Raw genomic sequence first — 115,343 nt, forward strand, 5'->3', positions numbered from 1 at the left:
CCCCCCCCCCCAGCACCAAGTACTGCTGAGGGTCCCCAGATACTCGGCGAGCGCTCCACGGTGATCGCAAGGTCGTCTGAAAACTTAAAATATATTAACAAACCGCCCTCGCCCCCATACATCATCAAGATGTGGCTGACTGCGTTTTACGTTTCACAAAATTACATATTTGGAATTTCGAGAACACTCTCATTTTTAGTGCTTGAATCGAAAGAGAAAAAATACTACCCTGTTTTCAAATGACGTTGAATAAACGACCAAAAACCAAGAAAAACAACTAAAACCCAATAAATACAACTTAAGGAGACAGCATCATGGCAAAAGATTTGAATGTGTTCGATAAAGAGTACGGTCTTTTGATTAACGGCGCGTGGACGAGCCCCGGCACGCTTTTGGATTCCTACAATCCCGCCAACGGCGAAACACTGGCGAAATTTACCGACGCGTCCGACGCTGATGTCGATGCCGCCGTCGCCGCCGCGCAGGAAGCGTTCAAAACATGGCGCAAGACCACCACAACCGAACGCGCCGCCATACTCAACAAAATCGCCGATGTGATTGACGAAAATTTGGAATTGTTCGCCTTGCAGGAAACGCTGGACAACGGCAAACCCATCCGCGAAACCCGCGCCGCAGACATCCCGCTGGCTTCCGACCATTTCCGTTATTTCGCCAGCGTCATCCGCGGCGAAGAAGGCACCGCAACCCAACTTGACTCCGAAGACCTGTCCATCGTATTGCGCGAACCTATCGGCGTCGTCGGTCAGATTATTCCGTGGAACTTCCCCTTCCTGATGGCGGCTTGGAAAATCGCACCCGCGCTCGCCGCAGGCTGTACCATCGTCATCCACCCGTCTTCCAGCACTTCGCTGAGCCTGTTGTCGTTCGCCCAAAAAATTAACCACCTGCTGCCTAAAGGCGTGCTGAACATCATTACCGGACGCGGTTCGAAATCCGGCGAATACATGCTGCACCACAAAGGCTTCAACAAACTCGCCTTCACCGGCTCAACCGAAATCGGCCGCCGCATCGGCATCGCTGCCGCCGAAATGCTCATTCCCTCTACCTTGGAGCTGGGCGGCAAATCCGCCAACATCTTCTTTGACGACATGCCGTTCGACAAAGCCCTCGAAGGCGCACAAAAAGGCATTTTGTTCAACCAAGGCCAAGTGTGCAGCGCCGGTTCGCGCATCTTCGTACAAGAAGGCATTTACGACAAATTCGTCAACGCCTTGGCGGAAGAGTTCAAGAAAGTCAAAGTCGGACTGCCTTGGGAAGACGATACCCAAATGGGTTCGCAAGTCAACGCCGGTCAGCTTGAAACCATTTTGAAATATGTCAAAATCGGTGAGCAGGAAGGCTGCCGCATCATCACCGGCGGCAAAAAGCTCGAAGGCGAGTTGGGCAAAGGTGAATTTGTCGAGCCGACCTTGATCGAGGCTGACAACAACAACGCCCGCGTTGCTCAAGAAGAAATCTTCGGCCCGGTTGCCACCGTGATTAAATTCAAAACCGAAGAAGAAGTCGTCAAAATGGCCAACGACAGCGAATACGGCTTGGGCGGCGCTGTTTGGAGCAAAGACATCAACCGCTGCCTGCGCGTCTCCAACGCACTGGAAACCGGTCGTGTCTGGGTGAACTGCTACAACCGCCTGCCCGCAGGCGCGCCGTTCGGCGGCTACAAAACTTCAGGCATCGGCCGTGAAACCCACAAGATGATGCTCGCCGCCTACACGCAGGTGAAAAACATCTACATTTCCACCCGCGAAGAGCGCGAAGGGTTATATTAATTGCCTGCTGAACGCTGATTGATATGGAGAAGAGGTCGTCTGAAAATCCGGATTCGGGTTGAACTGCCCCCCATCTTGGACGCTCATAAAAACCTCTTCAGGCGCTCCGCATAAGCTGGGTTCTGTATGCAACAGAACCCAGCTTTTTCAATTTCAAACTGCAGCGCTCCCGCAGCCCCCCCCCTGCGCTACATGCTTTGAACCATGAAATGGTCGGAAAGTAAGTTCCTATACCCCGGCGTACGATATAGTACGCCTTGGTCGGAGTGCAGCATCGTTCCTTTGCCGACAGGCTTTGTGCAGCATTTTCTTCACCATGTCGCTGTTGGCCCTGTGGCTCAGGACGTAGGCGACAATTTCGCGGTTGAACAGGTCCACTACCGGTGAGAGATACAGTTTGCCGTCGCTTTGGCCAACACTACATTCTTACAGATTTTCCAGATTTGAGGCGGGCACGCAAGGAATCCCAAGGATTTCGTTTTTGCTCCTCTGCGCCTGCCGCGCGCCGCTTCACCGGCAGCGCCGCCGAAGCAAGCATCAAAAGCACACAAACCCAGAAGATGACCTGCAGCTGATTCTTATAGGGTGCATCATAGGTCAAATTCACCTCATATGTTCCTGCGGGCAGAACCGTCTTAATGTATCGCCCCGGTCCGGCAGACAGCGCCATCGCGTGGCATTTCTGGGTGTTTTCAGCATCGCAGAGTTTGCCCGTCCAGCCGGTGTAATACGATTCGTTCAGGGCGACTTCGGTTTGATGCTCAACCTCAACCCGGTACGATATCTTGCCGAACCTGCTGTACGAGAGTGGGGTGTACTCTAACCCTGCGCAGCGGCCTTCCTTGAGACAGGCATCGGAAAGATCCGCGAAGGACCCGCCCGAAAGCGGCACCACGGCACCGGCAGCGGCATAGAACCGAATAAAATCATTACCCTTTTCGCCTTTGAACGCCTTATGCTGTTCGCGCAGTGCCGAGCTTCCTTGAACATTGGCGTATCCGCTCAGGGAATCGGTGCAGGTGAAGGCGCCTCCCAGAGCAATATTATCGTGGTCCCAATCTTTGACGGGCTGATCGGAAACGCGACGTTCAGGGCGACGCGTGTAGTTCTGCTCGCACGCCTGGTTTTGGTGCATAAGCTGCGAAATCTCAGCCCCGTAGTGCCCGACCTCAAGCCGTTCACGCGCCGAAGCCCACGTGCTTGTCACCGAGTAGGCGAAATTCAGCCCGGAGGCTACCGACAGGCAAAGCATCAGGACGCCCAAGGTTCGGGCTGAACTCTGCCGTGCAAACCGCCATAAACCGTGCGTATAGTTCGTTACAGCAACCGCCGTTAGAGCAAAAAGTACCACCGGCACGAGCATCAGCACAAGGCGAGGACCGCTCAGATTCCACGACAGCGACAGGCCGAAAATCACGATGGCGGCAGCAACAATCGAGCATCCCACCAGGATGCGACGGCGCGACACGTTGCCCTCAAAAAGCCGTTTAAGCCCCAGGCTGCCCAGAATAATCATGGTGAGCGGAACGAAGTTTTTGAAATCGTTAATCCAGAAACGGCTCAGGCTCATACCCGGAATATTCCACAGAAGCTTAGGGGCGAAGGTCGCCAGCCCTAATAGCAGAATTGACAGCCCACCCAACAGATAGAGCGGCAGGTTACGCCGTGAACGCCACGGCACGAAGGTGAGAGCGAGCAGAAGCGGAATCACGATAAAGAAGGGGCGCATCGCAATATCCGAGCTCATGGCCGGGTTATCGTACGGGTAAATGAGTGAGGCCAGGTTCGGGAAAGTCAGGTGAATGCGCTGCGGGCTCCAGTCGCGCTGCCCGGTTCCCGACAGTAGCGCCGGAACATATTTGACGACGCTCAACGGTACCGCAATGAGGATGCTGACGATGACACGCCATATCCAAGCGCGGCTTCGAGAGACGATTATCCACCCGATGCCCCACCCGCCAACGCACACGGCAGCAGCGATAAGCTGCCCCGGGTATATGCCAACGAAACTCTGCCATAGAATCAAGACTGCAAGCGGAATCCCGTAGCGTTTATGCCACGCCCATAACGGGGAGATGACAAGCAAAACCCAGGGCCAGTAGGCGGCGGCACGGTGAAAATCCAAGAATTGGGCGTTTGCAAAGATTGCCGGGGCAAAGAATTGCCCCACGAGGGCGATCAGCGAAACGAGATGATGCCCGGTCAGCTGACGGACCAATATGTACATGCCCACCGCGCCAAGACCCGCGAGCACCGCCGACGTGATAGACGATACCGTAGGACTCCACGGAGAAATACCGTTTGCGATGCCCTGCGGCAGCACATACGATCCGCCCTGAATATTGCTCCCGGCGGGGCGGCCCATCCAGGTGTAGGCAACCCAGTCGGGCGGGTTGAAAATCCCGCCGTTATTCCACCAATAGTAAGAATCTGAGAGGTAGTGGGCATTCGCATCGCCGTTAACCACCGTCAGACGCATGAAGTATGACCAGTAGGTGATAACCTCAAGCGCGATTACAAGGAGTGCAACCTGTATGCCCTGGCGTGCGAGAAGATCACGGATTTTAGTCTTCACGTGCCCCACCTAGCTGGTGCAGATACTCGGCGAGCGCATCGCGGTGATCGCGAGGGGTGAACCCGGCAGCAATAAGCTTTGAAAGATCCAGGGCAGAGTTGGCGGGGCGCGGGGCGAAGACCTGGGCGTTGGCGAAGTATTCCTCAGTGGTGGTGTCACTTACTCGGGCGGCATCGTGACCGGTGCCGGTGTAGACGGCTCGGGCTAGGTCTGCCCAGGTGATAACCTCGCCGCTATTTGACACATGGTAGGTGCCGTAGGGTGCACCGGTAAACAGCAGATGCAGTGCTGCCCCCGCCAAGTCTTGGGTGAAGGTGGGGCGCCCCCACTGATCCGACACGACGGCAGGATCCACGCCGCGTTCGGCCAGCGATGCCATAGTCGCCACAAAATTTTTGCCCTCGCCAACCACCCAGCTGGTGCGCAGCAGGTAGTGTTTGCGCCACGCGGTCGCGGCGCTCTCCCCCGCGGCCTTGGAGGCACCATATACGCTCAGCGGGGCGATGGGATGCTCCACCGAGTATTCCTGCCCTACCGGCAGAGTTCCGTCGAAAACGTAGTCGGTGGAAACGTGCACGAGAGGAAGATTCGCTTCTTCGCAGACGCTCGCTAGGGCGGCGACTCCGTGAGCGTTGGCGGCCCAGGCTTCGCGGCGCCCCTCGAGGGTTTCGGCGTTATCCACTGCGGTGTAGGCGGCGGCGTTAATGACCGCGCGGTATGACCGCCAGCGGAAGGCGTTTCGCCATTTTTCGGGGGTACCGAGATCGAGCTGATCACGATCCACCGCCTCAAAGGGGATATTCTGCGCGGTCAGCTGGCGCACGAGTTCACGCCCGAGCTGCCCGCTTGCACCCACAATCAGAAGAGGGTCGGGGGTAAGCGGGGTGATCTCATGTAAGCGCGGGTGTTTGCGGTCCTTCTCGGAAAGCTCAGCCTGCGCCAGGTCGATAGGCCAGTCGATGGCGGTGCTTTCGTCCGCGAGGTTCAGGAAGCTGTAGGCGGTGAGAGCATCCGCCGACCAATGATCGTTTACTAAGTAGGTGTAGGCGGTGTTTTCCTCTAGGGTTTGGAAGGCGTTGCCAACCCCGCGCGGAACGAAGATAGCGGTGTCGGGACCGAGTTCGACGGTCACGACCCGTCCGAAGCTCTCCCCCGCACGCAAGTCTACCCAGGCGCCGAAAATTCGGCCGCTCGCCACCGAAACGTATTTATCCCAGGGTTCGGCGTGAATACCGCGTGTGGTACCCACCGAGGTGTTAAAAGAAATATTATTCTGCACCGGGTCAAAATCGGGCAGACCGGCGGCACGCATTTTCTCACGCTGCCAGTTTTCCTTAAACCAGCCGCGATTATCGCCGTGCACGGGCAGATCAATGACGAGCAGCCCCGGTATATCGGTTGCCCTTACGTTCAGTTCTTTCGTCATTTACTGCCCCGCCTTCGCGTATTTAGCCTCAACTTCTGCTTTGAGCGGTTCCCACCAGGAACGGTTATCGGTATACCACGCGATGGTATCGGCAAGACCCGCCTCAAAGTCGGTGAACTGCGGTTCCCACCCGAGTTCTTCGCGCAGACGGGTGCCATCAATGGCATACCGCATATCGTGCCCAGGCCGGTCTATCACATGTTCAAAGTCGTTCTCGTCTTTACCCATGAGGCGAAGAATAGTGCGCAGCACGGTAATGTTATTCTCCTCACCGTCTGCACCGATGAGGTAGGTATCGCCAATTTTCCCAGATTCAAGGATGCGCAACACCGCCGAAGAATGATCAGATGCGTGAATCCAGTCGCGCACGTTCAGGCCCTCGCCGTAGAGCTTAGGGGTCAGCCCCGAGAGGATATTCGTAATCTGCCGGGGAATAAATTTTTCGATGTGCTGATACGGCCCGTAGTTATTCGAGCAGTTCGAGATGGTCGCCTCAATCCCGAAAGAACGCACCCAGGCGCGCACCAGCAGATCCGACCCTGCCTTGGTGGAAGAGTACGGGGATGACGGATTATAGGGCGTAGTTTCGGTGAACTTTGCGGGATCATCCAGCGCCAAATCACCGAAGACTTCATCGGTTGAGATGTGGTGATAGCGGGTTCCATGCCTGCGTACCGCCTCCAGCAGGGTAAACGTGCCGACTAGGTTGGTGTGAATAAAAGGTTCTGGGTTCGCCAGGGAGTTATCGTTATGGGATTCTGCGGCGTAATGGATGACTGCATCCGCCTGCGCTACGAGCTCGTCTGTGAGTTCACGGTCTGCAATATCGCCAACCATAAGATTAAATCTGGTGCTGTCAAGACCATCAAGCGAGGTTTTATTGGCGGCATAGGTCATTTTATCGAGTACTGTAACAGTGTGTTCAGTATTATCCAATAGATAATGAACAAAGTTAGAGCCAATGAATCCGGCACCGCCGGTAACGAGTAAGTGAGACATACTTTAGATTTTAGCGGTCAAAACCGAGTAATTTATACACAGGTTACGAGAGAAACATGACACAATAGATATTATGAAGGGAATTATTCTTGCCGGTGGTACCGGCAGTCGTTTACACCCCATCACTCAGGGTATTAGTAAACAACTCACTCCGGTTTACGATAAACCAATGATTTATTATCCGCTTTCCACTCTTATGCTGGCGGGAATTCGTGACATTCTTATTATCACAACCCCCGAAGATCAAGAACAATTTAGACGTCTTTTAGGGGATGGAACTCGTTTTGGTGTACATTTCGACTATAAAGTGCAACCTTCACCTGATGGTTTAGCTCAAGCATTTATTTTAGGTGCAGATTTCATAGGCGATAATCCCGTTGCACTCGTTCTAGGTGATAATATTTTCTATGGTCCCGGTTTAGGAACCCAGCTTGGAAAATATGAGCAAAAAGACGGTGCAACCGTTTTTGCTTACCAAGTTGCAGACCCGCGCGCCTACGGAGTAGTGGAGTTCGACGAAAATTTTCACGCCGTCTCCATTGAAGAAAAACCGCAGGTACCGAAAAGCGATTATGCTATTCCGGGACTATATTTCTATGACAAACATGTTGTGGAATATGCGCAAAACATTAAACCTTCTCAGCGTGGTGAACTAGAAATTACCGACCTCAATCGTGTATATCTAAAACAGGGTAAACTAAAGGTTGAGGTACTGCCACGAGGTACAGCATGGCTTGATACCGGCACCTTCGATTCACTCGCAGATGCCAGCAACTTTATTCGCACCGTCCAAAAACGTCAGGGACTTTCTATTGGATGCCCTGAAGAAATTGCATGGCGCGCAGGTTGGTTAAGCAATGATGATCTTCACAGTATCGCCACCAAATTCGCCAAAAGCGGTTATGGGGACTATCTGATGCACCTGCTCAAATAGTCACAAAAAACTCACTGCCCCACACGGGGTTCACCACTCAAACTCAACACTCTGGAGCAAATTCAGAAATGACAATTTTAGATTTTGTGCGCACCACAAGAGCCAATCTCGTGTTGCTCATTGCTGGCATCGTAATCGGTGCCATCGCAGGGCTCGGCTATTCCCTGCTGCAGCCTAAAGTTTATGCCGCCAGCGCCTCCGGGTACGTGACCGTCGGTCAGAGTGGCACTATTGACGTACTATCCGGCTCAAACGCAGCAAAAGAACGTGCCCGCTCATACTCGGCAATCGTCTCATCAGAAGCCGTCGCCAAGATCATTCAGGAACAGAACTCTAACCTGAGCATCGGGACGATTCGCGGCAGCCTGAGCGCAACTACCGAAGAAAACAGCTCACTCATTAAGGTGCGGGCGACCGCTTCCAGCCCAGAACAGGCACGGGTTTTGGCGAATTCGGCGCTTCACGCCACCGCTCAGTACATCGAAAATATTGAGAAGAACGGTTCGGGGAACAACAGTACCGCTACCCCCACGCCTGCTGGGGAAGAAAACCAAGAAAGCGCTCAGAACAAGGTTTCTTCAACCAACCCGTCCGATACCACCAATACTCTGATTCGTGTGATTCCGCTGGATAATGCCAGCGTGAACCCGCCTCTCGTATCGCCCAACTACATGCAGAACGGCCTCATCGGTGCCGGTGCCGGGCTGGTGCTCGTGTACCTGGCGATCTTCCTGCGCCGTTCTGTGGATCAGCGCATCCGCACCCGTGACGACGCTATTAAGGCGACAAACAGCAATATTCTGGGTGTGCTGCCCGTCAGCGATGATCTGGCGGAAGAAAACATCGTGCGTGCAAGCAACGATGACCATATTGCCCACGAATCTATCCGTCAGCTGCGCACGAATCTGCGCTTCGTGAATATCGATAACCCGCCGAGCTCCTTCATTGTGACCTCCGCAGTTCCTGGCGAGGGTAAGTCTACGGTCTCGCTGGCGGTGGCGCGCTCTATGGCAAGCTCGGGGCAGCCGGTCATCCTGATCGACGCCGACCTGCGCCGTCCCACCGTCGCGAAGAAACTGCACATTAACGCCAAAATTGGTTTGACACAGGTTCTTGCCGGTCAGGTTGATATTGCTGAGGCCGTGCACCAGGTAGAGGATTCCAAGCTCTTTGTGCTTCCCGCCGGGCGTATCCCTCCGAACCCTTCCGAATTGTTGGGTTCCGACAAGATGCGCCAGCTTATTGAAGAGCTCTCCAAGGAATTCCTGGTCATCGTGGATGCTCCTCCGCTGCTGCCGGTGACCGACGCATCGCTGCTCTCCCACGCCGTGGACGGTGTGATTATGGTCGGCACCGTGGGCAAGAGCCACCGCGAGCAGATGACCGAGGCGGTTGCCGTGCTGGAGCGTGTGAATTCACACCTCTTCGGTGTGGTACTCAATAAGGCTCCGCGTAAGGGCCTGGGCAATTCCTACTATGGATTTGGTTACGCCAATAGTTATGTAGGTTATGCCAGCTACTACGGTTATTCCAAGGATGGTAAAAAGAAAGTTTCTTCCGGCGCGCACGGAGCTTAAGAAAATTTCTGAATCAGATTCTTGAGTATAAAGGGCGGGAAAATAGGTGGACTATTTTTCCCGCCCTTATATTCAAAGGTTTTCGTTGTGTGAAAGGATATCGTGCACACTACACCGCAGCACAAACCTGGTACGCCGCTCAAGGCGCGTATTATGCTGGCGCACGCCTACTTTCAAAGGCTCGCGAATCTTCACGGAATAGATATTTTACATATCAAAGGATATGCGTTTAATTCCGAAATTTTTAAACCCGATAGACATAGCACCGATGCAGATCTTTTAGTACGGCCTTCTCACGTAAATACTTTTGTTCACATACTTTTAGCTGACGGCTGGAGTATTCAGGCGCATTTTGACACCGGATCCGTTTTTGAACATGCAATGACGCTTTATCACGAATCTTGGGGTCTCACCGATATTCACCGTTTCTTTCCGGGGCTCGGAAAAGATCCCGAACGTGTTTTTCAGCAGCTCTGGGCGGCACATATGCAGCGTGAGATAGCGCACCGTTCCTGTGCCGTACCCTCGGTGCTCGATTCCCGGCTGATTGTAGTACTGCACCGCGCTAGGGCTAGTTCCACTTATGACCCGGATCTTGAGTATCTGCGCGATATTCTCGACTCCTACGACTGGGCTAAACTGCGCGAACGCGCCGCCGAGTTGGATTCTTCTCTCGCCTACGCCGCCGCAATGGGTGGCTTAGAGGCGTACCGTCACGAACGCGACTACCTGCTATGGAAGTCGGTTTCCACGCGGGTGCCGAGCTATATTCAATGGGTGGGCAGGCTGCGGTCGGCACGTGGATTCGCCGAGAAAATGCGCACGCTCAAGAATATTCTTATGGTCAATCAGGATCATTTGGCAATGGAACTGGGGCATAAACCCACGCGCGCCGAAATTCGCACTAGGTTCTTTGAGCGTTTTGGGTTGGGAGGCGGCTCCCGATGAGCCCTACTACCGCGCCGGTGAGGTACCGCATCCCGGAGTACGTTGCTTTCGTACACGCTGAGGAGATTTCTGAATACGCTTCCGTCACGACGTATCTTGCCGACACACGGACCGCACAGGTTTCGGTGTTGGAGGGGTCAGCATCCATTATTTGGGGTATTTTTGAGGAGCCGTTTTCCCTGCCCGAGGCCCTTGAGCTGATCGCCGAACTTACCGAGCAGAATCCAGAGGATATTCGCGGGGAAGTTGAGGATTTTGTGCATCAGCTAGTCGAAGACGAGCTGCTGGAAGCCGTCTAAATCCGCCCTGCCCCACTATATGAAGAGCCTTGAGAGTAAAGATCTTTACTCTCAAGGCTCTGTGTTTACGCCGGATAGGTTAGGTCTACTTACCTGAGGATGCGGTAAGTTCATCAACCGCCTGGCGTATTTCGTCGATAAAACGTTCCTCGCTAAAACGCGCGATATAGTTCTTAATCGCCTGCTTATCCCACTCTTCGGGGTTGAACTTCCGTATCGCCGCCTCAATCTGTTCCGAGGTCGGCTGTTCAATAAACACGCCGTTGAGGCCTTCGCGGATGGTATCGAGGTACCCGCCCGCGCGGTATGCGATCACCGGTTTTCCGCTTGCCCCGGCCTCCAGCGGGGTAATGCCGAAGTCCTCATGAGATACCGCGAGAAGTGCCAGACAATGCCGGTAGGCAGAACACAGCTGCTCGTCAGAGATCCCGGAAATAATGCGCACATTGGGCCCCGAGAGTTTGAGGAGCTTATCTTTTTCGGGTCCATGCCCGATAATCAGCAGCTTCTTACCCGCTCGATTGCACGCTTCAATCGCCTCATCCACGTTCTTATAGGACATCAGACGTGACACCAGCAGAAAGTAGTCTGCCGCAGCCGTGAATTCCTGCAGACCCGCGATCGGTTCTTCCACGCGGGTTGCACCCCCGCAGTAAGGCGGGAAAATAATGGGTACGTCTTTGCCGTACACCCGCGCAATACGTTTCTGAATTGCGGTCGAGTTCGCCACGTAATGTTCCGACCGCGCCGCCGCGCGCTGATCCCAGAACCGCAGCAGCGGGTTTATCACCCGTAACCCCACCCCAATCACACTGTTCTTTTTCTCGTCGCCCAGGTATTGGTCACGCAGGTACAGCCAACGCGCCGGGGAATGGCAGTACACCAGTTTCTCGCCGGTGAATTTGAACCCGTGCGCCCATCCCGTGGTCGAAACCACCGCAACGTGCGCCGGAACTTTCAGGCAGGACGCGGTCAGCGGCAGCAGCGGCAGCGCCAGTCGGTGGTAGCGCCGCAGCAAGCCCACCCGATTGAGCGGACTGGTGATGATAGTCGCATTCTCAAACTCGGGGAAAGTACCTTCAGGATTGTAGAGGGTCGTGTAGATAGGGGCCTCAGGGAACGCCCGGTGCAGGGCCAGAACAACCCGCTCCGCCCCACCGCGCTGCGTTAAATAGTCGTGAGCGATAGCGAGCCGAGGGGCGGTGGCAGAACCTGTATCTGCCAAACCTGCAGGCTGAGATTCCGCCGATGCCGGGAATTTTTTCGAGGCCAAAGAACGAATGTGAGCGGATGCGCCGCGCCAGGATTGTGCTACTCGATTCAGCATTAGAACACCTTCCGTGCACGCTGCGGGTACTTCACGCCTGCGTAGGATGCCGCCTCCACCTGCAGCGCCACCAGCTTCTCGGCGATCTTCGCGGGAAGTTTCAGGAGTACCGCATCGAGAGTATTGCCTATCCGCCGAATATTTGCCTCGGTACTGACCACCGCGAGAGCCTTCACCGCTGCGCCCCAGAGCCCGTCGGGGTTGGGAGCCGCATGCGCATCTTCGCCGTGTTTACGCACGAAAATGGTGCGCGCGCTGCCCGCGTGCAGGGCGCGGAGAGCTCGCACGGCGGTCGTGGTCGCCTCAGCATAATGCTTCGTTTCAACCGCATCGGAAATTATGATTTTCCCGCCGGCATCAGCGATCATCTTACCCAGATCGACGTCTTCCCAGCCGTAAAGACGATAGGCGGGATCGAAGCCGCCGATAGTTCGGTACAGCTCTGCAGAGACGGACGAGTTTCCATTCCAATAGTGCCAACGCTCGGATTCGGGGGTGCTCAGCGCCGCTTCCTTAAACTTTGCGTCGTGGTAGGTTCCGTACACCTGAGAGTAAGCGGTCTTGGGGAAAATATTGTTCAGGGTGCCGATCACCCCGTCATAGTCGCGGTGTAAGCGAAGGTGGTTCGCCACATAGTCGGGCTCGGGTTCCAGATCGTCGTCGCAGCGAATCAAAATATCCGCATCCGCCGCATTATGCCCGGCGTTGAGAGCCGCCACACGCCCAAGATTTTCGGGGAACACAATCTTCGTGAGGTTCAAGGTTCCGCGGGCGATATAGTCGTCAACAACTTTTTCGCTCTGGTCGATGTCACCATCGAGGACAACGATAACTTGAAAGTCTCGTTCCGTCTGAGCAGAAAGCGCGTCTAAGGGATAGTGTAAAACCCCTGCTCCACCCCGCGACGGGATGATGACGGCTGCTTGATAGTGAGCCATAAACTGTCCTGTAGTTGTGAGAGTGAGTATTTGGCGGGAACAAGCGTGGGCATAGCGAATGCACTAGAGATATTTCTCTAAAAGGTGGCGAACTCGTTCTCTGCCTGAGTCGGGTGAATATAGTTCCTGCCAGCGCCAAAATGCCGCAGAAACAATGTCATTAAGAATATCAGATTCTTGATAGAAAGCCTGAGTTAAATGTCGAATCTTTTCAACGAGGGCCGAGGGATCCTGGGCGGGGTAAATATACGGGTAGTCCTCCCCCACGACTTCGGGAAGGGCACCCGCATCGCTGACGATCACCGGCACGCGGGCACTCATCGCTTCCGCAGCGACAAGCCCAAAGGATTCCGGGGCTTGCGAAGGCACTACCAGCAGATCGACCGTGTCGAAGAGCTTTTGCGGGGTGCTCCAGCCGAGACGATCGGTATAGCGTTCAATATTTTCAAGGGCACGGGACACTTCGCGTTCTTCCTCAGCGGAGGTGAAGACGGGCGCTCCAGCAACCACGAGGCGGTACTCGGGGACGGTAACAGTACTGTTGAGGCGCTCGATCGCCTGGCAGAGGACACCAACCCCTTTGGAAGGTGTGAGTCTGCCAAGGTAGCCGATGCGCACCACCCCGGGGACGGTGGATTTCGCCAGCGAGAGAGGGACTTCCTGCACCCAATTGGGAAAGACGGTCGCACCGGGTACGGATGCCGCAACATACTCGCTGGGAACGAGAGTTTGAAGGGCCTTTTTGCGGGCGAACGGTACTAATTTAGCGTTGGTACCCGTCGGCAGCTGATGTAGGTGCACGATGCGCCCTGCCCGTCCCCCGGTAGCGGCGGCAGGAACCAGCCCGTTACACCACAGGAGCGCATCCCGGTGCGCCCGGTGCCAGAGCCGCAGCTGAACCATATACTGCATGCGCGTTTTGGCGGGCAGTACGATGCGTGTGAACCCTTCATCGGCGGCCGCTTCAATGAGATCCGGCGGGTTTGCCGGACCGATGATGACAACCTGGTACCCCAGCCCTCGCGCCGCCCGAGCGATATTCAGGAGCATGACTTCGCCCCCACCTATATCGCCGTTATTGGTGGCTAGATAGAGTTCTTTACTCATCTCGGGTGTATCTTTCTAGGTTTTCAGTACCGATATGCCAATTATCATAAGTGAATAGTCACACGTTTGGCGTTGGTTCTAGGAGTTTTTGATCCGGTTCGCAATATAGGCGGTGATTTTTTCGGGTGATTTTGGCATGTCGATACGCCGGTCTACCCCCACGAAGTTTTCCGCCTCATACCCCGGCATGCCAAGTTCTCTGTTCCGGGAGATGGCACCCGCGCGAACCGCATAAGCAATGACAATTGCCCAGGTAAAGGTGTAGAAGACCTCGCCCAGACTCAAACCACAGACGAGCATGGCTATCGCTGCACCCTGTCCCACTCTTTCTTCGACGGTCCAGGAGGTTTTTGAGACGAAGATGCGCATCCCCACGATAATCGTGATAGCGATGACGAAAACTGTCCAGACCCAACCGCCCTCGGTACGAAGCACTAGATAGGAGTTGTGATACACCCAGTTCCTATCCTGCAGGGGCGCGTAGGCTTCTCCAAGTCCGCTTCCAAAGAACCCCGCAATTTCGGCTTTTTCTTGTGCCACCGCATCAATACGTTCACGAAGCATATCGGAGCCCACACGCGAGGCAAACTGCCCTACCTGGGCATAGTCTGTGGCGAGTGTCTGCACAAGCGCCCAGACCCCACCCAACAGGAACATCCTCACCATAAAGTTGAATCGGGAAGCGAGCAGTACCCACAGCACGCCTACCAGGTACGCCGTGATGGAGGTACGCGAGTTCGTTAGCCACACCACCGAAGTTCCCAGTACGAAGGCGAAAATACGCTCGGGCATAGTGCGCATAATGGCGAAAGCGAGTACACCGAAGATAGCGTACGCCAGGCCCGCATAGTTTTTATCGTGGAGGAAACCCACCAGAACGTTGCCATCCGAGCGTTCGGTAATTCCCAGATAGAAGGCGGGAACGTTGATCAGAAGCGCCGTGAGGTATCCTGCGATAGCGGATCTAAAATGCAGCCGCCCCTCGGCAAGATTCCACATCAGAATGGTGGTGAAGATCATGCGAACTAAGCGTTGTCGCCAGTCGAAAGCATCAGCACTGGCGGTATGCAAAAGCGATACGAACATCATGTAGACCAAGCCCAACCACATAATAGTTTTCAGAGATTTAAACCTGCCAAGTTCGTACTGTGCAGGCTTGGTAAGCCCGTAGAGTGCGCCGATAACCACGGCAATCTGGCTGAGGGGCTGGTTAATGACCGGCAGCACGGTAGCGAACACCATGGCACCGAAAATTACGAATTCGGGTATGCGCAGCTGATTGCTGTTGTCCCGCACATAGTCACCGCTCTTTTTGAGCCCGTGACTAACGCGCGCAGAGAGGTTTGCGCTATCGTTCCGGTGCTGCGAGCTAGGCGATAGCGATGTTCCTAGGTGAGTGCTCATGCTAGTCCTTGATGCTTGTGTGTTTGAGTGTAGAGTTCTGCGATCTGCGCCGTCATCTCGGCGTTGGTTACCCACGTCCATGCTGAAGGGGCCGAGGCTTCACAGTTCCGCATAAGAGCTTCTAAAACGCTATCACAGAATGCGTTCTGGCGGCGGTTAACAAGCTCGTTGGGGGCAAGAATTTCGGGGTTTCCGCCCACGTCGGTTGCCACGGTTTTTAATCCGGCGGCTTTAGCGTCCAAGAGCGTATAAGAACAGTTCTCCCAGAGGGATAGCTGAACCACCATATCGCTGCGGCCCATCGCCTCTAGGGGATCGACGAACCCGCTGAAGGTTACGGCATCGCTGATATGCAGCTCCCGCACCTGCTGCGCCAAGGTATCGGCAAGGTCACCTTCCCCCGCGATTTCAAGGTGCGCCTTGGGGTACACGGTGCGCAGCTGGGCGAATGCTTCTATCAGCACGTCAATACCTTTTTCGGGCGAGAGCCGTGAGAGCGAGAGGATGCGCGGCGCATCCGGTTCGGTCAGCACGCGGTGCTTGTGTACGGCGGTGCGCAGCCGGGGCGCATCCACCCCGTTATAGATGATGCTCACCCTGCGAGCGCCCCATTTACGGCGCATCTGCTCGGCGGTAGAGCGCGAGACGGCAATAGCCGCATTGGTGCCCCACAGACGCACCCGGTGCACCTGTTCCATGAGCTTAGAACGCCAGGAGGTGCCGTGGTAGACGGCATCATCCCCCGCGATTCCGTGCTCGGTAGTGATGAGCGTGGGAACGGTCAGTGAACGGTTGGCAAGCCGCCGCATCTTGAGGGAGTTGACGGCGGCGGCGGCGATAACATCCGCATAGGCAAGGTGACTGTGCACGATAGCGGGCTTCTCTCGTTCAATAACGTGTGTGAGCGAGGCGAACGAGGTTCTAAAACCGCGGCTCGGTCCGAAGGGTACGGCGTGAACGGGAATATTAAGCTCGCGAAGGCGCTCGGTGAGTTTTCCCTCGGGCGCGCAGACAACCAGGCGATACCCGGGAATACCGGTTTGGGCAACGTCAAGAACATGTCGCGCCACTCCCCCGAAGTCGGGAACCGGAACAACCCAGAGCACGGTCAAAGTCTTGGCTGTACTCATGCCCTCACCAGCTTTCGTGTCAGAACGTTACGCAGGGCGGCAGAAACTCGTGTCTCAACCGTACTATGCACGCACCACGCCCAGAGTAGAACCAGCGCGAGAGCCAATATGCGCGCGCCCCACGCCCCCGCCCAGGGGTAGAACATATCGATCAGCATATAGCCAAGCATCGCGTGCCCCAGATACAGGGGGTACGATATTGTGCCGAGCGCGTGCAAGGGTCCGCGCGCCAAAAACGGCACATGGCGCACATAGATAACGGCGAAAAACACCGCACATATGATGGCGACTCCCACCCCGTGGGCGCTATCGTGCATGAGGAAAGCATTGATAGAGGCCGCCGCAGCGCAATACGGCATCAGCCAGGTAAACCTGCGGTCGTGGCTGTACATAAAGAACACCATGCCCAGACTAAACAGAGCCGCATGCTCGGCAACCACGCCCCACACCAGCATTTTGGGGGCACCCGTCAGGGACGCCTCCGGGTGAAATATGCAACAGATGAGCAGCCCTAAGGTTGTCCAGCAAAAAATACCGATCGTGATCTCGCGGCGATATATTTTTCCACGCCGCACAGCCAGGTAGAGACCCATAAGCAGATAGAACTGTAACTCAATGGCGAGCGTCCAATACACCTGATCAACATTATCGACCAGCATAAAACGCTGCATCATCGTCGCATTAACCAGAGTTTGCGCCACCGTAATATCCCTGCCGGGATTACCGTAGAGAAAATACACAGCCGCAGCAACCGCAAGCGCTAACCAGTAGGTTGGGTACAGACGGGCGAAACGCGAAATACCAAATTTTAGGGCGGAACCGCTTTTGATAGCGCTCAACAAAATCACGTACCCCGAGATGATGAAGAAAAGCTGCACCCCTAGTTCTCCGAACGGAATAGAGTACGGTTCGGGGGCGATGCGCGGGTAGTTCTGCACGGCGGGGTACCCGAAATGGTAGGCCACAACGGCCAGTGCCGCTATTCCGCGCAGCCCGTCGAGTTCGCTAAATCGTCCGGGGGTGATAAAGCTGTTATCGAGTACTTCGCCGGGTTTTCGGGCGTGCTGAACGGTTCTTGGTGGTGTCACGAAACCGACCTACAGCCACTTTTCGAGGCGGTCTAGGGCGGTGAAGAAGCCTTCGCCGTTATTGATATGCCCCTGCCAGATCTCGGGGATAAACGATGCTTTCGGCGCCAGCTCACGCAGCTGCTTGCCCAGTGCAGCCCAATCGACATCGCCTTCGCCTACTTGCACGCCTTCGCCATCTACGCCGATACCGTCGACGAGGTGCAGGTGGATGGAGCGCGGCGCCAGCTGTGCTACCGCCTCCGACAGAGGAATTTTGAGGAAGTTGCATGCGAGCATGGTGTGTGAAATGTCCAGGCAGAGAGCGCTGTCGTAGGCGCGCGCGAATTCGGCGGTATCCTGCGGGTCAAGGAAGAGGTTGTGGTACTGCTGCCCACCCATCAGCCAGGGGTAGGGCGGCAGAGTCTGTGCCGCCAGGCGCACCCCGGCGGTATCCAGCCGTCTCAGGGCTTCGCCGATGCGCTCGTACTTTGCGGCACGGGCGCTCGCCGGGATGTGTTTGTCTTTGGTGAAGCCGCCCATCGTGACGACCATAACGGGGTCTTCGTCCACCGTGAAGTAGCGGGTCAAATCGCGGGTAATGTCGATGGTGCGCTGCACCTCGGCGATGGAGCGTTCCCAGACTTCGGGGTCGCGGGAGGCCAGATCGACCAGAAAGTCCCCGGCGAAGAGGTCAGGCAGGTGGGTCGTGAAGCTCATGGGCAGTTTCTTCTCAAAGACCTCGTCAATATTGATATCAAGGTCTTTGTAGGAGAAGTGGAATTCGAGGAAATCCGGTGTTGCCTCTTCGATCAGGGGTTTGTAGTCGTGGTACCGTACCGGCAGACCCCAGGGGCGTTCAAAGGTGAAGTCGCGCCGGGTTACGAGGTCGTCCTTCAGATCGCCCTCAAAAAAGAACGATCCTTCTTCAACGTCGCGTTGGATGGTACGCCCGAGCAGCTGCGGAAGGTAGTTCGGTTGCAGGCCCCGGCCGGGCGACTTGACGGCCACATCCGCCTCGGTGATTACCTCACCTTTGGCTATGCTGCGGGTTGCAACCAGTGATTTGGCCAGGTTCACGCGGTTCATCAGTTCACCGGTGGAAACCTCGCGGGGCGCGGCCGTGCCGATGGATTCCTCAATGTCACGAATCTGCCGCACCATCGCCGCGAACTCTTCGGGCAGCAACGATACAGTGTGATCGTTGCCTTCCAGAGTTTTATCGGTCGTGAAATGCTTTTCGATAATCTTTGCACCGCGCGCAACAGCGGCCACGGGCACATGGTAGCCGCGTTCATGCCCGGAATAGCCGACCAGGCATTGGCCGATCTCGGCGAGACGGTCCATATACGCCAGATTCACGTCTTTGAAGGGTGCCGGGTAGGTGGATTGGCATTGCAGCAGGGCATAGGATGCGCCCGCCTTGCGCAGCAAGTTCACCGAGTCCAGGATTTCTTCTTCGCGGCTCATACCGGTGGATACCAGCATGGGCAGCCCGCGCGATGCAACATCGCGCAGCAGTTCGTGGTTCGTCAGGTCTGCGGAAGCGATCTTCATGCCCGCAATACCGTAATCGACGAGCGCCTGCACGGATGGAGCATCCCAGGGGGTGCACAAAATATCCAGACCATGCTCTTTGACGTGGTCGAATACCTCGTACATCTGCTCAACACTCAGCGAGAACCGTGAGAGCAGATCCAAGGTGTACTGCACACCCAAGTCTTCGCCCGCGGTGGCGCCGCCGCGCTGGCGGTAGAGCGCATCCAGATCGCGCAGCTGGAATTTCACAGCGTCCGCACCGGATTCCACCGCGAGGTCCACCAGCTCTTTCGCGAAGTCCACGCTCCCCTGGTGGTTATTGCCGATCTCGGCGATGATGAAGGCGGGCGCATCCTCGCTGATGGTGTGCTTTCCGATGCGCAGCACGTTCTGCTCGTCCATTGCCAACGCCACCAGATGACCGCGTTCGTCGATAAGTGGAATATGCTCGATACCGCGCGCAAAGTAGCCGCGTAAAGATTCGGGGTCGCTATCGGCGGGGGCGGTCTGCGGGTTCGTATTCGCCGCCGCCAGTGCGCTGGTCTCTAGGGATGCGGTGGGGTTGGCAATCAGCCAACGTCTGAAGTCCCCGTCCGAAAGCGAACCGCGCAAAATGCCGGATTCGTTGACGAGAAAGATGATGCGCTGACCGTTGGCAGAAATTTTGTGAAGCGCAGTCAGAATCGGGTCTTCGGCGAAGACCACATAGGGCGCGATATTACGTTCGATAATCACGGTTTATGATGCTTTCTTCAAGAAAACTTGTGTTTAGTGAGAGTGAGTGTTGGGTCTTTTGACGCTGAGGCTTAGCTTCTTACGCCGGGTTGGCTCTCAAGAATTTGCTTGAGCTGATGCTCGGCGACCGAAAAATCAATAGGAGCATCAATATCGACGCCCTCGACCTCATGAAGCGTGAAAAGATCAATGGTTCCTCCAGGATACCCCGCCAGACGGTTGTGGTGCTCGGTGTACACGTGAGTTTTGGTGAGGTAGAGCGAACCGTTCTCCCGGTACCGGAAGGTCTCCTGTGTGAGTTCTTGGCGGCGCGGGCGCGCCATAATCTCGAACTCTGCGGTAGGTTCGGCATCCGGGTGCCACCGCCAAATAAACGGGCCGATCGGGATAACCCCAACCAATGAGTCTTTGCCGTTCTCGGCGAATTGACGCACCGCGCGGGCCAAGGTGCCGGGCAGACGTACCGGGCTGGTGGCTTGCAGCAGCATGACCGCATCCGGCGCCCAGCCCTCGCCCGTATAGAAGTCGATGGCGTGCTCGATCACCGGTTCGGTGGCTGTGGTATCTTCGGCAAGATGCGCGGGGCGCATAAACGGAACCTCGGCGCCGTAGTGGCGGGCGATGGCGGCGAGTTCTTGGTCTTCGGTTGAGACCACGACCCGCACCTCGTGCTCCCCCGCCAGTTCGTCGCGGGCGGCGAGCGCCTGCAGAATAGTCCACGCCACCAGGGGTTTTCCGGCGATCTCGCGCAGGTTTTTACGCGGTATACCTTTGGAACCGCCGCGCACGGGAATAACGCAGAGAACGCGCATTAGTATGCCTCCAGGTAGTCGATGATGAGCTGAGCGATAGTGTGGGCGGGCTCGACTGCGGGTTGTTCTGGCGCCGGCGTGGGGTCTTCGCCCCAGCGGTTCATGCCGTAGCGTGCCCAGAATTCTTCGAGCCAAGCGGGTGGGTTCGGGTGGTATACCCACGCCGGAATACCGCGGATTGCGGCCTCAAGCACGCCGGTTGAAAAGACTGAGACCACCGGGTTCGGCACCTCGTTCAGAGGCGTAGTAGAGCGGTCTATGGCGATGCCTTCTATCTCCCAGAGCGTGTGGATGGCGCGGGAGAGTTTATCGGTTTCGCTCGGATGCGGCCGGTAGATGCCGTCGTGGTGTTTCAAAAAGCTGTGCGCGGCGCGGGCGAAGGATGCGCGTGGTAATTCCGCGCCGTGCATCTGCCCCAGAAATAGGATTTTGCCCAGGGATTTGGTGGTTTCACCGTGCGTATTTTGGATAGCGCGGTAGAGCAGCTGTGAGCCGACGGTATGCGTCTGCACGTCGCGGCGTCCGGAAGCCCAAAATTGGGCGTCCTCGTCGCTGAAGGCGAGCAGAGTTGAACCGATGGGCAGCGGCGGGGCGTGCGGAACCAGCAGCCCGTGCTGTACTACCCAGTAGGCTATGCCGCGTTCGCGGGCGAATCGGTAGGCCGCGTGACCGCGCGGCAGGTAGTGTCCTAAGGACAGCACGAGGCGCACGCCGGGTAGTTTTTCGGCGAGCTCATCGGCGCGTATCGGGGTTGCGGTCCAGTCTTTGCGGCTATAGCGTGTGCTGGCGTATCGTCCGTTGAGATATTCTGAAGCGTCACTCGGGCACCAGAGCGCGACCCCCACCCCTTCGAGGTGTTTGAGCGGTTCCAGCAGGGCGTTGCGGCTTGTGGGTGAGAACGAGTCGAGCACGATCAGTACCCGCGGTATTGCCCCGCGCGTATAGAGCATGCCGGAAACCATGTCCTGTTGGGCACCTCTGCGGGCGCGCACCATATTCTGGGCGCGTCCTTTCACCCAGCGCAGAGTGTTTTGGCGCTGCTGCCAGGCATGCCAGGCTTCGAGATCGACGGGGTAGTTTAGGCCCATAGTTTCTCCAAAATTTTGACGCGATCATCGAAGGTATGCTCGGCGAGGGTGCGTCGCTGCCCGGCCTCACGGATTGCATGCGCCCAGCGGGGTTCACGAAAGATGCGGGCGCACAGGTCAATAAGTTCTTCGGTACTCTCGTAGACCAGTACTTCGCGCCCGGGTTCGTAGTAGCGCGCCACATCGGCCCGGTCGATCAGGTGAAGTGCACCCACACCGGGGGCTTCGAAGGTGCGCATCGTGAAGCCGTCTTGGTTGTGGTGGATATTCAGGGTCGCCGGTGACGATGCCATGACCCCGTAGGCGGCGGATCGGTCGATATCACGGTGTGCGGGAATTCCAGTGCCCTTGAATCTGCGGGTTCGGGCTATATCCCAGGGGTGGCGCGACCAGTCTCGCCCGTAGGCGCGCACGGGTATCCCCGCCTCGTGCAGGGCACGCAGCGTATGCTCACGGTTGGGGTAATTCGCCCCGACGAAACTGATGGCGTCTTCGGTAACCGGCGCGATCGTGCAGTGCGAATCGTAGGCGTTGGGCATATCCAAGACGGCGTACCCTAGGGAGCGCAGGTATTCGGCATCCTGCGGGCTATAGCTTGCGAGCGCTCCGAGGCGCGGTAAATCTTCCAGGGTGTATGACATGCGACGCAGCTCGTCGTAGAGCCAGGTTCCGTAGCGCACCCCGGATTCTTCAAGTTTTTGCCACCAGGTATCCCCCAGCAGGTCCCCTTTGATGACGAGCACAATATCGGGGCGATACTCCTCAAACGCGACGATAGCACGAGCGGTCGCCTGGGCTGCGGCGGATGCGGGCCGATATTTTTCGGGCAGTTCGTGCGCGAGTTTATTGCGGATACGGTCGGCAACTGTGCCGGGAGCATCGTAAATATGGGTGCGAACCTCGTATCCGGCAACGCTTAGCGAAGCCTCAATAGCCTTCCAATACCCGTGGAACGCTGGCGAAACCAGCAGAATCGTGGGGGCTCTCATCTCGTGTATCCTTTGTGGTTCTTCTCTGTCCTGTGATCCTTCGTGCGGGAAAGCCAGGTTCGGCGCGGTTACCCGACTAGTTTTCGTGCCGTGTTCCCCGCCGGATCAGCTCTAGTTCGTGGTTCAGAATCTCGCGCGGGTTCACTCGGTGATTTCGCAGGGACCGCACCAGGTTGAAGCCGTAATTGGCGTAGCTAGTGAGGGTTAGGGCGCGCCGCAGATTCTTCTCGAAACCCCATTTTTCGGCGTAGATAAATCGTGCGGTGGTAAGCCATTGGCGGCGTCGGGCTGAGGGGCTGGATGCCCCTCCTTCGTGGGTGACCGTCACCTCGGGCACCAGGATGCGCGGCACCCCAATCTCGGCAAGGCGGCGCTGGAAGTCTACTTCTTCGCTGTTCATGTAGAAGCGCTCGTCCATGCCTTCTACCCGTTCGTATACAGTGCGGGGCACCATCATGCAGGCGCCCATAACCCAGTCGGTTCCGTGGGGCCTCAAGGCGGTGCAGGCACTTATATCGTGCCCTACCCCGCGATGCCACAGGCGCGTGGGTTTGAAGCGTGCCAGGGGTGTGAACCATTCCCACGCGATATGCCCCACGGTGGGGAATTTTCGGGCTACCCACTGGTGTTTTCCGTCGTGACCGACTACTTGGGGGCTGGCGAGCACCTGCGGATAGGCGGCGAGCGCCGTAAGCATTGAGCTGATGAAGTTTTCGTCGAGTTCAAGGTCGCTGTTGAGGATTATCAGCCAGTCTCCACGTGCGCGTGCAGCCCCGGAGTTTACGGCGCTGCCGAACCCACCGTTGCGCTCGCGGCGCACGATGCTCACGCCTTCAGTGTCGGGAAAGGGTACGGGTGAGCGGTCGTCAGAAACGATAATCTCAAGATTTTCGGGGGTTATTCCCCGCTGCGCGCGCAGGCTGGCAATTAAATTCAGCACGGGAGCAGGTTCGCCATAAAAGGGAATAATGGCGGAGATAGTTTCTGCTGACGAAGTCACAAAAATGCTTTCTGTTGCGGTTTACATCTATGTTCCGGTCATCAAACATTGTCTGTAAACGTATGTGTTTATTCGTGAGGAAACTCTCGGCATACTGCACATAGTTGTTGCCGTCATATCCTCGTGAGTGAGTGTTACTTTATAATTCTAATATAGTATCGACATATCAGGTGACTACACAGCGTAATTTTGCCTCATAATAAAGGTATTGCGTGTGTAAATCCCAGGGAGTTATGTGTGAATCGTCGTTCTGAGTCTGAAGATAAAACCCGGTTAACAGAACTTGAGGGTATGCGCCCGCCGCATGTTGAAGCTTATTTTCGTGTGATGGGGTTTTTACGCCCCGGTATTGCACGGGTTTTGGATACAGTTCGCCACTCTCGCGAGAAAGTGTATATTGCGCCTCCTTTTTCTCGCGGCGGTAATTGGCTTTATCTGTTGGCGGCCGTTGATGCTGACCGTCGCGCCGATGCTGGGGATTTTTCATATATGCTCAATACTGCTGGTTTAGAACCTTGGCTTACAGAATTTCCTGCTTTGCAGGAACTCATGATGGATCCAAAAGATTTTAAGTTTTTACACCGGCGTTATTCTGGTCTTGATACCAATGTAGAAGATAGTTTTGCGCCCGGTTCTCTTGAGATTTTTGCCCGTGAACGATTACTTTCTTCTGAGAATTTTAGGCAGCACATTCTTACAGTAGGCAATATTGTAGGAAGCAATACGGTGGTGCTCAGTATTCGGCGCGGTGATTATTATTCTGTTCCCGCAATTCGGCAGCGTTACGGTATTAATACTGTGGCCTATGTACGTGAGGCCCTGGATCAGGTGCTTAAACGTATGAGTCCCAGTAATTTTGTGGTCACAAGTGATGATCCGCAGTGGTGCCGTGAAAACCTGAGTTTCCTCGAAGATATTGCCCCGGTAATCTACGATAAGACCGGCGAGGGTATGTTCGCGGATTTAGCGGTTCTTGCGAAGGCGCGCTGGCTTATTCTTACGAACACTACGTTCGGGTACTGGGGTGCTTATATGGCGCAGGCAGATCACCCCGTTGAGGTGTACGTACCGAATGCCCACGAGTACGATGCGAAAACCCGCCAGCCTATCGTGGTGCCCGGAACTATGCGTCCGCATCCGCATTTTTCACGTTGGCATGCGGTTAAGCCGCCGCACGGGGGAACCTGGCTTCTGCCTGAAGAAGGCGATACCGTGTAAAACCCTATACTTCACTCTTTCACAACTCACTCATACTCAAGCACGGAAGATAACCCATGAACATCAAATTTCTCGCGCCGTTTAAATTTTCGCAGCGAATCGTATCTAACTCCCGTAATTTTTTCTCTGGACGCCTTGAAAAATCGCGCTTTAAAGCCCGTTTTATAGACCCGACGGTTCGCGGGCTTCGCACTGGAAAACATCGGCTTTTTCTGGCGCAGCGCGATCTGCGTACCCGGCGTGAGGCACGTGCCCTGCTGAGCTCGGGGGATTTTAAGAACCGTTACCGGGAGCTAGAGAAAACCTTTGAGCTCCCTCCCCTGCCCACGACCAAGGGCGTGTGGGCGGTCGCGATGGTCAAAAATGAGGCGGATGTGCTCGAACGTTCCCTACGGCACCTGCATGCCCAGGGGGTGGCGCGCATCCTGGTGGTCGATAACGGTTCAGATGACGGTACTTTTGAGCTTCTTCAGCGACTTAGCCGTGAACTGCCGCTGAGCGTGGGGCGCGATCGGGAGCCCGCCTACTATCAGTCCGAGAAAATGACCTATCTGACCCATCGTGCCCAGCGAGCCGGTGCCACCTGGGTAGTACCTTTCGATGCGGACGAGTTCTGGTTCGGCGTTGAAGGTACGCTTGCCGAGGTTCTGTCCACCAGCAAAAATACCGTGGAAATCTCGCAGCTCTACAACCTGTTTCCTACGGCCTCGGGAGACCTGGTGCTCGATACAACCGCGCATTTTGACCCTAAGGTGTGCTTTAAATCCTGGCGGTCATCGGTCGTCACTATGGGTAATCATCGGGTGCTTCGGCCTGGGGCACAGGGCACCGATCGGGTGGTTATCTTACATCTGCCTTGGCGTTCACGGCAGCAGCTGCAGCGCAAGCTCATGCAGGGGGCAAAGGCGCTTGAGCTCACCGATTTGCCGGAAGATTTGGGGTATCACTGGCGTAAAAATGGCGAGCTGAGCGAGAAACAACTTGCCGATATTTGGTTGGATCTTATCGCGGGCAGGCCCATTCCCGTAAATCTTGCGTGGCAGCCGCGCGGAAGCCTCTACCCCCTAGGCAGCGATATACCGCAGGATGCGCACAGCCTTAAACCCTTCCTTGAAGCCCGGCCGAAGACTGCCTAAAACTAGCAATAGACCTGTGCCCGCCTTCCCCAAGATTGGGAGGCGGGCACAGTCCTACTGTTTTCAGGTCGATTCGCCCGACTACTCGGGAAGCTGCCCTAAACGCACCAGATTGGCGAACTCTTCGTTCTGCTGCTGCACCTGCGTGAAGGTTCCCTGCGCGGCGATTTCGCCCTGCGAAAGGTAAATCAGCTGATCCACATTGCGCACCGTCGAGAGGCGATGCGCCACGATAATCACTGTAATATCCCGCGAGATACGCTCGATCGCCTGGGTAATCTTATGCTCGGTCTCGTTATCCAGGGCGCTGGTAGCCTCGTCCATAATGAGCACGCTGGGGTTGCGGTAGAGTGCACGGGCAATGCCTAGACGCTGGCGCTGACCGCCCGAAAGCCGAACAGCATTGTGCCCGATCATCGTCATCAGCCCGTTCTCCAGGGAGTCCACAACCTCGGTAAGCTCAGCGACAGCCAAGCATTCACGCACCCGCGCCTCATCAATCTCATGCGGTTCAAGCCCGAAAGCAACCGCCTCCAGCACCGTAGAATCGGCGATGAAGACGTCTTGAGGCACATACCCGATGCGCTGAAACCACGCGGGCAGATCCTGCTCGATCGGCACTCCATTGCACAACACACGCCCCTGCTCGGTGCTGAAAAGCCCCAAAATTAAATCAACCAGGGTGGTCTTTCCCGACCCAGAGCCGCCCACGAAGGCGATCGATGTACCCATAGGAATCTGCAGGTTAATGTTCTTCAGCACCGGCTGATCACCGTCGGGGTAGGTAAAGGAAAGGTTCTCCACCGTAATAGTGATGGGCTCAATCTCACGGTTTACGTACTCTGCCTGAATATCAGAGTCGGGAGCAGGCGGAAGGTCGAGCTTCTTCCCCTGTTCATCAAGCATCCCAATTTCGCGGACAAGCTCATCGCTGGGTTTCTCACCGGAACGAATATTACCTAGGGACGCCACAATGCGCGTGTAGTTCGGCAGAATACGGATGCAGGCACCGGCGAAAAGGAGCAGATAGGGTGCGCTATCGACACCCTGAGTCATGCTCATGATCGCTAGAAGTGCGGCGATTCCGAGAATAAAAATAATTTCAAGGGTATACTTTGGAAGTTCTTGAAGGAAAACGTTCCGCATATTCGCATTCACCGAGTCCATGCGCTTGCTCTGGTACCGGTGCAGGTACCGTTCGGTCACACCGTGCATACGAATCTCGCGGAACCCAACCACAGCATCAAGCGCTGCATTCATCGAGCCGCGCGTAGCTTCCAGGATAATCTCGCCCTGCTCCTTATTTTTCCTTCGCAAAACGTATTGAAGCGCAAAGGCAGCCACGCCGAAGTAGGCAAAAGCGAAAAGCGCGGGAAGCGGCATAAGAACCAGCAGCATCACCATGAGCACCACGATGGAGAGTAAATCCCCGATAAAGCTCATTACACCATTTACGAAAGCGCTGTACGCCTGCCCCACAATGTCATTAACCGAGTTAAGCACCGCCGCTGCACCGCGCTTACGGTGAACCAGATAAGGCTCACGCATATAGCAGTTGAGCAGATTCACCGAGGTAATGCTCTGCTGGGTAGCAATAAACCCCAGACTCCAGCGCTTAATAATCAACGACAACACACCCTTGATGACAAAGGCGAGCACCAGTGCGACACCAAAAATCACGATAAGCTGCGTGCGGTCGGAGTTGCCGAAAAGTTCCGCGACAGTTCGTAAATACCCGGTAATAGGGGCACCCATCGCCAGGTTAACGATAGGTAGAATAGCCGCCACACCCAGCATCTCGAAAAGAGACACCACGAAAAGCCCCAGAATATTGAGGATTAAAATATAAAATTTTCGTCCGGGAAAGAAGATTCTGAGTTTACGATAAATATTTTTCATAAAAACCTCACAGAGTGCGCGTGGATGCCTTGAGAATCATAATACGTGCGGGACGTTCGATCGCATGATGCGCAATAATCGCTGCAAGTATAGAAATCACCAAGATTATGAGCATCATCAAGATTCCCCGTGCATCCATGCGAACCATATCGCGCCCTAAAGAGGTCTTGATGAATCGGAAAATAACAATTTCATGGACCAGATAGAAGGCAAAACTCACCTCACCGAAATACACGAGAGAGCGGCGTATCCAATTCCCCGGTACCGGCTCACCAACCTGATGATGCGATTGCGCGCGCTGTATATAAGGCAAAATATCTATTTCATCTTTAACCATCGCAATACCCCATACTTCTGTACGGGGACCTCGATAGTGTATAGATGGCGTGTTAAAAATGCGGATACCACGAATTGCGGCGTATTGATCTCGCCATTGTTGAGGGGTTTTACGAGCTTTGAGTGAATAGCTTAGCTGCCCCAGTTCAGTCCGCAGTGCGGTGAGGAATTTCATGAATTGTGCTTTCGTGAAACGGCAGGCGCCTATAAAAATACACGTAAAATACGTATGTAGATTTTAGCATGCAGATCAGGATTATTTTCAGATTATGCATATTTCTACTTAATCTTTGCGGCGTATAAGACGTATTATGATACATAGTTTTTTCGCGAAAATTTATCCGAGTAAACACTACCGTCGTGTACTCTGCTCGTGCCTAACACAACATCGAGATACACGCTAGGAACCCTCCAAAGACTGACAAATTGTGTTCTACAGGTAAAATAATAGGTGAGTAGCCCTGCCCTGGAGGCAATGCAATGCGCTTCTGGAGCGTCCGAGACTCTGAAAGGTATCCATGGGAATTTTTAATATTCAGTCCCTCAGGGACAAATATCTGTCTGACTCTGGTGTACCTGCCGGGCAGGATAACCGTGAGTCCCCCTCCGCCGATACCGCTTCCGGACGCCGCCGAGCAGGGGAATCCTCAAGGTCTTCCCTTCAGGACGGGGTCGCACGTTTGAGCGCGCGACATGACCTGCCCCAACGTTCCGCACGTAGCGCTTCCCGTAGGTCACAGGATCTTCCACAAGAAGTACGCTCGCTCGCAGCTCAAAAGAGGAAAGCGCGAGAGGACGAATCTCGCTCCCAGGGTTTGCATCACACTGGGCCGGTAACATCCAGCATTAACATACGCGCGGCACGCGATATTGCGGTCGCCGAAGCAGAAGAACGGCGTGCTGCAGAACGTGCTGCAGCTGAAAAACAGGCCGCAGAGAGGCGGGCGCAGCAAGCAGCCGATGCTCGCCGCCGTGCCGCGAGCATACTTTCTTCCGCCACGGGGGCACAGCGTTCCGTGGGCGGCAACCGTAAAAATTCTCAGGCGGCACCACAGACGCAGTCAAGCCCGATGGTTCGGAAAACCAGGTCGATTAACATCGGCGAATTCCACGGCAAGATTTCAAAGCGTAAAAAGAAGCCAGAGCAGCAGATTACCAAGCCGACGACGAACAGCGCAGAGCTGGATCAAACGGTTCTCATGGATACCAACGATGTGCAGGCTGCGGCACAGCGTTACGCAAAACAGCATAAATCTCAGCAGCAGACTCCTCGCGTAGAAAATACTGCTGCGCGCACGAATTCTCCGCGCCCGAAGACCGCGCGGATACCCATAACCCAGCGTTCCACCTCGTCTCGTTCACAAGCATCCGGTGCAGCTGCGGCGCAGAACAAGCGCCCCAAGTCTGGCACAGCGCCGCAGAGGTCAGCTCAGGCGCGCACCGCATCCACAAAAACAACCGGCGCAAAAAAGGTACGCCCCAAGAATTCAATTGCCAAGAACCCTGCAGCTCGGAATGCTGCCTTGAAGAATACGGTGCGCACCAACCTTGCGCGTCAAGCAAATGAGCAAATGGCGCAGCGCCAGCAGAGTCCTTCATCGGCGCAGCAGAACCAGAGCCAGCCCACCCAGCAGCGCGCCCAGGCACATCAACCGCAGCGAAGGACCCACCAACAGCCAAGGCCCGCTGAAGTAGCTTCGCGTTCCTCGGTGCAGTCTAAGCCGGTTCAGTCGCATCTTGCGCAGTCCGACCCTGGCTACTCCCCCGCCAAAATTGTTGCCGCAGCGCAGGCTCGCGCGCGTCAAGATGCTCAGACTCATAAAAAGCCTGAAACTCCCCAGCAACAGAGCACGGCAACGGCATCTACAGCAGCAGCCCATAACCCGTGGAACAGCATTCCCACACCCCAGAAAAAGTCTGCTGCCGCTAATCCGTGGAATAGCATTCCGGCAGCATCCAAGCAGACCCCGGAGGATATTCCAACGAGGCAAAAGCAGAGCGAACCCTCTATCAGCGAGAAACTTGCGAACAAGCCCGAGTTCGCGGGCTTCGATATGGAGAAGCTTCTGCAGCCTGGGTATAAGCCGCAGACCCGTAAAGAGGCAATCGCTATTCGCCGCGCGCGGGAAGAACTGAATCTTCACAGTGGAGAAAGTCAGCAGTCTCAGACAGAGGACGCTCAGCGCCAGGAAGATGAAGCGGCCCGGCGCGAGCGTGAACGCGCAGAAGTTCACCGTCAACGTCTGGAGGCTCGCCGTCGCCGAGAGGAACAGGCTCAGCGCACGCGCGCTGAAGAATCCAATGCCGGGCAGCAGGACGAGCAGACTCAGTCTGAACGAGAGCAGCGCGAGCAGAATCAGGCTCAGCTGGCGCGAAAACTTGCTCAGCGTGATAATGCTCGTTCCACGTCTAACGAGAACACCCGCACAGAGCCCTCGCGGCCCGCTCACCAGACCTTGAAAGTGCGTGATGGCGCAAACAACGCGCTCTCCACTTCCGCCCAGGATGCGCAGGATACGGATACGCAGGGTGGTACCCAGCCAGCAGCTCAGCCGACGGGTTTCCGTTCGGCTCCTGCTCAGGCATCTGTGCATCCGACAGCTTCCGTCCGTCCCGTAAAACGTGCAGCATCCCATGCTTCTCCGTTTAAGCTCGCGCCGGGCGAAGTTCGCTCGGGCGTGGTGCGCAGGCGCAGGCTCGCTCCCAGGCTCCAGGGGCCTATGGAAGCGGTCTTCGTGTGCACAGGGAACGTAGCGCGCAGTGCGGCGGCAGAGATTATCGCAAGCCAGCTCTCTGAAGAATACGGTCTGACCGACGACTGGATTTTCACCAGCGCCGGAACTTCGGCACTTTCGGGCTCGCGCGTATACCGTCATGTGGGTAAACAGCTTGACGAGCGCGGCTACGATATTTCCGGGTACCGCGCCAAGCAGCTCACCGAAGACATGGTAGAACGCGCTACCCTGATCCTGGTGGCGGAGGCGGAACACGCCGATTGGATTATCCGCGAATGGCCGCAGTACCACCATAAGGTTCATCTCATCAAGCAGGTAGCTAATCTGAAGCAAGAAGTCGGTTCCGAGGCAGAACCGATCTCATACCTGTACAGCCATAATCAAGCACCGCGCTCAAGCGATAACATTGGTGATCCGTACCGTCAGGGTAAAGAGGCAGCACGCATCGCGGTTGATGAGATTGAAAACTCGCTCTTCGAGATTCTGCCGTGGCTCTCGCAGGCACAGGTGCAGAGCTAAAACAGCAGATTATGAGGTGCATAGCCTCTAGTAGTTAATGTCCCCGTCTGAGCGCTAGCGTTTTCAGACGGGGACATTTTTTCGGTCCAATAACATCACCCCGCGCCGAACTGTCGAAGCTCGGCCACGGGGTGAATGCGATATATACGATTTAGGCGTGATCGTTGAATATGTTGGTCACGGATCCTTCGTCGAAAACCTCACGGATAGCACGTGCTATCAGCGGAGCAATCGATAGAACCGTCAGATTATCGAAAGACTTCTCGGCAGGCACGGGCAGCGTGTTAGTGACAACCACTTCGGAGGCACCGCATCCGGAAAGGATATCGACGGCTTCACCGGAAAATACGGGGTGGGTTGCCGCGATAATGACTTCTTTCGCGCCCTTATCCTTCAGAACCTTAACCGCACCAGCAATGGTTCCGCCGGTATCAATCATATCGTCGATCAGTACGCAGGAACGCCCTTCAACGTCGCCCACGACGGTTTTCGAGACGGCGTGATTCGGCACGTTAATATCGCGTGTCTTATGCACGAAGGCCAAAGGGGCACCGCCGAGCAGGGCAGCCCAATGCTCAGCCACGCGTACACGACCGGTATCCGGGGAAACGACGGTCACGTTCTCGGGGTTCTCAACGCGCCCGCGAATATAATTCGCCAGAACTGGGACAGCAAAGAGATGGTCGAGCGGACCATCAAAGAAACCCTGAATCTGCGAAGTATGCAGATCGACGCACATCAGGCGGTCCGCGCCAGCGGTCTTGTACAGATCGGCAATCAGACGAGCCGAAATAGGCTCACGTCCCTTATGCTTCTTATCCTGGCGGGCATAAGGGTAGAAAGGCGAAACTACGGTAATCGAGCGGGCGGAGGCACGCTTGAGCGCATCAATCATAATGATCTGTTCCATCAGCCATTCGTTGATGGGCGCCGGGTGCGACTGAATCACGAAAGCATCGGCGCCGCGCACAGATTCCTCGAAGCGCACATAGGTCTCACCGTTGGCGAAGGTATACGCAGAGGTCGGCAGCAGGTCATGCCCCAGTTCAGCAGCGATTTCTTCGGCTAGTTCCGGATGCGCCCGCCCGGACACCACTGCCATTTTACGCATCCCAGGATTGGTAATCTCGCTAGACATGATTGTGTTCGCTTTCCTTGTGAACTCGGTGTGTGAAAACTACTCCTGCGCGGCCTCAGCAGCCTGTGCAGACTCGGTTCCTTCACGATTTTTTAGAACCCAGTCATCAATATTGCGCTGGGAAGTCTCAGAAATAGCGAGCGCGCCCGCCGGAACATCCTTGCGGATCAGGGCTCCCGCACCAGAATATGCGCCGTCTCCAACGGTGACAGGTGCCACGTAGATGCCGCCCGAGCCCATGCGGGTATGCGCGCCAATAACGGTTCGGTTCTTAGTAACCCCATTGTAGTTAGCGAAGATGGACCCCGCACCAATATTGGCGCCTTCGCCGATTTCGGCATCCCCTACGTAGGTGAGGTGGGGTACCTTGGCGTCCTGGCCGATCTGTGAGTTCTTGGCTTCGCAGAAGGCCCCGAGTTTTGAATTCGCGCCCAAAACGGTACCGGGACGCAAGTATGAGAAGGGACCTACGGTGGCGTTTTCGCCGATGGTCGCGCCGAAACCGTGGCTGCGGATAACGGTGGCGCCGGTTTCGATCGTCATATCGGTCAGGGTTGTGTCCGGACCAATAGTTGCGCCGGTGGCGACCGCTGTTGTCCCGTGCAGCTGCACGCCGGGCAGCAGGATTATATCGTTTTCAAGGGTAACGGTTACGTCGATCCAGGTGTTGTGCGGGTCCACGATAGTTACGCCGTTACGCATATGTTTTTCCAGGATGCGTTCGTTGAGTTTACGCCCAAGCTGCGCAAGCTGCACGCGGTCGTTCGCACCTTCAACCTCCCAGCGATCCTCAATAGCGAGGGCGGCGGTGCGGTGCCCCTTATCGCGGGCTATAGCGAGCACATCGGTAATGTATTTTTCGCCCTGCGCGTTGTCGGTCGTGACCTCTAGCAGAGCTTCGCGCAGAACCTTGGCGTCAAAAGCGTAGATACCCGAGTTGATTTCGGTAATCGCCAGCTCTTGGGGGGTTGCGTCTTTGGCCTCCACAATGGCGGTAACTTCGCCCGCTTGGTCGCGCACGATGCGCCCGTAGGCACCGGGCTCTTCGATATTGGTGGTGAGCACGGTAACGGCGTTGCGTCCCTCTTCGTGGAAGTCCATTAGCTCGCGCAGAGTTTCGGCGCGAAGCAGGGGTACGTCGCCGTAGGTGACCAACACGGTGCCATCAACGAGATCGGAATTATCGAGGGCGTTAAGACCGACTTCAACGGCTCGACCGGTGCCGGGAATGTCGTCCTGATCGACGATAGTGACCTGAGCATCAAAGTCGAGAATATGCTGGGCTACCTTATCACGCTGGTGCCGCACTACAACGGCTAGACGCTGGGGGTCTAGGTCTCGGGCGGCAGCTACGGCGTGTTCCACCATGGAACGACCGCCTATCGCGTGCATAACTTTGGGGGTAGCAGATTTCATACGAGTGCCAGCTCCCGCAGCCAAAACAATAACAGCCGAAGGTGCCTTCCGATTTTCTGCGTTCACCTAGATGTCTCCTTGTTAGGTGTGGGATATAGCCGGAAGTCTACCCCCGAACTATTCGCTCCGCCACCAGGATTCGAACCTAGACAAACGGCTTCAAAGGCCGCTGTGCTGCCATTACACCATGGCGGATTATCCGCATGAACACCCGTCGGATTGACGGACAAAGAAACGGATACTCCATAGTGTAGCAAAAATAGCAGCGTTCTCACACACGCCACTCTGTGCCATCGGGAAGCCCTAATTTTTGCATTAACACGGTGCCTGTGGTGCCTCAGATGCCCTGGGATTTATCTCTCACCGGCGTGGTTTTCGCCGGATTTATACGAAGACTTCCAGGCGTGTGGGAGTCAGGCGTTACCCTGGATATGTGGCACATTTACTTGGCGGCGAAGCGCTGCACCTTCAGTTCCCTACCCGCACTATTTTTGAGGGGGTGACCGTTGGCATTAATGAGGGCGACCGCATCGGCATTGTGGGTCGCAACGGCGACGGTAAATCCACGCTCATGAAGATTCTGGCGGGGCGTCTTGAACCGGACTCCGGGCGCGTGACGGCGCGCGGTGGCACGCGCATCGGGTATCTGGATCAGTCCGATGTTCTCAACGATTCTCACACGGTCGGTTATGCTCTGGTGGGTGATACTCCAGAGTATGAGTGGGCCTCGCAGCCGCGTATTCGTGATGTTATTGCGGGTTTGGTGTCTGATCTGCCCTGGGATGCGCCGGTTTCTTCACTCTCGGGTGGGCAGCGTCGCCGCGTGGCGCTGGCTGCTCTGCTGATACAGGAATGGGATGTGCTCATGCTGGATGAGCCCACTAACCACCTGGATGTGCAAGCAATTACATGGCTTGCGCATCATCTGAAAAACCGCTGGAGCAAGAACGCGGGCGGCTTACTCGTGGTCACTCACGACCGCTGGTTTCTTGATGAAGTCAGTACCGACACCTGGGAAGTCCACGATAATATCGTGGAACCATTTGAGGGCGGGTATGCGGCTTACGTTCTGCAGCGCGTGGAGCGCGATCGGCAGGCGGCCGCCGCGGAGGCAAAGCGCCAGAACCTGATGCGCAAAGAGTTGGCATGGCTGCGTCGCGGCGCCCCGGCGCGCACCTCAAAGCCGAAGTTTCGCATTGATGCGGCGAATGCGCTGATTGCCGATGTGCCGCCGGTGCGTAATACCGTGGAACTCAAGCAGATGGCGGTTTCCCGTTTGGGTAAGGATGTGGTGGATCTTGAGAACGTCTCGGTCACCTTTGAGGATTCTTCGCTGCCCGACGGTAAACGTGAGGTGCTGCGTCGCGTAACTTGGAGGATTGCGCCGGGTGAGCGCACCGGTATTTTGGGCGTGAACGGTGCCGGAAAATCAACCCTGCTTGCCTTGGTCACCGGCTCTTTGGAACCGACCGAGGGGCGTGTGAAACGCGGTAAGACCGTCAAGGTTGCCACCCTCACCCAGCAGCTGGATGAGCTGAAAGAGGTTGAGAACGACCGCGTATCTGATGTGATCGGCCGCAAGAAGCGCAGCTATATTGCCGACGGCAAAGAGATGTCGCCCTCGCAGATGTTGGAACGGCTAGGTTTTACGAGCGCGCAGCTTTCTACTCCGGTGAAAGATCTGTCGGGTGGGCAGAAGCGACGACTGCAGCTCATGCTCATTCTCTTGGACGAGCCGAATGTGCTGATTCTGGACGAGCCTTCAAACGACCTGGATACCGATATGCTGGCGGCGATGGAGGATCTGCTCGATACCTGGCCCGGTACCCTGCTGGTGGTTTCTCACGACCGTTACCTCATGGAGCGTGTGACCGATCAGCAGTATGCGGTGATTGACGGTTCTTTCCGGCATCTACCCGGTGGTGTGGACGAGTATTTGGCACTTTCCGCAGCGGGTCGGGGCGGTTCTGCCGCTGGTGTTACGGGCGCTGCATCCGCTCCAACAAAAAAGAATGATTCTTCGGTTTCTGGCGGCCAGGCTGAACCAACGGACTCTGGCCCCAAGAGCACGCCGAAAGTATCGGGGGCGCAGGCACGCGCGGCGCAGAAGGAATCCGCCGCGATTGAGCGTCGCCTCGGGAAATTGGGCGAGGAACAGAGTAAGCTCTCCGAACAGATGAGCATGCATGACCCCGCCGATTACGCCGGGCTTGCCGACCTAGGGCAAAAACAGCAGGCGCTTCAGGATGAGATCGACGAGCTAGAGATGCGCTGGCTGGAGCTCTCGGAACTCCTCGGATAGCCCGCTCCCCTGCTAAAAGAGTCTTGATAGCGAATCAAACGGGTTCCTCAACGTTGCATTCACTATCAAGGCTCTTTTTATAAACTCGGGGAAGCATCCGCAAGTTCCGCAGCCATAGCCTTTAGGTCCGCATCCAGCCGGGGGCTGCGCAAACCCGCAGCCTGAAATAGCTCGGTGAAACGGTGCCGCCAATCCAGTCTTTGCAGCGCCATACGCACCTGGTTTCGACTCTGCTCAGGTGTCCATTCGCTCATAAGCTGCGCCACCGCATTCAGCCCGGCGCGAGCATCCTGCGGGTCAATATCGACGGTCGCTCCATCCCACAATATCTCGCGCGTACTTTCGGTTTTAGGCACCTGCCCCACCACGGTCACCCCGTGGGCGAGCGCGTCCGTCCAACGCCCGGTAATGTACTCCTTGTTTGGGTGCGTGTACGATGCGGGGCTCACCAAAGTACTAAAAGCCAGTACAAACTTGGCGTCCGCGAGCGCTCTCTGCAAAGACTCGACGGATTCACGATCGGTTGTACCGAACGGCGGGCGCCCAGCGAAGGTTATTCCAGCCTGCCGGGCAAGCTCTGCGGTGTGTTCATCATCGTCATAGGCGGAGGGTTGGCGCCCCACGCGAAGTACATCGGTGGTTTTCGGATGCTCCAGATGCTCATCGAATCTACTCCACACGTCTGCACCCCAGGGAAGCACCCGCACGTTTTTAACCCCGGCGCTGCGCCAATCGTGCACGTCGTCGCGGTCCGCGACAAAAACGGTGTTATAGGTTCCGTTGGTGGCGATGGCGGGAATGCGGTCATCCCAGAAACTATCGATAACCCACCCGTAAACCCCAGCATAGCGTCGTGCGGCGAGGCGTGGCTGCGCGATAGCGTAAAGCTGTCCGGGGTCGCTGGCGATAACAAGGGCGGTACGTCTTCCGCCGGGAATACGCGGCAGGCGCCCCAGAATTTTGGTGGCGGGTGTAAGCGATGCGCTCGGGTCAGGGGTGACGATGCGCGCGTCCAAGTACGATGCCATCAGGCGCGCCATCTCATGGATGGGCGCCCACCCGGCGCCTTCGGGAACGCCTACGATAATATCTACGTCGTGGGGCATGGGGTATTCATTTCGTGCGAGTTCGAGCGGGAATAGGTCGCGCGTAATTTTGACCTGAACTATGCAAAATGTGCGTCATCACACCGCGCGATATACCACTTAGTATATACGTTTTTAGGTATCGTCCGGGATACTTGGTAATCACCATGACGGAGTGGGTTTTATATCACAGATTATTGAGAGACACGGAGGCAATACTCAGTGCACCATAAATTCCGGGAGCGTTTTCTTCATGTGGATGTGCATAAACTGATCCCGTATAAAGAAAACACTCTCGCATTGCTCCCTACCAAAAAACACTCCGCTGACCGCCGCCTGCAGGTAGGCTACAATATCTTCAGACGGGCTTGCCACGGTGGTAGAGCCGCATAGGTCACACTCACTCACACGAATTCTCATGATTCAGAAACTCAAAGATTTGAAATACCGCCTGCATCTTATGCGGCGAGAACGCACAAATGCGCAAAAACGACGTGAACTCACCAAAAATGGCATTGTTTTTGGTGCCGGAACATATTGCGATCCTAGTTCCACTATTATGCCTAAGGTCGTAATGGGCACGAATTGTTTTGTCAATAAAGAAACTTTGGTGGGCGCGCATACGACTCTGGGAAATAATGTTTTTCTGGGGCCGCGCGTCACCATTTTTGCCGACACCCATGAATTTGGTTCTGCCGCTCAGCGCGCGGGAGCAAATATTACTCGTCCCGTACACATCAAAAACGGCACGTGGGTGGGGCAAAACGCTGTCATTACCGCCGGGGTTACGATCGGCGAAGGATGCGTGATTGCCGCCGGTGCCGTGGTGGTGCACGATTGTGCTCCCCATGGCGTGTATGCGGGCGTTCCGGCGCGGCGCATCCGTGACCTTGATACCGAAGGGAACTCGTACCCGGTAGCCGAGCAAGTGAAAGGAGACCGGTCGTGACTCATCCCGAGCCCGTAGCGGCATCCGTCATCATTCCGGTGTATAACGGCGCCAACTACATTACGCAGCAGCTTGATGCACTCGCAGCCCAAACCGGTAACCCTAGTTTTGAGGTGCTCATTTGCGATAACGGCAGTACCGACAGTACCAGCACCGTGGTCGAAAGCTACAGTGCCCCCTATCCCCTGCGGGTAATAGATGCATCCCAGCGTGGCGGAGCCAGCCACGCCCGCAATATGGGGGCGGTACAAGCCGCAGGTGATATCCTCATCTTCTGCGATGGCGATGATCTTGTAGAACCTGACTGGGTGGCTTCACATCTGTACGTACAAAACCTATATTCCCCTGTCATAGCAAGCGGGTCTCTGCTTCATGACCGGGTTAATACTCCCGAAGTTCTACAGGCTTACGGTCTTGAACCCGGCGATGATCAGAAGACTCTGAGCACACGCACCAGGATTTTCTACGACGATGAGCTCACCCCCTATGCTGGTTTTCTGCCGACGGTTGCCGGGGGTAATTTTTCGATTCCTCGCCGCGTATATCTTGAGGCCGGGGGTATGGATTCTTCGTATAAGAGTTCCGAAGAGACCGATTTTGCCTGGCGAGTGCAGCTTGCAGGCGTTCCGGCGGCGCTCACGCACGGGCCGCTTCTGCACTATATTCTGCGGGATAAACCTAAACGCATTTTTCATCAGCAGCGCGCCTACCAAAAATACAAGGTACTGCTGTGGGTACACTATCGACGGCATGGAATGCGCGGTCCCAGTACGAAGGCGTCTATCCTGGAGGTTCTGCGGCAGGCCCCTAAGCTTATAAACCCTGCAACCCGTTTTCGGGCGGCGTATCTGGCGGGCGGTAACCTTGGGGCGCTGGAGGGTATTCTTCAGTACCGCATTCTCAAGCGTATTCCGAAGCCGCTGCGGCTGGATACTGCGCCTATTAGAGGATTAAGGGACTATTCCTAAGGAATTAGAGCATCGCGGGGGTTTGGGTGGCGATCGCGTGACGGCCTCGGCGGCGAAGTGCTGCGGCGAGTTCATCAGCTGCGGTCGCGCCCTCCGCAAGAATAGCCACGGTAGGCCCTGACCCAGAGACAAACGCCTCAACCATGCTCTCATTATCCATGGTTAAAATAGTTTCAAGATCGGGTGTTAGGGTCACGGCTGGGCTCTGCAAATCGTTGCGAAGCTGCCTGCCAATTTCGTGGATGCGCGCAATCGGCGCCTCCGTCTGGGTTAGCGCGTGCAGCAGCCCCGAAGGAACCTGCAGCTCGCCAGCTTCGGGGTAACGTCCGGCGGCGCGTCCCTCATCGAGCTCGCTAAATACCTGCGGGGTCGAGAGTCCCTCCGAGGCGGCGACCAGTACAATATCGAGCGGAATCATGTCTTCAGGCAGCTCCACGATGCGCAGCTCGGTTCCGGTGCCCTCCCCCACGGCTAATCCGCCCAGCGGGAACGCGGCACGCACCACAAAAGGCACGTCAGCACCCAAAGGCGCAGCTAGGGCAAGCAGCTCTTCGAGTCCGAGGGTACGTTCGGTAAGCCGCTTCTCATAGAGATACTGATCGACGGCAAGAAGCGCGGCGGCGGCATCTGCCGAGCCACCCGCCATGCCCCCGGCCACGGGAACGGCCTTATCGATATGCAGGTGCAGGTTCAGATCGTTCACGGTGAGCCCGTGCGCCTGCACCATAGAGACGGCTGCACGATGCGCCAGGTTCGACTCGTCCAACGGCACCTCGGCTAGATCAAATTCTCCGGCACGGTGCTGCTGATCGACCAGGGATTCGGACACAATATCCAGGCTCAGGGTAATTCCCGGCTTCTGACCATCACGTGCGGTTACGGTTTCGTAGATATTGACCGAAGAAAAGAGCGTGGCGAGCGGATGGTAGCCGTCTTCGCGGGGGTTACCCACGGCAAGATAGAGATTTACTTTGCCGGGCGCTTTTGCCCGAGTTTCTAGAACATGCATTCTTTATCCATCTCCGGTTTCCCGGTCTTAACTTTCATCCGCCACTAAAGCTGGCACCCGATGCGCCGCCTGGGCAATCCGAATATACCCGTGAATATCTAACTTTTCGCCACGCTCAGTAGGAGTAATGCCCGCCTCGGTCAGGATCACTTCGGCACGAGCACCGGAACCAGCCCACGAAGCAAGCGCGGCCCGCAGGGTCTTCCGCCGTTGGGCGAAAGCAGCGTCAATCACGGTAAAGACTTCGTCGCGGTCAATATCGGCGAGCGGCTGCGGGCGCATCCTGAAACCCACAAGCCCGGAGTTAATCTTCGGGGCGGGCCAGAATACGTTTTTACCAATAACCCCCGCTTTAAAGACCTCAGCATACCAGCTTGCCTTCACCGAAGGAACCCCGTAAATCTTGGATCCGGGTTTCGCCGCCAGACGATCGGCAACCTCATCCTGCACCATCACCAAGGCGTGGCAAATGCTCGGAAATTGCGCGAAAAGGTGCAGAAGCACCGGAACCGCCACGTTATAGGGCAGGTTAGCGACCAGCGCATCCGGCGTGTGGGGAAGCTCAGTCACCTTGAGAGCGTCCATAAGCACCACATTAACGTTTTGTGCCTTATCGGGGCGGAATTTGGCGATAGTATGCGGTAGCTGCTGCGCCAATGGCGGATCGATTTCAACCGCTACAACCTGGCGCGCGGCATCTGCCAACCCCAGGGTGAGAGAGCCTAGTCCGGGACCGATTTCGAGCACGGTTTCGTCGTCGGTAATATCCGCTGCGGTAACGATGCGGCGAATAGTATTCGGGTCAATCACGAAGTTCTGCCCCAGGGTCTTTGTAGGGCGAATGCCCAGCTGCGCGGCAAGGTCGCGGATTTCTTGGGGACCCAGCAGGGGTTTATCGCTCAGATTTTCTCTCACCCTATCTATTCTACGGAAGGTTGCAGGTCTAGGTCGAAGGACGCTGCTCACTGGTGCGGGTAGTTACTTGAGAACTCTGCGTTTCTTCCGTATCTGCCAGAGAGTAGATTTGACGATGTTTTGGGCGTTCTTCAAGCGAGCTTTGGGGGCGGCGTAAATCCGCAGCTTGTTAAGGAGCGGCTGTTTTTTTGTCTGGTTTGCTTTATGGTACACAAAATGCGTCCCGTCTTCCTCGATAAGACTATTTCCTGTCCAACCGCACAGTCCTGGCTGCACAACCTTAATATCCACCCCAAAATCAGCGGCGAAAAGGGGCCAATCATCCGCCAGCCAGTATTGTGAGCCGCGCGCATCAATCTGCTCAATAATTTTCTGCGCCGCCGACCGAGAGATCAGATACAGCCCCGTACAGGCAGTCCAGTCGTTAGCGCAGTACCCTAAACGGTGACGACCCCAAATAAACGGAGAAAACAATGACAACCGGGGGTAAGGGGTACGGGCATTCATACGACCCATCTGGGTGGACCAGCCATCCGCAAAATTCACCACGCCAATGCTGCGGGATTTTTCAATAACCCGAGAGACAATTTCATCAATGGAGGCGTGTATCAATGCATCGTCCTCAGCAACAAGCGCCCATTCTTCCCCGCTTTCTAGAAAATCACGCCACACATAAGTATGACTCAAGGCGCATCCTACTTCCCCGGGACGGGCTAGACGGCCTGCTCTCTTCTCAAAATAGATGTTATCAAATTCAGGGCTTTCCCCAGGAATAGGTAAAGCACGCCCATCTACTCCCCAAAATATATCAAAACCAGTGCCCCCTGGAGCACTGAAGAAATGCTCAAGGCGATTTTCGTCTTTAAGAGCAACAACATATTTTTTCATTTTTCCTCTTTATATTTGAAACGGCAGCAATTTACCGGTACCCACCAGGGTACGTTCCAAATTTCATATCTTTAACAATTTTTATACGGTCAATATATTTAAGGCTTAGGGGGCTCGTGATCCTTCCCGCCAACTCAAGCCAGGGAATAGGATACTCCGGCATATACCCAAAAGCTTGAGGATCTCCGTAGCTCTCCAACAAGGATGAAAAATAGTCCATCCTACGGTTTAATTCGGTAAGCCATTCATCAGTAAACCTGCTATATGGTTTACACCCAAAAGCAGACATATTCACAATCGATTTATAATAGTTACGCTGGTCTTTCCCCAATACCCCACTTGCTGGTGACGAATTCCGGGAATTTTTTTCATGCGGCGCGATCACCCACATATCTGGGGTAGCATTAAGCTCCTCAAGAAGAGGTAACCAGGGCTTATCCATAGGTTTTATATCCATATAGACACCACCGTGATGGTGCATCAGGTAGGCACGCATATAGTCGGAACGCTGAATGTAGCTCAACTTCACGTATGAAGGGTGTAAAGGATACCCAGGAACTATATAGTCATCCAGATTATCTGGAGTCACCAGAATAACTTTACTCTCAGGGTTAGTGGAGCGAATAAGATTAAGTGATTTCCGACGGGCAGGCGTTATTTCGTTATCTCCTGTCCACACTACAAATATCTGGTTAGGGGCATCTCGAAGATTATCTTTAGGAAGTTGGGAATCGTAGAATAAGTGATTAACAGAGAAGGTACTAGAGTTTGGCACAACAACATCACCAATACGATGAGTGTATTTCTCAAGGTCATAAGAATATGGGTTTTTCTGCGAGTACCAACTGCGCATCTTATCTATCCCCGCGCCATCTTTGACATAATTAATCCATATATAATGTTTTATTCTTCTTGAAAAAGAAATGATTGACACAGCTTTACCCTAGTTCTCTCACATTAACATGCTATTGATACGTTACGGGATAGAAAGCTATTTATCGGGATACCACATCGCACAAAGACAAAATTTACTCCAGAAATTATGAAGTAAAGCCTTAAGGTGAGATATAGCATCTATCATAATAGCATATACGCGTGATAGTTCATGCAGGCTTCGACAAAGGTGGCACAAAAGATACTTATACCTTATGCACTGATCGTTACCATCGTCTAGAACCCCTCAATTCCCCAGCTGCCGTACACACGCATCGAGTTCGCGCGGATAATTCGGCACAGGTCCTCTAGGTTCTGCTCGCGGTGCGCCGCCATGAACCGCACCGTATAGTTCGTCATGTACGAGGCATTCGGGCGGCCCCTAAACGGGTGCGGGGTCAAAAAAGGTGCATCCGTCTCGGCAAGAATCAGCTCAGGGCGTGCTATACGCAACGACTCTTGAATATCCTTCGAGTTTTTGAAGGTCACGGTTCCGGCGAAGCTCATGTACCAGCCCTGCTTATTACAGATGCGCGCCAGCTCAGCCCCGCCCGAGTAGCAGTGAAATACAGTACGCTCGGGGGCGCCCTCCTCAAGGAGTATGCGCACCACATCATCGTGCGCCTGCCGGTCATGAATCTGAAGCGCCAGATCGTGCTTCTTCGCTAGGCGAATATGCTCGCGAAAGCTGCGTTGCTGAGCTTCAACACCTTCCTCCCCGGTGCGGAAGTAGTCGAGTCCGGTCTCTCCGATAGCTCGCACGCGCGGTTCGGCGGCAAGCGCATCCAAGGTCTCCAGAGCCTCATCGAGGATACCGGCGGAATCCAGTTCGGGAGCGGTGTTGGGGTGAACGGCAACCGCCGCCAAAACCCGCCGGTCGGCGCGGGCGGCGGCAACCGCATACAGCGAGGAGGGAATATCGCAGCCAACCTGCACAATGGCACCTATGCCGAGTTTTTCTCCGGTATCGAGGGCATCCCGGGCAGTAATTTCTACTTCGCCATCAAGCAGGTCCATATGAGTGTGGTTATCGACGATGGCGTACGGCAGAGGCTCGGGTGCAGGCGGGAACACAAGGTTGCGGGATCGTCCGTCGTCGCCCTTCGTGGAGCGGCGGCGGGTGCCTTCGCCCGAAGGTTCCTGTGCTATGCCTCCCCCGGTCTCGTCACGATAAAGCTCGGCGCGGTAGGGCGCGGGAGTTTGCCCTTCTTCGATCTGCCAGCCATGCGGAAGCGCGCTCGCCGTCAGTTCTTCTTCGCTCGGCATCTTATAGTGTGCCAGGGCTGCAAGAGAGTCTAAATATTCCTGAGTGAGTTCGGCTTGCTCGGAGTGGCTATGGCACACGGTATTCTCCTGTAGGCTGTGTTGAGGTGTGTTTATACGTTTGCATTTCGAGCGGCGAGGGCGGCTTCATAGAGTTCTCGTTTGGAGGCACCCGTTTCGGCGGCGACTGCGGCGCACGCATTTTTGAGGCGTTCCCCCGCATCCACCCGTTCGAGGACGAGACTTACCACGTCTTGCGCCTGCGGAGTTTCGGGAGGCTCGGCGCCAGCAACCACAATCACGATTTCGCCGCGTACCTGGGTTTTGTGCGCCCAGTCGGCGAGTTCGTTCAGGGTGCCGCGCAGGGTTTCTTCGTGCAATTTGGTGAGTTCGCGGCATACGACGGCACACCGTTCGCCACCGAAAACCCGGGCAAAATCTGTGAGCGTGGCGGCTACACGATGCGGCGATTCATAGAAAATCATGGTGCGCTCTTCCGCCGCCAGGGAGTTCAGCCTTCTTGTACGTTCTGAGCCTTTACGCGCCAGGAACCCCTCAAAAGTGAATCGTCCGGTGGGCAGTCCCGAGAGCGCGAGCGCAGTCAATGCCGCTGAGGGACCGGGGATCACGGTCACCGGCAGGTCGGCGTCGGCAACGGCGGATGCAGCAACATAGCCGGGGTCTGAGATGGTTGGCATACCGGCGTCTGAGAGCAGCAGAACTGTGTTCCCGTCGCTGACCGCCTGCACGAGCTGGGCACTGCGTTCCGCCTCGTTATGGTCGTGATTTACGATAATTCGTCCCGTAGTGTGCACTCCCAGCCCGGAGGCAAGGGTGCGGAGCTTGCGAGTATCTTCGACGGCGATCACATCAGCGGTAGCGAGCGCCTGCCGTAACCGGTCGCTGGCATCTGAGAGGTTGCCGATAGGGGTTCCGCCGAGGATGAGAATACCTTCCTCACGCTCATCAGACGCTAGGGGCTGCATTGTTGTATCGGCGGAGGGGGTACTTTGTGTATCGCGCTCATACATTTCGTTTTCGATCACTCCCCCAGTGTATCGTGTGTGCTTTTCATCTCGGAGGTGCGCTGTGCCGCCATAGCGCTTAGTTCCGCATGATGTCGGTGTAGTTTTATAGATTTTATATATGGTCTGAGCCAGATTTTTGTGGTTTCAGGTATTTTCAAGAAGACGTGGAAGCTTACACCCTATAGGATTGATAGGTGATGTTAACCGCTAGTCTTTCTTTTACGAAGTCCAGAGTGCAGTACTCTCTGTCGAATCTTTTCGAGGCTCTGGGCGTCGCCCGTGTTTCGCTACCCCGTTGGGGCTGGCTTGCACCGACCCTGATTGTACTCTTAGCGGGTGTGCTGCGTTTTTATAACCTGGCACACCCGAATGCGATTGTCTTTGACGAAACCTACTATGCCAAGGATGCCTATTCGTACCTGCACTACGGATATGAAGTTTCGTGGTCGAGCGGCGTGGATCACGCATTCGCTTCGGGGGATTTTAGCGGTATCTTACCGAACAGCCCCGAGTATGTGGTGCATCCTCCCCTAGGTAAGTGGATGATTGCCTGGGGAATGGCGATTTTCGGCGAGAACGCCTTCGGTTGGCGCGTGAGTGCCGCGATTATTGGTACGCTCGCGGTGGCGCTTTTGGCGGTTGCCGGGTGGCTCATGTTCCGTTCGGTCACGGTTGCCTCTATCGCTGCGCTGCTGGGCGCCGTTGATGGTTTGATGTTTGTGGAATCCCGTCTGGCGCTTCTCGATATTTTCCAGATGTTCTGGATTTTAGCGACTTTTGTCTGCCTACTTCTTGACCGGCAGACAGCGCGTAGAAGGCTCGCGGCGAATGTTATGAAGATTGTGGATGCGCACGGCGAGTCGGGCTTGCAGAAGGTTGTTTTCGGCCCCGGCTCGGGTTTGCATCTGTGGCGTCTTGCCGCCGGTATTTGTGCCGGTGCCGCCGTAGCGGTGAAGTGGAACTCTCTGTTCTTTATTGCCGCGATGGGTGTGCTGACGGTGTTTTGGGATATGAATGCGCGGCGCATCCTAGGGTTGAAAAATTGGGGTCTTGTCGCTCTGATTCGAGAGGGTATTCCTGCGTTTATTCAGATGATTGGCGTGGGTCTTATCGTCTATCTGACCACCTGGATTGGTTGGTTTAAGTCGTCAAACGCTTTCTACCGCCACTGGAGTAATCAGTTCCCCGATTCGGGTGCTGTGAAGTGGCTTCCCGAGGATTTGCGCCTACTCTGGGAGTATCATACATCCGCGTTTAAGTTCCATTCGGGACTCAGCAGTGAGCATCGCTACGCTTCGCAGGCTTGGCAGTGGCTTATTCTGGGGCACCCGACATCGTATTACTATGAGGCGCCAAAGTTTGGGGAAAAAGGATGCACGGCACTCAACTGTTCGCAAGCGATCCTCAATATTGGTAACCCTCTGATCTGGTGGGTGTTTATTCCGGCGATAATTCTCGCCCTAGTCATTTTTATCCTGAAGCGCGACTGGCGTTTTGGGGCTCTTTTGCTGGTTTTCGCAGCAGGCTATCTGCCGTGGTTCCTCTACCCTAACCGCACCATGTTCTTCTTCTACGCTCTCTCCTTTGAGCCTTTCCTCCTCATCCTCTTAGCGGGTTGTTTGGGCGTGCTTTTGGGGAACCGTACCAGTTCCGTCAGACGCGTGCGCGTGGGCGTTTTGTGCGTGGGCATATACCTGACGGCGGTTCTGCTGGTGAGCGCATACTTCTGGCCTCTATGGACCGGGCAAGTTATCCCGTATGAACAGTGGTACGGGCATATGTGGATTCCAACCTGGATTTAGCGGCGGCGTTCCCCAATACCCGGAACCAACAGGATGCCGCACGAAAAAGGCTCTTGAGGTGAACAGGCGTTAGAAACAACGATTTTGTTCACCTCAAGAGCCTTTTTATGCCGGAGGGACGTGCGCCGGGTACCCGCTAAGCCTGGATGTCGCCGTCACGTTCGGCGCGCATCGCCTTAATTTTCTGGCGAATCTGGTAGCGCTCCTTGTAGTACCGATTTTCCTTCACGAGGCGGTAGCGCGTGGGCCAGGTGAACGCCAGCAGCACACCGATTATCAGCAGGGTTATCACCACGATGGCGAGCGCCGCATCGATCCAGAATTGCGGCGGGTATAGGCGAATGAGCGTATCACTCATGCGGAACTGCCAGTTGCCCTGCGGGAAGAAGGTCGTGTGGAAGGCGGTAAAGAGCCATTCCCAGCTGGTGGCGCCTATGATACCTAGCACCACGAGCATAATAACGGTAGCCCAAGCGCCAGTGTACAGGCTGCGGCGAATAGTGCCGGGGGCGCGCTCCTTCAGCGAAATACTGCCGATTAAGGCCAGCACGCAGAATACCGCCACGGCGATGGTTGCGAAGAGCAAGACTCGTTTGACGTCGTGCATATGCTGAATTTCACTCTGGAGGAATGCCGGGGTGTTTGCCGGTCCGGTGGTGGCTTTCGCCAGGTAGTCTTCGGGGGCTAGGTTGGTCACGTAGTCCAGCCCATAGGAGCCCAGCCGCATACGTTCGGCGAGGTCGAATCCGTAGCTGTCTTCGGGGAATCCGGGCCTGCGGTATTCCAGCCAGAGGAATGGTGCGGACGCGACGGCCCGAATAGCGATCATGAGCGAGAGAAGCGGTACCGCTGCCGCGATGAGGGCGGCACGGAGCTTGAGCAGGCGTGGGCGTTCGGCGGCGGCTTCTTGTGCCGCATCTTCTTCCCAAGCATTTGAAGTTTCGACGGTACGAGTTGTTTGCGTGCGGTATTTAGGGCGTGAGCTCAGCGACCCAGTTGAGATTTTTGTTCCCTTCTCCACGGTCACTAGGGTGGATTTTTGGGGTTTATTATCGACATCTTGGCTGGGGTCTGAGGCGGGTGTATCCGACTCAGCTGCCTTTTCTACCGGAGCCGCTTCTTCGTTCTTTTTCTCGTCAAACTTCTGCACTAAAGTACTGAGCGTGGGGTGCTTCGGAGATCCCTTTGCCTCACGGATAAGAGGAACAAACCCGGTTGAGACGCTGGTGTAGGTACGTACCCGCTGCCCTACGCTTTCCCCTTCCTGCTGACTCGTGTCATGTGCGCCGGATGCTAGATCGCTGGGAATATCGGGGTTGTCTGCAAAATCCGGAGCTTCGGTGTACATCTGTGCCGATACTCCCAGCAGTGATTCGGGTGTTCTTTGTGTTGCGGGGGCGGAAGCACGCGCCGCCGCTTCTTCAACGGTTTCGGTGCCGATCGCGGAGCGTAGCGCATCCCAGGATCTCTGCCCTGAGGATGCGGTACCGCTGTGACTTTCCTGTGCCATAGGTGTCTTTTCTGAATAGAGTGGTATAGATAGGGTGTTTGTCCTATTTTCATAGGAGAAGAACCTTCCGCTGAGCGGCGGAAGGTTCCTATGAAGGTTGTGAGAGGCTGGCAGTACCTCAGGATCGTTCAGCTTTAAGCTCCACCGTGTAGACGACTCGCCATCCTTGCGGTGCGGTTAATCGTGCCGCATGATAATCGCAAAGATCGTAAGCGTGTGGCTCGCGGTACTCGGACAGCGGGCCGATTGTCGCCGTAGAGTCAGCGTATGAGTAGCTGAGGGTCACCGTGGCTTCATGTTGACAGGTCTGCCGGGAGCAGTGTCTAACTTTCTGCATGGGTACTGTTGTGCCTTCCTAGCGCCTTAGCTTGCCTGCTTACGTAGCCGGCGACGCTCGCGTTCTGAGAGACCGCCCCATATTCCGAAGCGCTCATCATTGTCCATTGCATATTTTAGACACTCTTCACGAACGGGGCACGATTCGCAGACGCGTTTAGCGTCACGAGTAGACCCTCCTTTTTCAGGGAAAAAGGCTTCTGGGTCGGTTTGGGCACACAGCGCATCAGTTTGCCAGGCGAGCTCTCCGTCATCACCTTCAGTTCCGTACATGCCTGCGGCGGCGGCCCACATATCGAGGCCTTCGACGCAGGTAAACATGTTGCCTACCTCAACTGTGGAAGCCGCAAAGCTGCCTTCCTCAGTGGTTGCGTCGGCAACGCTCAGGAACATATTTGCTTGTTCTTCTAGGGATTGCGCGGTTTGCATAGTATGTTGGCGGGTTCCGCCTGTGCGTTCACCGGCAATACCGGTGCTCAGGCGTGAATACCCAGCACAGGTGTATGAACCCATAGTTTTTCCTTCCGTGTTCTCATTGGCTAGATGAGTCTGCGGTGATTCGTTGGTGTGCAAACGAATCTTTTTTGGCTCTGTAGATTTATAGTTTTTGGGCATGAAAGATGTTTCTGCAAATAAACCTACATAACTATTAGAAGGGCGACACGCCCATTCGTCAAACTGGACTTACAACTTTTATCCGTGTATGTGCAGATCACCGTCAAATATTTCAATGTTTATACGGTGTTAGACCACAAAATAATTACTTCATCATGAAAGTTTTGGGCGTTATCTTCTGTATATATCTGTTCCTCCACACCCCCTCCAAAACCCCCGAGATTACGCCTCGAACGAAGCTCTTTCAAACTCCTAAGCACCTAGTCAAAACAGGTTTTTTATATCCTATTCAAAACCTAATCGTGTCACTTATTACATTTTAATAACCCACCTGCAAGATATTTTATGAACTTCACACCCGTAATGCGCCCGTAATATAACTTCAACATCCTTAAGAGTATATTTGCATCGCACGCAAATTTATGACTACAAATACTTTCTTCTTCAACTGTTATAACGTCAGGAAAAATATCTCATGATGTGGTCGCGTGTACTGCCGAAAGTAATATCATGCATCGAAATTTTTGGGAGTTTACACACGGTAAAGTTATTCTATGGCTGAAAATTTACTCTCGACCGTGGCAAATGCCCGCTCATTCACGCGTATTTTCGATGCTCTCGCGCGTGTGCAGACTCCCGCCCTTATCTGGCATGCTCGCGGGGGTGAACGCATCGAACTTTCCGGTCGCGTCTTCATGAATTGGGTGGCAAAGAGCGCAAATCTTCTGGTGAATGAGTGCGAAGTTACCGAGGAATCTGGGGTGCAGATTACGGCTCCCCTGCACTGGCGTTTTCTGGTTCTCGCCTGCGCGACTCTCTACGCTGGCGGCTGCTTCGACGATGAAGAACCGCTTGTAGGCGCCTCAGATACCACCGATCATGCTCAGAACCTCAACAGCCCCGACTATCTTCTTCTTGTTGATCGCGGGCCTCTCTCGATGCGCTACCTTGGCAACCTTCACGAGGTCGACTCAATGACTGATGCCGAAGTTCTCGACTTCTGCGCGCTCGTGCGCAGCGAGGCTGACCAGTTCATCGGCTTGCCAGCTTCGACCTCAGCGCCCGTGGGCAATAACTTAACATCGGCAGAGCTAACGGCACGAGTGCTCTCTCGGGCACATGAACATGCTGGTCACGATTACCGTCTTCCTTCAGGGGAACGAGCATTAGCGCTTCGTCTTCACCTTCCCTCAGAGTTCGACTGGGCACCCTCAGCCCTCACGATCGTGACAGAGGCGCTTGCCTGCCTCATCGCGGGTTATGCCGTATTCCTACCCGATCCGCTGGCTGATTTTACCGCTACCGAGTTAGACCCGCTCCTGCGTTCTGAGCGAGCTCTAGATCTAACCTTGAGCCACTCCTAGAAAACGGCAGCGTAGTTCGCTCAGAGGGTAAAAACACTGCGGCGGATTCTCATAAAAAGAATCCGCCGCTGTATACAGTCTATTTATTTATGAACGTTTACCGGTAGAGGGCTTATCAACATCGGTAATTTCAACGTTCTGTTGCGAACGCTGGGCCTGTGCCGCAGGGTCTACCACGGGAACCGAGCCGGTCAGCACGCCCGTCGCCTGGTTCAGAATGTACCCCAATTCTTCGTGCTCGGTAGCGTCCCCTTCATCCACCTGTTTACGGTGCTTGCCGTAAACCCAGAAACGGTAGAGGAAGTACCGCAGAATCGTTCCCAGCGCGGTGCCGATAATCGTACCGGAGATAAACGATGCTTCCGGCGAACGCAGCCCCAACACGTAGTTAGTGAAGAACACGCATCCGGCCTCAACCAAAATGCCAAGAATATTCACAAAGGCAAATTCGATGCCCTCACGTTTCCAGTTCTCGGATCGGTCTTCGCGGAAGGTCCACAGGCGGTTCATAATCCATGCAAAGATGGTAGCCACAACGCTGGCAATTACTTTTGCCTTGGTATGTGCGTTCTCGAAAGGACCAAGCATCAGCGCCCACACCACGGCAGCGTTTACCAAGAATGCGGCACCGCCAACGGTACCGAATTTAAGTACCTCTAGACCGTAGGTATTCCACAGTGATTTAAGACGATCACCCAGTGTAGAGCGAGAGTCTGAAGCCATATTCTCCATCTTTTCTGCCCGTTAAGATGACCTGGGCGTCTGTGAGTTAAATTTTGATAGCATCCCTAAAATACTAGTACAGCCGATCCCGTTTTACCTTATTTTATTGAGTTTTATCATGCACTTCCCAGGTTATTTTCAAGTCTGCGGCGCGGAATACTACCGGTATTTGGGGGCATAAGAGTACACTTGAGTGATGTGACTTACCCTGTAACTGGACCTGTACTTGGTGTTATCGGAGGCGGCCAGCTGGCACGCATGATGGCGCCCGCAGCAACGAACCTTGGATTTGACCTTCATATTCTCGCTGAAAGCCCTACGGTGGGCGCCGTGGCAGCGGTGCGCAGCGCGCCCGTGGGAGATTATAAGGATTTAGAGACTTTGCGGGAGTTCGCTCGTGGCAAAGATGTTATTACCTTCGACCACGAGCATGTTCCCACCGAATTTTTGCACACGCTTATTGCCGAGGGGGTGAATGTACAGCCGCATCCGGATGCGCTGCAATATGCCCAGGATAAGCTCATGATGCGCCAGGCTGTAGAAGATCTTGGACTACCGAACCCGCGCTGGGCACGCGTTGAAACTTTGGATGAGCTTCTCGCCTTTGGCGATGAGATCGGCTGGCCCGTGGTTTTGAAGACCCCGCGCGGCGGCTATGACGGCAAGGGCGTGATGGTGCTGGATTCTCCTCAGCACGCCCGTGAGCAGGCCGCTGCCTGGTTTGATGAGCTTCCTCACCGCACCGATTTTTCGGCGCTTTTGGCAGAGGAAAAGGTTCCGTTCACCCGCGAGCTTTCCGCTCTCGTGGCGCGCCGGGAGAGTGGGCAGGTTCTCCCCTGGCCTGTCGTAGAGACAATTCAGGTGAATTCGGTCTGTGATGAAGTGATTGCACCCGCACCGAGCCTCTCCCCCGCGATCGCCCGGGCGGCATCCGATGCAGCCGTTACCCTAGCCACCGAACTTGGGGTTACCGGCGTAATGGCGGCGGAACTCTTCGAGGTTCCGGGCTCTTCAGCAGGCTTCTACATTAATGAACTCGCGATGCGCCCGCACAATACCGGACACTGGACCCAGGAAGGTTCGATAACCAGTCAGTTTGAGCAGCATCTGCGTGCGGTACTCGATATGCCGTTGGGCGCAACTACTATGCGCGACGAAGTTGCCATTATGAAGAATTACCTAGGCGGCGAGAATGAAGATATTTTCGGCGTGTACCCGCTTGCGCTCAGTGCCGAGCCACGCGCCAAAATTCATTTTTACGGTAAAGAAACCCGCCCAGGACGTAAAATTGGTCATGTAAATATTACCGGTCGGGCAGCTGAGACTCGGGCGCTACGCGATGCCGCCGCGAATGTGGCATCTATTTTGCGCGACGGTCGCCCGCTCTAAGAGTTTGCCGGTATATTTCGTGTCCGTAGTGTCTTATTAGCTCACAGGAAGGATTGTTCATGAGCTCCCCGTACGATTCAGATAAGCCCGTTGTTGGCGTTGTGATGGGGTCAGATTCCGACTGGTCCATCATGGAAGAAGCCGCTACGGTTCTTGAAGAATTCGGCATCCCCTATGAAGCGGATGTCGTCTCAGCACACCGCATGCCTGAAGATATGATCGCCTACGGCCAGCAGGCTCATCAGCGCGGTATTCGCGTAATCATCGCCGGTGCCGGAGGGGCAGCGCACCTTCCCGGCATGCTCGCCTCGGTTACCGCATTGCCCGTTATCGGTGTTCCGGTGCGGCTGAAGAATCTCGAAGGCATGGATTCCCTGCTTTCTATCGTGCAGATGCCCGCGGGGGTTCCGGTGGCGACCGTGTCTATCAACGGCGCACGTAATGCGGGACTTCTGGCGCTGCGCATCCTAGGATGCGCCACCGACGACTTCGCGCAGCAGGTGCACTCCGATCTTCTCGATTTCTCGAAGGATCTGCGCCAGAGCGCGGTAGATAAGGGAACGGCTCTGCGCGCTAAGCTCGCCGAGCATCGCGCCCAGGTTGCCGAAGAAGAAAAAGTACAGGCACCGGCGGCTCCCAAACCCGCCCCGACCGCCGACTCTACACGTGATGAAGGGGACGAACCGCAGGCTTACGTGCCCTAATGTATGGTCGTTTCTCGGTGTTATCGAGCCGTTCCGTATCTTCACGGAACGGCTCGTATTTTATTTACTCCCAAGGTCACGTTCGCTCAGCGTAACCTGCGGTTGAGGCTAAAATAGTTGAATGAGCAATATTCTTCAATCCGATATTTGGGCACGTTTTCAGCAATCTCTTGGTCATACCGTCATTCGCCACGAAGGCGAAGGCTGGTCCTATCTCGCTACCGTTGAGGGCGGGCGCACCGGCAAGTATCTTTACAGCCCCTACGGCCCGGTGGCACAGAGTGCGCAGGCTTTCGATGCCGCGCTCGACTCGCTGAAAGAAGAAGCAAAGGCTCATGGGTGCCTGTTTGTGCGCATCGAACCAATTGACTCCGCTATCTGGGGTTCGCAGGATGCAGCAGAGTTCCTGAAGGCACGCGGCGCTGCGTTAGCACCGCGCCAGGTTCAGCCTTCACACACGCAGATTATTGATCTTTCCGGCGACGAAGCCGCAATTTTGAAGGATATGAAATCCAATAACCGCAATCTGCACCGTAATATCCACAAAAAAGGTGTCAGCATTGAGGTGTCTCAGAACCCCGAGGATATGAAGGTGCTCTTCACGTTCCTCTCTGAGACCGCCGACCGCAACGGGTTCAACCGTCAGCAGGACGACTATCTGATGCAGGTGGCAAAGACCCTCATGCCTGCCGATGCCGCATCCCTCTATATTGCTCAGCTGACCGGCGAGGATGGTTCCAAGGAACCTATCGCGGCGGCGTTTGTCTACGATTCTGACGATACGCGCACCTACGCCCACGCGGCGGCGTCTTTTGCGCATCGTAAGCTCTCAGCAGGCATTCCGGTAGTGACCAATTTCATCTTGGACGCTAAAGCAAAGGGTCTGAAATATGTGGATCTTTTCGGCATCGCACCCGAAGATCAGCCTGATCACGAATGGGCGGGGTTCACCAAATTTAAGAAGTCTTTCGGCGGGCGTTCGGTTGAGTACCCCGGCACCTGGGACATTCCGGTAAATGCGCTAGGCTACCGCGCCTACGGCTACGCATACCGCGCGCGTCCCGCACTCAAGAAAGCACTGGGAACCGCTCAGGAAACCGCGAAATCTACAGTAGCTAAGGTTCGCGCACGCCTGAAAAAATAACGCTACTTCGGCAGCCTAGGTTCCCAGGCAGACCACGCTCATACAATAAAGCTTGTGCCGCGCTCTCAATGATTAAGAGCGCGGCACAGGCTTTATATCAAGACGTTACTTTGTATGCGACAGAATCTCGCGCAGGCGAGAAAGGCGATGCTCAGCCTCCACAATGCGCACGGTTCCCGAGGAAGAACGCATAACGAGCGACTGGGTGGTCACAATATTCTTGCTGTAGCGCACCCCGCGCAGCAGCTTGCCGTCGGTAATACCGGTTGCGGCGAAGAAGCAGTTATCGCTGGTGACCAGATCGTCAGTTGTGAGGATGCGATCAAGATCGTGCCCCGCAGCGAGCGCCTTCTCACGCTCGGCATCGTCGGTGGGTGCTAAGCGGCCCTGAATTACGCCTCCGGTGGCCTTGATAGCGCATGCGGCGACGATGCCTTCAGGGGTTCCGCCGGTACCGAGCATCACGTCAACACCGGTTCCTTCACGGCAGGCCGCAATAGCTCCCGCAACATCGCCGTCAAGGATAATGCGGGTACGTGCACCGGCATTACGGATCTCTTCAATGAGCTTAGCGTGACGCGGACGATCCAGAACGCACACGGTCAGTTCGCTTACGTTCTTACCCTGTGCCTTAGCGACCAAGTGAAGGTTCTGTTTGACGGGCAGGCGAAGATCTACGAACTCTGCGGCTTCGGGCCCAGTCACCAGTTTTTCCATGTAAAACACGGCGGAGGGGTCGAACATAGAACCTCCGTCTGCTACCGCGATGACGGAGAGTGCGTTGTCCATGCCCAATGCGGTCAGACGAGTTCCGTCGATGGGATCTACCGCAATATCGAGGTTGGGGCCGATGCCATCGCCAACAACTTCGCCGTTGAATAGCATGGGAGCCTTATCTTTTTCACCCTCACCGATCACAACGGTTCCGTTGAAGTGCACGGTCGAGAGACGGTAACGCATCGCGTCCACGGCGGCACCGTCCGCGCGGTTCTTATCGCCTGCGCCCACCCAGGGGCCGGATGCGATGGCTGCGGCCTCGGTGGCGCGCACCAATTCCATAGCTAGGTTGCGGTCGGCGTGGTTATTGTTTTCAGTCATTGCTCACCTTCGAGGTCGTTGTCATGGCCGGTTGGCTGGTTCGTTCCAGCGCTTTGAACCGGCACCTCCTGTTTACTAGCATAACGCGCCCGGCGGAATGTTCGCGTGTATTGAACGGGTTTGCGTGGGCGCATGTACCGTGGTGAACATCCGCCCAGGTGGGTGTGGGAAACGGTATGTCTTAGAGCGTATGAGAGAATGTGTGAGTGGAAAACTCTCAGAATCACGCGCATACACCGGCTGAGAGCGATGGTCAGAACGCTCATGCGCCGAAGGCTCACGCAGATGCTTCTACCGATTCATTTGTTGTGCCACAAATTACACAAAAACAGGCGAAACGCATTAATGCTCCGGCGCGCAATATGATTATTTCGATGCTGGCGATGGTGGCTATTCTCATTCCGGTGCTCTGGCTCATGCCGCAGCCGGATAAGAATCCGTACCGCCCGCAGGTGAATTTATCGCAGGTAGCGGTTGAATCTACCCAGCAGGCGGGTTTTCCGGTGGCGGTACCGCAGCTTGAGGGTTGGCACTATAACTACGCGCGGTGGACGGGTAATACTCCCGATAATATCCCGTACTTTAAGAGCGGACAGGTGACCAGTAAAAATCATTTTATTGAGTTGATCCAAGCGAAGGATACAAACCCTACCTGGGTGGCTCAACAGGTCGATAACGCCGCGAAACAGGGCACCGAATCTATCGGCGGCGTGGAGTGGGAAGTACGTTCAGCCACCTCAAAGAAAAATAATGAAAAAGTGTACTCCTACGTGGCGCAGGTGCCTCACGGTAACGGTGAGACGACAACCGTGATACTCACCGGCACGGCAGACCCGGCGGAGTTTGCCCAGTTGGCGGATGCGACGGTCGCCTATATGAAAGCGCCGACGATGACGGTCTCCCCGGGTGCATCCAATACTTCTAATATTTCGTGATCTTCTCTAGCAAAATGTACGGTCTGTTTTCGGTAAAATAGAGGGAAGATACCTCTCACTTTAAGGAGCCTTCTATGGGTTCTCGTCCGGTTCAACCCACCGCTGAGTATGTGCTGGAACGCCTACAGGAGGGTAACGCACGCTTTGTACGGGGCGAGCTTTCGCATCCGCACCAGGATGTGGCACGTCGCGACGAACTCACAGGCGGACAGTTTCCTTTCACTACGATTTTTGGGTGTGCGGATTCGCGTACGCCACCGGAACATATCTTTGACCTGGGTCTTGGCGATGCCTTTGTGGTACGCACCGCAGGGCAGGTTCTTGATGAAGGTGCCCTTGGTTCGCTGGAATATTCCATTACCCAGTTCAAGACGCCGGTACTGATCATTATGGGTCATCAGTCTTGCGGGGCTGTTCAGGCTACCTGCTCGTCGGTGGAATCGGGGCAGCTTCCGGGCGGATTTATTACGCGAGTAGTTGAGACTATTCAGCCTACGGTGCTGGCCCAAGAACTTCCCCACGGCGAGAAGCCAAGCCAGTATGTGAACGAGATGGTACGGGCTCATACGTCTGCGACGGCTTCCCGTCTGCTTCAGGAATCGCGCATTATTGCCGATGCAGTTGCTCGCGGCGAGACCATTGTGCTGGGCTACTTCTATCATTTGGATTCCGGCGCAGTCGATATTGTCTTTGACTCGCGCGAGATGAAGTAGTTCCCACGCGTTCTATCGGTGGTCGCTGCCTCCTTCGTGTTATCCACCCGAGAAAACCAACATAACCCCAGAAGCTCCAACAGGCTTTACTTGAGTTCATACGGTACCGCCACACAACCCCACAGCGTGGTGAGTATCATCATGCACGGTATTCCCCAAATGTTCCGATTTTTACACGAAGGGTATGAAAACCCGCCATTTTGAGCCCTAAACTAGAGTTATGGCTGAAAATATTGAATACCGCATTGAACATGACACCATGGGCGAAGTTCGCGTGCCCGCCAACGCACTCTACCGTGCACAGACTCAGCGCGCGGTCGATAACTTCCCGATTTCGGGGCAAACCCTCGAATCAGCCCATATTCGCGCTCTTGCCCTCGTTAAGAAGGCAGCCGCGACCGCCAATGAGGAACTTCAGGTGCTCGATGCTGAGCGCGCCCAGGCTATCCGCGAGGCGGCGGATCTGGTAGCAACCGGTGAGTACGACGAGCATTTCCCCATTGACGTCTTCCAGACCGGTTCGGGCACCTCGTCGAATATGAACACCAACGAGGTTCTGGCAACGTTGGCAACCCGTTCCCTGGAATCACGAGGCATTGAAGTTCACCCCAATGACCACGTGAATGCTTCCCAGTCTTCCAACGATGTTTTCCCCACTTCCGTGCACGTTGCCGTGACTGAGGCACTGGTCAAAGAGCTGATCCCTTCCCTTGAGGTTCTCGCTGCTTCGCTGGAAAAGAAGTCCGTAGAGTTCAAAGACGTCGTCAAATCCGGACGCACCCACCTGATGGATGCAACCCCCATTACCTTAGGCCAAGAATTCTCTGGCTACGCCGCTACCGTGCGTTACGGCATCGAACGTGTGAACGCTTCCCTGCCCCGCGTGGCTGAGGTTCCACTAGGCGGCACCGCAGTGGGTACCGGTATCAATACCCCAGCGGGCTTTTCGGCACGTGTGATTGAGCTGCTTGCTGAAGAAACCGGTCTACCCCTGACCGAGGCACGTAACCATTTCGAGGCGCAGGCAAACCGCGACGGTCTGGTTGAGGTTTCCGGTCAGCTGCGCACCCTTGCATACGGTCTGATGAAAATCAGCAACGATATCCGTTGGATGGGTTCAGGCCCGAACACTGGTTTAGGCGAGCTGCACATCCCCGATCTGCAGCCCGGCTCGTCCATCATGCCCGGCAAGGTAAACCCGGTGATTTGTGAGGCTACTATTCAGGTTGCGGCACAGGTAATTGGTAATGATGCGACCATCGCGCTTTCCTCCACCAACGGAGCCTTCGAGCTGAACGTGGGTATTCCAGTAATGGCGGCTAACCTGCTCCAGTCCATCCGTCTGCTCGCCAACGTTTCTCGCGTGGCGGCTGAGAAGATGATCGACGGCCTGAGCGCCAACGTAGAGCGTTGCCGCTTCCTGGCGGAAGCATCGCCCTCGACCGTAACCCCGCTGAATAAGCTCATCGGGTACGAGGCCGCCGCAAAGATTGCCAAGTATTCCGTGGCAAACAAGGTCACTGTGCGTGATGCCGTGGTGGCTTTAGGTTACGTTGAACGCGGCGAGGTCACTGAGGCTCAGCTCGATGAAGCACTGGACGTCACCAAGATGCTGGGTAACTTCTAGTCCGAGCATATCGTTTTCACGCGAACAAACACTCCTAGAACATAGTTGAGGGGCCTCTACACGATGTGTATAAGCCCCTCAACGTTTGAGCTAAGACCCGCGGTGCGGGCGGATAGATAAATCTCTATCTCAGCATTTTACTCGGTCTATTTGCCTTGCTCGTACTGATATATGAGTTCCGCGAAGTCGGCGCGAGTAAAGGCACCATCGGGCTGGAACCAGCTTTCAGACCAGAAAACTAGGCCCTTCTTCTTCAGCCAAGTACTCTCTCGGTAAAACGGAGAGTCAGCCGTCATATCGGCATATAGGGATTGTTCCGGTAGGTTCACGCCAGGTTCCCCAGCGTAACGGTACAAAAACGCAGCCATGCTGGCGTGAGATGCAGCCGCCTCGGGGTGGAAATGACCGTCACTCCAACCGAAGCTGATACCACGTTCGCGTGCCCAAATAATCTCCCGGTAGTGCGGGTGTTCCGGGGTAACATCCACATAGGGAGACTCCTGCGGAAGAGTAACCTGAGGGCTTCCTGCCAGGCGGTAGAGGGCCACAACGGACTGTTCGCGGGTTATAGCATCGTAGGGGCGGTAATAGCCGTCCGCGCTATCGACGAGCTGCCGCTGCGAAGCCCAAAGAATCGCATCGCGATGTGCGGTACGATCGCGCACATCCTTGAAATCCGATTCGGGTGTAGGTTTCTCACCGGGTGCGGGTTTGGGGTTTGGTGCGGGTTCGGGGCCCGGCTGGGGCTCTGCCGGTTTGGGATTTGGAACCGGTTGATCCGCAGTCGTTAACGGGAGCTTTTGGTGGGCTTCGAAGATAACATCGTCCTTCGGGCCCTTTGGATATACCCCCGTACTAAGCTCGTATACGTGCCCGGTTTTGAGGGTATTCGCGGGAATGGTGAAGGTGGTCTGGAAGGTACCGTCGGTAAAGCCATCGTAGAGGTCTTTCTCTTCCACCCGGTAGGTATAATCCACTGGATGAGTGAGAACCGCGCCCGTTGGTTTGCCAGTCTTCTGGTCTATCTCGTTAATAACGAGGTTCATACTCTGACCCTGTATCTCGGCGTTGCCAGAGCCATAATATCCAGTACCGGTCACAGTAATCTCGGTATCGATGGTCGGGTTCACAGCGGGAACGCTCACGTTCAGCTGCGGTGCTTTACTCTCCGAGGAAAACTCAACATCCAGGTATTCAGTCAAAGCGTTGTTTGCCAACGTTCCGTCGGGATTGATGACCTGGGTTCCGATGCGATAGCTGCGGCGTGCATCCAGACCTGCCGGATAGGGAAGCGCAGTTTCAAAGAGGCCGCTCTGCGAGAGCTCCTCGGCAGAAACTTTCACCGATGACACGGTTCTTTCCTGAGTAACAACCTGACCTCTGGGCCAATCACCCTCAATAAGAGAAACCTGCAAGTATCCGCCTTGAGGAATAAACTTTGGGTCATAGCCGGTACCGCGCACCTTCACGGAGTCTTCCACCAACGAGTTAGGCTTACCCTCGACTTCCAGATTGGTGTTCTGGCGTGCAACCAGCACCGGTGCCTGGGTGTTATATGCCGTGGTGGGCAAGATTTCATATCCTTGCGCCTGCTGCGTTGTCGAGGTCAGGGTACTGGTGACGACATAATCGAGTTCCGGATGGAAATCATTCAGCGGCAGCGGCTGGGTATTCAAATAGACCTCAAAGGTTCCGTCATGAATCTGCGATGCGGGAACATTCACATACCCCAGGTTATATACGCCGTATTCCGTAGTGAAATATGGGGAATTAGCTGGTGTATCTGAAGGGATAACTTTGAGGCTGACCTGCTGATCTGCCGCCACACCGTAGAAACCGGTTCCTTTGATTTTGAGCGTCTTCCCGTAGTAGGGGTTGACTTCATCGGGGGTTTCGACCACGAGCTGCGGAGTTGTTTGAGGTTCCTGATCGGCCACAACCTGCGGGGTCACCGTAGCGGTGGATGCAGGGGTTGAAGCACCAGGATCGGTGACAGCTCCCGCTGGGGTCAGCGGAAGCACTAAAGCGCCTGCCACCACGAGGGCACAGGCGCTACGTCCGAGAGCATTTCTGGCTCTTCCGGGCGATTCGTTAGGTGAATTGTTTGTAGGGTAGATAAGAGACATTATTATTCTCCATTTGTATAGATGTGGTTGGGAGTGAGTGAGTTAAATCTCTCAACACTCATATTCACCTTATCAAACCTTTAAGTCAAAATACAGGGTTTTCCCATTTAAAAATTTCTTTTGGAACATAATTTAATTCTTATCCCAGCAATGTACACGCTATAAATATTACCCCCTCACACAACCTACTTCGCTGATATATCAACGCTAAATACCCATGAAGCAACATATACTTTTCATAAATACGCCACATGTTTATTGTCACAATATTATGCACAGGTTTATTTTTTAACGGTGTGTTACATCTGAAAAATACATAGATATTTTCGGTGGTAATCTTCTATAATTTACAGATTTTAGATTTTTACAAGAAACCGAAATTAATGCATAAAACCCCCATTTTTATTTTTCTCAGATATGAACAACGGTAAGTACGAGAAAAATACTCAGATACAACCTTGGGAGTACACATGGTCTTCAACGCATAGCAAACAGGTATTATGCGGGCGCGCGGCTATCGGCTTAAGGGTGTATTAGAGGGAGTATTGACGGTTACCGAGAGGATTCAGGTTCATCTTTGGGAGCGTGAGATACATAGTCAAAACGGCAATGTCCGTCATAGTTCAGCGCCGCATCAATGCGGTCAAGCATCCGCTCAGAGAGCATAGAACGCTCCTGAGGATCCGTCACATCTACCCATCGCACCTGGGAAGATTCCTCGTCATTCACTCGTGCCTGCCCGGATACCCACCGGCACAAAAACGTGTGATCTAAAAACTGGCAGCGATCCCCGTTGCTAAAGCGCATCGCGGGGTCAGCCTTGACCTGAGCAAGCTCTAGAACTTCAATACGCACGCCAGCCTCCTCATAGGCTTCACGTATGCAGGTAAGCGCCGGGTTCTCGCCAGGATCGACAATACCCGTCACGGGAGTCCACCGACCGTTATCGCTGCGTTTAACCAGCAGTACCTTGCCATCCTCATCGCGACGAATCACTGCGGTAGCGCCCGAAAGCCATAAATATTCGTGACCAATTTTCTTGCGTAAATTCACGATGTACTCGGGGGTAGGCATCAAAGATCCTTTCGTCGATCGGTGGTTTTGGCCCGAGGCCTTTAGAACGATAGGAACGAGTAGCTTGGCACCAGAACCGCCGCTATCATTCCTATCAGCATAAACGGTCCGAAGGCTATGCGGGTGCGCCGTGTAACGGACCTGCTCAGTACCAAGACCACGGCGCATAATCCGCCCACAACAAAGGTAACCAACGTCGCCCACAATAGGTTAGCCCACGAGAAGTAGCCAATGAGCCCGCCAAGCGCGAGAGCAAGTTTCACGTCCCCTCGACCCAGCGCCCCGAAGGAGAGCATCCTCATCAGGAGGTAGAAGGCCCAAAGTACAAGACCACTCCCCCATACACGCAGGATAGTTCCCCACTGACCGCTCAGAGCAGCAATAACCGGCAAAGCGGTGTGGGTGGCAAATACGAAAGGAAATACGATGCGGTTTGGTAGCCTGTGTTTTCGCAGATCCCAGCCCCATAGTTTTACCGTGCACCCAGCTGCGTACAGCAGATAAAGAATCAGCAGAATACCGGCGAACCAGCCGGGTACTCCCTGTGTAAAGAGTTTCGAGAGTTCTTGAAGCATGAGTGGCTAAGATCCAAAGCGGCGGGTGCGACCCGCATAATCCCGCAGGGCACGCAAGAAATCTACCCGCGTAAAATCAGGCCAGAGAGCCTGGCAGAAATAGAATTCCGAGTAGGCGCTTTGCCAGGTCAGAAATCCCGAGAGGCGCTGCTCACCAGAGGTACGAATCAGTAGATCAGGATCGGGCATATCGCGGGTGTACAAGCGACGCGAAATATCCTCAACATTCAGGGTATCTGCCAGCTCGCGCATCGAGCAGCCCTGAGCCTCGGCATCAAGAATAAGTTCACGCACCGCATCCACAATTTCTTGGCGTCCACCATAGCCAACCGCGATATTCACGCGCACCCCCGGCAAGGGCGCGGTCTCTGCTATAACCCGCTCCAGGGTGTTGCGAAGCTCATGGGGGATAAGGGAAACGTTACCAACCGCGTGCACGGGTCCCTGCTGCGCGGTATGCAGCCGCCGCAGAAATTCGTCAATAACGGCAATAAGCCCGGTAAGTTCATCGGCGGGTCGCTTGAGATTTTCGGTTGAGAGCATATACAACGTGACCTGAGGTATTCCCAAATCGGCGCACCAGCCCAGAAAGTCAATGATGCGCTCGGCTCCTGCCGCGTGCCCCTCACGGGTGCTCAGCCCCCGCTGTGCGGCCCAACGCCGGTTGCCGTCCACCAGCACACCGATGTGTGTAGGAAGCATCTGCGGGGTTAAAGAAGTTGCCATAGAGCGTTCATAGACGCTCGGTTCCGGGGAGGTTCCCGGTTCAGAGGGAACCCCATGCACGGTAATAACGGGCAGCGCCAGAGTATCAGCGGGTGCCATGCTGATCGTCCTCGGACTCTGTATCCTGCTGGGCTTGGGCTTGGGCTTGCTCGGCCTCTTGAGCGGCTGCATATTGTGCACGGTACCGCAGACGGCGAGTACGCCGGGTCATATCGATGCCAAGAATAATGACGAGGAGGGATAGCGCCGCAGTCGCAAAGAAACCGCCAATACCGGGCGAACCTGCAACAGACCCATCGGGGTTGGCGGCTGGGGTGTTATCTGCTGCAAGCGCAACACCGTGAGCGGCAAATGCCACAAGGTCGGGGACTGTGGCGAGCGTATCAAGAATGAGGTGGCTCATGACTATCCTTCTGAACATTCCGGTTTCTAGCGGTAAGCCGGTCATGTGTGATTGTCTAAGTCTTCATTCTACCGCGTGACATCTTGTATATTCCCTCCTGAGGTTCATGTTTCAGCTAGGAATGCGCCAAGAGTTTAGCTATGTTCACAGTACTCAAGGCCTGCAAGCCTCTGCATCGTCGAGGGGCACCGCATGATCGCTTACGGAGGCGATAGGCTAGAAAAATATGCCGTCGCTCAGGGAATGTTCCGGCAGGGTTACCGGCACCCGCGAGTCGATAAGTGTATAGTCCTCCCAGGGCCAAATATGCTTCTGCTCATCGGTAGAGATCGCAAAGAAAATACCTTGCGGATCCACCTGTGAGGAGTGCGATAAAAGCGCCTGATCGCGATGGATGAAGTAGTCACTGCAGAGAATTCGCGTGGTGGTTTCGTGCCTGGTGCCGTCTTGGGCATCATTGAAACGGTGCGCCATATGTTCGATGAAACCTTCAAAGACGCTCTCGCCCCGCTGATCGAGCAGGTACTCGTGCAGGGCGACGGTGCGTTCGGGGTTGAAGGCACGATCATAGTAAAGCTTTAGGGGTTTCCAGGGTTCGCCTTCCCCCACGTATGCTTCGGGGTCACCAGCCTTTTCGTAGGCCTCGACGGCAACCTTATGAGTCATGATGTGGTCGGGGTGCGGGTATCCTCCCACCTCGTCATAGCTGAGAATAATATGAGGCCTGTACTCGCGTACGAGTCTTACCAACGGTGCGGCGGCCTGTTCGAGAGGCAGTGTACCGAAGCTGCCGAAAGAAAGTGGGGGAAGAGGGTCGCCTTCGGGCAGACCGGAGTCCATGAACCCTATCCATCGATGTTCGATGCCTAAAATCTCAGCAGCACGGGCCATTTCGGTGCGGCGTAATCCGGGCAGGTCACGGTGTGCTCTGGGAGCGTTACGAATTTCTTCGTTGAGGATGTCCCCGCGTTCGCCGCCTGTCATGGTGGCAACCATATAGCGGGCGCCGCGGGAGGTATAAGCGGCAGCGGTCGCGGAACCTTTAGAGGATTCGTCGTCCGGGTGAGCGTGGACGGCTAGGATGCGCAACCCTGCGTATTCCTCATCAAGAGGCTTAAGATCCTGCACTGCGGGATGTTCAGGCAGAATTGCTTTGATTTTTTCTAGCGCGTCGCTCACGTTAATCCTTATGATGACAAAGGGCTTATACTGTGGGGTTTAAAATGGTAGAGATTAAGACCATCTCCTAAAAGTGTAATCATACAGAAATAGCGCAAGAAAACCACTCTAAATGAAGCATTATGACGGTGTAAAGTATCGTGATGCAGACCATCTTCTGTACCGCATCGTCCACTAGACACCACGAGAAGAGAACTATGACAGATCCTTCACACACGCAGGCGAGCGAAACGGCAGCTACCGGTTCTCATGCCGATACCCTAGCGCAGCGCTATGGCGCCAAACCTGTTCGGCAGCGTGCCCTCTCCACGCGAATGTGGGTGCTTCTTGCTGCCTGTGTTACGGTTGTGGCGGGCGCTTTTGTGGTGTGGGTACAGATAGATTCTCAATCCCGCCCAAGTGCACGCGATACCGGGTTTACCCTCATCAGCAATGACGAGGCGCAGGGACGTTTCGAACTCTCTAAAAACCCACAAGACACCGCGATTTGTTCGCTTAAGGCGCTTAATTCTTCCCGTGTTGCGGTGGGATGGGCCGACGTCGAAATTGGTCCTAACAGCGCCGAGCAGGGCAACACCCGAGTCACACAACACAGCGCGAACCTGCGCATACTCTCGGAGGCAACCACGGTTACCGTGGATTCCTGTCGGCTTAAATAGGCGTATCACATCCACGATTCGGTGAGCGCTCAGCGAAATGATACACGCCCTAACACTCAGATATTTAGGGCATGTGTACTTTCTGCCCTAGAATAGGGTGATACTTTCCAGGGGAGAACCCCCAGACCAACGCGCCGGTTTATACCGGAGCATAACCAAAGGAGAAGCATGGCTGAAAGCAACGGCGCATGGCTCACTCAGGACGCATACGATCGGCTGACCCAGGAGCTTGAATATCTCTCAGGTCCGTATCGTCAAGAAATCGTTGACCGCATCGCCGCCGCTCGCGACGAGGGAGACTTGCGTGAGAACGGCGGATACCATGCGGCACGCGATGAGCAGGGTAAAAACGAAGCTCGCATCAACCAGCTTAAGCATCTTCTAGAAAACGCCCAGGTAGGAGACGCCCCCAGCGATGACGGTGTGGTTGCCCTCGGCATGGTTATTGAGGCCGAAGTAGCTTCCCGTTCCATGAAGTTCCTGCTGGGCTCTCGCGAAATTGAGGAGACTCTGCCCGCCAACTCTGATTTGAAGGTCTTCTCGGAAAAGTCTCCGATGGGTGCGGCGATTCTGGGGGCCAAAGAAGGCGATGAAGTCACCTATCTTGCTCCCAACGGCAAGGAATTGACCGCGAAGATTGTTTCAGTCAAGCCTTTCCAAGGCTAGAATCACGAAGCTTTAAACGCACGGTGGGGTTCGGTTTATGACCGAACCCCACCTTTATATCCTGTGGTTTTATGCCAGATGACCTCTCAAAAATTAGTACACCACGATGGGTTTGAAGCCTTCTTCCTCCAAGGCCGAGATAACCTGACGGCAGTGTTCCACGCCTTTGGTTTCCATATCGATCGTAATGGAGACATCGCCCATCGACAGGGAACCGCCCACGCGCGTGTGATCCACACCAGTAACATTCGCGTCATTCTCCGAAATGATGCGCGAGATCGTCGCTAACTCACCCGGACGGTCTGAGAGCATCATCTTAATCGTCATATACCGACCTGCCGCCGAAAGACCACGCTGAATCACCTTCAGCATGAGCATCGGGTCGATATTGCCGCCCGAGAGCACACACACGACAGTTCCCAAATCGCCGTATGTTTCCTTGAGCTTGCCGTTCATGAGCGCCGCCACCGGAACCGATCCGGCGGGTTCAACCACCAGCTTATTGCGTTCCATCAAGAAGATAAGGGCGCGGGCGATATCGTCTTCACTCACTGTCGCTACATCGTCGACAAGCTTCTTGATAATGGAGAACGGTAACTGACCGGGGCGCCCCACCGCAATGCCATCTGCAATCGTCGAGACCTTCTTCAACGGGACGAGCGCATCCGCAGCCAAGGAAAGCGGATATGCCGCCGCATGCTCAGCCTGCACACCAATAATGCGAATCTTTTTACCCAACTGGTCTTCCTTCGCACGGACCGCCGCCGAAAGACCAGCGAGCAGGCCGCCTCCGCCAACACCCACAATGATGGTATCGACCTCAGGCACCTGTTCCAGGATTTCCAAACCGATCGTTCCCTGACCCGCGATAATATCTTCATTATCGAAGGGATGCACAAACACCGCGCCGGTCTCTTCGGCATAGCGTTTTGCTTCAGCCAGCGCCTCGTCCACGGTCGTACCGTGCAGTTCGACCTCGGCACCGTGGTCGCGGGTTGCGGTCACCTTCGGAAGGGCCGCACCTAGGGGCATGTAAATACGCGCCTTGATACCCAGTTTTGCCGCTGCGAGAGCAACACCCTGCGCGTGGTTACCCGCAGATGCGGCCACCACGCCACGTTTCTTTTCTGCATCGCTGAGTTTTGCCATGCGCACATAGGCGCCACGCACTTTGAAGGAGCCCGCACGTTGCAAATTCTCACATTTGAAGAAAACTTCCGACCCCAGTTTGAGGCTCAGGGCACGAGAATGCGCCACAGGGGTTCGCTCGATAACCCCGTCGAGGAGCGACGCTGCTGTCTCGATATTCTCCAGGGTTACGGGTAGATCGGTTAGGGGTGCGTTCACATCGGATCCGTTCTTTACGCTCTCATCAGCTTCTGCCCTCTATTTTAGGCGATGAAGAAGCCTAATACAGAACAGAAAAGCCCACGTTATTCATCTCACGCGGGCTTTTCTGGAGGGAAACTGCACAATTACATATCGGCTTTGGAAGGCGAGACAGTTTTAGTCGCCTGTGCAGAGCTAGTCTCAAGTGCGGTGCCTTCGGAATCGTCTTCACCACGAATCGCTTCCCGCGCCTGCGCAACAACCTTCTGTGCTTTTTCTTCACGCTTTTTTGATTTCTCACGGCGCTCAACCTCATGCGGGAAGAGGAACTCTTCACGGCGCAGCTCCGGGTCATCCTCCCACTGCCGTGCAGCCAAGTAGCGCACAACCGAGTTCACAACGGCGAGCACGGGAACCGCAAATAGTGCACCCGCTGCGCCGAAAATCATGGACCCGCCTGCCACCGCAAAAATCACGGCGAGCGGATGCAGCGAGACCGCTTTACCCATGATGAGCGGCTGCAGAATATGCGATTCAAGCTGCTGCACCAACAGCACAATGCCGATCATAATGAGCGCCTGAACCGGTCCCAAAGCTACCAGTGCCAGCAGGACGGCGACCGCCCCAGATATAAGAGCACCAATAACCGGGATGAAAGACCCTAAGAAAACCAGAACGCCCAGCGGAATCGCCAGCGGAACCCCCAAAATGGCGGCGCCAACACCAATGCCCACAGCGTCAATAGCGGCCACCAAGATCTGCACCCTCACATAAGCGCCCAGGGACTTCCACCCTGCACGGCCCGCGCCGTTCACCGCATCGCGTGCCTGTTTCGGGAAGAGCTTGACGATAAACAGCCAGATGCGCTCTCCCTCCATCAGGAAGAAGACGAGGGTAAAAAGAGTAATAAGCACGCCGGTGGCAAACTCCGCAGCGGTAGAACCAACCTCTGATACGCTCCGCAAAACGGTTGAGGGGTTATTGCTCACCGCCTGTTCTATCTGATTAAGAATCTGGTTAAGCTGATCAGCGCCCAGCTCATACCCCATGCTCTTAAGCCAGTCCACGAGCTGCTGATACCCTTGAATGGCGTTGTTGGTAAGCGAGACAAACCCCCGCACAAGCTGCTGCCCGGTAAGGGCCAGTAAAGCGGCAATTCCTAAAATCATGCCGAGTTCGGCGATAGCGGTCGCACCGCCAGCACGAATACCGTGCTTACGCATAGCGTAGACGGCGGGGCTTAGAAGCGCAGCCAAAAGCGCAGCTACCATCGCCGAAATAATCAGCAGAGACACCTTTGAAAGCCCCTGCCATACAAGCCACACGGCACCGACCACCACGATCAGACGCCACGACCACGCCGCCGCGGTATTAAGAGCGTAGGGTACGCCGGTACGGGCTAATTTCTGTGCCCGCACATCCTGTTCGCCCTCCCCTGCCGTTAGGTTTTGATGCGTGCTGCCGGTTTTCTGTCCGGCTACGGATTCGCTCACTCAAATCTCCTGAAAAGTCGGTGCTATAGAAATCGTCTCTCGCCCATGCCGTTGCTGCGGCATATAGTTATTCCGCAAGTCTAGCAGGCTCAAAACAAAGAATCGGCGGCACCCACCGGTTGTGAGTACCGCCGTATCCTCAATGCTGTTAGTCCCTGTTGACCATTTCGTTGATGTACATGAGAATACGCAGAATCTCAATGTACAGCCAGACCAGCGATGCGGTCAGGCCGAATGCCAAACGCCATGACTCGCGCTCGGGAAGACCTGCTTCCACCGCCTCGGCAGTGTTGGTGAAATCCAGCAGAAGCGAGTAGGTTGCCATAGCAACAGTAAACAGCCCCACAATCAGACCCAGCGGAATACCGCCGATGCTCAGGCTGCCCAGGGGCGAACCGAACAGACCCGCACCGAGCCAGGAAACAATACCGTAGATCAGGTAAGCGAACATGCCGATCATGAAGATCTTGGTCATCTTCGGGGTGGCACGGATTTTACCGTTTGCGAAGAGAGCTAAAGTAAGACCGGCGACAATCACGCTTGCCAGCAAAGCCTGAATAGCGATGCCCGGGTAGCTCTTATTGAGCAGACCGGATATACCACCCAAAAGCAGGCCCTCGGACACGGAGTACAGCATAACCAGAGCCGGGGAAACCTTACGCTTGACGGCGTTAACGATACCCAGGATCAGACCTGCGATAAGGCCCACGAACATGAGGTAGGGCAGATACCAGGAAACTGCGGCACCGAGCACCACAAGAGCCAGGTTCAGACCGGTCTTCATGATCACATCGTTCATGGTGAGGCGGTCGCCCTCGGCAACGGGAGCATAGCCGGGCTGTGCATACGGATCGTACTGCGCCTGCTGGTACTGGTCATAGTTCGCTTGCTGCGGCTGACCATACCCGTAGGTCTGCTGACCGTACTGCTGCGGTTCACTGGAGTAGTTCGGCTGTGCCTGATACTGACCCTGTGACGAGGAACCACCCGCACCAAAACGCCCGAAACGGGGATCGCCTTGCTTATTTTGCTTGGCGATTGAATTAATAAACGGGTTACCCGCCATCATTCTCTCCTTCGGTGAGATTTACAAAGAGTTTCTCAATATTCTATCGAATTCTGAGAGATTCCGGGGATTATTCCTCCATAAAAGCTCATATTCCAGGGTAATTTTGAGGTGCCATCATGTTTTTTTCACCCTAAGCTGTACTCCCCCACAGTTTAAGACTTCTGCAGGCGCTCAAAATTACGGACCTCATTCAAACTAGCCGATTGTTTATTCGCGAAGCGGCCGCGAGTGAAAGCAAAGCCAGAATTAGGAAGCCCACCAGCAAAAGTATGAGAGTGGTGAACGCTAAGGGTAACGCGCCGATAACAGGCCCCAGGCTTGCTCCCAGGCGCGGTCACTACACCTTCAAAGCGAATGCGGTGCGCGCTGGGCAAGAGGCAGGTTCCGTCACGGACGATATAGACGCCGCCTATCTTGTACTTTTTATTCTCGCTATCGTGGGGTGGTGGTCGGCTATGCCGCAGGTATCTCGCATGCTCTGCGGCGAACCTACCGAGGAAGAGCACCACAAACGTCGCGCCGCCGTGGTGGAGGCAGCGCGGAGGCTAGGGAACCCACATTGCAAGTCGGATAAGAGCTAAACTCCTTTATTGGTACGGGGGCTTACCCGTCTAATTCGTCGAGCATGCTCTCTAAATAGTCGAGCACCGCACCGTCATTATTCGAGCCAATCACCCGCTGAGACACAGCCTTGAGCTCGTCTGAAGCATGGGCCATTGCCACACCGGTACCGGCGAACGAGAGCATCTCAAGATCGTTATCGCTATCGCCAAAGGCTACTATCTGAGTAGGGGTTATCTGCAAACGATCACACAGGTCTTTCAGCCCCGTTGCCTTATTCACACCGGCACGCACCAGGTCGATTGCACCGAAACCACTAACGAGCGGGGTTACCGTCTGCGGCAGGGTGCGCCGTAACTGTGCTGTAGCATCCGGCAGATCCCGATGCGTTACTTGCAGAGAAAATTTGATGGGAACACCACGCACCTGCTCGTAAGAACTAATACGCTCGGTTCCGGGATAAAACATACTGGCAAAAGCGAAGGGATCGATATTCTGCGGCAGCGGCTTACCCTGCACCTCAAAATAGTCCCGGATAATGTTCATAACCGTTTTTTCGCGGTTTTCCAGTATAAAGCTGCTCTCTTCCGTACACACAACGATCCCAAGCTGAGGCATACCGTTCAGTATCTCGTACACACGCGGCAGATCCTCGGCAGCAAAATGATGCACCGCAAGTTCCCCGGAATCATCCGCTACATAGGCACCATTTTCTGCGATATAAATAATGTCTCGATGTTCAAAACCATGCATATACTGGCGTAATTTCGTGTAGGTATTTCCGCTTGCCACCACAAAATAAATTCCATGCCGAGACAAGCAGGTTAGGATTCTCTCAAAACGCTCAACATCGAACGTCTTATCATCATTCAGGAAAGTACCATCCATATCTACGGCAACCATACGCACGGGCTTGTTACTGCGGTTTTCCTGCTGTGTGGGCATTGGGGTTCCTCTAATAATCGGCATGTACAAAGGCTACGTTTATAAACACAAGCTGACTGTACGCGGGAGAGAATATCGTTCTGCTCCGCACATTTCTCCATTAATTTTAGTTTCTTTATATACACAAATCGTGTGACATCACCAAAATTCCCCCTTTACGGGCGTTTTCTTTCTATACTGTGAAAAGCATTCACTCTATGCACACATACAATCTCTAGGAATCATTGATGTTAAAAACACTGCCATCGCGCTCTGACGCGCATGTTTTTTGGTCATCTGCATCAGATCAAGGGCGTTCCTTGAAACTCGGTACAAGATTTTCCGCAGCTTTTCTAGCCCTAGGACTTGCGCTGAGCGGATGCTCCTCTGAAACTATCACAATTTCTGAGTCTACCGTCTCTGCGTCCAGCACCCCCTCAGCGAACGAACACTCTTCTACTTCTTCACAAAGCACGGAGGCCTCACAGCAACCCACGGTTTCCGCGCAGGATTCGGAACAAACACCCACCGTGACCGAGGTAGGTGAATCACCCGAAGAGAATAATGCCGATACTTCGACGGCTCATCCGGGTTCCCAAATTCGCCCCGGAACCGTCACTATCGTCAATCCTGATACCAGCTCCGTTGAGCCTCAAGGAACGGCGCCTATAGGATCTGACGAGGCTAGTGAGGCCCTGCGCATCCTCAATACCCTTCCCGTTAAAGGCCGCGCCCCTAAGACCGGGTACTCCCGTGCCCAGTTCGGAGATGCCTGGAGCGATATCGACCGTAACGGATGCGATACCCGCAATGACATTCTCAACCGGGATCTCACTGCAAAACAGCATAAAAACTCTCGCGGATGCGTGGTGATCTCGGGCATTCTTAACGATCCTTACACCGGGAAGGTCATTAATTTCATGCGTGGGAAAGATACCTCGGAGCAGGTTCAGATCGACCACGTTGTGGCGCTTTCCGACGCCTGGCAGTCGGGTGCTCAGGAGATTTCAGCTCAAGAACGCTTACAACTCGCCAATGATCCCGAAAACCTTCTGGCAGTTGATGGTCCTGCGAATCAGCAGAAAAGCGATTCGGATGCCGCCACCTGGCTGCCAGCAAACGCATCATTCCGCTGCTCTTATGTGGCACGTCAGATTCGGGTGAAAGCTAAGTACCACCTGTGGGTCAAACCAGCCGAAAAAGAGGCTATGATCAACGTTCTTACACCCTGCGCAGGAGCCGCAGAAGCACCACCAGCTCCGAAGCCTGCGCCTGATACCCCCGCTCCTGTAGTCCCGGCGAGTGCCCCTGCTCCTGTAGTCCCGGCGAGTGCCCCTGCTCCTGTGCCCCAGGTGGATGCACCTCCCGCGCAGAACCCCGCCCCGGCTTTGGCATTTCAAACCTGCGCTGATGCCCGTGCCGCAGGGTATCGTAATATGCACCGCGGTGCACCGGGATATTCCGAGCATCTTGACCGTGACGGTGACGGCATAGCATGCGAAGCACGCTAAGTTTCTGAACGTTACCTCCGTCTGCGCTCCCCTACAGATGCATAAACCCCCGCCCCGACAAGCAGTCAGGGCGGGGGTTTACTGTCACAATTCTTCATCTTGAGGCCCATATAGACTCTTTAAGAGTGCAGCATCACGCCGAACCTGTGTTTAAGCTGTGTAGAACCTATGTAAAAAAGATTTATAGATGTTTACCTTTGCTTGATAAAACTTTACCTGACAACCTTGTAGTTATGAAGAATGAAATAACTAAATCTGTTGGCACCCTAATTTTCCGCGTAGCGCTGGGCTTCACCTTTGTCATGCACGGTTTCCAGAAGGCATTCCTGATCGGTCCCGCAGCAGAAGGTGCAGCGTTCGCCAAAATGGGTATTCCTGCACCCGAGCTTTCGGCGTACTTTACCATTGGTGCCGAGCTTATTGGCGGAGCTCTCTTGATCCTTGGTTTAGGAACTCGTTTTGCGGCCGCCGCCATCGCAATCGCTATGGCAGGTGCTTTTATTTTTGTTCACATCAACGACCCCTTCATCACCGATCAGAAGACCGGCGCAGGCTTCGAGTACGTTTTCGTCTTGGGCATGGCAGCCATCATGTTCATTCTGACCGGTGGAGGCAGGTACTCACTAGATTCGTTCTTCAGTCGCAATGAGGCTTAACCGCCTGAGCGTTCTTCCAGAACGTATCTATCACTCATTCGTCTACCCACCCGGAAGGCGCCGTCGTCGCGACGGTGCCTTCTTTATATACCGTGGATTCTCCCCTACCCAGCGATCCCATGATTCTCATAAGGTAGAGATACGCTCGCCTCCCAAGGCATACAAATAGCCCGTCGCATCCGATAAAACATTTGGATGCGACGGGCTATTATAGCGTGCCCCCAGTGGGACTCGAACCCACACTGGACGGATTTTAAGTCCGCTGCCTCTGCCAATTGGGCTATAGGGGCAAAGTCTAAACCCGCAAGACCATTACTAAGAATAGCATTAGTTTGCGGGTTTCGACGCTTTAAGCTCGTTAGAGCTTTGCCTTAGTCTTCGCCGGTGCCGTTCCGGTAGCCTCTTGGAAAGCGAGACGCGGGGAACGCTGGTGGCGAATTGTCGTGGTGTCACGACCAAAGAGCTGGTTGAGCGCCCAGGTCGTCATAACGCGCACGGTACGCTCGGTCGTGGGGATTGCAGAACCGTGGTAGCCGCGGTGCATAATCCATGCGAGCGGACCTGCAAGGGTCTTACCTTTGAAGTTTGCAACGCCCTTCCACAGACCTAGACCGGCAACCACACCGATGGTCTCATGGTAGTAGTCGGTCAGAGGCTCGCCGCGGCGTGATGCCAGAATATTCTTGGCGAGAACCAAAGCCTGGCGAGATGCGTGCTGTGCGTTTGGTACGCAGAAGCCGCCCACGCCGCCTCCGGAAAGGTCGGGAACGGCAGCGTTATCGCCAGCCGCCCAAGCGCCCTCGACCACGCCATTATCGCCAGCCACACGCAGATCTGCGTTCACGCGAACGCGACCGCGCTCGTCGATCGGGAAATCAGTGTTCTTGAGCATCGGCGATGCAGCAACACCAGCAGTCCAAATGAGCGTATCGGTATCCATCTCACCAGCGGGCGACTTATCTGTCATGTTGATGAGCTGCAGGTGACCGTCGGTAGCGTCCGAGAGGGAGGTATTGAGCAGAACCTCAATGCCGCGAGCGCGAAGCTCAGCCACAACCTTCTCGGCACGGTCTTCCGGAACCTCCGGCATGATGCGCGGCGCAGCTTCGATCATCACGAAGCGCAGGTCAGATACGCTCAAACGGTCGTTACGATTAACAGCTTCACGCGCCATGTCTTCCAGTTCGGAGATGGTCTCAACACCGGCGAAACCGCCGCCTACGACGACGACGGTCAGAGCGCGACGGCGTGCATCGGGGTCATCCAGTACGGATGCAACCTCAATACGTTCCAGCACCCAGTTACGCACGGAGACGGCTTCTTCGACAGTCTTCATGCCGATAGCAACTTCGGCAAGACCGGGGATTGGGAACGCACGGGTCACGGCGCCAGCGCCGAGAATGATCTCATCATATTTCAGTTCGAAGGGTTCGCCATTGTCGATGGGCTCAACTGTAGCAGTACGCTCTGCATGGTTAACGGAGACAACATGCCCGGGAATCAACTCGGTATCGCGCAGGTGCTGGCGGAGCGGAACGGTAGCGTTACGGCCTTCCATCGAGCCCGCAGCGACTTCGGGCAAGAACGGCTGGTAAGTCATATAGGGGTTAGGCTCTACGATGGTTACCACGCCACCGGTCTGTTTGATAGCCTTCTGGATTTTCTTGGCGACGGTAAAGCCTACGTAGCCACCACCGACAATAAGAATACGGGGACGATCCTGTGCCTTATGAAACGACATATATTGCTACTTCCTAGATTTTGTTTACCCACTGCGCTTTAGCGCGCGAGCACTCAATGATACGCTCACATGTGCTTCCCAGAGTGCAGGATACATGGACATGTGAACGAACAGAAATTCTTAAGCTTTCTCCGTAAGCCCCGATGCTCGGTACCGCAAACGCGAAAACACTATTTTCCTGCATGTTATATACCGCTATTTTACGCGCTCATCCCGAGGAAAACACATTTATGCAGGTATACGAAGCAAGGAAAAATGCCCTTGGATGATAACGTTTCGCGTTTACGCGCCGAGGTTTTGCCCTGTCAGCGGGGTTACGTTCCGCATCATGTAGCGCGTCCTTAGGGTGTTTTAAACCTTTGCTTTACCCATAGACCGGGTGTTAGGAGTCACGAAGTTTTCTTCCATATTTTTATCGGAGTTGTTTATTAACTGCGTGCTTTTCACCACCACTATGAGGAGCTAGGGTTCTGTGACTCAGGTTCGTGAGCCGATGAAGGCTCTGGAACGCCGGATTCCGGTGCGGCGGGTATTGAGGAACGCCCCGAAGCGGCACCCTGTGGACGAAGGCGCGACGAGTTAGCCGTCTTCTTGCGCGGCGTGCGCATATTATGCTTCTTCTGGGCGGAAGCGACCTTTCGCGGCGCTGATGCTGGGCGACCGTTCTGCCCCGTAGGATTCTGTACGGATGCTGAACTCGCTGCCTCGTCAGGAACATCTGGAACACCTGTTTCCGGAACTTGGCGCTTAATCCCGGAAATATGAGGCAGACGAGGTTTCCGATGCGGGGGTAACGGACCCCTGCCGAAGTGATGGGTTCGATGCTTTGCCATACCGTTCTTCTGAGCGGGCCGGTACGAAGCTTTCCCGATCGTATCTGCCGATACCTGTAACGCTTCAAGACCGAAGGATTCCTGCCCTACGGTCGAGTCCTTAACCGGCTCGGCGGCGGGACTCTGCGGGGTGCGAGATACGCCCTCGCTCTGAGCTACAGTCTGAGTCAAAGCAGGTTTTTCTGATTCCTGAGGTTCAGATGCGGCGGGTTTTTGTGCGGGCGTACTCCCCTGATCTGTCGGTTGCTTCGCCTTCATGGGGACAGCAGGAACCTGCGTTATCGTATTGTGCTGGTCGGTCTGCTGAGACTCTGCCGGTTTCTGCGTCTGAGGTAATGGCTGTCCTGTAGCCACCGTTGACTGTTCAGCCACGCTTGATGCTGATGCCGCAGGTTGTACTGCGCCGACGTTCTGTGCCGAGTCAACATTGTGCTCCGTTGTGCCAACGTTCTGCACGATGGCAGGAGGCTGCGTGGGCACGGCGCTCTGCTCGGTACCCGCTGCAGCTGCGCTCTTTTGACCCGTAGGTGCATCCTGTTGTTTATCTAGGCTCTGATCCGCCGCGGGGTGGGGATCGAGGGTGGAGGGCGCCGACGGCATCGCGACTGCGGCGTCTGGTGCCGGGGAGGGAATAGAGACAGGTGCAACCTGTGTTTGTGCCTGCGCAGCAGTCTCAGGTTCGGGGCTCTGGGGTGCGCTAGCAGCGGGCAACTGAATAACGGGAGCGACCGGAGCGGAAGCCTCCGGAACAGCAACCGAAACTGCGGAAGGTTTAGAGTGTGAAGCTTGCTTTGGCTCACCGTGCCCGTGCAGATGAGGATGCGGCACTACATCGCGCACATTAACGTGCAGGCGATGCAGACGACGAACGCTGCGTACCGTGAGCAGCCCCAAAATGACAAAAAGAGCCCCCACGATGATAAACGGCAAAAATCCGCGATCCTCAACCGGGCGGCTGGGCTCTGGAATCTTCGCCTTAACGATAGTCTCGCCTTCTTCATGCACCGGTGTGGCCGAAGCATCGGCGGGAGTTGGCGCAGGTACCTCTTGACGGCGATGCACTGCAATCCATGCCTTCAGCGACCCTAGCGGATTCTCCGTAGCATCCTGCGGGGTTGAAGGGTCCAGAGCCATCAGCGGATTTATGATGCCAAACCCATACACCGGGTCACGCCCGACAGCGCCAGTGTCGTCGGCACTTTCAGTAATACGCTGAATAATCTGAGCCGCGCTCAGATTGGGGTACTTAGACTTAATCAACGCAGCAAGGCCAGAAACCAACGGAGCGGACGCCGAAGACCCCGACCATATCATGTACTTATTCCCCGGTGCGGCAGCAATCATATCGTTGCTCGGCGCCGTCACACCAATAGAAATACCCTGAGTCGAAGAGCCCTTGGAAGCCTCACGCTGACGATCCACGCCGCCAACCGTCAGTACCCCCGGAATAGTCGCCGGGGCACCCACCTGGGTAATACCGCTGCCACGGTTACCGGCGGATGCTACGACGACCACGCCCTTCTCTTCGGCGTAGGCAAAAGCATCGTCCCAGCTCTTGGGCCAGGTCGTCTTATTCGAGCCAATAGAAAGATTGATGACCTGCGCGCCATGATCTACCGCATAACGCACGGCGGCGGGAATCTGCTCATCAATACTTTTCTCAGCATTCGAGACCATGTTAAGGGAGATAGGCAGAATCTTGGCATCCGGCGCCACGCCGATAACACCCGCAGGTTTACCAGGCTGACCAGCAATCTTAGGAATACCGGAAACATTATGACCGTGACCGGCAATCAGGGATGCAACTTCGGTGCCGTGCATGGGTTCTACGCCCAGCCCCTGCCAACCGTTAGGAGATCCCTCGCCAGAAGCGTCATAGCCCTCCAGCACGTTATCTACAAGATCCGGGTGGGTGCCGTCGACGCCGGTGTCAATGACCGCAACCGTCACGCCCGATCCCGTAGATTGTTTCCACGCATCCACAATCCTGTAGTCGGTAAGCCAATATTCGTGCTGACGAACGTCGTCCTTACCTAGAACGGCGGCTTCAGCGGGAGTGAGCGTTATAGGGGTTGGTGAGGCCGTCGGAGCGGCAGCAGCAGGAGCTCCGGATAGGGCTAAGCCAGTCGCGAGCGCCCCGCATCCGAGAAGTGCTACGACCCGACGTATGCTTGTGCGCGTCATCATGGCGATGTGGTTGGAACGCGTCATACCTGTGTACCTACCGTCGTTGGGTGTTAGTTGTACATGCTTAACGTACCTGGGATAGTGCTATACCGTCCAGAATGTCATGTTCGCTCACCGTCACAGAATCGATGTTTCCTTCGGTGATCTCATGCAAACGAGTCATGATACGGGCGTAAATGGTAGCGCCGGCGCCAATAACATCAACCCGACCGGGGTGCATATACCCCAGCGCGGCGCGCTCCTCGCGGGTCATAGAGCGCAGCATCTCTGCCGTTTTCTGCACCGTATCTACAGAGATGGAAGAACCGTTAATAACCTCGGAATCATAGGTCTTTAGCCCCAATGCCGCGGCGGCGATCGTGGTTGCAGTACCGGCAACGGCAACGGCCCGGGTAGCCTTTTCGAGAGGAACGCTCTGCAATACGCTGTCGATTGCCGCATCGGTGTCAGCTTCAACACGTTGAATCTGATCCGGGGTTGCAGGGGCAGATGCCATATGCCGTTCGGTCAGGCGCACACACCCGATATTTACGCTTCTTGCCGCCTGCACGCCGTCTTCGGTCCCAAGCACGAATTCGGTAGACCCGCCGCCCAGGTCAAAGACTACGGTCTTAGACTCATCGGCACCGACCGCCAGTACGGCGCCCGCAAACGACAGTTCCGCCTCTTCGTCGCCAGTAATTACCTCGGGTTCAATACCCAGAATGTCACGAATACCATCCATAAAAACCTGACGGTTTCCGGCATCGCGGGTGGCACTCGTCGCCACGAAACGAAGCTTCTTAACCTTGTGTTTACGCAAAAGTTTTGCGTATTCCCGCGTTGCCTCAAAAGTGCGGTCCAAGGCCTCTTGAGCAAGCCATCCAGTGGCATCAACCCCCTGCCCCAGGCGGACGATACGCATCTGCCGCACCACGTCGTTGAGGCGGGTTACCGTGCGACCGTTAACGGTTTCGGTGCTGGCGTCAGCGATCAGAAGACGGATAGAGTTGGTACCGCAGTCAATTGCGCCAACACGCATAATGGGCTCCAATCCACGCAAAGCGTGAGGTTTTTAAGGTTATCTAGCCTGCCGCAGATTAATGCGTCGAGCTACTTACATATTAGGTGCCCGTACCGGTTACAGGGAACGGCACGGGCAAAGTTCTTAAAAATGGCTGAAATTAGGCATCCCGCCATGATGGTTCACATGCGCAAACCTGCGGGGTCCACCAATCGGCGATCTCATCCAGACCCCAGTCCCCCATAGGGTTAATGCCGCAGCCCACCGCCAGGGTGTGACCAATCACGGCATGCAGGCATTTGACGCGCGTGGGCATCCCGCCCGCCGAAATATTCTCAATTTCGGGCACCTCATCGGTTCCGCTGATCAGACGTATGCGCTCACGCTCGGCTAGGTAGTTTTCGTGTGCTAGGGTGTATCGGTTCGCAAGTTCGGTATCGGCCGCGAGCGCATCGGTCATCTCGTACATGAGACCCCCTGCTTCCAGGCGGGATGCGGCCGCAGTAATCGCCGGATGCGCCAGGTAAAACACGGTTGGGAACGGGCTTCCGTTCGATAGCCTCGGCGCTGTGGCGGCAACAAGCGGGTTACCGCATACGCAGCGTGCGGGAATCTCAATAACATCCCGCACGGTACGGCCCAACTGTGCTGAGAGCACTCGGATATCTTGGTCGGTGGGCGTCAAGGTTTCTACGGTAACGCCGAAACCCTGCGGGGCGCGGTTTTTGAGGTCTTCTACAGTGCTCATAGATCTTTCTTGAAGAATCGGTACGTCAGGTTTTATCGTACAACACGGTTCACGTGTACAGCCGTACCAGCGTTACTTATCAGCAGGTTTAGGCGAAGGAGCCTTACCATCGTTCAGGGACCCCCAAAGTTTGTTCGTCCACGAATCTTCGGGAGCATTTTTCCCGGAGGCAGAGGTGCTGTCAGCCCGGCCGTCATCCGAATCTATACCGGTGACTGTATACGGGGTATCGCCCGGCGCCACATAGAATAGGCGGCTGCGGGCTTGCTGGCGCACATAGTCGTCGTCTTGCCACCAGGTTTTCTCAGCTTGAAGCTGCACGTTTTCCTGTTTGAGCTCAGCAATGCGGGCGCGGGTAGTGTTAATTTCCCGCTGCTGATCAACATAGTTAGTCAGCGGGTATGCGGTACCCAGCAGGAGCACTGCGATCATAATAAGAATGCCCAAAAATTTTCCGCTAAAGCGATGTGCCGCGACGGGAGTCTCATAATTCTCATCGTCATCGTGTTCGCGGTGGATGCGGCGTTCACGTGCATCGCGTTCCCTATCGGTGCGATGTGCCCGGGTACGGGCGCCGAAGAAGCTGTTAGCGGCGCGCATCCAGGCGGGGCGCTGCAAATACGAGCGGTCTTCAACGGTTCGATGGGTTGCGGTGATGTGGGGTTCCTTCGCCGCAGGTGCAGAAGATTTGACGTTCGTGGACGTAGCCTGCCGCTCGTGTGCCTCACGATGCGCTGGCTGCGGGGGCGGCAGGGTGGCCTTCGAGCGCCGCGCAGTTGGCTTCTGCTGAGCCTGCTTATCCGCGGTGTTGGCCGTGCGGGATGAACCGGGTTTATGCGCCTTCTGCTTGCGGGCACGGGATTTACGGGCAGATGCTGGGGCATCGGAAAGACTTTCGCGCGCGGCGGCGGACTGGCTGCCACGTGATGTGCGACCTCGACGCGGTTCCTGCCCCGCCGGGCTTTTGCGTCGTTCACGTCCGTCGCGCTGAGCCATCATGTAGTTTCCTTCCCTGCCCCTAAGTCTTTGATTACCATTCTAAGCTACCGTGAACGTTCAGACGGAGTTATCCCCCGAAAAAGTGATATACCCGAATTATTGCTGGCACATTCCCCTAACCCCTAGGGAAAACTGAGCTATTAGATTTGGAGGGATACATGTTCAAGAGCCATAAAGCGCGCCGTCGTCGTAGGCACCCTTATAGAGAGAGTCTACGAAGAAAAACAGGAGATAAAAAATCTGGTGCTCTCGCAGGTAATGTACCAGTCGAGAGCACCAGATTATGATGTATACGGTTCTAGCCGTCCGTATATTATCGCGTTACGCCTTCTTGAAGCGGGGGAATGCTGACTTGCCAGCGTAAACAGCGGCATCGCCCAGTTCTTCCTCAATGCGCAGCAGCTGGTTGTACTTTGCCACGCGCTCGGAACGTGCGGGTGCACCGGTCTTGATCTGACCCGCGTTAGTCGCCACAGCGAGGTCGGCAATGGTGACGTCCTCGGTTTCGCCGGAACGGTGAGAAACCATGCAGCGGTATTCGTTGCGCTGTGCCAGTTCCATAGCATCCAGGGTCTCGGTGAGCGAACCGATCTGGTTGACCTTCACCAACAGAGCGTTTGCCGCACCCTCGTTAATGCCCTTCTCAAGGCGCTCGGGGTTGGTCACGAATAGGTCGTCACCGACGATCTGAACCTTGTCACCAATCTGCTCGGTCAGGGTCTTGTAGCCTGCCCAGTCGTTCTCGTCTAGCGGATCCTCGATGGAAACCAGCGGGTACTTCGCCACAAGATCAGCATAGTATGCGCTCATCTCTTCGGCAGACTTCTTCTGACCCTCGAAGTCGTAGGCACCGTCGTTATAGAACTCGGAGGATGCCACATCCAGTGCGAGAGCAACCTGTTCACCGGGCTTGTAACCAGCCTTCTCAATTGCCTCAATAATGAGGTCGAGAGCCGCAGCGTTGGATTCAAGGTTCGGTGCGAAGCCGCCCTCATCGCCCAAGCCGGTGGAAAGGCCACGGTCGTGCAGCACGGACTTGAGCGAGTGGTAGACCTCAACACCGGCGCGCAGAGCATCCGAGTAGTTCTCGAAACCGATGGGAGCAATCATGAACTCCTGAATATCAACGTTGGAGTCTGCGTGAGAACCACCGTTGAGGATGTTCATCATGGGAACGGGAAGCACGTGGGCGTTGGGGCCACCCAGATACTTGTAGAGGGGAAGATCTGCGGACTCTGCGGCTGCCTTAGCGACGGCCAGAGAAACACCCAGGATTGCGTTAGCGCCGAGTTTGCCCTTGTTGTTGGTGCCGTCCAGAGCAATCATGGTTGCATCAACAGTACGCTGATCAGCGGCGTCGATACCGATAATTTCTTCCGAAATCTCTTCAATAACAGATTTGACGGCGCCCAGAACGCCCTTGCCTAGGTATACGGACTTGTCGCCATCGCGACGCTCGACTGCCTCCCACTCGCCGGTGGATGCGCCCGAAGGCACAGCGGCGCGTGCGAAAGCACCATCTTCGAGCAGAACCTCAACCTCAACGGTCGGGTTGCCGCGGGAATCCAAAATCTGACGGGCGTGAACTGCGGTAATAACAGCCATGAAATTGCTCCTTAGAGAGTACAGGATATGACGGCTCGCTCCTGTGATGTTGGGCGAGTCCCGTTGCCCTAAATTTTACCAAAACTCCCACACAAACACACTAGTTACCACGGGATTTTTTGCGATTCCTGAGGGTATCCAACACCTTTAGTCCCTTGTAAACTCGCCTCTCAAAAGGCATTCCCCCTGTGGACGCAGCATATCCTCGCACCGCAGGCACCAATTCGAACCCCAACCGATAACGACAAAGTTCTTTATCACACTCTACTAAAACGATTGAACATCTTTAGAGCCGGTTTCTACATCGCGCAACACAGGTGTGTAGTGCTTTATGCCCCACCCACGAATGTAACCAGTGGAGCTCTATTTCAGGGCATAAAACAGGCACCTTTAGATGCGAAAAACTATCGCATCTAAAGGTGCCTGATAAATACTCTTCAGCCTACGCGGCCACGAGGCTATTGGTTGTACTCAATAAACTTGCGGGTATAGGTGCGTAGGGCACGTTCCGCATCCAGCCCATTCTGACGCGCGCGGCACACAAGCGAAAAAAGTAGCTCACCGAATTCTTCCTCACTATAGGTAAAAGGAAGATCATCATCTAAGGAGGTAGGCTCCGGCGGCAGCACAATGTCGGCCTTGCGAGCCTTAGCAATTGTCTTCTCCGCTAGAGCCAGCGCAGGAAGATGAGGGGGAATGCCGTCAAGCGGACCTCGATCGGATTTCTCCGTCTTCTTAAGCTCATCCCAGAAAACCTGTTGTTCGGCGGCGGTCATCCGAGACTCGTCCGAAGAATCGCTGAAAACATTCGGGTGCCGATCGTGAAGTTTTGCGTCCAGACCCTCGATCACCTGCTCGATCGTAAAGCCGCCCGGTTCTGCCGCCGCAATATCGGCATGGAAGAGAACCTGAAGCAGAACATCGCCCAGCTCTTCACGTAGAAGCTGCAGGTTCGTACCCTCGGGTGCCTCGACAGCCTCCACGACCTCATAGGATTCCTCAATGAGGTATCGAATGAGGGACTGATGAGTCTGTTCGGCGTCCCAGGGACACCCGCCGGGCGCGCGCAGGGTTGCCATCGTCTGCACCAGACGCTCGAAGGCTTTCCCTGCACGCGCGGCAACTTCAGCTACCGTTTTCTCAGAAGCTCTATCTTCATTCACGGGCGGGCTTCTCCTACATGCTCCAGTGAGTTAGAGCATTTGCCATATGCGCCGGGATCTTAGCCCCCAGACGCGGGAACATGCGCAGTTCCTCTACGTAGCGATCGGCCTCAAGCTGGCGGGGGTACCGTACGAAAGCCTGCTCATTCGAGTAATCGAATGCAGACTGCACGGGCACGCCCGGGGTGAAGGTCAGGCTCATGGCGAGTGGCGACCCTTCACCTTCGCTGTAGGAATCGGCCTTGAGCGTGGGAATACCCAAATCTTCTTCCGAAACTAACTCGAAGGTTCGTACCTGCTCCCAGAATCCGTTGCGGCGCACGTGGGTGAGCACATCGTAGTAAGAACCCACCGAACGTACCCGGATCAACACGGTCGTTGCATCCTTAGCGCTACCATTCTCGCCAAAGAGAGCTTCGGTCACCGGTGCCAGATGCTCGATCACCTTAGCATCGGTAAGTACTAGGTTACCCTCGGCAAGCGCATCGCCAGCGAGCACGGAGGAATGTGCCTGATGCGCGGGGGTATCCGGCTCGGCTTCAGCGGGAGGCAGATCTGCGGATTCATGCTGCGCGGTCTTACCGTTTACAGTTGATTCTCCGGACTGAGCAGCAACAGCGGATGCGGTCTGCGCGGCAGGCGCATCCTGCTTATTCGACGCCGATTCCTGAGGCTTCGTGTCGGTCGAGCCTGTCAGCGAGTCCTTCTCGACTTCGGGGACGAGAGCGAGGTCATCCACATGCTTGGGCAGTGCAGAGGAACTGTCGGTACTGGTGGTGCCAGCCTGGGATTCCTCCACCACAGCCTGAGTTACATTCGCACTCTGATTCTCCGAGGTGTAACCCGCAGTAGTCTTGGCATCACTCTCAGCCTTGACGGTGCTTTCGGAATCAGCCGCCTTCTGTGAGTCCTCGCTCGTCTTATCAGCAGCGGACTTCGAGCCGGTACCCGAAGTCTTCACCGCAGCGGAAGTATCCGCAGCGTCTTCCTTCGCGTTCGATGCAGTCTTCTTCGCTTCGGAGGATGCCACGATAGTCGCCAAAGCCGCCTGCATGCTGTTGAGTTCTTCTTCGTCTTCAGAAGATTTCTCAACCTTGGTTTTCTCTACCTCAGCTTCGGGGGTTGAGAGGCCGGAAGAGTCCTTGGCTGCAGATGCGCCAGACACCGCCGATTTCTCGGAGACAGCATCGGCTTTAGCGCTGTCAATCTCGGTCTTGCTCTGCTCAGCAGCTTGAGCATCGTGACGACCGGTGACATTCTGCGGATCCGCATCGTAATCGTATTCGTAGCGTGAATCCTCGCGGTCGCTCTTCGACGATGCCGCGATCCCGGCGGCTGTCACGCCTGCGGCGCCAAGGGTACCTGCAGCGAGCGCGCTTGAACTGCTCTTGGTCGATTCTGCTGTAGCAGAATCAGACTTTGCAGTATCTGCCTGAGCCTTCGCAGAAACTTCCTGCTCCTTTTCGTGAGCCCCAGAGAGCTTCTTCTCGGAATCTACGGTATGTTCGGATTTCTCAGACTTCTGTGAATCTTGAGTATTGGCTTTGTCGGCATCAGCAGACTTGACGTTCTGGGTGTGGTCGTCAAGATCTTTCGCCTTCTGAGACTCAGCGGTCTTAGCTTGTTCATCGCTCTTATCCTGAGCGAGCTTTGCCTCAGATTCCTTCTGCGAAGAGGTATCATCGGCGGAATCAGCCAGCGCTGAGGTCTTCGCGGTCGACGTTTTCTGATCTGCAGCATCGGTGGATGCGGTGCTCTGGTCGGCGGAGGACTTTGCCGACTCGGCGCTTTTCGCTGATGAGTCTTTCTGCGAAGCCGAGTCTTTCTCGCTCGTTTCGAGAACGTAATCCGTGGTGTAACTCGATGCATCGGCGGTGTTCGTGTACGAAGCCTGTACCGCTACCAACCCGTTCTCGCTGGGGCTTGCTACCACGAGGGCACGGTTCCACACCCTGCCCGCGTCCTGTGCTCGAACGTAGAGCGAGGCAATCGACGAGAACCACGCATCGGTCGGAACCACAACACCCTGTTCGACTTCGCTGCCGCGATGGAAAATCCGGTAGTGCATATCGTCGCCCAGCTGGCGCAGTTCGTAGGACACCTTCCCGGAGCCGTATCCGCACATCGCAGTTACGAGGTCGTGCAGCGGATTCTCGGGGGTGAGAACCTCCGCCTTTTCGTTCCCTTCAACGGATGCTGCCGCCGCATGCGATGATGCGGCTGCGGCGCCGCTCTGAGAGGCTTTTTCATCGCGCGCAATTTTTTCGACGTCCTGCTTCTTGGAGTCTTTATCTGTGGAAGAGTGGGCTGGGACCTCATCGGCCACGGTCTTCTCGTGCTGTACAGCCATCTTCTCGGCAGAGGTTTTCTCAGCCGAAGTTTCGACGCTGCGATTCTTCTCGGGAGCCAAGGTTTCAGGGTCGTTACGGTCATCAAGATGTTTGGCGGAGCCCGTTGCCCCCGAGCCGACAAACTCGATCTTGTCGGACTTCTTCGAAGCCGACGGTGTAGACTCCAACCCGCTCGTCGCCTGAGCCTCAGGGCTAGGTGACTTTTTCTCGTAAGCAGAGACTTTTACATCCGAAGCAGATTCGGATTCTTGGGGTGTGGACTCAAGCGTAGACTTCGAGTCGGCGTTCGCTGTCTTCTTATCGTTTGAGTTCTTAGACTCAACACCGGGCGCGGGCACGAAAGCAGGCTTCTCTTCGGCATCGGTAGGCACGACTCCTGCGGCAAGTTTCTCCCGCTCACGATCCTCAACGTTCGGGGTCTTGATGTCCGCAGATTCTTTCTCTGCAGAAGAAGACGGGGAAGCAGCCGCATCGGCGTGTGAGGATACTGAGGAGGTATTCCCCTTGTACTCGGTGCCGTATTTCGTCTCGTTAAATTCTTTAAGTGCGTCCTGCACGTTTTGTTTCTGGGAGCCTGCTTCACTCTGTACCGACGCGGTACCCGAAACCGACACTGCGTTCGATGAGGGAACCGCAGTGGCGGAAGAGTTAGTCTCAAATGCATCCGCAGGCATACTCGTTGCGCGGTATTCAGAAATCTGGGGTGCACGTTTCGGGGCGGAAGCGTCGGGTGCCTGAGCTGATTCCTGTGTGAAAGAACCCGTCTGAGCGGCATCTGCGTTCGCAGCCTGTGAGGAAGCGCCCACGGTTTTCTTGCCTTCTGCTGACCCGGAAGTCCTCGCTTCGCCTGCTGTGGACGCCGAAGGCTCAGCAGAAGAGCCGCTGTGCTGTGCAGACTGTTTCAAAGCATCGACGTTAAGGTCAGAAGTATCTTTGCTCTTCTGCTCTTCCTGTTGCATGCGAGTGCTCTCAGCCTGCACAAACCGGCGTAGGGAATTCTCCCAACGCTGCTGTTCATTCACACGTTCCGCGAGGGTACGATCCGATGCCTCTGCATCGGAGTTAGGGAGGGCGGATTTTACGTCGTCAGCCTGTGCTTCTGCCTCAGCCTGGGCGGCTTTCGCCTGCTCTTCCCACTTCTTCTTACCGATTCCAAAGAATCCCACAGAGTTCTCCCACTCGTCAGCTGTTCGGCGCCCCGCAATGATGCGGCGCGGTTCGGTCATCCCCTATAGTTTATCCTGCAAATGTTATTCATGAGTGGGTATGACGCAGGTTTTGACGTTCATGCGCGGCTTAACACCGTTTTTTCTAGGGTAGACATCACTATTTTGGTTTTTCAGGCGCAATCCCACTCCCCCGGCAGATGCCCGCTATTTCGGCGATGCACCCGCACTTGACGTATTCCTCCTGTGACGAAACCCGTTCTTTCATAAAGTTTTCGTAAAGATTTGGCGGAGAGCCCCGTAAATATTTCTCGGTGCTGCGTGCTTCGGCGCCAGTGCCTGGAATATCCTCTATTACAGGTTGTCCGTAATATTAACGCGCCTCATCCCGCACCGGGTTCGCGGCCTTCGCAGCCTTCGCGAGCTCAAAACGCACGGCACGCAACGCGGTCGCCGCCATCACGCGCACACCCACGCCAATCGCCTGCTCATTAGGAGCGTAGTCCCCCTGATGTAAGTCGTAGACAGGATCTTCCGGGGCGCGAGTTCCTAGGCGGAACATCGAGCCTGGAACCTCCTGCAGAATCCACGCGAAGTCTTCTCCACCCATTGATTGCTCAACCAGCACGATAGATTCCTCGCCTAATTCGGCGCGCGCCGCGTTTTCCAACATGGTGGTTTCCGCATCGGTATTGACGACCGGGGGCACGCCGCGAATATGCTCAACCCTCGCCTGCACGCCAAAGGGGACCGCGACCTGCTCAATTACCTCGTCCAGCAGGTTACCCGCCTGACGCCACACCTCAACATCCAGACATCTCATAGTGCCCGCCAAATAGCCTTCAGCGGGAATAGCGTTTGGGGCAACCCCGGCGCTCACCTGCCCCCACGCGACCAGCACGCCGGAACGCACATCGGTACGGCGCGTGAGCACGGAGGGAACCTGCACGGCAATCTGGCTCATCGCGTAGATAAGGTCCTCGGTCAGATGCGGCCGAGAGGTATGACCACCATGACCACTCAGGTGAATCTTAATCGTGTCTGAAGCACTCGTAATCGCCCCGATGCGCGTGCCGATTTTCCCCAGTTCAACCTTCGGATCGCAATGCAGGGCAAAAGCACGCGGAATATTATGCAAAAGACCTTGCTCAATCATCTGCACAGCCCCACCCGGCAACTGTTCCTCGGCAGGCTGGAACAGGATACGCACGCTACGCCCCAGCGGAGTCTTTTCGTTCAGCTCGTGAAGCGCTAAAGCAACCCCGAGCATGACGGTCTGGTGAATATCGTGCCCGCAGGCGTGCATCACCCCGGGTATGGTCGATGAATAAGGCAGATCCGTCTGTTCGACGATAGGAAGCGCATCAATATCGGCGCGAAGAGCTAACGCAAACGGTCCGTTTCCGATATCGACGTAGCAGCCGGTGCCTTCGCAGGCAATCGGGTTCAGCCCTGCCTCACGCAGCGTCATCATAATGCGTTCAGTCGTTTTCACCTCGCGGAATGAGAGCTCCGGGGTGCGGTGCACCTCGCGGCGGAATTCCACAAGGGTAGGCATCATGCGAGCCACCCAGTCGTCGAAGACAGGGGTCGAAAGATCGTAACGTGAGTTTGCAAAAACCATAGTTCGAGAATAGCGCGAATCCGCAGCCAGTACACACCTTCCGGCGGCCCTCTTACGTTCGTTGAAGTTTTTGTACGCGACGTGACGAATCATCGCGTTGTGTGGCGGATTTATGACATTGTGACGGATTGTGACGAGACTGAAACCGCCGCCTGCAGACGCGGAAATTATCTAGCGAGCATCATTCGTCCTAATATCGCAAACAAAAATGTGGTGTGGGCACACCAACCTTGCGCCCACACCACATATCTTGTGTCTCTACGAGTTCTCCAACCGCTAGGCTTAGAGGGCTCGCGCCAAAATAGCCTGCTTGACCTCGGCAATAGCCTTAGTGATCTGAATGCCACGCGGGCAAGCCTCGGTGCAGTTGAAGGTTGTGCGGCAGCGCCACACGCCTTCTTTATCGTTGAGGATTTCCAAACGCAGGTCCCCAGCGTCATCGCGCGAATCGAAGATAAAACGATGCGCATTCACGATGGCAGAAGGACCGAAGTACTGACCGTCCGTCCAGAAAACGGGGCAAGAGGAGGTACAAGCCGCGCACAGAATACACTTTGTGGTGTCGTCGAATCGGGCACGTTCTTCCGCAGACTGCAAACGCTCACGTTCCGGTTCATTCGAGTCATTGATGAAGAAGGGCATGATCTCGCGGTACGCCTGGAAGAAAGGCTCCATATCGACAATCAGGTCCTTCTCGCAGGGAAGACCCTTAATCGGCTCAACGATAATGGGCTTGGTAATGTCCAGATCCTTGAGCAGGGTCTTGCACGCTAGGCGGTTACGTCCGTTGATGCGCATCGCATCCGACCCACAGATACCGTGCGCGCAGGAACGACGGAATGAGACCGAGCCGTCGAGCTCCCACTTGATCTTATGCAATGCATCCAGCACGCGGTCGGTGCGGTACATGGTCAGATTGAAGTCATCCCAGTATGCTTTATCCGATACTTCGGGGTTGTAACGGCGCACGCGAATCGTCACGTCATAGGTGGGGATGTTCCCGGAGTCTGAACCGGACATACCTTCAAAGAGCTTGACCGATTCCGGTTCGGGAGTTTCGTGTTCAGCCATTTTAGTACTTACGCTCCTTGGGTTCGTAGCGAGTGTAGACAACGGGCTTGGTATCAAAACGCAGACCCTGCACACCCTCAAACTCAGACTCGGGATCTAGATAAACCATCGAGTGCTTCATGAAGTTTACGTCGTCGCGCTTCGGGAAGTCCTCACGGTAGTGACCGCCTCGGGATTCCTGGCGGTGCAGTGCGCCCACCGACATCACCTTGGCAAGCTGTAGCAGGAAGCCAAGCTCAACGGCCTCCAACAGGTCAAGGTTGAAGCGCTTGCCTTTATCCTGAATCGAGATATTTGCGTAGCGCTTTTCGAGCTCGTCAATGGCGGCGAGAGCCTTGCGAATGGTTTCTTCGGTACGGAACACCTGCATATCGGCTTCCATCACACGCTGCAGCTCGGTGCGGATAGCGCCAACCTTTTCGGTGCCCTGCCCGTCACGAATACCGTTGAGCATCGCGAGAGTGCGATCGGCAGCATCGTCCGGAACGGGCACGAATTCTGCGGAGGCGGCGTACTCTGCGGCGCGACGACCAGCACGCTTACCGAAAACGTTAATATCCAGCAGCGAGTTGGTTCCCAAACGGTTTGCACCGTGCACCGACACGCAGGCAACCTCACCGGCTGCATATAGTCCTGGAATAGTCTCTTCGCTGTTGCGGTACACCTCAGTATCGTTGTTCGTGGGAATACCGCCCATCGCATAGTGCGCGGTGGGGAACACCGGAATAGGCTGGTGATGCGGCTCAACTGCCAGGTAGGTACGCGCGAATTCGGTAATATCCGGCAGCTTCTCGTCAATATGCGCGGGTTCGAGGTGAGTGAGGTCTAGAAGCACATAATCTTTATGCGGTCCGCAACCGCGACCTTCACGCACCTCGTTCGCCATTGCACGAGCCACGATATCGCGGGGAGCTAGGTCCTTAATGGTCGGTGCGTAACGTTCCATGAAACGCTCACCCTCGGAGTTACGCAGAATACCGCCTTCACCACGGGCACCCTCGGTCACGAGAATACCCAGGCCCGCAAGGCCAGTCGGGTGGAACTGTACGAATTCCATATCCTCTAGGGGAAGACCTGCGCGCAGGGCGATTGCCATGCCGTCGCCGGTGAGGGTGTGCGCGTTTGAGGTGGTCTTGAAGATCTTGCCGCATCCGCCGGATGCGAAAATCACGGATTTCGATTGGAAAACGTGTACTTCGCCGGTTGCCAGGTCGTAGGAGACAACGCCTGCAGGTCGGGGGTTGCCGTTTTCGTCTTCTGACATAATGAGGTCGAGCACGTAGAACTCGTTGTAGAACTCGACGTTGTGACGCACGCAGTTCTGGTAGAGGGTCTGCAGAATCATGTGACCCGTGCGGTCGGCAGCGTAGCATGCGCGACGCACGGCGGCTTTACCGTGATCGCGGGTATGCCCGCCAAAACGACGCTGGTCGATGCGCCCCTCGGGGGTACGGTTGAAGGGAAGACCCATTTTTTCAAGGTCGAGCACGGCGTCAATAGCTTCTTTCGCCATAATCTCTGCCGCGTCCTGATCGACAAGGTAGTCGCCGCCCTTGACGGTGTCAAAGGTATGCCATTCCCAGTTGTCTTCCTCAACGTTGGCCAAAGCGGCGCACATACCGCCCTGTGCCGCACCGGTGTGCGAGCGGGTGGGGTATAACTTCGTCAGCACCGCGGTTCGTACGCGCTGCCCCGCCTCAATAGCGGCACGCATACCTGCGCCGCCAGCGCCAACAATCACTACATCGTACTTATGTACCTGCATGATGCTCTCTCTCGTATGTCAAAAATCTTTAGTGTTTTACCCTTAGTGGGCCGGGCAGAAGCTAGGCAGCAGATTAGCCGCCGCACCCGAGGGGCAGGGATCAAAAGCGAAGATCGTGAGGGTTCCGACCAGCAGCACAAAAGCGGATGCTGCGAAGAGGATAATCTTCAGCCACACACGCACACGATCCTTTTCAGCGTAATCGTCAATGACCACGCGGATGCCGTTGGTGCCGTGGAGCATAGCCAGCCACAGCAGCAGCAGATCCCAGATTTGCCAGAAGGGGTTTGCCCATTTACCACCCACGAAACCGAAGTCGATCGCGTGAATGCCGTCCCCCACCATGAGGTTCACGAAGAGGTGCCCGAAAATCAGGACAACCAACACGACGCCGGAGAGGCGCATCCCCAGCCAGGCGAACATTTCAAAGTTGTTGCGTTTGCTGGAGGAACGGTTGTATTTCACACCATCAATCTTGTTATCGCGCAGGCGAGGAACCGAAACGCGTGATTTGAGTGGAGTAGACATAGCTTAGTGACCTCCAAGGTGTGAGAAGACGATCGGCAGGTGGCGAGCCGCGAATCCTGCAACGGTAATAGCCCACAGGAACAGAACAACCCACAGAATCTTAATGTGCGGGTAGGTAGCCTTCTGGTTGATTTCGGGAGAACCGTCTTTGCCTTTGCTCATCACATGCTCGACTTTGGCGTTAGTAGCTGTTCCCCAAAAGTCGATAAGAATAATGCGAATACCGTTGAAGGCATGGTACACGATGGCTGCCACAAGCGCAGTCTCTCCCAGACCCATCACGGGGTTTTTGTAGAGACCGAGAACGCTATTGTATGCCTCGGGAGAGATACGGACAACGGCGGTATCAAGTACGTGAACCAGTAGGAAGAAGAATATAGCGATACCTGTCACACGATGAGCGACCCAAGACCACATGCCCCATCGGCCGCGGTACAGGGTCCCCTTTGAACTATTCAGCACTGAATAACCTCCTGTCGCCGCTGAGACGACGTCGGGGTCTGTGTGTTTAACCTCGGCGGGAAGCGCGCTCAGCAACTCCTGTGATTTCATATTGTTAGTTTCAAGATACCAGGTAATTCACAGGCTTATTGACACCTCGTCTCCTTATTTCACAAGAAACTACAAGGTTAATTACGAAATAGTTATTTTGCGATACCCCTCCGTGAGCTGAGTTCATGCGGAACTAACCTTTACCTAATGTGATGCATCTCTTGATATTTTTTATCTGAGACTTTCCTGGAAATCACTCTAAGAATTCGGCATATTACAAAAGCCCCCGGTATTCTGGAACTGATGAATACTGCATTAACCCGTTTCCGCCCGCTTATTCCAGCTGGCGGTGTTGGTTCGCGTTTGTGGCCGCTTTCGCGTGCTCAGGCGCCGAAGTTCCTTCTCGACCTCACAGACTCAGGTAAATCGCTCTTGCGTGATACTTACGATCGTCTCATTGATTTGAGCAACGGCTCCGTCATGGTCGTGACCGGCACTTCTCATGCCAACGCTGTAACCCAGCAGATTCCCGAATTACGAGCCTCCGACCTCGTCTTGGAGCCCTCCCCGAAGGATTCTGCAGCCGCTATTGGTTTAGCGTGCGCTATTATTCACGAGCGTGAACCGGATGCGATTATTGGCTCCTTTGCCGCTGATCACGTCATCAACCCCGTTGATGAATTTCAACGCGTGGTGACCGAGGCGGTTATCACGGCAGCTTCAGGAAAGATTGTCACTATCGGCATTACCCCCACCGAGCCGTCGAGCGCGTTCGGATATATCAGAGCGTGCACTCCACTGGGGCTTGCTCACGCGCCGAACGCCCTTGCGGTCGAGTCTTTTGTTGAAAAACCCGATAGCGAAACCGCGCAAAAATACCTAGACTCCGGGGATTACACCTGGAATGCAGGCATGTTCGTGGCACCCGTATCCCTGATGCTGCAGCATCTTGAAAAGAACGAGCCCGAACTTTACGCCGGAGTTATGAAGATCGCCAAGGCTTGGGATACTCCCGAGCGTGAGAGCATTATGGAACAGACTTGGGGCACTCTCCCCAAGACCGCAATCGACTACGCCGTTGCTGAGCCTGCGGCTGCTGCTGGCGATGTTGCAATGGTCCCCGGCTCCTTCAGCTGGGACGACGTGGGAGACTTTGATGCCGTTGCTCGTCTTAACCAAGAGAAGCATGGTGAAGGCCTCACAATTCTCGGTGACGAAGACAATGTGATCAATCAAGGCTGCAGCGGTATTGTTGTCGCGAATAGCAACCGCAAGATCTCGGTGATTGGCCTTGACGATATTGTGGTGGTTGATACCCCCGATGCGCTCCTCGTCGCACCGCGTGAGCAGGCTCAGGCCGTGAAAGACACAGTTGCCGAGCTCAAAGATCGCGGCTTGGCTGATCTTCTCTAAAAGCGGCCATCGCTTAAATAACCACGCCGTATGGCGTTTATAACATTCTCAACACTCACTCATCGGGTGGATCGGCATGATATTCGCGCTGATCCACCCATTATTTATATCCCGGCTCTTACTTATTCAATAATGATTCTCATGTGTGATAGTCTCTGTGTATGTCCAACACACGAAAATCATTTTTGACGTCACTAAGTTCACTCGGTCTCGTATCCTCCCTGCTCCTTGCAGGATGCGCGGGCGGCACATCCTCTGCAGGCTCCTCAGAGCCTTCCGCAGGAGCGTCCTCAGGGGATTCAAACGCAAGCGCCTCGCAGTCTCCCATCGTTGAAGGCAAAGGCGCGTCAACCCGCCTAGCCATCACTTATGACGGCGGCGTGATGGTGTACGACGGTAAAGATATGAAGCTTCTGCAGGATATTCACAAAGATGGTTTCCTGCGCCTGAACGATGCGGGTGATAACCGCCATCTGATCGTAGCCGATGGATCCAGCTACACCTTCCTCGACACCGGCGTATGGTCGGTAGCACACGGTGACCACTCACACTACTACACCACCGCTCCCAGCCTCTCGACACTGTCGCTTCAGGCCGACCACACCGGGCATGTTATTGCCGATAACGGTAAGGTTGCGGCATTCGCAGACGGTACCGGCACCTTCGACGTATACGACCCCGCAAACCTGGTATCCAATAAACGCACGGCAACTAACCTTGAAACCAAGCAGGTTAAGCTCCCCAATCCTCACCACGGATTCGCTATCCCCCTGCCGAATGACCAGTACCTCGTAGCAGTCGGGGATTCCAAAACCCGCACGGGCGCAGCCGTGGTAGACGCTAACGGTAAGACCATAACGGAGAACAAGGAATGCCCCGGTGTACACGGCGAAGCTATCGCGCGGGATAATACCTTCACGATCGGATGCACCGACGGCGTACTCATCTACCGGGACGGCACTTTCACGAAGGTGACAAACCCTCAAGATCCCTATTCACGCTCGGGCAACCAGGCAGGAACGGCGGACTCCCCTTACGTTCTGGCGGATTATAAGACGGATAAGGACGCCAAACTTGAGCGCCCTGAGAAGTTTGCCATCATTGATACGGTCGCCCACACGCGAGAGGTATACTCACTGCCCAAAGGAGTCAGCTACACTTTCCGTTCCATGGGTCGCGGGCCTAACGGCGAGGCTCTACTGCTCACCACGGACGGTAAGCTGCGTATCTACGACCCGGCAAACGGCACCGAACTTGGGTCTGTACAACTAATGAATACGTGGAGTGAGTCAGAAACTTGGCAGGATCCTCGCCCGGCATTGTGGGTAGACGGTAAAACCGCCTACGTGACTGACCCCGAGACGAAGAAGCTTCACGCGGTGTCACTCTCGGATGCTTCTCATCCAAAGACCCTCATGAGCATCGACCTGCCGCAGGTTCCTAATGAACTCAGCGGTGTCTCTTCCGCGAATGCGGCGCCCGTACCTGCGGAATCCCACTAGGAAGAAGTTAGAGAGTCCAAGCCCCGATACCTTAACCGGTATCGGGGCTTGCGCTGTAGGTACATATATCAAGATTGTGGGGCGCAGTTATGGCTTAAGAGATAGTGCTCCCAGAGGCTCCCAATCCGCGCCATCATAGGCATATACGTGCAGAGTATCTACCGTGAACGAGCGTTCTTGTTCTGGTAAATCGTCGAAAATCCGATGCGCTTGCCGCACCTGATCCGGCGTCAAAGAACGCCCCAAGGTAATATGCGGAACGTAAGGAAAAGGCGATGCCCACTGCCCTAACTCCTGCACGCACGCGCCATGAAGTTCGGTAAAAGTATCGGCGCCTAAGATAATGTCCAGATACTCCACCTCAGAGTTTGGGCGGAAGGTGCACACTCCCCCAGCACAAGCCTGCACCGTACCAATTGCGGCGAGTGAATGCGCCAGTGCATCCGAACGCCAGTCGTTCTCATTCTGCTCGGTCAGCTCACTAACGTACACAGTCACATGATTACTCAAGTCTGCGGGAAGAGCCATGCCGGTTCTCTTCTTCCAGTCCACAAGACGCTGCCCCAACGGTCCGTTCACGTGGGCGATCAGACTCAAATAACGCTGCCCGGGGTGAAGAGTGGGCGATGCCTCAGTGTGTGATAGATTCTCGCAGGTGTTCTTAACAGTCACAGCGTACCTCCTTCGGTCTAGCCGCGCTGTGCGGGCAAAAAACCCACTTTATCGTAGACATTCTCGATAGTAACAGTCGCTATTTCACGAGCTTTCTGAGCGCCCAGTGCCAGCAAGCGGTCAAGCTCGGCGGGGTCCGCCATAAGCTCCAGGGTACGCTCACGCAGGGGCGAAAGTTTCTCGACCACAACATCCGCCAAATCAACCTTGAGATGACCGTACATCTTACCCTCATAACGTTTGACGAGAGAGTCGATACTCTCGCCAGTCATCGCGGAATAGATCGAGAGCAGATTAGAGACGCCAGGTTTCGCCTCACGATCATAAGCAATAACGGAGCCGTCGTCGGTCACGGCAGACTTAATCTTCTTCACAGTCGCCTTCGGCTCATCCAAAAGTTTGATAAGCCCCTTATCGGAGGCGGCAGATTTCGACATCTTCGAGGTCGGCTCCTGCAAATCATAAATCTTGGCGGTTTCCTTCATAATAATGGGTTCGGGCACCACGAAGGTTTCGCCAAAGCGCGAGTTAAACCGCTGCGCCAAATTGCGGGTAAGCTCTAGGTGCTGGCGTTGGTCCTCTCCCACAGGTACGCCATCGACCTGGTACAGCAGAATATCCGCCGCCATCAGCACCGGGTAGGTGAATAACCCCACCGAGGCGTTATCAGCACCCTGCTTCTGCGATTTGTCCTTGAACTGGGTCATGCGTGATGCCTCACCAAAACCCGTGAAGCAGTTCAGTACCCAAGCAAGCTGCGCGTGCTCAGGCACCTGCGACTGCACAAAGAACGGGGAACGCGCAGGGTCAATACCGGCGGCAATATACTGGGCGGCGGTCAGGCGGGTGCGTTCGCGCAGGGACTGTGGATCTTGGGGCACGGTAATAGCGTGCATATCGGGGATAAAGAACAGGCACTCGTTGGCGGGGTCCTCCTGCAGGGCAACCCAGTTGTTCACCGCGCCAATATAGTTGCCCAAATGCATCGAATCCGCAGAAGGCTGCGCACCGGAGTAGACACGCACACGATCCAAAGACGCATTGGGAATGAGTGATTTATCCTGTTTCTTTTCGTCAGACATGATAGATACTTTCTTCAAGGGGCGCACGATGCGGACGGCCGGTTAGCCAGCGCATCCGGCATCTTATCGGCGGGTGAATTCTAGAACTGATAATCGACGACGAGCGGCGCGTGATCGCTGAACCGTTCATCATAGGAGGCGGCACGATCGACCGTTGCTTCCACGGCTTTCGTGGCGAGCGCTGGGGTAGCCATATGGTAGTCGATGCGCCACCCGGCGTCATTATCGAAGGCTTTGCCGCGGTAGGACCACCAGGTATAGGGCCCGGGCACCTCACCTGCGAGTTTGCGCGCCACATCTTCATAGCCGATTTCGCCAAAGAATTTATCGAAGTATGCGCGTTCTTCGGGCAGGAAACCTGCGCGTTTCTGGTTTGCCTTCCAGTTTTTAATATCGAGCTCGGTGTGCCCCACGTTGAGGTCTCCCACAATGAGCACGTGATCCGAGTGCTGAGCGAGTTCGGGCAGGCGCACGAGCATACGGTCGAGAAAGCGGTATTTGTCATCCTGGCGGGGCGTTCCAACCTCGCCGGAGTGCACGTAGGCGCTTACGACGGTCAGGGTTTCGCCGGTGGGCAGGGTGTAGTCCGCCTCAACCCAGCGGCCAGCGTCCGCGAAATAGTCTTCGCCGATCGTGGAGCGGGTAGCGACAGGCTGGTTTTTCAGAAGCTCACCGTTCGCATTGGAGTGCTTGCGGGTTGCCACCAATACCCCGGCGCGTCCTTTGGCGGCGGCTTCGGCGTGCAGAATATTCCAGTCGTCTTCGTTGAGAAGTTCGCGCACGATCTTATCGGGGGCACGAACCTCCTGCAGACAGAGAATATCAACGTCGCGGCCAGCGAGCCACGTGGCCATATCTTTCCTGTAGGCGGCACGAATACCGTTGACGTTCACACTGGCGACGCGCAGAGTTTTAGCGGCGCGGCTCATTCTTCACCCCTCATTTCGTCGTTGACCATTCCCATCCCATTGGACGCTGTGGTGTTAATAGTATCTAAAGCCCGCTCGATCATGGCGCGAGATTCTTCGCTGTCGTCCGTGAGGTAGTTGGCAATTTCGCGGGACTGCACAAGCACGATCTGAAAGCTGTGGGCAAGTTTATCGGCGAGAATCGCATCCGATTCTTCGCGGTGGATGCGGTTAAGTTCGGCACGATCCTGTTTGATGGATACCAGCACGATACGCACTAAGTAGACGGCGAGCGCCAGCCATCCGAGAATAAGCCCGGCCAGGATCCAGCCGAGCACGCTGTTGGCGTTGAAAATTGCTAGAACGAGAAGAAGTACAAGGAGCCCAACGCCGATGCAGGACCCAATGATGGCTTTACGCACGGAGGCGTTATCGGAGTCGGCGGTGGTCACAGAATGTTGCTCGCGTGTGTGCATAACATCAATTATGCCAGGATAAATGCCTCGACATACACGTGGTGCAACGCTTTTAGGGTCGGATAGGCGTAAACTATCTGTGATGACTCATTCACTCAACTTTTCAGGTTCTGTCTCTAACTCGGGTTCCCACGAGGCACCCGAGGCTTCTGCATGTGGTTCTATGATGGAGAAAGCTGAGGAACTTCACGATGATCCCACCATGCTCCCGCCGGTTCCTGGCCCTAAATATGAGCAAGTTATTCGCTACCTGGAACAAAAATATGTAATCCCGGGTTCTCCCGGAGATAAGCTCCCGACTGAGCGCGCGATTCAGGAGAAGTTCAAGGTAAGCCGCCAGACGGTGCGCAACGCTATCAAGGCTTTGCTGGAGCGCGGGCTTATCTATAACGTTCAGGGTTCTGGAACGTACGTTGCTGATCGTTCTCAGGGAAGCTATATTCCGCGGGTATGCTCGTTTGCCGAAGATATGGAGCGGCGCGGGCTGCAGGCTTCGACCAGAATGCTTTCGACCCAGTGGGTTGGGGCGACAGAAGAAATTTCACGTTATTTGAGTGTCACCATAGATTCTCCAGTGCTTTTGGTTAAGCGTCTGCGCTTAGCTGAGGGCGAGCCTATCGGTTTTGAGCTCGCCTATTTAGCCCCGGAGGTTGCAACATCCCTGCTTGAAGCGATGTCCTCCGGCGGTTCACGCAAAGATCCTCACGACCATTGCGAGTACACAATCGAACACGGCATGATGCGCATGGAAGCAACCCTGATGACTGAGGCGGATGCGGAAGCCTTCAATCATCTGCCAACCGTGGGTGCCGCTGCTTTCAAGGTGACCACCACCAGCTATACCTCGCAGGGTTCACCCGTTGAGCACAGCGTGACGCTCTATAAAGGGGATGCCTATTTTTACGAGATGCTGCTGTAAAAAACTCCACAGCAGGCATAAGACGTGCGATACCAGTGCCCGAGTGCGACAACAGTATGCACCCGGGCATTGTCGTACCTAGCGTGTTTCACAATGGCGCGCGGTTATCCTCAGAGCCCTCTCACGTGCTGCGGCATGGAACGTTGAGCTGACGGCCAGGCTAGTTCTTCGCTGCCTGACGTTCTGCGGTCTCTACGACATTCACCAGCAGCTCCGCGCGGGTCATGGGGCCCACACCGCCGGGGTTCGGGGATACCCAAGATGCCTTCGCGGCCGCCTCGGGGGAAACGTCGCCGAAGAGTTTCTTCTTACCGGTTTCGGGGTCTTCGGCACGGGAGACTCCCACATCCAGCAGAATTGCGCCGTCCTTCACCTGATCCGCTTTGAGCACATGCGGCACACCCACGGCGGCGACAATAACATCCGCCTGGCGCAGAACCTCGTCAAGGTTCTGGGTACCGGTATGCGCCAAGGTCGCGGTTGCATTGATCTCACGGCGGGTCAGCAGCAGCCCTAGAGGACGACCCACGGTAATACCGCGACCGAGCACAACCACATTCTTACCGTTCCAGTCGATACCGTGGCGTTTCACCAACTCAATCACGCCGTTCGGGGTGCACGGCAGGGGTGAATCTAACGGCTCCGAAACGTTCAGCACCAGCTTGCCAAGGTTAGTGGGGTGCAAACCGTCAGCGTCCTTCTCAGGCACAATCTTCTCCAAAATACGGTTAGTATCCAGGTGCTTGGGCAAGGGAAGCTGCACAATGTAGCTCGTGCAGGCAGGGTCGTGATTGAGCTTATCAATCTCGGCTTCAAGCTCTTCCTGGGTGATATCGGCGGGCAGATCTACACGGATCGAATTAATGCCAATCTCCGCGCAGTCGCGGTGTTTAGCGCCCACATAGGAGTGTGAGGCGGGATCATCCCCCACGAGTACCGTTCCCAAACCGGGGGTAATGCCCCGTGCTTTGAGCGCCTCAACGCGCTCAGTCAGCTCGGATTTAATGGCGGCGGCGGTTGCCTTACCATCAAGAATCTGCGGCATAGCAGTTTTCCTTTCTGTTCATGTCATGGATTCATCCGTGAGAGGTTTACACTGGGCAAAAGACCCCGCAGACGCTTTACGAAGCGTACAACGGGGTCTTCATAAGTTTTACCAGCTCTCACTTCCCACATAGAGCGGGTACTTATCGCAGAGCTTATTCACGCGCTCGCGCAAGGCGGCGATATCGTGCTGCGGCAACAGCACCGAAGCGATAATATCGGCGACCTCGGTAAAGCCTTCGGCATCGAAACCGCGGGTTGCCAGGGCCGAGGTACCGATGCGCAGCCCGGAGGTCACCATCGGCGGGCGAGGGTCGTTCGGCACCGCGTTGCGGTTAACGGTAATACCCGCGTCGTGCAGCAGGTCTTCAGCCTCTTTACCGGTGAGCTCGTGGTGGCGCAGATCGACCAGTACCAGGTGCACGTCGGTACCGTCGGTGGCGATGGAAACGCCCGCATCGCGCATATCCTGGTGGGTCAGGCGCTCTGCTAGGATGCGCGCCCCCTCGATCGTACGTTTCTGACGGTCTTTGAACTCTTCGGTCGCGGCAACCTTGAACGCGGTCGCTTTCGCGGCAATCACATGCATGAGCGGTCCGCCCTGCTGCCCGGGGAATACCGCTGAGTCGATCTTTTTCTTGAGCTCTTCGGTGCACAGGATAAACCCGGAGCGGGGTCCGCCTAAGGTCTTGTGCACGGTCGACGAAACCACGTGGGCGTGCGGCACCGGGTTGGGGTGCAGACCCGCCGCTACTAGACCGGCAAAATGGGCCATATCAACCCACAGGTAGGCACCAACTTCATCGGCAATCTCACGGAATTTCGCGAAATCCAGCTGACGGGGGTATGCCGACCATCCGGCAATAATAACCTTGGGACGCTCAGCGAGTGCGAGCTGCCGAACCTGTTCCATATCGATCCGACCGTCTTCGCCTACCTCGTAGGCAACAACCTCGTAGAGCTTACCCGAGACGTTCAGCTTCATACCGTGCGAAAGGTGCCCACCGTGAGCCAGTGAAAGACCCATGATCTTCTCACCGGGGGTCAGCAGGGCGTGCATGACGGCGTTATTCGCCTGGGCACCGGAGTGAGGCTGTACGTTGGCGTGTTCGGCGCCGAAGAGCTCCTTAACCCGTTTAATAGCCAGGTCTTCGACAATATCGACGAATTCGCAGCCACCATAATAGCGGCGACCCGGGTAGCCTTCCGCATATTTATTGGTCAGCACTGACCCCTGCCCCTGGAGTACGGCACGCGGCACGAAGTTTTCGGAAGCGATCATTTCCAGGGTGTTTTGCTGGCGCTTACGTTCCAGATCGAGTGCTTCGGCGACCTCGGGATCAAGCTCCGCGAGGGGAGCCTCAAGCACGGTTCGAGTCTGCTCGGTCATACCACTCCTCAAAGTGTGAATCTGCATAAAATGTGATGAGAGCTTATGATGTGACTCTCATCTTACCGTATAGGTTAGCGCCTGCACAGATATGACGCCCACCGTATGAGATGGCCATACCAAGGGCTCTTTGACATGTTCGCGGCGATCCTTGCAGCGAGTTTTCCATGCCGAACCGTGAGTATTGTCCCGAAGGAGGCAGACGCGCGCAGGCGGCGCATATACACCGGGTTATTCCTGAGTCAAAATAGCGGTTGCATACGCGAAATAGGCTTCACGGTTTTCTTTTCCGAGAAGCTGAGTCTGCACCACATACCCGCTAAGCACCGAAAGCACCGCCGCGCCCATGACATTAAGCCACTGCTCAAGCTCTTCAGCGGTTACATCGAGTTCGCGTTCACCCCAGGCACGGTAACGTTCCATCGCCATGGCGCGCAGTTGATGCATTTGCTCCCCCACTACGGCATTGATAGCGGGCATTGAGACAGCCTCGCCCCAGGTGGCGAGCAGAAAGCGGCGGGTTTTTGCCGTATCAAGAATCTTCAAGAACCCCAGAACATAATCCCATGGAGAATCCGCACGCACTTTCTCGAAGGGAGCCATATCAAGGCGTGCGGCCTCTACCATGATCTCTTCTTTCGAGGAAAAGTGGTTGTAGATAGCTCCTGCGGAGAGCCCGGTGGCGGCAATAATCTCGTTCATCGAGGTCTTTTGATACCCGCCTTTAATAAAGCATTCACGGGCGACATCGATAATCTGTATACGCCTGTTCTTTTTGTATTCTTCACTGACTTTAGGCACGTCTTAATCCTATCGAATATTTACCCCGTATGCGTGCCAACCCAACCCGTGCACACCATAACTTTTGCAGCCGGATTGGGTTGGCAATATTCACCGTGCATCAGCCTACCCAGCTGGCGCATTCGATTGTTGAGACAATGCCGGAATTTAGTGGAAGAAGTGGCGAGTTCCAGTCAGGTACATGGTGACGCCCGCATCCTTCGCGGCCTGAATAACTTCGTCATCACGGATCGAGCCGCCGGGGTGCACAACCGCGCGAATACCGGCGTCGAGAAGAACCTGCAGGCCGTCCGCGAAGGGGAAGAAAGCGTCGGATGCGGCAACCGCACCGCGGGCACGCTCGTGGCCTTCTCCGCCGAGTGTATTGGCGCGTTCAACCGAGAGTTTGCACGAATCCACACGGTTAACCTGCCCCATACCGATACCCACGGCGGCACCGTTATCGGCGAGCATAATCGCGTTCGATTTAGGGGCACGCAGGGCACGCCACGCGAATTCAAGATCGCGCAGAGTGGTCTCGTCGGCAGGTTCACCGGCGACCAGCTGCCAATTCTGCGGGTTATCACCCTCGGCGTTAAGGCGGTCGGCTTCCTGGAAGAGCGCACCGCCGGAAATCGAGCGGTACTCGATAGTCTCACGCCCGAATCCCTCGGGAAGCACCAGCAGGCGCAGATTTTTCTTGGTTTCCAGGATTTCGAGGGCTTCCGGCTCGTATCCGGGCGCCACAATAACCTCGGTGAAAATATCTTTAACGGCCTGCGCCATATCCTTGGTGACCGGGCGGTTTGCCGCGATCACGCCGCCATAGGCGGACAGCGGATCGCAAGCATGAGCTTTAGCGTACGCATCGGCAATTGGATCTGCGGCGTCAGGGCTTGCAATTGCAATACCGCAGGGGTTGTTGTGCTTGATGATGGCGACCGCAGGCTCATCAAAATCATAGGCTGCGCGCAGGGCGGCATCGGCATCCACATAGTTGTTGTAGCTCATCGCCTTGCCGTGAATCTGCTCAGCCTGGGCGATACCGGGGGCTGCTGCGGGATCCACATACAGAGCCGCGCGCTGATGCGGATTCTCGCCGTAACGCAGGGTCTCGCTGCGTTCAAAGCCCAAACCAGCGTACGGGGGCCAGAAGTTAGCGTCTTCATCCTGCTGGAACTGCGCGGCGGTCCAGGTAGCGACGGCGGTATCGTAAGCGGCGGTATGGGCAAAGGCGCCAGCAGCCAGGCGGCGGCGCTCCTCCAGGGAGAACCCGCCGTTTTGAGCGGCGGTTACGGTACGCTCGTAGTCTTTGGGGTCTACAACGATGGCGACCGCATCGTGATTCTTCGCGGCGGCACGCACCATTGAGGGACCGCCGATATCAATTTTCTCGATAATAGCGTCTTGGTCAGCACCGGATGCCACGGTCTCTGCGAAGGGGTATAGGTTCACAACCACCAGGTCGAAGGGCTCAACGTCGAGCTCGTTAAGGGTGTCGATATGTTCCTGCTTGCGGCGGTCGGCCAAAATACCGGCGTGGATGCGCGGGTGCAGGGTCTTCACGCGGCCCTCCAGGCATTCGGGGAACTCGGTAACCTCGGTAACTTCGGTGACGGGCACACCGGCGGCGGCGATCGTGGATGCGGTCGAACCGGTAGACACCAGCTTCACGCCTGCCTCGTGCAGACCGCGGGCGAACTCCGCCAGGTTCGTCTTGTCATACACGGATATGAGGGCGCGGCGCAGGGGCAGACGATCGAGCTTCTTCATAGACACTAATTACTCCGTTGCTTCTTGCTCGGTGAATGGGCGTTACCCCGTGGCGGGGTTTTGATACTGCCCGCATGCACCGGGATGCGGCACCATGCGGGCAGGAAGTTCTAGGGGGTTTGAGTTTTGGGCAGGGCAGCGAATTCTGCAAGGGTCCGCACTAAGAGCTGACGTTCTTGCACCTTGATGCGCTCATGCAGGCTTTCTTCGGTGTCACAGTCCTCGACGGGCACCGCAGCCTGGGCGATAATCGTGCCGGTATCAACCCCGGAATCCACGAAATGAACCGTCAGCCCAGTGATTTTAACGCCGTGGGCGAGCGCATCCCGCACACCGTGCGCCCCGGGGAATGAGGGCAGCAACGCGGGGTGAGTGTTGATAATCCGGTTCTCGAAGCGGGCGACCAGCTGCGCATCCACAATACGCATGAACCCGGCGAATACAACGTAATCGGGGGTGTAGGAAGCGATTTTCTCTTCGAGAGCGCGGTTCCATTGCTCACGGTCAGCATAGTCTGTCGGTTCGATCAGAAAGGTTTCAACCCCGGCTGCGGCGGCTCGGTCAAGGCCGGTGCAAGGCTTATCTGCGCCTACAGCGGCGATCTCTGCGTTCAGCTCGTCAGCCTTCACGGCGTCGAGAATAGCTTGCAGGTTAGTACCGGACCCGGAGACCATTATCACAATTCGCACAGCAATAGTTTAGCGCATCACATAGCGGCTGGGTAGCACCTACGCCACGGGCACCGCACCATAAATTCTTGTAGTTAAGCCAATTCCGAAACGATAAGCTGGCGGTTCTCCCCCAGTCCAGATTTTCAGGGTTTCACGGTGATTCTCGTGACCGCAGACCGCCGCAGGGAGGTACCCTTAACCTATGTCAAATATGCCCCCATCCTACCCCCAGGTGCCGCCGCAGCAACCGATGCCGCCTGCGCCGAAGCGTCCGCAGCTCACCCCTAAGGAGCGCCGCCGCAAGCTGATGCGCAGTTTATGGCTGTTGCTTGCGGGTTCTATGCTGACCCTATCGGGAACCCCCTTCTTGCTGAGCCCCTTCCCCCTGTTTCTTCTGCTTTTTGTCTTGGTATTTCTGGGGATTGGGCTGACCATTATGGCGATCGTGCGCAATGCCCAAGGGCGGGGACCGTGGATTCTCTACGTTGCCGCGGGGCTAAGTCTTCTTTTTGCGGGGTGGACGCTTCTTTCGGGGCTTGTCATGGCGTTGAGCCCGGATGCGCAAAACTATCGGCAGTGTTACTCCCACGCCCTGACGGATACCGATATGAAGCAGTGTCAAGAGTCCTTCGACCGTGCAGTGCGCGCCAATACTTCTGTATCGATTGGCGAACCTGCTCCTTAAGTTCTTCTTGGGGGCTTTTCAAACAATTGTGCCGAGTGAATCTTAAGGATTCACTCGGCACAATTGCTATATTCCGCTGTACTCCCAGCCCTCTAGGTGTTCCCGATATATCGCCATATCGGGCGCGAAAGTTATTTCTTCCTCTTCTTCTGTGAGGATTTCTGACCCGTGGCGGGCTCTTCTTCCGAAGATTCATCCTCGGTCGACTCAGGGGTTCCGAAGATAACAGCCATCGCCTGAGTGGGCGTGAGCTGACGCTTCTCCTGAACGGTAGTCTCGTGCGACTGCGCCGAACCTTCCGTATTCTCCTGATCGGATGCGGGCGATGCGGCAACCGGGCGCGGCACGGCAAAACGCTTATACCCGGGCTCGTGGAACTCCGCTGACGATGAGGCTTTCTGCGACCCAGACTCCCCTGTGCGAGCGCTCTGCTCTCGTGTTTCCCGATCACCCTTATTATCACCGCTGTTACCGGAGGTTTCGGGGCGGGGAACGCGGTTAAAGACCGGCTTCCCCGGTGCTTTCTCACGCTTGCCGGGCTTGACCGTGCGCGGCGCATCCTCGGTACTCCCACCGGATTTCTCAGAGGCATCAAGTTCCACAGTGGGTTCATCCGCTCCCGTCAGCTCGATGGTTTGTTCGTCAGATGCCGCATCCTTCGAGTCCGCAGCTTCAGCGGAACCGTCTTCACGCAAGGATTCTTGCTCCGTTTTGATACCTAAACCATGCGCTCGCTGCGCCTCTTCCTGTTCGGCAAATTTATTGAGTTCTGCACGGCGGGCGTGTACCTGTTTGACGCGTTCACGCCGCTGCTGAGCCCGCTCACGCGCCTGCTCTTCACGTTCTTGTGCCTCGCGTTCCTGCTCATCGTTCCTGAACTGTTCACGCTCCGCCCGCGCCGCGCGACGCTGCTGCAGCATCTCGCTCATGCGACTGCCCAGATTGGGACGTTCATCGGCAAAACGCGGCAGCTCGCGACTGCTGTCGGGCAGAAGCACATGGCACAGCAGGTTACCCAACGCAGTACCCGCACCCAGGGTTATTGCGGTCGCCACGGCGAAAGCTGCGGGCGATGCGCCTACCTCGGTAAAACGCCCCACACCCAACGATCCGCTGGAAATCCAACCCAAAATATAAGCCCACACGCCACAGAGCACGCCCACCAGCGAACCCAACACGAGCGAAGAAAGCGGCAACGCAATCACTCGGTAACGTACCTTCATGGTGATCCACTCATCCACGTGGTCTTCACCTTCACGCAAGAACCACCAACCGGCAACGGTCCCGGCGCCCAGCGAAACCGCCAGACCCGCATACCCTATCCAGCCCAGGCTCTCAGGGATAGCACCCAGAACCGGAAAGAGCGGAAGATCGCCCATCGTCGTCTGCGACCAGCCCACATGCGTGTCAACGCCGAACGCGAACCCGGCGCCGGTAGTCCACGACATCGCGTAAATCACCAAGTTCGGAAGGTAACCAAGCTGCAGCAGGGTCACCGCGAGCGCCCCCACCGGCCCGGCGTGAAGTTCCTGGTAGATTGTTGCAATCTGCGACCAGCGCGTCATCATGGCGATCACCAGCACTAAAGCACCGCCCATAATGAGCGAGAAAATCGCCACCATGGAGGCACGCACAATCGACCACACATAGGAGCTCGCCCACCGCGAGTACTGGCTCATCTGCGAAATCTGTTCAGCGGTGTTCACGCCCACCATACGGGCGAGCGAACGCGATTCATAGTAGCCGCCCCAGATCAACCCGACCAGCACCACTATCTGCGGAATCAACGCCGCACCAACAATACCCAGCAGGTGCCGTTCAGTGCTTGCCCACGCAAAGGCGACGGCAGCAAAAATACCGTAGGCAGCGCACCCTAATAGTACGGGTTTGAAGAATTCCCCTTCATAGGATGCGCGCGCCAATTTCCGCCCAGACCTAAAGCATAGGAGCACCGGAATGATGCTCAGCCCCATGGGCACCAGTGTGAGCATGCCGTGCGGCAAGATAATACCGAACGCATTCGGAATATTCAGCGGCACACCGTGCATGAGCAGCCACAGGTGGGAGGCAAGAGTTGCGAGTGCGGGAAAATCCATGCGGTTAAAACCGTTGGTAAACCACACCGCCATGAGCAGAACGAGCACAAGCCCGAAAGAAAGCGCGGCGGTAAAAACTAATTCAACGATGCCCTGCAGCCAGAGTGGCATAGGGGCAGAATACCGGGATGTAGAAGAGCTACTTTTCATCGTTCTTCCATCATGCCATGAAACCCGCCAGCGCGTGTGAGCCTGCTGGGCTTTCGGGGAAATAGTTCCGGTTAATTGGCGGCTAACCTTCGTTAACCGCTCACCGTGAACATAGGGGTTACACGAACGTTACTGATACGCTCTCACCGCTGCAGCGGCAGGTACAGATAATTGTGCCGAGCATTTCTCACGGTCTTCTCGAACACGCAGGTACTCCCCCGGCGCTTACAGCGAAATACGGGACGGACAATTAGTCTTCGATCCACGGATTCACTGCGGGTACGCCCCAGGACCGGTACACCTCAGCCTTTGAGGAAACGATTTCGAGGTCATGAGCTTGGGCACTCGCCGCCATCAGACCTTCGAGGGCGGCGGTGGGCAGGGGTTCGGCATCTTTACATCCGTGACTGTGGGTGCCGCGCGGGGCGCTGCGTCCTGCCCATTCGAGGCTTACGCGCGCATCCACGTTGATGATGTGGTCGGCAAACCTGTCGAGAAGTTCAGCAATCCAGCGGTCGGTCTCTGGATAGGGGTAGAGTCCTTTGAGCTCGCCTACGCTCAGCACCGAAATGTAGAGGTGTTTATAGGCGCGGTGGCGCAGAAAAGCAACAACTTTGGGATCTGGTGTGGCTTTGCGGATCTCGGCGAGTACATCCGAGTCGAGAAGCAGTCCTGAGGCGCTCATACCCCTATGCTACGCGCAGACCGGCATATTCGACGGCGGGAATACCCTCGGGGTTGGGAAGAAGCAGAAAATTGAGGAATTCGTCGCGCTTAGAAGAAATACGTGCGTAGTCCTGAATACTTACTGCCTGGTAACCGCCGCGTGCGGGTACGGATGCGGCACGCAGATTTTCCTGATAAGAGCGTGCAGGAGTAAGGGGGGATGCTGGAGATGAAGAGCTGTTGTACATTGACAACCATGCGCCGAATGCGCGTTCCTTTCGCGTTGCTCTTGCCTGTACCAAGTGCCACCTGAGGCGGCGAATACAAACCGCTTCGTCATCCGAGCCACCCGTGAACATGGGGTTGGCGTTCGACCATAGTCGGAGCTTATCAGTCGAAACTCTTGAAGCTGAATCCAGGTTACAACAGCTTTCAGGAATCTGTAAACGTGCGAACCCATCAAATTCTTGTGATTTACATAACGTGACTATGGGTGCGTATCTGTATATAACCACCTCATGGTGGCGTAGTGTGAAGTTTTAGGTCTTCAGAGCAGGTCTACACATTCGAGAAGAATCACGGCACACTGGGTAATGTACAGAAATTTATCTTGCCTCTGATATATCACCATGTCACGCCTGCTTTACGCTTCCGGAAAGAAAGAGTGATAACTGTGAAAAAGACTGTACAGATCATGGGGATAGTGGCCGCAATTTTTCTGATCATTGGGTTTGGCTTGTTCATCCTGGCAGGCTGGGGCTCACTCGTGGAATACCACGCCTTCGAGTGGAAGGGCATCGATCCCGCAGGAGCAAGTCCCCTCGTCATGGCGACTAATAATCTGAGCCTATGGTTCCTAGGCACCGGATTCCTCACCGGCATTATCGCCTTAATTCTGCTCTTCACAACGACGACTAGGAATACACGTAAGAAACGCTCAGCCCATCTTGGACAGACCTCATAACGAATTACCGCGCGCTTCTTTGACACCGTTGAGATAATGGAACGGTGAGCACGCCAAACCCTTTCCCCGATATCCCCGTCACCGTTGCGCAGATTATTCGGCAGGCGGGGCATAAGGCATACCAGCGCGGGCTTGCTTATGCCCGTCAGCGTGAAGTGGTGCGCTACACCTACGACGAAGACGAAAACACGCTGGAAGGCCTGGTGAACGGGAGTACCCCTATCCCCTATGAGGTAGATATTCGCTTCTTCCCGGGTTCTGACGCCGATTCCAATCTTTTCAACGCACGATGCACATGCCCGGTCGCCGCCGACTGCAAGCACGCCGTCGCCCTCATGCTCACTGCACTCGACCGTGCCAAGACCGCGCGGAAAGCCCTCGACAATGCGCCTGGTGGCCGCATCCGCCAGTCTATGAACCCGGAGAGGCCAGAAGATACCGTGCGACAGGTTGCGGAGACAGCCGACGATCCCCTGGCGGCCTTGCGCGCATCCGGGGCGATTCGTTCGGCAAGCTCGCTCACCACCGACCCCGAACCTCTCCCCCTGAACGACCACGAGAATACGCATTCTTCGCCCTCGAAAATTTCGGTGTGGCGGCGCGATATGGCGCAGGTTCTCGCCGCCCGGGGCGAAGCATCCGGTATTGATTCGGCACGGGTTCCGGGGGCGCTCGATCTTTCCTTCAGCATTTCGGGTTCGTATGCGCGCGGGCGCAATATTCCCGGTGCAACCCCGCCTATCAATTTGTTGGCGCGGCCACTGATGCAGTCCAAAACCGGGCGCTGGATCAAGGGCGGGCTCAGCTGGGAGACCTTCGCCTCCAGCGTGGGTGGGCCGGTCGGTCGTCACGAGGTGTATCCTGAGCACGAACGGTTCTTTGCCGAAATATACGCTATCGCGCGCCCGTGGCAGAATATGTACTCTTCGCATCGGGACTGGATTTCGCTTACCGCCACGAATTCCACGCTGCTGTGGGATGTTCTGGCGCGCGCAGAGCAGATTGGCCTGCCGGTTCTTCTCGAAGGGTTTGAGGTAACCACTGCGGTTTTACCACCCGCCCGGGTGAGGGTACACGCCGGAGCCGTTGAGGCCGAATCCCGACAGAACGCAGAGGCTGCCGTGAGTGAAGATTCCGCTCCTGACCTGGCTCTTCATGCCGCCTTGGGATGGGAAACCCGCGAAGATAACCGGGTGCGGCAGCTCTGGTTTGATGCCGCGCACTGCCACCCCATCGGCTCGCCACGCTCAGGATTTTTCGCGCTCGGCTCTCTTGTGCAGCGTATTTACGAGGAACAGGCGCATCGAGTGCATTGGAAGAGCACGCGCAAGGGCGCCTTAGATACGCCGCATCGCAATGTTTTTCAGGCTCAATCTTCGCAGGAACAGGCAGAGGAGAGCTCGGACGAAAACGAAAATCCTGAAACGCAGACGGGCGGGCTCATTCCCGAACTTTCGTCCGAGAACGCTGCGACGCCAACTATTCCGGACTTGCCGGAGGGTCTTAACCTGGCGTTTATTCCGCTTGCCGAGCCCTTGGACGCAGCCGCAGAATCGTTGGTATCTCGCGGCGAAATGCGTATTCCGGCGGGCGAGCGCGAGGCTTTTCACCGCGAGTTCTTGCCTACCCTCACGCGGGCCGTCCCATTCCTTACCCCAGACCCGGCTTTGGCGCTGCCGAAGGTTCGTTCACCCTATTTGGTATTTGAGGCGCATTTTGATGATGAGATTTCGCACGATGCGCTCCTGAATTGGTATTGGGAGTACCCGAAGAACCCACTCTATGAAGAAGGCACAGACTCGGGGGTTCGCCGCCTGCCCCCGCTGGGCTCGGGCACAGAACGCGACGAACGTTTTGAGGCGCGGGTGCTACGCGCAGTACGGTCGGCGACTGCATCCAACCCGGTATTGGCAGGCGGGTTCGGGGAACGCCGTTCTCAGGGGTGGGAAACCCGCGATATTCTCGCCCATGTGCTGCCCGCCTTGCGGCGTATTCCCGGAGTTCGCGTGCGGCTGCTCGGTTCCGTACCCGAGTTTACCGAGGCGACCGACGCCATGATTGAGGTCAAGGTGACCGAGGGTAATTCGCGTGACTGGTTCGGGCTGGGTATCGCTATTAAGGTCAATAACTGGACTGTGCCTTTCGCCCAGGTTTTTGAGGCGCTCGATCGGAATCAAGACCGTATTCTGCTGGGTAACGGCACCTATTTTTCGCTCAATCGCCCGGAGTTTTCGGCGCTGCGCACCCTCATTGAGGAGGCTCGCACACTCAACGAAACCGGCGGTGAGCTGCGTATTAACCGGCATCAGGCGGGACTGTTCTCTGAGCTGGAATCGCTCGCTTCGAGTGTGGAAACCGTGGCTTCTTGGGATGCGCAGGTCAAGAGTCTTCTCGCCCTTGTGGAGGCCGCCGACCGGGCAGGTGAGACTGCCGGTTCCGAAGAAGTTTTAGAGAACGAACATTCCGATTCTTTATCTGTTTCTTCCGGCGTATTTTCAGCGAATCACCTGCCCTCTCCCCCGGGTCTTACCGCAGTTCTGCGGCCTTATCAGCTTGAGGGTTTCCGCTGGCTCGCGTTCTTGAGGCAGCACCGGCTGGGCGGAATTCTTGCCGACGATATGGGCTTGGGTAAAACCGTGCAGGTGCTCGCTCTGCTTGCCCAGGCGATCGCCGAGCATGAGCAACGCGTCGATCACACCGAGTTTGCGCCTTTCCTCGTGGTTGCGCCAACATCCGTGGTAGGTAATTGGGCGCAGGAGGCCGCGCGATTTGTGCCGGGTGCGAAGGTGGTGACTATCACCGAGTCTACGGGCAAAAGCGGCAAGAGCATCGCCGAGCTGGTACAGGGTGCGCATCTGGTGCTCACGAGCTATGCGCTGTTCCGCCTCGACGAGGACGGATACACCGAATTCGGTAACCATGTTCCCAAAAATACAGAGAACGGTACTTCCCCGCATGCAGGGTGGGGTGCGTTGATTTTGGATGAGGCGCAGTTCGTGAAGAACACGAAAACTCGCGCATGGAAGGTGGCGCGTGCCCTAAACGCGCAGGTGAAACTCGCCATCACGGGCACCCCGATGGAGAACAACCTCATGGAGCTTTGGGCGCTCTTGGCGATTGTGGCGGATGGGCTGTTCCCCTCGGCGCGAATGTTCCGCGACCTATATGCGCGCCCCGCCGAGTCCGGTGAAGACCCGCAGGTTATTGAGAAGTTACGCCGCCGGGTTCGCCCTCTGATGCTGCGCCGCACGAAGGATGTGGTCGCCGCCGATCTTCCCGAAAAGAACGATGTGCGGGTGAACGTGCCGCTCACGACGGCGCATCGGCATATTTACGATATGCATCTGCAGCGCGAGCGGCAGAAGGTGCTCGGGCTTTTAGACGATATGGATAAGAATCGGTTCACGATTTTTCAGTCGCTCACGCTTCTGAGGCGGCTGGCGCTTGACGCCACGCTTATCGACCCGGACGAATACGCCGGGGTGGCTTCCGCCAAGCTCGAATATTTGGTGGAGCATCTGCCCTCGCTCTTAGGCGACGGGCACCGGGTGCTGGTGTTCAGCCAGTTCACGGGGTATCTGCGCACGATTGCCGAGCGGCTGCAGACTGAAGGCATCGACTACCTGTACTTGGACGGCACAACCCGCAACCGCCCACAGGTTTTGAAAGATTTCGCCGAGGGTACGGCGCCAGTGTTCCTGATTTCGCTCAAGGCGGGCGGGTTCGGGCTGAACCTGACGGAGGCAGATCACTGTTTCATCATGGATCCGTGGTGGAACCCGGCGGCTGAACAGCAGGCGGTGGACCGCATCCACAGGCTGGGGCAGGAACGCGATGTGCACGTGTACCGGCTGGTGGCTGAGGGCACCGTTGAAGAGAAGGTCATGGATTTGAAGGCATCGAAAGCGGCGCTGTTTGATGCGGTCGTCAACGACGGTTCCTTCGCCTCGTCCCGGGTGGATGCGGAACAGATTCGTGAGCTTTTCACACCGACTGATTCCTAACTCCTCTGCTAAAAAGGATCTTTATAAGCCCATCGCCCCCTTATACATAAGGTCAGGTCAAATCCAACCGTTAGTACGCGCCGTGTGAGCGGCCTCTACACGCGAAGTACAGTGAAGAAGTTGAATGGCTTCAGATAGGTAATTCTTCACAGTACCGTGAGAAAGATATAGTTCCCGTGCAATTTGATTGACGGTTTTTCCTTCCATAGTCAGTTTTAGAACATCCTGATGTCTGGGTTTGAGTGGATTAGCTGGCAGTGTAGCACCACTAAGAAGCAGCGCAGAATCAACCACTACCTTCCCAGAATGTATATCTCGAATAATATTTGATACTTCTTCAGCATCTTGATCTTTTGTTATAAAAGCACAAGCACCGCTTTCAAGAGCACGACGAACGTAACCAGGAGATTGAAAAGTCGTCAGAATAGCTATTTTCGTGTTTATGCCTTGCTTCTGAACTTCATCAAGAACATCTAGACCGTTAAGTTTTGGCATTTCAATATCAAGAAGCGCTACATTTGGAATATATGTGACAATACT

General features: G+C 55.6%; 97 protein-coding genes, 2 tRNA genes, 1 pseudogene and 1 riboswitch (1 of these 101 cut by a window edge). Of the genes and pseudogenes, 31 read left to right on the top strand and 69 right to left on the bottom strand.

Going from position 1 to position 115,343, the window contains the following annotated elements; all coding sequences use genetic code 11:
- Positions 1-243, top strand: a 243-nt coding sequence (locus tag HMPREF2609_RS11040; protein ID WP_210391463.1) for a hypothetical protein, incomplete at its 5' end; no start/stop codon positions are given.
- A 71-nt stretch (positions 244-314) separates the two neighbouring features.
- Positions 315-1,790, top strand: coding sequence for an aldehyde dehydrogenase family protein (locus HMPREF2609_RS07525; protein WP_070536169.1), 1,476 nt, complete (start codon positions 315-317; stop codon positions 1,788-1,790).
- 228 nt (positions 1,791-2,018) lie between these two features.
- Here the strand turns inward: HMPREF2609_RS07525 and HMPREF2609_RS11260 are convergent.
- From HMPREF2609_RS11260 to rfbB, 4 genes and pseudogenes are all read right to left on the bottom strand, one after another.
- Positions 2,019-2,189: pseudogene (locus HMPREF2609_RS11260) on the bottom strand (DDE-type integrase/transposase/recombinase); the annotation flags it as partial.
- Positions 2,190-2,208: 19 nt separating this feature from the next.
- Entirely contained in the window at positions 2,209-4,365 is a 2,157-nt protein-coding gene (locus HMPREF2609_RS07530) for a Tat (twin-arginine translocation) pathway signal sequence (protein WP_070536170.1), read from the bottom strand.
- Positions 4,355-5,791 carry a dTDP-4-dehydrorhamnose reductase gene (gene rfbD / locus HMPREF2609_RS07535; protein ID WP_070536172.1) on the bottom strand — a complete coding sequence of 479 codons (1,437 nt, stop codon included), beginning with the start codon at positions 5,789-5,791 and terminating at the stop codon, positions 4,355-4,357. The genes HMPREF2609_RS07530 and rfbD overlap by 11 nt, the downstream gene beginning before the upstream one ends.
- Positions 5,792-6,790, bottom strand: a complete 999-nt coding sequence (gene rfbB, locus HMPREF2609_RS07540; protein WP_070536174.1) for a dTDP-glucose 4,6-dehydratase — start codon at positions 6,788-6,790, stop codon at positions 5,792-5,794.
- 73 nt (positions 6,791-6,863) lie between these two features.
- On the opposite strand from rfbB, the gene rfbA reads away from it, so the two are divergent.
- From rfbA to HMPREF2609_RS07560, 4 genes are all read left to right on the top strand, one after another.
- Positions 6,864-7,724, top strand: a complete 861-nt coding sequence (gene rfbA, locus HMPREF2609_RS07545) for a glucose-1-phosphate thymidylyltransferase RfbA (protein WP_004006131.1) — start codon at positions 6,864-6,866, stop codon at positions 7,722-7,724.
- A gap of 68 nt (positions 7,725-7,792) precedes the next feature.
- Entirely contained in the window at positions 7,793-9,301 is a 1,509-nt protein-coding gene (locus HMPREF2609_RS07550; RefSeq protein WP_070536176.1) for a tyrosine-protein kinase domain-containing protein, read from the top strand.
- Positions 9,302-9,403: 102 nt separating this feature from the next.
- Entirely contained in the window at positions 9,404-10,249 is an 846-nt protein-coding gene (locus tag HMPREF2609_RS07555; RefSeq protein ID WP_246825617.1) for a nucleotidyltransferase family protein, read from the top strand.
- Positions 10,246-10,548, top strand: a complete 303-nt coding sequence (locus HMPREF2609_RS07560; RefSeq protein ID WP_070536177.1) for a PqqD family protein — start codon at positions 10,246-10,248, stop codon at positions 10,546-10,548. The genes HMPREF2609_RS07555 and HMPREF2609_RS07560 overlap by 4 nt, the downstream gene beginning before the upstream one ends.
- An 85-nt stretch (positions 10,549-10,633) precedes the next feature.
- Here the strand turns inward: HMPREF2609_RS07560 and HMPREF2609_RS07565 are convergent, their stop codons facing one another.
- The 11 genes from HMPREF2609_RS07565 to HMPREF2609_RS07615 all read right to left on the bottom strand — a co-directional run bounded on the left by HMPREF2609_RS07565 (position 10,634) and on the right by HMPREF2609_RS07615 (position 23,684).
- On the bottom strand, positions 10,634-11,875 hold the full coding sequence (locus HMPREF2609_RS07565; RefSeq protein WP_070536179.1) for a glycosyltransferase: 1,242 nt from the start codon (positions 11,873-11,875) through the stop codon (positions 10,634-10,636).
- A complete protein-coding gene (locus HMPREF2609_RS07570; RefSeq protein WP_070536183.1) occupies positions 11,875-12,813 on the bottom strand; it encodes a glycosyltransferase family 2 protein in 939 nt (312 codons plus the stop codon). The genes HMPREF2609_RS07565 and HMPREF2609_RS07570 overlap by 1 nt, the downstream gene beginning before the upstream one ends.
- A 63-nt stretch (positions 12,814-12,876) precedes the next feature.
- On the bottom strand, positions 12,877-13,920 hold the full coding sequence (locus tag HMPREF2609_RS07575; protein ID WP_048751369.1) for a glycosyltransferase family 4 protein: 1,044 nt from the start codon (positions 13,918-13,920) through the stop codon (positions 12,877-12,879).
- Positions 13,921-13,998: 78 nt separating this feature from the next.
- Positions 13,999-15,324 carry an ABC transporter permease gene (locus HMPREF2609_RS07580; protein WP_070536186.1) on the bottom strand — a complete coding sequence of 442 codons (1,326 nt, stop codon included), beginning with the start codon at positions 15,322-15,324 and terminating at the stop codon, positions 13,999-14,001.
- Positions 15,321-16,454 (bottom strand): glycosyltransferase, encoded by a 1,134-nt coding sequence (locus tag HMPREF2609_RS07585; RefSeq protein WP_070536189.1) that lies wholly within the window; start codon positions 16,452-16,454, stop codon positions 15,321-15,323. Before HMPREF2609_RS07585 ends, HMPREF2609_RS07580 begins: the two co-directional genes overlap by 4 nt.
- On the bottom strand, positions 16,451-17,542 hold the full coding sequence (locus HMPREF2609_RS07590; protein ID WP_070536191.1) for an acyltransferase family protein: 1,092 nt from the start codon (positions 17,540-17,542) through the stop codon (positions 16,451-16,453). The genes HMPREF2609_RS07585 and HMPREF2609_RS07590 overlap by 4 nt, the downstream gene beginning before the upstream one ends.
- A 9-nt stretch (positions 17,543-17,551) precedes the next feature.
- Positions 17,552-19,795 (bottom strand): N-acetylneuraminate synthase family protein, encoded by a 2,244-nt coding sequence (locus HMPREF2609_RS07595; protein ID WP_070536193.1) that lies wholly within the window; start codon positions 19,793-19,795, stop codon positions 17,552-17,554.
- Positions 19,796-19,866: 71 nt separating this feature from the next.
- The gene (locus HMPREF2609_RS07600) at positions 19,867-20,607 is read right to left on the bottom strand and encodes an acylneuraminate cytidylyltransferase family protein (protein WP_070536195.1); all 741 of its coding nucleotides are present in this window, start codon (positions 20,605-20,607) and stop codon (positions 19,867-19,869) included.
- Complete coding sequence (locus HMPREF2609_RS07605) at positions 20,607-21,695, bottom strand: RNA-binding protein (RefSeq protein WP_070536197.1); 1,089 nt, start codon at positions 21,693-21,695, stop codon at positions 20,607-20,609. Before HMPREF2609_RS07605 ends, HMPREF2609_RS07600 begins: the two co-directional genes overlap by 1 nt.
- The gene (locus HMPREF2609_RS07610) at positions 21,686-22,684 is read right to left on the bottom strand and encodes a CgeB family protein (protein ID WP_070536200.1); all 999 of its coding nucleotides are present in this window, start codon (positions 22,682-22,684) and stop codon (positions 21,686-21,688) included. The genes HMPREF2609_RS07605 and HMPREF2609_RS07610 overlap by 10 nt, the downstream gene beginning before the upstream one ends.
- A 76-nt stretch (positions 22,685-22,760) precedes the next feature.
- The gene (locus tag HMPREF2609_RS07615) at positions 22,761-23,684 is read right to left on the bottom strand and encodes a glycosyltransferase family 2 protein (protein ID WP_070536202.1); all 924 of its coding nucleotides are present in this window, start codon (positions 23,682-23,684) and stop codon (positions 22,761-22,763) included.
- A 237-nt stretch (positions 23,685-23,921) separates the two neighbouring features.
- Between HMPREF2609_RS07615 and HMPREF2609_RS07620 the strand changes: the two genes are divergently transcribed.
- Positions 23,922-24,902 carry an alpha-1,2-fucosyltransferase gene (locus HMPREF2609_RS07620; RefSeq protein ID WP_070536204.1) on the top strand — a complete coding sequence of 327 codons (981 nt, stop codon included), beginning with the start codon at positions 23,922-23,924 and terminating at the stop codon, positions 24,900-24,902.
- A gap of 56 nt (positions 24,903-24,958) precedes the next feature.
- Positions 24,959-26,038 (top strand): glycosyltransferase family 2 protein, encoded by a 1,080-nt coding sequence (locus HMPREF2609_RS07625; protein ID WP_070536207.1) that lies wholly within the window; start codon positions 24,959-24,961, stop codon positions 26,036-26,038.
- Between the two features lie 81 nt (positions 26,039-26,119).
- On the opposite strand, the gene HMPREF2609_RS07630 is transcribed toward HMPREF2609_RS07625, so the two are convergent.
- Together HMPREF2609_RS07630 and HMPREF2609_RS11045 are read right to left on the bottom strand one after the other, a co-directional pair.
- Complete coding sequence (locus HMPREF2609_RS07630) at positions 26,120-27,937, bottom strand: ABC transporter ATP-binding protein (RefSeq protein ID WP_070536208.1); 1,818 nt, start codon at positions 27,935-27,937, stop codon at positions 26,120-26,122.
- A gap of 7 nt (positions 27,938-27,944) precedes the next feature.
- Positions 27,945-28,448, bottom strand: coding sequence for a hypothetical protein (locus tag HMPREF2609_RS11045; RefSeq protein WP_070536210.1), 504 nt, complete (start codon positions 28,446-28,448; stop codon positions 27,945-27,947).
- A 343-nt stretch (positions 28,449-28,791) separates the two neighbouring features.
- Between HMPREF2609_RS11045 and HMPREF2609_RS07640 the strand changes: the two genes are divergently transcribed.
- Positions 28,792-31,527, top strand: a complete 2,736-nt coding sequence (locus tag HMPREF2609_RS07640; protein ID WP_070536212.1) for an arsenate reductase/protein-tyrosine-phosphatase family protein — start codon at positions 28,792-28,794, stop codon at positions 31,525-31,527.
- A 151-nt stretch (positions 31,528-31,678) separates the two neighbouring features.
- Here the strand turns inward: HMPREF2609_RS07640 and HMPREF2609_RS07645 are convergent, their stop codons facing one another.
- From HMPREF2609_RS07645 to HMPREF2609_RS07655, 3 genes are all read right to left on the bottom strand, one after another.
- Positions 31,679-32,665, bottom strand: a complete 987-nt coding sequence (locus HMPREF2609_RS07645) for a ribose-phosphate diphosphokinase (RefSeq protein ID WP_070536214.1) — start codon at positions 32,663-32,665, stop codon at positions 31,679-31,681.
- A gap of 39 nt (positions 32,666-32,704) precedes the next feature.
- Complete coding sequence (gene glmU, locus HMPREF2609_RS07650) at positions 32,705-34,147, bottom strand: bifunctional UDP-N-acetylglucosamine diphosphorylase/glucosamine-1-phosphate N-acetyltransferase GlmU (RefSeq protein WP_070536216.1); 1,443 nt, start codon at positions 34,145-34,147, stop codon at positions 32,705-32,707.
- Positions 34,148-34,205: 58 nt separating this feature from the next.
- Positions 34,206-34,276, bottom strand: a tRNA-Gln gene (locus HMPREF2609_RS07655).
- A 238-nt stretch (positions 34,277-34,514) separates the two neighbouring features.
- Between HMPREF2609_RS07655 and HMPREF2609_RS07660 the strand changes: the two genes are divergently transcribed.
- Complete coding sequence (locus HMPREF2609_RS07660; protein ID WP_070536218.1) at positions 34,515-36,383, top strand: ABC-F family ATP-binding cassette domain-containing protein; 1,869 nt, start codon at positions 34,515-34,517, stop codon at positions 36,381-36,383.
- A gap of 77 nt (positions 36,384-36,460) precedes the next feature.
- Here the strand turns inward: HMPREF2609_RS07660 and HMPREF2609_RS07665 are convergent, their stop codons facing one another.
- Positions 36,461-37,489, bottom strand: a complete 1,029-nt coding sequence (locus HMPREF2609_RS07665) for a glycosyltransferase (RefSeq protein WP_070536221.1) — start codon at positions 37,487-37,489, stop codon at positions 36,461-36,463.
- Between the two features lie 397 nt (positions 37,490-37,886).
- Here HMPREF2609_RS07665 and HMPREF2609_RS07675 point away from each other — a divergent pair, with 397 nt between their 5' ends.
- Together HMPREF2609_RS07675 and HMPREF2609_RS07680 are read left to right on the top strand one after the other, a co-directional pair.
- Positions 37,887-38,417: an acyltransferase gene (locus HMPREF2609_RS07675; protein ID WP_048754410.1), complete on the top strand. Its 531-nt coding sequence runs from the start codon at positions 37,887-37,889 to the stop codon at positions 38,415-38,417.
- Positions 38,414-39,385 (top strand): glycosyltransferase family 2 protein, encoded by a 972-nt coding sequence (locus HMPREF2609_RS07680; protein WP_048754411.1) that lies wholly within the window; start codon positions 38,414-38,416, stop codon positions 39,383-39,385. Before HMPREF2609_RS07675 ends, HMPREF2609_RS07680 begins: the two co-directional genes overlap by 4 nt.
- A 4-nt stretch (positions 39,386-39,389) precedes the next feature.
- Here the strand turns inward: HMPREF2609_RS07680 and HMPREF2609_RS07685 are convergent, their stop codons facing one another.
- The 6 genes from HMPREF2609_RS07685 to rsmI all read right to left on the bottom strand — a co-directional run bounded on the left by HMPREF2609_RS07685 (position 39,390) and on the right by rsmI (position 45,379).
- Positions 39,390-40,394 (bottom strand): GHMP family kinase ATP-binding protein, encoded by a 1,005-nt coding sequence (locus HMPREF2609_RS07685; protein ID WP_048751343.1) that lies wholly within the window; start codon positions 40,392-40,394, stop codon positions 39,390-39,392.
- A gap of 27 nt (positions 40,395-40,421) precedes the next feature.
- A complete protein-coding gene (gene rsmA / locus HMPREF2609_RS07690; RefSeq protein ID WP_239661929.1) occupies positions 40,422-41,309 on the bottom strand; it encodes a 16S rRNA (adenine(1518)-N(6)/adenine(1519)-N(6))-dimethyltransferase RsmA in 888 nt (295 codons plus the stop codon).
- A gap of 63 nt (positions 41,310-41,372) precedes the next feature.
- The gene (locus HMPREF2609_RS07695) at positions 41,373-42,197 is read right to left on the bottom strand and encodes a glycosyltransferase family 25 protein (RefSeq protein ID WP_070536224.1); all 825 of its coding nucleotides are present in this window, start codon (positions 42,195-42,197) and stop codon (positions 41,373-41,375) included.
- Between the two features lie 31 nt (positions 42,198-42,228).
- Entirely contained in the window at positions 42,229-43,131 is a 903-nt protein-coding gene (locus tag HMPREF2609_RS07700) for a capsular polysaccharide synthesis protein (RefSeq protein ID WP_004006102.1), read from the bottom strand.
- Positions 43,132-43,367: 236 nt separating this feature from the next.
- Positions 43,368-44,396 (bottom strand): TatD family hydrolase, encoded by a 1,029-nt coding sequence (locus tag HMPREF2609_RS07705; RefSeq protein ID WP_371326045.1) that lies wholly within the window; start codon positions 44,394-44,396, stop codon positions 43,368-43,370.
- 110 nt (positions 44,397-44,506) lie between these two features.
- Positions 44,507-45,379, bottom strand: a complete 873-nt coding sequence (gene rsmI, locus HMPREF2609_RS07710; protein ID WP_070536364.1) for a 16S rRNA (cytidine(1402)-2'-O)-methyltransferase — start codon at positions 45,377-45,379, stop codon at positions 44,507-44,509.
- Positions 45,380-45,618: 239 nt separating this feature from the next.
- Between rsmI and HMPREF2609_RS07715 the strand changes: the two genes are divergently transcribed.
- Positions 45,619-47,223 (top strand): dolichyl-phosphate-mannose--protein mannosyltransferase, encoded by a 1,605-nt coding sequence (locus tag HMPREF2609_RS07715; RefSeq protein WP_070536229.1) that lies wholly within the window; start codon positions 45,619-45,621, stop codon positions 47,221-47,223.
- Positions 47,224-47,359: 136 nt separating this feature from the next.
- Here HMPREF2609_RS07715 and HMPREF2609_RS07720 read toward each other — a convergent pair whose 3' ends face one another.
- From HMPREF2609_RS07720 to HMPREF2609_RS11160, 3 genes are all read right to left on the bottom strand, one after another.
- Entirely contained in the window at positions 47,360-48,733 is a 1,374-nt protein-coding gene (locus tag HMPREF2609_RS07720; protein ID WP_070536231.1) for a TIGR01906 family membrane protein, read from the bottom strand.
- A 118-nt stretch (positions 48,734-48,851) separates the two neighbouring features.
- On the bottom strand, positions 48,852-49,070 hold the full coding sequence (locus HMPREF2609_RS10675; RefSeq protein WP_080513867.1) for a DUF3499 family protein: 219 nt from the start codon (positions 49,068-49,070) through the stop codon (positions 48,852-48,854).
- Positions 49,071-49,096: 26 nt separating this feature from the next.
- Entirely contained in the window at positions 49,097-49,582 is a 486-nt protein-coding gene (locus tag HMPREF2609_RS11160) for a WhiB family transcriptional regulator (RefSeq protein ID WP_013398598.1), read from the bottom strand.
- A gap of 656 nt (positions 49,583-50,238) precedes the next feature.
- On the opposite strand from HMPREF2609_RS11160, the gene HMPREF2609_RS07730 reads away from it, so the two are divergent.
- Positions 50,239-51,048, top strand: coding sequence for a TIGR03089 family protein (locus HMPREF2609_RS07730; RefSeq protein WP_070536233.1), 810 nt, complete (start codon positions 50,239-50,241; stop codon positions 51,046-51,048).
- An 87-nt stretch (positions 51,049-51,135) separates the two neighbouring features.
- Here the strand turns inward: HMPREF2609_RS07730 and HMPREF2609_RS07735 are convergent, their stop codons facing one another.
- Positions 51,136-51,771, bottom strand: a complete 636-nt coding sequence (locus HMPREF2609_RS07735) for a GtrA family protein (RefSeq protein WP_048751380.1) — start codon at positions 51,769-51,771, stop codon at positions 51,136-51,138.
- A gap of 198 nt (positions 51,772-51,969) precedes the next feature.
- Between HMPREF2609_RS07735 and HMPREF2609_RS07740 the strand changes: the two genes are divergently transcribed.
- From HMPREF2609_RS07740 to HMPREF2609_RS07750, 3 genes are all read left to right on the top strand, one after another.
- Entirely contained in the window at positions 51,970-53,160 is a 1,191-nt protein-coding gene (locus tag HMPREF2609_RS07740; protein WP_070536365.1) for a 5-(carboxyamino)imidazole ribonucleotide synthase, read from the top strand.
- A gap of 59 nt (positions 53,161-53,219) precedes the next feature.
- Positions 53,220-53,864, top strand: coding sequence for a 5-(carboxyamino)imidazole ribonucleotide mutase (purE, locus tag HMPREF2609_RS07745; RefSeq protein WP_037231852.1), 645 nt, complete (start codon positions 53,220-53,222; stop codon positions 53,862-53,864).
- A gap of 121 nt (positions 53,865-53,985) precedes the next feature.
- On the top strand, positions 53,986-55,008 hold the full coding sequence (locus HMPREF2609_RS07750; protein WP_070536236.1) for a lipid II:glycine glycyltransferase FemX: 1,023 nt from the start codon (positions 53,986-53,988) through the stop codon (positions 55,006-55,008).
- A gap of 105 nt (positions 55,009-55,113) precedes the next feature.
- Here HMPREF2609_RS07750 and glpX read toward each other — a convergent pair whose 3' ends face one another.
- A complete protein-coding gene (gene glpX / locus HMPREF2609_RS07755; RefSeq protein WP_070536238.1) occupies positions 55,114-56,106 on the bottom strand; it encodes a class II fructose-bisphosphatase in 993 nt (330 codons plus the stop codon).
- Between the two features lie 206 nt (positions 56,107-56,312).
- On the opposite strand from glpX, the gene HMPREF2609_RS07760 reads away from it, so the two are divergent.
- The 3 genes from HMPREF2609_RS07760 to HMPREF2609_RS07770 all read left to right on the top strand — a co-directional run bounded on the left by HMPREF2609_RS07760 (position 56,313) and on the right by HMPREF2609_RS07770 (position 59,381).
- Positions 56,313-57,041, top strand: a complete 729-nt coding sequence (locus tag HMPREF2609_RS07760) for a DUF4245 domain-containing protein (protein ID WP_070536240.1) — start codon at positions 56,313-56,315, stop codon at positions 57,039-57,041.
- A gap of 74 nt (positions 57,042-57,115) precedes the next feature.
- Entirely contained in the window at positions 57,116-57,754 is a 639-nt protein-coding gene (locus HMPREF2609_RS07765) for a carbonic anhydrase (RefSeq protein ID WP_070536242.1), read from the top strand.
- A gap of 220 nt (positions 57,755-57,974) precedes the next feature.
- Positions 57,975-59,381 carry a class II fumarate hydratase gene (locus HMPREF2609_RS07770; RefSeq protein ID WP_004006088.1) on the top strand — a complete coding sequence of 469 codons (1,407 nt, stop codon included), beginning with the start codon at positions 57,975-57,977 and terminating at the stop codon, positions 59,379-59,381.
- Positions 59,382-59,527: 146 nt separating this feature from the next.
- On the opposite strand, the gene HMPREF2609_RS07775 is transcribed toward HMPREF2609_RS07770, so the two are convergent.
- From HMPREF2609_RS07775 to mca, 6 genes are all read right to left on the bottom strand, one after another.
- The gene (locus HMPREF2609_RS07775; RefSeq protein ID WP_083296719.1) at positions 59,528-61,507 is read right to left on the bottom strand and encodes an S-layer homology domain-containing protein; all 1,980 of its coding nucleotides are present in this window, start codon (positions 61,505-61,507) and stop codon (positions 59,528-59,530) included.
- 552 nt (positions 61,508-62,059) lie between these two features.
- Positions 62,060-62,581 (bottom strand): NUDIX hydrolase, encoded by a 522-nt coding sequence (locus HMPREF2609_RS07780; protein ID WP_013398588.1) that lies wholly within the window; start codon positions 62,579-62,581, stop codon positions 62,060-62,062.
- 41 nt (positions 62,582-62,622) lie between these two features.
- Positions 62,623-63,156 (bottom strand): prepilin peptidase, encoded by a 534-nt coding sequence (locus HMPREF2609_RS07785; RefSeq protein WP_048751329.1) that lies wholly within the window; start codon positions 63,154-63,156, stop codon positions 62,623-62,625.
- 6 nt (positions 63,157-63,162) lie between these two features.
- A complete protein-coding gene (gene uppS / locus HMPREF2609_RS07790) occupies positions 63,163-63,981 on the bottom strand; it encodes a polyprenyl diphosphate synthase (protein WP_070450772.1) in 819 nt (272 codons plus the stop codon).
- Positions 63,968-64,285, bottom strand: a complete 318-nt coding sequence (locus HMPREF2609_RS07795; RefSeq protein WP_239664701.1) for a hypothetical protein — start codon at positions 64,283-64,285, stop codon at positions 63,968-63,970. The genes uppS and HMPREF2609_RS07795 overlap by 14 nt, the downstream gene beginning before the upstream one ends.
- A gap of 216 nt (positions 64,286-64,501) precedes the next feature.
- Positions 64,502-65,464, bottom strand: coding sequence for a mycothiol conjugate amidase Mca (gene mca, locus HMPREF2609_RS07800; RefSeq protein WP_037231844.1), 963 nt, complete (start codon positions 65,462-65,464; stop codon positions 64,502-64,504).
- A gap of 197 nt (positions 65,465-65,661) precedes the next feature.
- Between mca and HMPREF2609_RS07805 the strand changes: the two genes are divergently transcribed.
- Both HMPREF2609_RS07805 and greA read left to right on the top strand, forming a co-directional pair.
- Complete coding sequence (locus HMPREF2609_RS07805) at positions 65,662-66,123, top strand: DUF4307 domain-containing protein (protein WP_048751322.1); 462 nt, start codon at positions 65,662-65,664, stop codon at positions 66,121-66,123.
- 168 nt (positions 66,124-66,291) lie between these two features.
- Positions 66,292-66,789, top strand: a complete 498-nt coding sequence (greA, locus tag HMPREF2609_RS07810; RefSeq protein WP_004006080.1) for a transcription elongation factor GreA — start codon at positions 66,292-66,294, stop codon at positions 66,787-66,789.
- Positions 66,790-66,882: 93 nt separating this feature from the next.
- Here greA and ilvA read toward each other — a convergent pair whose 3' ends face one another.
- The 3 genes from ilvA to HMPREF2609_RS07825 all read right to left on the bottom strand — a co-directional run bounded on the left by ilvA (position 66,883) and on the right by HMPREF2609_RS07825 (position 70,677).
- The gene (gene ilvA, locus HMPREF2609_RS07815; RefSeq protein WP_048751320.1) at positions 66,883-68,136 is read right to left on the bottom strand and encodes a threonine ammonia-lyase; all 1,254 of its coding nucleotides are present in this window, start codon (positions 68,134-68,136) and stop codon (positions 66,883-66,885) included.
- A gap of 128 nt (positions 68,137-68,264) precedes the next feature.
- Entirely contained in the window at positions 68,265-69,611 is a 1,347-nt protein-coding gene (locus tag HMPREF2609_RS07820) for an AI-2E family transporter (RefSeq protein ID WP_070450774.1), read from the bottom strand.
- 148 nt (positions 69,612-69,759) lie between these two features.
- Entirely contained in the window at positions 69,760-70,677 is a 918-nt protein-coding gene (locus HMPREF2609_RS07825; RefSeq protein ID WP_070450776.1) for a Bax inhibitor-1/YccA family protein, read from the bottom strand.
- A gap of 278 nt (positions 70,678-70,955) precedes the next feature.
- Between HMPREF2609_RS07825 and HMPREF2609_RS07830 the strand changes: the two genes are divergently transcribed.
- Positions 70,956-71,261 (top strand): hypothetical protein, encoded by a 306-nt coding sequence (locus HMPREF2609_RS07830; RefSeq protein WP_239662162.1) that lies wholly within the window; start codon positions 70,956-70,958, stop codon positions 71,259-71,261.
- A gap of 22 nt (positions 71,262-71,283) precedes the next feature.
- Here HMPREF2609_RS07830 and HMPREF2609_RS07835 read toward each other — a convergent pair whose 3' ends face one another.
- Positions 71,284-72,186, bottom strand: a complete 903-nt coding sequence (locus tag HMPREF2609_RS07835) for a Cof-type HAD-IIB family hydrolase (protein WP_070450777.1) — start codon at positions 72,184-72,186, stop codon at positions 71,284-71,286.
- 227 nt (positions 72,187-72,413) lie between these two features.
- Here HMPREF2609_RS07835 and HMPREF2609_RS07840 point away from each other — a divergent pair, with 227 nt between their 5' ends.
- On the top strand, positions 72,414-73,676 hold the full coding sequence (locus tag HMPREF2609_RS07840) for a GmrSD restriction endonuclease domain-containing protein (protein ID WP_246825619.1): 1,263 nt from the start codon (positions 72,414-72,416) through the stop codon (positions 73,674-73,676).
- A gap of 233 nt (positions 73,677-73,909) precedes the next feature.
- Positions 73,910-74,332 carry a DoxX family protein gene (locus HMPREF2609_RS07845; RefSeq protein ID WP_048751375.1) on the top strand — a complete coding sequence of 141 codons (423 nt, stop codon included), beginning with the start codon at positions 73,910-73,912 and terminating at the stop codon, positions 74,330-74,332.
- Positions 74,333-74,548: 216 nt separating this feature from the next.
- Here HMPREF2609_RS07845 and HMPREF2609_RS07850 read toward each other — a convergent pair.
- The 14 genes from HMPREF2609_RS07850 to sdhC form a co-directional block, all read right to left on the bottom strand.
- Positions 74,549-74,622, bottom strand: a tRNA-Leu gene (locus HMPREF2609_RS07850).
- Positions 74,623-74,690: 68 nt separating this feature from the next.
- Positions 74,691-76,073, bottom strand: a complete 1,383-nt coding sequence (locus HMPREF2609_RS07855; RefSeq protein WP_048751316.1) for an NAD(P)/FAD-dependent oxidoreductase — start codon at positions 76,071-76,073, stop codon at positions 74,691-74,693.
- 452 nt (positions 76,074-76,525) lie between these two features.
- Positions 76,526-79,117: a S8 family peptidase gene (locus tag HMPREF2609_RS07860; protein WP_070536246.1), complete on the bottom strand. Its 2,592-nt coding sequence runs from the start codon at positions 79,115-79,117 to the stop codon at positions 76,526-76,528.
- A 40-nt stretch (positions 79,118-79,157) separates the two neighbouring features.
- Positions 79,158-80,114, bottom strand: coding sequence for a Ppx/GppA phosphatase family protein (locus tag HMPREF2609_RS07865; RefSeq protein WP_070536248.1), 957 nt, complete (start codon positions 80,112-80,114; stop codon positions 79,158-79,160).
- A 142-nt stretch (positions 80,115-80,256) separates the two neighbouring features.
- Positions 80,257-80,844: a DUF501 domain-containing protein gene (locus HMPREF2609_RS07870; RefSeq protein ID WP_070536249.1), complete on the bottom strand. Its 588-nt coding sequence runs from the start codon at positions 80,842-80,844 to the stop codon at positions 80,257-80,259.
- Between the two features lie 72 nt (positions 80,845-80,916).
- Positions 80,917-81,843: an FtsB family cell division protein gene (locus HMPREF2609_RS11165; RefSeq protein WP_246825620.1), complete on the bottom strand. Its 927-nt coding sequence runs from the start codon at positions 81,841-81,843 to the stop codon at positions 80,917-80,919.
- 321 nt (positions 81,844-82,164) lie between these two features.
- Positions 82,165-83,448: a phosphopyruvate hydratase gene (eno, locus tag HMPREF2609_RS07880; RefSeq protein WP_004006066.1), complete on the bottom strand. Its 1,284-nt coding sequence runs from the start codon at positions 83,446-83,448 to the stop codon at positions 82,165-82,167.
- Positions 83,449-83,906: 458 nt separating this feature from the next.
- A complete protein-coding gene (locus HMPREF2609_RS07885; RefSeq protein WP_070536251.1) occupies positions 83,907-84,611 on the bottom strand; it encodes a nucleoside triphosphate pyrophosphohydrolase in 705 nt (234 codons plus the stop codon).
- Positions 84,612-84,624: 13 nt separating this feature from the next.
- A complete protein-coding gene (locus HMPREF2609_RS07890; RefSeq protein WP_070536253.1) occupies positions 84,625-88,188 on the bottom strand; it encodes a hypothetical protein in 3,564 nt (1,187 codons plus the stop codon).
- A 313-nt stretch (positions 88,189-88,501) separates the two neighbouring features.
- Positions 88,502-89,752 (bottom strand): amidohydrolase, encoded by a 1,251-nt coding sequence (locus tag HMPREF2609_RS07895; protein WP_070536255.1) that lies wholly within the window; start codon positions 89,750-89,752, stop codon positions 88,502-88,504.
- Positions 89,753-90,034: 282 nt separating this feature from the next.
- Positions 90,035-90,823, bottom strand: a complete 789-nt coding sequence (locus HMPREF2609_RS07900; protein ID WP_013398564.1) for a succinate dehydrogenase iron-sulfur subunit — start codon at positions 90,821-90,823, stop codon at positions 90,035-90,037.
- 1 nt (position 90,824) lies between these two features.
- Positions 90,825-92,588, bottom strand: a complete 1,764-nt coding sequence (gene sdhA / locus HMPREF2609_RS07905; RefSeq protein WP_013398563.1) for a succinate dehydrogenase flavoprotein subunit — start codon at positions 92,586-92,588, stop codon at positions 90,825-90,827.
- A 42-nt stretch (positions 92,589-92,630) separates the two neighbouring features.
- Positions 92,631-93,116 carry a succinate dehydrogenase hydrophobic membrane anchor subunit gene (locus tag HMPREF2609_RS07910; RefSeq protein ID WP_013398562.1) on the bottom strand — a complete coding sequence of 162 codons (486 nt, stop codon included), beginning with the start codon at positions 93,114-93,116 and terminating at the stop codon, positions 92,631-92,633.
- 3 nt (positions 93,117-93,119) lie between these two features.
- Positions 93,120-93,578, bottom strand: a complete 459-nt coding sequence (gene sdhC / locus HMPREF2609_RS07915; protein WP_037231971.1) for a succinate dehydrogenase, cytochrome b556 subunit — start codon at positions 93,576-93,578, stop codon at positions 93,120-93,122.
- Positions 93,579-93,911: 333 nt separating this feature from the next.
- Here sdhC and HMPREF2609_RS07920 point away from each other — a divergent pair, with 333 nt between their 5' ends.
- Both HMPREF2609_RS07920 and HMPREF2609_RS07925 read left to right on the top strand, forming a co-directional pair.
- Positions 93,912-95,021 carry a mannose-1-phosphate guanylyltransferase gene (locus HMPREF2609_RS07920; RefSeq protein WP_070450788.1) on the top strand — a complete coding sequence of 370 codons (1,110 nt, stop codon included), beginning with the start codon at positions 93,912-93,914 and terminating at the stop codon, positions 95,019-95,021.
- Positions 95,022-95,182: 161 nt separating this feature from the next.
- Positions 95,183-96,523, top strand: a complete 1,341-nt coding sequence (locus HMPREF2609_RS07925) for a hypothetical protein (protein WP_048753264.1) — start codon at positions 95,183-95,185, stop codon at positions 96,521-96,523.
- A gap of 87 nt (positions 96,524-96,610) precedes the next feature.
- Here the strand turns inward: HMPREF2609_RS07925 and HMPREF2609_RS07930 are convergent, their stop codons facing one another.
- The 4 genes from HMPREF2609_RS07930 to HMPREF2609_RS07945 all read right to left on the bottom strand — a co-directional run bounded on the left by HMPREF2609_RS07930 (position 96,611) and on the right by HMPREF2609_RS07945 (position 99,661).
- Complete coding sequence (locus tag HMPREF2609_RS07930) at positions 96,611-97,195, bottom strand: 2'-5' RNA ligase family protein (RefSeq protein ID WP_048753263.1); 585 nt, start codon at positions 97,193-97,195, stop codon at positions 96,611-96,613.
- A 17-nt stretch (positions 97,196-97,212) separates the two neighbouring features.
- Positions 97,213-98,277: a tryptophan--tRNA ligase gene (gene trpS / locus HMPREF2609_RS07935; RefSeq protein ID WP_048754442.1), complete on the bottom strand. Its 1,065-nt coding sequence runs from the start codon at positions 98,275-98,277 to the stop codon at positions 97,213-97,215.
- A gap of 80 nt (positions 98,278-98,357) precedes the next feature.
- Entirely contained in the window at positions 98,358-99,206 is an 849-nt protein-coding gene (locus HMPREF2609_RS07940) for an exodeoxyribonuclease III (RefSeq protein ID WP_048753260.1), read from the bottom strand.
- Positions 99,203-99,661 (bottom strand): hypothetical protein, encoded by a 459-nt coding sequence (locus HMPREF2609_RS07945; RefSeq protein ID WP_070536257.1) that lies wholly within the window; start codon positions 99,659-99,661, stop codon positions 99,203-99,205. Before HMPREF2609_RS07945 ends, HMPREF2609_RS07940 begins: the two co-directional genes overlap by 4 nt.
- An 82-nt stretch (positions 99,662-99,743) precedes the next feature.
- On the opposite strand from HMPREF2609_RS07945, the gene HMPREF2609_RS07950 reads away from it, so the two are divergent.
- Positions 99,744-100,580, top strand: a complete 837-nt coding sequence (locus HMPREF2609_RS07950; protein WP_246825621.1) for a GntR family transcriptional regulator — start codon at positions 99,744-99,746, stop codon at positions 100,578-100,580.
- A gap of 160 nt (positions 100,581-100,740) precedes the next feature.
- On the opposite strand, the gene HMPREF2609_RS07955 is transcribed toward HMPREF2609_RS07950, so the two are convergent.
- The 5 genes from HMPREF2609_RS07955 to purN form a co-directional block, all read right to left on the bottom strand.
- A complete protein-coding gene (locus HMPREF2609_RS07955; protein ID WP_048754445.1) occupies positions 100,741-101,625 on the bottom strand; it encodes a bifunctional methylenetetrahydrofolate dehydrogenase/methenyltetrahydrofolate cyclohydrolase in 885 nt (294 codons plus the stop codon).
- Positions 101,626-101,733: 108 nt separating this feature from the next.
- A complete protein-coding gene (gene glyA, locus HMPREF2609_RS07960) occupies positions 101,734-103,014 on the bottom strand; it encodes a serine hydroxymethyltransferase (protein WP_048754446.1) in 1,281 nt (426 codons plus the stop codon).
- A 231-nt stretch (positions 103,015-103,245) separates the two neighbouring features.
- Entirely contained in the window at positions 103,246-103,815 is a 570-nt protein-coding gene (locus HMPREF2609_RS07965; protein WP_048753255.1) for a TetR/AcrR family transcriptional regulator, read from the bottom strand.
- Positions 103,816-103,962: 147 nt separating this feature from the next.
- Entirely contained in the window at positions 103,963-105,567 is a 1,605-nt protein-coding gene (purH, locus tag HMPREF2609_RS07970) for a bifunctional phosphoribosylaminoimidazolecarboxamide formyltransferase/IMP cyclohydrolase (RefSeq protein ID WP_070536370.1), read from the bottom strand.
- 110 nt (positions 105,568-105,677) lie between these two features.
- Positions 105,678-106,241: a phosphoribosylglycinamide formyltransferase gene (gene purN, locus HMPREF2609_RS07975; RefSeq protein ID WP_070536259.1), complete on the bottom strand. Its 564-nt coding sequence runs from the start codon at positions 106,239-106,241 to the stop codon at positions 105,678-105,680.
- Positions 106,242-106,440: 199 nt separating this feature from the next.
- On the opposite strand from purN, the gene HMPREF2609_RS07980 reads away from it, so the two are divergent.
- Positions 106,441-106,923, top strand: a complete 483-nt coding sequence (locus HMPREF2609_RS07980) for a hypothetical protein (RefSeq protein ID WP_246825622.1) — start codon at positions 106,441-106,443, stop codon at positions 106,921-106,923.
- A 131-nt stretch (positions 106,924-107,054) separates the two neighbouring features.
- Here the strand turns inward: HMPREF2609_RS07980 and HMPREF2609_RS07985 are convergent, their stop codons facing one another.
- From HMPREF2609_RS07985 to HMPREF2609_RS07995, 3 genes are all read right to left on the bottom strand, one after another.
- Entirely contained in the window at positions 107,055-109,130 is a 2,076-nt protein-coding gene (locus HMPREF2609_RS07985; RefSeq protein WP_246825623.1) for a cell division protein PerM, read from the bottom strand.
- A gap of 289 nt (positions 109,131-109,419) precedes the next feature.
- Positions 109,420-109,854 carry a PIN domain-containing protein gene (locus HMPREF2609_RS07990; RefSeq protein WP_070536263.1) on the bottom strand — a complete coding sequence of 145 codons (435 nt, stop codon included), beginning with the start codon at positions 109,852-109,854 and terminating at the stop codon, positions 109,420-109,422.
- Positions 109,855-109,858: 4 nt separating this feature from the next.
- On the bottom strand, positions 109,859-110,137 hold the full coding sequence (locus HMPREF2609_RS07995; protein WP_238382392.1) for a nuclease PIN: 279 nt from the start codon (positions 110,135-110,137) through the stop codon (positions 109,859-109,861).
- Positions 110,116-110,244, bottom strand: a riboswitch (SAM riboswitch). It overlaps the preceding gene by 22 nt.
- Positions 110,245-110,508: 264 nt before the next feature.
- Between HMPREF2609_RS07995 and HMPREF2609_RS08000 the strand changes: the two genes are divergently transcribed.
- Both HMPREF2609_RS08000 and HMPREF2609_RS08005 read left to right on the top strand, forming a co-directional pair.
- The gene (locus HMPREF2609_RS08000) at positions 110,509-110,799 is read left to right on the top strand and encodes a hypothetical protein (protein WP_048753271.1); all 291 of its coding nucleotides are present in this window, start codon (positions 110,509-110,511) and stop codon (positions 110,797-110,799) included.
- 44 nt (positions 110,800-110,843) lie between these two features.
- Positions 110,844-114,803, top strand: coding sequence for a DEAD/DEAH box helicase (locus tag HMPREF2609_RS08005; protein ID WP_070536265.1), 3,960 nt, complete (start codon positions 110,844-110,846; stop codon positions 114,801-114,803).
- Positions 114,804-114,860: 57 nt separating this feature from the next.
- Here the strand turns inward: HMPREF2609_RS08005 and HMPREF2609_RS08010 are convergent, their stop codons facing one another.
- Positions 114,861-115,343, bottom strand: the 3' portion of a protein-coding gene (locus HMPREF2609_RS08010) for a response regulator transcription factor (protein ID WP_048753247.1). It continues 123 nt past the right edge of the window; only the last 483 of its 606 coding nucleotides appear in the window; its start codon lies off the right edge, out of view; the stop codon is at positions 114,861-114,863.

The organism is Rothia sp. HMSC058E10, assembly GCF_001809415.1.
Classification (GTDB): Bacteria; Actinomycetota; Actinomycetes; order Actinomycetales; family Micrococcaceae; genus Rothia; species Rothia dentocariosa.

Excerpts from the sequence above, each read along its gene's own strand:
- HMPREF2609_RS07525 (WP_070536169.1), top strand. The coding sequence starts at position 315 with ATGGCAAAAGATTTGAATGTGTTCGATAAAGAGTACGGTCTTTTGATT.
- rfbD (WP_070536172.1), bottom strand. The coding sequence starts at position 5,791 with ATGACGAAAGAACTGAACGTAAGGGCAACCGATATACCGGGGCTGCTC.
- rfbB (WP_070536174.1), bottom strand. The coding sequence starts at position 6,790 with ATGTCTCACTTACTCGTTACCGGCGGTGCCGGATTCATTGGCTCTAAC.
- rfbA (WP_004006131.1), top strand. The coding sequence starts at position 6,864 with ATGAAGGGAATTATTCTTGCCGGTGGTACCGGCAGTCGTTTACACCCC.
- HMPREF2609_RS07550 (WP_070536176.1), top strand. The coding sequence starts at position 7,793 with ATGACAATTTTAGATTTTGTGCGCACCACAAGAGCCAATCTCGTGTTG.
- HMPREF2609_RS07560 (WP_070536177.1), top strand. The coding sequence starts at position 10,246 with ATGAGCCCTACTACCGCGCCGGTGAGGTACCGCATCCCGGAGTACGTT.
- HMPREF2609_RS07565 (WP_070536179.1), bottom strand. The coding sequence starts at position 11,875 with ATGCTGAATCGAGTAGCACAATCCTGGCGCGGCGCATCCGCTCACATT.
- HMPREF2609_RS07570 (WP_070536183.1), bottom strand. The coding sequence starts at position 12,813 with ATGGCTCACTATCAAGCAGCCGTCATCATCCCGTCGCGGGGTGGAGCA.
- HMPREF2609_RS07575 (WP_048751369.1), bottom strand. The coding sequence starts at position 13,920 with ATGAGTAAAGAACTCTATCTAGCCACCAATAACGGCGATATAGGTGGG.
- HMPREF2609_RS07580 (WP_070536186.1), bottom strand. The coding sequence starts at position 15,324 with ATGAGCACTCACCTAGGAACATCGCTATCGCCTAGCTCGCAGCACCGG.
- HMPREF2609_RS07585 (WP_070536189.1), bottom strand. The coding sequence starts at position 16,454 with ATGAGTACAGCCAAGACTTTGACCGTGCTCTGGGTTGTTCCGGTTCCC.
- HMPREF2609_RS07600 (WP_070536195.1), bottom strand. The coding sequence starts at position 20,607 with ATGCGCGTTCTCTGCGTTATTCCCGTGCGCGGCGGTTCCAAAGGTATA.
- HMPREF2609_RS07605 (WP_070536197.1), bottom strand. The coding sequence starts at position 21,695 with ATGGGCCTAAACTACCCCGTCGATCTCGAAGCCTGGCATGCCTGGCAG.
- HMPREF2609_RS07610 (WP_070536200.1), bottom strand. The coding sequence starts at position 22,684 with ATGAGAGCCCCCACGATTCTGCTGGTTTCGCCAGCGTTCCACGGGTAT.
- HMPREF2609_RS07625 (WP_070536207.1), top strand. The coding sequence starts at position 24,959 with ATGAACATCAAATTTCTCGCGCCGTTTAAATTTTCGCAGCGAATCGTA.
- HMPREF2609_RS07630 (WP_070536208.1), bottom strand. The coding sequence starts at position 27,937 with ATGAAAAATATTTATCGTAAACTCAGAATCTTCTTTCCCGGACGAAAA.
- HMPREF2609_RS11045 (WP_070536210.1), bottom strand. The coding sequence starts at position 28,448 with ATGAAATTCCTCACCGCACTGCGGACTGAACTGGGGCAGCTAAGCTAT.
- HMPREF2609_RS07640 (WP_070536212.1), top strand. The coding sequence starts at position 28,792 with ATGGGAATTTTTAATATTCAGTCCCTCAGGGACAAATATCTGTCTGAC.
- HMPREF2609_RS07645 (WP_070536214.1), bottom strand. The coding sequence starts at position 32,665 with ATGTCTAGCGAGATTACCAATCCTGGGATGCGTAAAATGGCAGTGGTG.
- HMPREF2609_RS07665 (WP_070536221.1), bottom strand. The coding sequence starts at position 37,489 with ATGCCCCACGACGTAGATATTATCGTAGGCGTTCCCGAAGGCGCCGGG.
- HMPREF2609_RS07675 (WP_048754410.1), top strand. The coding sequence starts at position 37,887 with ATGATTCAGAAACTCAAAGATTTGAAATACCGCCTGCATCTTATGCGG.
- HMPREF2609_RS07685 (WP_048751343.1), bottom strand. The coding sequence starts at position 40,394 with ATGCATGTTCTAGAAACTCGGGCAAAAGCGCCCGGCAAAGTAAATCTC.
- HMPREF2609_RS07695 (WP_070536224.1), bottom strand. The coding sequence starts at position 42,197 with ATGAAAAAATATGTTGTTGCTCTTAAAGACGAAAATCGCCTTGAGCAT.
- HMPREF2609_RS07705 (WP_371326045.1), bottom strand. The coding sequence starts at position 44,396 with ATGCCGAGCGAAGAAGAACTGACGGCGAGCGCGCTTCCGCATGGCTGG.
- rsmI (WP_070536364.1), bottom strand. The coding sequence starts at position 45,379 with ATGCAGCCCCTAGCGTCTGATGAGCGTGAGGAAGGTATTCTCATCCTC.
- HMPREF2609_RS07715 (WP_070536229.1), top strand. The coding sequence starts at position 45,619 with ATGTTAACCGCTAGTCTTTCTTTTACGAAGTCCAGAGTGCAGTACTCT.
- HMPREF2609_RS07720 (WP_070536231.1), bottom strand. The coding sequence starts at position 48,733 with ATGGCACAGGAAAGTCACAGCGGTACCGCATCCTCAGGGCAGAGATCC.
- HMPREF2609_RS10675 (WP_080513867.1), bottom strand. The coding sequence starts at position 49,070 with ATGCAGAAAGTTAGACACTGCTCCCGGCAGACCTGTCAACATGAAGCC.
- HMPREF2609_RS11160 (WP_013398598.1), bottom strand. The coding sequence starts at position 49,582 with ATGGGTTCATACACCTGTGCTGGGTATTCACGCCTGAGCACCGGTATT.
- HMPREF2609_RS07730 (WP_070536233.1), top strand. The coding sequence starts at position 50,239 with ATGGCTGAAAATTTACTCTCGACCGTGGCAAATGCCCGCTCATTCACG.
- HMPREF2609_RS07735 (WP_048751380.1), bottom strand. The coding sequence starts at position 51,771 with ATGGCTTCAGACTCTCGCTCTACACTGGGTGATCGTCTTAAATCACTG.
- purE (WP_037231852.1), top strand. The coding sequence starts at position 53,220 with ATGAGCTCCCCGTACGATTCAGATAAGCCCGTTGTTGGCGTTGTGATG.
- HMPREF2609_RS07750 (WP_070536236.1), top strand. The coding sequence starts at position 53,986 with ATGAGCAATATTCTTCAATCCGATATTTGGGCACGTTTTCAGCAATCT.
- glpX (WP_070536238.1), bottom strand. The coding sequence starts at position 56,106 with ATGACTGAAAACAATAACCACGCCGACCGCAACCTAGCTATGGAATTG.
- HMPREF2609_RS07765 (WP_070536242.1), top strand. The coding sequence starts at position 57,116 with ATGGGTTCTCGTCCGGTTCAACCCACCGCTGAGTATGTGCTGGAACGC.
- HMPREF2609_RS07770 (WP_004006088.1), top strand. The coding sequence starts at position 57,975 with ATGGCTGAAAATATTGAATACCGCATTGAACATGACACCATGGGCGAA.
- HMPREF2609_RS07775 (WP_083296719.1), bottom strand. The coding sequence starts at position 61,507 with ATGTCTCTTATCTACCCTACAAACAATTCACCTAACGAATCGCCCGGA.
- HMPREF2609_RS07780 (WP_013398588.1), bottom strand. The coding sequence starts at position 62,581 with ATGCCTACCCCCGAGTACATCGTGAATTTACGCAAGAAAATTGGTCAC.
- HMPREF2609_RS07785 (WP_048751329.1), bottom strand. The coding sequence starts at position 63,156 with ATGCTTCAAGAACTCTCGAAACTCTTTACACAGGGAGTACCCGGCTGG.
- uppS (WP_070450772.1), bottom strand. The coding sequence starts at position 63,981 with ATGGCACCCGCTGATACTCTGGCGCTGCCCGTTATTACCGTGCATGGG.
- HMPREF2609_RS07795 (WP_239664701.1), bottom strand. The coding sequence starts at position 64,285 with ATGAGCCACCTCATTCTTGATACGCTCGCCACAGTCCCCGACCTTGTG.
- HMPREF2609_RS07805 (WP_048751322.1), top strand. The coding sequence starts at position 65,662 with ATGACAGATCCTTCACACACGCAGGCGAGCGAAACGGCAGCTACCGGT.
- greA (WP_004006080.1), top strand. The coding sequence starts at position 66,292 with ATGGCTGAAAGCAACGGCGCATGGCTCACTCAGGACGCATACGATCGG.
- HMPREF2609_RS07825 (WP_070450776.1), bottom strand. The coding sequence starts at position 70,677 with ATGGCGGGTAACCCGTTTATTAATTCAATCGCCAAGCAAAATAAGCAA.
- HMPREF2609_RS07835 (WP_070450777.1), bottom strand. The coding sequence starts at position 72,186 with ATGCCCACACAGCAGGAAAACCGCAGTAACAAGCCCGTGCGTATGGTT.
- HMPREF2609_RS07840 (WP_246825619.1), top strand. The coding sequence starts at position 72,414 with ATGTTAAAAACACTGCCATCGCGCTCTGACGCGCATGTTTTTTGGTCA.
- HMPREF2609_RS07845 (WP_048751375.1), top strand. The coding sequence starts at position 73,910 with ATGAAGAATGAAATAACTAAATCTGTTGGCACCCTAATTTTCCGCGTA.
- HMPREF2609_RS07855 (WP_048751316.1), bottom strand. The coding sequence starts at position 76,073 with ATGTCGTTTCATAAGGCACAGGATCGTCCCCGTATTCTTATTGTCGGT.
- HMPREF2609_RS07860 (WP_070536246.1), bottom strand. The coding sequence starts at position 79,117 with ATGACGCGTTCCAACCACATCGCCATGATGACGCGCACAAGCATACGT.
- HMPREF2609_RS07865 (WP_070536248.1), bottom strand. The coding sequence starts at position 80,114 with ATGCGTGTTGGCGCAATTGACTGCGGTACCAACTCTATCCGTCTTCTG.
- HMPREF2609_RS07870 (WP_070536249.1), bottom strand. The coding sequence starts at position 80,844 with ATGAGCACTGTAGAAGACCTCAAAAACCGCGCCCCGCAGGGTTTCGGC.
- HMPREF2609_RS11165 (WP_246825620.1), bottom strand. The coding sequence starts at position 81,843 with ATGATGGCTCAGCGCGACGGACGTGAACGACGCAAAAGCCCGGCGGGG.
- eno (WP_004006066.1), bottom strand. The coding sequence starts at position 83,448 with ATGGCTGTTATTACCGCAGTTCACGCCCGTCAGATTTTGGATTCCCGC.
- HMPREF2609_RS07890 (WP_070536253.1), bottom strand. The coding sequence starts at position 88,188 with ATGACCGAACCGCGCCGCATCATTGCGGGGCGCCGAACAGCTGACGAG.
- HMPREF2609_RS07895 (WP_070536255.1), bottom strand. The coding sequence starts at position 89,752 with ATGGTTTTTGCAAACTCACGTTACGATCTTTCGACCCCTGTCTTCGAC.
- HMPREF2609_RS07900 (WP_013398564.1), bottom strand. The coding sequence starts at position 90,823 with ATGGCTGAACACGAAACTCCCGAACCGGAATCGGTCAAGCTCTTTGAA.
- sdhA (WP_013398563.1), bottom strand. The coding sequence starts at position 92,588 with ATGCAGGTACATAAGTACGATGTAGTGATTGTTGGCGCTGGCGGCGCA.
- HMPREF2609_RS07910 (WP_013398562.1), bottom strand. The coding sequence starts at position 93,116 with ATGTCTACTCCACTCAAATCACGCGTTTCGGTTCCTCGCCTGCGCGAT.
- HMPREF2609_RS07920 (WP_070450788.1), top strand. The coding sequence starts at position 93,912 with ATGAATACTGCATTAACCCGTTTCCGCCCGCTTATTCCAGCTGGCGGT.
- HMPREF2609_RS07925 (WP_048753264.1), top strand. The coding sequence starts at position 95,183 with ATGTCCAACACACGAAAATCATTTTTGACGTCACTAAGTTCACTCGGT.
- trpS (WP_048754442.1), bottom strand. The coding sequence starts at position 98,277 with ATGTCTGACGAAAAGAAACAGGATAAATCACTCATTCCCAATGCGTCT.
- HMPREF2609_RS07940 (WP_048753260.1), bottom strand. The coding sequence starts at position 99,206 with ATGAGCCGCGCCGCTAAAACTCTGCGCGTCGCCAGTGTGAACGTCAAC.
- HMPREF2609_RS07945 (WP_070536257.1), bottom strand. The coding sequence starts at position 99,661 with ATGCACACACGCGAGCAACATTCTGTGACCACCGCCGACTCCGATAAC.
- HMPREF2609_RS07950 (WP_246825621.1), top strand. The coding sequence starts at position 99,744 with ATGACTCATTCACTCAACTTTTCAGGTTCTGTCTCTAACTCGGGTTCC.
- HMPREF2609_RS07955 (WP_048754445.1), bottom strand. The coding sequence starts at position 101,625 with ATGCCGCAGATTCTTGATGGTAAGGCAACCGCCGCCGCCATTAAATCC.
- glyA (WP_048754446.1), bottom strand. The coding sequence starts at position 103,014 with ATGACCGAGCAGACTCGAACCGTGCTTGAGGCTCCCCTCGCGGAGCTT.
- purH (WP_070536370.1), bottom strand. The coding sequence starts at position 105,567 with ATGAAGAAGCTCGATCGTCTGCCCCTGCGCCGCGCCCTCATATCCGTG.
- purN (WP_070536259.1), bottom strand. The coding sequence starts at position 106,241 with ATGGTCTCCGGGTCCGGTACTAACCTGCAAGCTATTCTCGACGCCGTG.
- HMPREF2609_RS07980 (WP_246825622.1), top strand. The coding sequence starts at position 106,441 with ATGTCAAATATGCCCCCATCCTACCCCCAGGTGCCGCCGCAGCAACCG.
- HMPREF2609_RS07985 (WP_246825623.1), bottom strand. The coding sequence starts at position 109,130 with ATGCCACTCTGGCTGCAGGGCATCGTTGAATTAGTTTTTACCGCCGCG.
- HMPREF2609_RS07990 (WP_070536263.1), bottom strand. The coding sequence starts at position 109,854 with ATGAGCGCCTCAGGACTGCTTCTCGACTCGGATGTACTCGCCGAGATC.